The following is a 115,343-nucleotide window of genomic DNA, read 5'->3' as shown; positions in this document are numbered from 1 at the left end:
TCTTACCGCTGCCGCTGGGACCCAGGATCAGCATGAAGGCCCTGCCCCCCGCCACCTGCGCCGCCACTGCGGCTGACAATCTTGCCACGGCCCCGTCGCGGCCAAAGAACACGGAGGCATGGTCGGCCCCGAACGGATTCAGCCCGACATAGGGGGACCGTCGCGACCAGTGATCCACCGGTGGGGCCAGCCCATGGCCGGGTGGGAAACTGACCGGGGCCAGGGTACGATAGCCACGCTTACGGATATTCTCGATATAGGCAGGTTGGGTGACACTGTCGCGCAGGGCGCGGCGCAGCTGTGTGATGGCCTTGTGGACCTGATTTTCCCCCACCACCAGCCCGTCCCAGCAGAGATGCAGCAGGTCATCGGCGCTCAATATATTGCCCGCGCGGTGACACAGGACCGACAGCACATCCATGGCACGCGGTTCCACCTGGGTCTCCGACCCGTCCTGGACATGCCGCAGGGTGCATGCCCGCGTCTCCACCTGCCAATCACCGAACTGGAAGCTGTCACTTTTCAAGACCGGTTCCGTCGCCTGTGGGGTCGAACCTGGAATATGTCCGTATGTCATGACTGCTCACCATTAATAGGTGCAGTAGACATACAGCCAAATGCCGTTGTAATCGAGTGTGGACTTATGCCGACTGCACCCTCAAGGCGTGGCTTGACATAGGATCACCCCGTCACTGTCGGCGACCCGCCCCTCCCCGTCCATGCCACGCGATGCGTATCGCCGGCTGCCGGGGCGTAGGACGGGCCGGACCCTGAGGTGATGTCCTCATGACGCCGTTACGTTCCAGATCCCCCACCGTGCGCCAACCAGGCCTCGACCTCCCGCACGGCAGCGGTGGCCTGCTGCCGATGGCACTGCCGGATATTGCCGGCGATCCGCTGCCATAAGGCGGCTGAACGGGGCCGCTGGCGCCACCGCGCCAACCGCGCCAGCCCGCTGGCTGCCTTGATCATGCCTATATGGTCATTGATGATGCCGGCCATGCGAAAGGACAACCGCAGCGAGTCCGCCGCTTCGTTCAGCCAGATCCGGCTGTTTGTGTCTGCATTTCGCCAGTCCCCCGCCAACCCGAACCAACCCCACTGCACATCGGCAAGCGCCAGCGCTGCATGGTGACGCTGGTGATTGACCAGCCCCAGCAGGCTGTCCGTTTCACGATACCGGTCCGGCGTATCATCGTGGAACTCCAACACCGGCAGTCCATCACGCCAGTAGATCAGCTCTTCCAACGCGGCGATCAGCCAGCCGGGATAGCTCGCCAGATAGTTGCTGATACGCGTCACTGTCATTTGCAGGTGGGGATCGGCGGCATGTTCACAATCCTTGGACAGACGCCCGAAAACGACCAACGATGCGCCGACCATGAGGCGCAGTGGCAATTCAGCCCACAGCAGCGCCAAGCGCAGCAGCCTCTGGCGCGGCAACGCGGCAAGGATGGCCTGGGCGAACAATCCCGCCTCCGCGACCGTCCACAGCACCTGTGCCCTGTCCCACGCGCGTCGTGACAGGGCGTAACGCCAAAGCAGCCGCAGATACAGCAGACCAGCCGACGGCACATGTCCGGCAAGGCGCAGGGCCGCTGCCCATTGTCGGTCTTCGAACTCCCGCGATGCAGCGCCCGGCAGCGGTCGCAGGGCCCGGCGCAACCGCAGTTCCGCATCGTAGAATCCCTGATCGCGCAACGCGTTGCACCAAAGCTGGTGGCGCTGATCGACCCGGTCGCGCGGCAACCCGTCAGGGTCTATGAAACTGGCGCTACGGTGGCCAATGCCAAAACTGGCATGGAGTTTGGCCGCAAACAGACGTCGGCCCGCCATGTCGGGGCTGAACCGTTCCTCCCATCCCTGCGACCAGGGGCGCGCGGTCGTCGGAGGGTCGATCACAGGAAATGGAACCAACTCAGCCAGCATGTTCCAGGTCGTGCCGGCCCGACGATGCCGCCGCTCCGGTTCAAAGGCCGCGAGGATGGTTTGAGCCCCCTCGCTCAACACCTCCTCCCACTCCTCATCACCCCATCCACATGCGCCATCATCCGCGCCGCCCATATGATGCAGCCACAATACTTGCGCCGCGAATGGCTTCTGCTGCCGGAGCCGGTCCTGAAAAAGGGGTGTCACGTCAAAGAAATCAGCGCCGCTGTAACCACAGAACACGATCATTGTCTCAGGATCATCCAACAACCGGATGATCAGATCGCGGAACGGCGCGAACAGGCCAGAGCGCAGATTGCTGATGGAATGACCGAGGCCTGCCAGATCATCCCCCATGGAGCCGTGCAGCTTGATCAAGCCCCAGTCGTGCGTCAGTCCGGTGATCGGTGTCATGGTCGGGATGGCGCCGGGTCGCACCTGTTCAACAGCGGTGTCAAAATTCGTGGTGAAGGCAAAGCACCGATGGGTGATAAGATGATGGGCAATGGTCGCATGCTGTGCATTTGGTCTGCACTCATCAAAGAACCGCAAATTCTCCAGACACCCCGGACCGAAGGACCACAAGCTGTCCTCAATGACCTTTTCCAGTCGCGGGAAACTCTTGCGCAACAGTTCGCTGTTTCGCTCGAACAGGGCCAGGATCGCTTCCGTCTCCCCCGCCGGCAGGTGATGCTCCATCCAGGCCCGCGTCAGCTGGTAACCCGATGGCATGGCACTGGCCATCGATAGACCCGCGCCAAACCAGAAAACCGGGGGGTTCTTAAAAGGGCCCATTGCCGACATGCTCTTCGCCATTAGATCGAAAACCTATCATTGATAAATCTTTTGATATCTATTTTCAGATTGTTTTCGTCATAAACCTCCCCGCCCCCCCAAAAAACTCCGAACTGAAAATCTGGGTTCCTATCTCCGTCGGGTAATGTCAAAGCGGACCGGATTGCAAATTCGCAAAATTTGCAATCCACGACACCTGCCTTCGCAAATCCACACCCATCCACGCCTTCCCCTGCTGCGGCAAACTTCGCAAACTCCGCCCAAACTCCCATGAACCTTCATACGGGGCGGATTTCCCATGCAGGATGTGCTGGTACGGTTGGAAAACATGCGGGCCGGTGCCCGTCTTGGTGGCGGTGAAAAGCGCATCGCGGGCCAGCATTCCAAGGGCAAACTGACGGCGCGGGAGCGGATTGAGATCCTGCTGGACGAAGGCTCGTTCGAAGAATGGGACATGTTCGTCGAACATCGCTGCGCCGATTTCGGGATGGAGACGCAGAAGGTTCCCGGTGACGGCGTCGTCACCGGTCACGGCACCATCAATGGCCGTCTGGTCTTTGTCTTCTCCCAGGATTTCACGGTCTTCGGCGGTTCGCTGTCAGAGGCGCATGCCGAAAAGATCTGCAAGATCATGGATCAGGCGATGAAGGTCGGCGCCCCCGTGATCGGCCTGAATGACAGCGGTGGTGCCCGCATTCAGGAAGGTGTGGCCTCCCTTGGCGGCTATGCCGAGGTGTTTCAGCGCAATGTCCTGGCCTCTGGCGTCGTCCCGCAGATCAGCCTGATCATGGGCCCCTGCGCCGGCGGTGCCGTGTACTCCCCCGCCATGACCGACTTCATCTTCATGGTGAAGGACTCATCATACATGTTCGTCACCGGCCCCGACGTGGTGAAGACGGTGACGCATGAGGTGGTGACGGCGGAGGAATTGGGCGGGGCCGTGACCCATACGGCCAAGTCCGGTGTGGCCGATCTGGCCTTCGAGAATGACGTCGTGGCCCTGCTGGAAACCCGCCGTCTGGTGGATTTCCTGCCCCTGTCGAACCGGGAAAAGCCGCCCTCGCGCCCCACGCCCGACATCGCCGACCGCCCGGAAATGTCGCTCGACACCCTGATCCCGGCCAATCCCAACAAGCCCTATGACATGAAGGAACTGATCTCGAAGATCGTGGACGAGGGCGATTTCTTCGAGATTCAGCCGGACTATGCCAAGAACATCATTGTCGGATTTGGCCGCATGCAGGGTTCCACCGTCGGTTTCGTGGCGAACCAGCCCATGGTGCTGGCCGGCTGCCTCGACATTGACAGCTCGATCAAGGCCGCCCGCTTCGTGCGCTTCTGCGACGCCTTCAACATCCCCATCGTCACCCTGGTGGATGTCCCCGGCTTCCTGCCCGGCACGTCCCAGGAATATAACGGCATCATCAAGCATGGGGCCAAGCTGCTGTTCGCCTATGCCGAGGCGACGGTGCCCAAGGTGACCCTGATCACCCGCAAGGCCTATGGTGGTGCCTATGACGTGATGGCGTCCAAGCATCTTCGCGGCGACGTCAACTATGCCTGGCCCACCGCCGAAATCGCGGTCATGGGACCCAAGGGGGCCGTGGAGATCATCTTCCGCGCCGATATTGGCGACCCCGCCAAGATCGAGGCGCGGACCGAGGAATATCGCCAGAAATTCGCCAATCCCTTCGTGGCGGCGGGCCGTGGCTATATCGACGACGTCATCATGCCCCACAATACCCGCCGCCGCCTGTGCAAGGCGCTGTCGATGCTGAAGAACAAGCAGCTCCAGAACCCCTGGAAGAAGCACGACAACCTGCCGCTCTGATCCGACGCGCCCGCACGAAGAGGCACCGTAAAATGTTCAAGAAAATCCTCATCGCCAACCGTGGCGAAATCGCCTGCCGCGTCATCAAGACCGCCCGCCGCATGGGCATCAAGACGGTGGCCGTCTATTCCGACGCCGATGCCGGCGCGCTTCACGTTGAGATGGCGGATGAGGCGGTGCATATCGGCCCCGCCCCCTCGGCCCAATCCTACCTGATCGCCGACAAGATCATCGCCGCCTGCAAGCAGACAGGGGCCGAGGCGGTCCATCCCGGCTACGGCTTCCTGTCCGAAAAGGCCCCCTTCTGTGAGGCGCTGAAGCAGAACGGCATCGTCTTTATCGGCCCCGATGTGCATGCCATCGGCGCCATGGGCGACAAGATCGAGAGTAAGAAACTGGCCAAGGCCGCCGGCGTCTCCACCGTGCCCGGCTATCTGGGCGTCATCAAGGATGATGAGGAAGCGGTCGCCATCGCCCGCGACATCGGCTATCCGGTGATGATCAAGGCCTCCGCCGGTGGCGGTGGCAAGGGCATGCGCGTGGCCTGGAACGATGCCGAGGCCCGCGACGGCTTCCGCTCCGCCACGAACGAAGCGCGCAGCAGTTTCGCCGATGACCGCGTCTTCATCGAAAAATACATCACCGAGCCGCGCCATATCGAAATTCAGCTGCTGGCCGACAGCCACGGCAACGCCGTCTATCTGAACGAACGTGAATGCTCGATCCAGCGCCGCCACCAGAAGGTGATTGAGGAAGCGCCCTCGCCATTCCTGGACGCCGCCACCCGCAAGGCCATGGGCGAACAGTCCGTCGCGCTGGCCAAGGCCGTGCAGTATCGCAGCGCCGGGACCGTGGAGTTCATCGTCGACAAGGACCGCAATTTCTACTTCCTGGAAATGAACACGCGGCTACAGGTCGAACATCCCGTGACCGAGATGATCACCGGCCTCGACCTTGTCGAACTGATGATCCGTGTCGCCGCCGGGGAGCATCTGCCCATCACCCAGGCCGATGTCGGCATCAACGGCTGGTCGCTGGAAGCGCGCGTGTACGCCGAGGAACCCACCCGTGGCTTCCTGCCCTCCACGGGCCGCGTCACCCGCTACCGCCCGCCGGTGGAGGGCAAGCGCGAGGATGGCTCCATCATCCGCGTCGATACCGGCGTGTATGAGGGCGGCGAGATCAGCATGTATTACGATCCGATGATCGCCAAGCTGATCACCTGGGCCCCCACCCGCGATCAGGCGACGGATGCCATGGCCGATGCGCTGGACGGGTTCCAGATCCGGGGCGTGGGCCACAACATCTCCTTCCTGACCTCCCTGATGCAGAAGCAGCGCTTCCGCGATGGCCGCCTGACCACCAATTTCATCGCGGAGGAGTACCCGGACGGCTTCCACGGCCTGACGCCCGACCCCGCCGTGCGTGACCGTCTCCTGGCACTCGCCACCGTGCTGCATCACCGCCGCGCCAGTCGTGATGCCATGATCTCTGGTCAGGTGGCGGGCCATGCCTTCCACGTCGCCCAGGATTGGGTGGCCCGCGCCGACCGCCAGAACCACAAGACCCACCTGTCCTTCGCCGGCGGTGCCGCCACTGTCACGCTCGACAGCGGCCCGCACACGGTCCTGGGCGATTGGGAAATCGGCCAGTCCCTGTGGGAAGGCACCGTCGCCGGCATCGCCATGACGGTGCAGGTGGATATCAAGGGCACGTCGCTCGTCCTCACCCATGGCGGCTTCGCCTTCGTGGTGGACGTGCTGACCCCGCGCGCCGCAGAGCTGGCCGACCTGATGCCGGTGAAACTGCCCCCCGATATGTCCAAATACCTGCTGTCCCCCATGCCGGGCCTGCTGGTCTCGGTGTCGGTCAAGGAAGGCGAGGCGGTGAAGGCCGGTCAGGAACTGGCCGTGGTGGAGGCCATGAAGATGGAAAACATCCTGCGCGCCGAAGCCGACGGCACCGTCAAGAAGGTCCACGCCGCCAAGGGCGCCAGCCTCGCGGTGGATGAGAAGATCATCGAGTTTGAGTGAGCCATAGACGCGCGCTAATTTCCCTCCCCGTGATCCCGGTGACAAGCCGGGATCACGCATGAATTGCCGAAGCCCGGAGCCTCCCCATGACCCAGTTCCCCGCCAAGACCCTCGCCGACTGGGAAGCGCTCGCGACCAAGGACGCCGGTGCCGACGCCCAGCTCTCCGACCTGACCCGCACCACGGCGGAGGGGCTGGCCGTCAAGCCGCTCTACACGGCTGAAGACCTCGCCAACCTGGAAACCACCGGCACCCTGCCCGGCTTCGCGCCCTTCGTGCGCGGCCCCCGCGCCACCATGTATGCGGTGAAGCCCTGGACCATCCGCCAATACGCGGGTTTCTCCACGGCAGAGGCCAGCAACAAATTCTACCGCGCGAACCTCGCCGCCGGACAGATGGGCCTGTCGGTCGCCTTCGACCTTGCCACCCATCGCGGTTATGACAGCGACCATCCCCGCGTCGTGGGCGATGTCGGCAAGGCCGGTGTCGCCATCGACAGCGTGGAGGATATGAAGATCCTGTTCGACGGCATCCCGCTGGATAAGATGTCCGTCTCCATGACCATGAACGGTGCCGTCCTGCCCATCCTGGCCATGTATATCGTGGCCGGTGAGGAACAGGGCGTGCCGACGGAGAAGCTGTCCGGGACCATTCAGAATGACATTCTGAAGGAGTTCATGGTCCGCAACACCTATATCTATCCGCCCGAACCCAGCATGCGGATCATCGCCGATATCATCGAATATACGGCCAACCATATGCCCAAATTCAACTCCATCTCCATCTCCGGCTACCATATGCAGGAGGCCGGGGCCACGGCGGTGCAGGAACTGGCCTTCACGCTGGCCGACGGTCTGGAATATGTCCGCGCGGCCCTCGCCAAGGGCCTGAACGTGGACAAGTTCGCTCCGCGCCTCAGCTTCTTCTTCGCCATCGGCATGGATTTCTTCATGGAGGTGGCAAAGCTCCGCGCCGCCCGCCTGCTCTGGGCCAAGCTGATGGACAAGCATTTCCAGCCCAAGGATGCCCGCTCGCTGGCGCTGCGCACCCACTGCCAGACCTCTGGCGTGTCCCTGACGGAACAGGACCCCTACAACAACGTCATCCGCACGACGATTGAGGCCATGGCCGCCATCATGGGCGGCACGCAGAGCCTGCACACCAACAGCTTCGACGAGGCCCTGGGCCTGCCCACGCCGTTCAGCGCCCGCATCGCCCGCAATACCCAGCTGATCATCGCGGAGGAAACCCGCATCCCCCACGTGGTGGACCCCCTGGGCGGCAGCTATTACGTCGAACACCTGACCGCCTCCCTGGCTGAAGCCGCTGAAAAGCTGATCGCCCAGGTGGAGGAGATGGGCGGCATGACCAAGGCCGTGGAAAGCGGCCTGCCCAAACTGATGATCGAGGAAGCCGCCGCACGGCGTCAGGCCCGCATCGACCGGGGCGAGGAAGTGATCGTCGGCGTCAACAAATACCGCCCCCAGAACCCCGAAACCGTCGACGTCCTGGACATCGACAATACCGCCGTCCGCGAGGCCCAGGTCGCCCGCCTGAAGACCATCCGCGCCACCCGTGACGAGGCCAAGGTCCGCGAAACCCTGGCCGCCCTGACAAAGGCGGCGGCCGAGAAATCCGGCAACCTGCTGGCCCTCGCCGTCAACGCCGCCCGCGCCCGCGCCACCGTTGGGGAGATTTCGGACGCCATGGAAGAGGTCTTCACGCGCCACCGCGCCACCATCCGCTCCGTCTCCGGCGTCTATGGTGCCGCCTATGAGGGCGATGCCGGCTTCGCACAGATCCAACAGGACGTGGCCGACTTTGCCGAGGCGGAGGGCCGCCGCCCCCGCATGCTGGTGGTAAAGATGGGCCAGGACGGCCATGACCGGGGTGCCAAGGTCATCGCCACCGCCTTCGCCGATATCGGCTTCGACGTCGATGTCGGCGCCCTGTTCCAAACGCCGGAGGAGGCCGCCCGCCAGGCCATCGAAAACGACGTCCACGTCGTCGGCGTCTCCAGCCTCGCCGCCGGCCACAAAACCCTGGTCCCGCAACTGGCCGCCGCCTTGAAGGAACAGGGTGCCGGCGACATCCTCATCGTCTGCGGCGGCGTCATCCCGCCCCAGGATTACGAGTTCCTGCTAAATGCCGGTGCGTCGGCCATCTACGGCCCTGGTACCAACATTCCCAAGGCCGCGGCAGAGATCATGGAGATGATCAGGGCAAAGCGGGGGGCGTGATCGCCTCCCGTAGCGCGGATTAGGCAACGCCGTAATCCGCGGAACCCCACCGCCGCCCGACCGCCATCACCTCCCGTCATCCCCACCCCACCCCTCCGTCATCCCGGCGAAAGCCGGGACCCAGCGTGAGCGGCGATAGCCGCGACATGACTCATACCGGCGCTGACCGCGCCCCAACACTGGCCGCTCACTGACATGGGGGTGGCAGTGGGGGAGACGAAAGCCCCTCCCACACCCCCCGCCCCCAGCTCCAGGGCCTCCACCACACCGCCGTACTGCGCCACCGCATCCGCACCATCCCCCAATCCGCCGACACCGGCCCCCCGCACCCGCCACAGCGCACCGCCCGCAGCGACCCGACATCCCCGTCCAGCGCCGGCCCGTGCCAGCCGCAGCGCGGGCAGACGGCATGCCAGTGCCAGTCGCGCACCGACACCGGCACCACCCCGCCCCACTGGTCGCGTATTCCCGCCGCCTTCGCCCGCCGCACCATGGCTCAGATCAACTCCCGCCGCTCCCCACCCCGGCGGGCAAAGGCCGCCATCCCCAACAGGTCATCGCGCGCACTGTCCAGCAGCAGAAGGGTCAGCGCACCAAAGGCCGAACTGCGCACATGCCCCTCCTGGCGCAGCCGCTCCCCCACCCATGTCACCTTGCGCCAGACATCCTCCAGCCCCACCGCCGGTGCCCGCGCCAGTTCCTCCACCAGTGCTGCCTGCGCCCGGCTCCGCTCCGCCAGCCCCTCCTCCCCCAGCCCCGACACCGGCACACTCAACGCCAGCAGCCGCTCATGAACCCGCCGAACCGGCGTATCCCCTCCCCCCGGCTCCTGCTGCATGCAATTCCTCCACCCCGCCGCTTTCAACTCTGAAGCATACTACGTTATTCAAGATTGATTACGCAATATTCTACGTGTAGAGGGCCAAATTGCCGTAGTATGCTCCGGCATGACCATCGATACCCGCTTCGGACTACGATTGAAGGCGCTGCGCGGCCAGCGCGGCTACAGCCAGGAAAAGCTGGCTGAACTGACGGAATTGTCCCCGGAAAGCATCTCCAACCTGGAACGCGGCATCAACCTGCCCGGCCTCGACACAATCGACGCCCTGCGCGCGGCCCTGGACGTCCAGGTCTGGGAATTGCTGGATTACATGGGCACCACCCCCGCCCCCGACCCCACCCGCCAACGCCTCGAAACCCGCCTGCTGACGACAGTACGACAACTCGACCGGGATTTGCTGGAAGTCGCGGTGGAGCAGGCGGAGAGCTTGCTGGGCTATGCGAAGCGGCTGGGGTAACCCCCAACCCCGCCCTCCCTTGCTCGCCACTTATCGTCATCCCGGCGAACGCCGGGCCCCAGCGTAAGGCGCGATCAGCGCCGGTATGGCCCGCTTCCTCGCCCAGACGCGAGCACCCTACTTGCGGCGCAGCGTTTCCAGAACCATCGCCCGGCGTTCATCGCCGGACAGCTCCTGCGCCGCCGCTTGCCGCAACGCGGCCGCCATCCGGCCCGACAGCGCCAAGCCCTCAACCGCACTGATCTTCTCCCCTCGCGCGCTGGTGAGGACGAACTGGCCGGTCCTGGCCGCCCGGCGAAGGTCGGTGCGGTCTGTTTCCATGATGGAACTCGAATATTGTTGATGGGTGGCCGTTAGCTTATATCTTGCGGGAGCCATATTCATCATCTACGTTATTTCAATCGCCGCTCACATAAAGAGCCCATAAGATGCATAGAGCTTTTTTAGGTGCTGGAAATCACAAGAAAATAGTTAACGTGTATTCAAGCATACTGAGCCCATCCGAGATTGGGAAAATCAATCTGGAAGCACAAAGTCACACTCGAATGATGTATTTATTGGGAATAGAGCACTATAATTTTGCAGACAAGATTGTAAAAAGGCAATGGCGGCAGAGAATTTCCAGACTTTATTACGCAAGCTACAATGTTTCCAAAGCAGTCAGATTTGATTCTGACGGTGTTTACTCTACTGAAGTAAAGGATCATACGAAAATTGGCGAACTACCCAGCTCTTTTCCAGATCGCGCAACTTATATAAATGAACTAACGAACCTCCGGGAGGACAGAAATACGTCAGACTACGATCATTTAGCTGTAAAGTCCGATCTTTTGAGAACCCCAGAGGCCTATCAGGCTACAGTCCTGAACTTTATCCGTCATGCCCACGACTATCTTTCAAGTCGGGGAAATGTTCTTGGAGCAAGACCATGAATTATAAAGAGATTCTGGATAAAATAAAGTCAAACTTTGAGAGCCGAACAGGCTTGATAGGTTTAGAGTACGATGATATCGTTAAAGGTAAAAAGACCGTAAGAATTATTCACGTTTCACACCCGACTGAGCGACTTTACGACGTCCTTAATAGTTGCATCCAAGATTTTGATGTCGAAGATGAACTCCATGTTACATTGAAATCCAAATCATCAAAGTCGATTGTTAATTCCGCAGAGGCTAAGTTGCTGCTTAAAGTTCTTTCAGAGAGCCAAAACATTAATCAGCACAGCTTTGGGGCAGATTTCTTCGATCGTTACACACGCTCTGTTACTGGTGCAGAAAGTCAGATTGTTTCGTCTGCAAATCATATTGTTACAGGGCGTAGAGGTGCAGGCAAATCAATGCTGCTATTGTATAGCCTTAAGTCTAGGCAGAAAGATAATATGCCGAATGCCTGGATCGATATGCAAGCATATTCTGGAAGAGACGATGAGCAAGCTGTTGCGGATGTTTTAACAGAAATTCTGTATGCAATAGACTTTCCACCAGACTCATATGCCGACGTTCTTTCTATCCGCCACCGATTTGAGGCAGGGGACATTTCGGTAAAGGAAATCAGAAAGCATGTACCAAAATTGAGGAGAATTTTTGCGGAAGTGTCTCTAAACAAGGAGATATTTATATATCTTGACGATCTACATGTATTTAATCGTAAGATGCAATATATTCTTCTCGATGTATTGTATTCTATATTTCGCGGAAACAAAGTGTACATAAAGGCATCAGCGATTGAGACCCTTCTTGATTCATATAATTCCAGAGAGAAAATGGGAATGCAGATTCCCCAAGACGCTCAACGACTTGGACTCGATTACAATCTTACCACACCAGACAAAGCTGCCACTCACATTGAGTCAATCCTGGACTCGCACGCTCGATATGCGGCAATACCGTCAATCCGTAGGCTGTCATCAAGTGCGGATGTACTGCCGCGCTTAACATGGGTCAGCGCTGGAGTTCCAAGAGATGCGATCAACCTGTTTGCGCAATCAATGCTAAAAGCAAGCGCTGGAGGAAAAGGTCGTGTGACCGTATCAAATGTCAACATGGCAGCGTCCGAAAATCTTAGCATTAAGCTAAAGGACCTTCAATCAGACGCCAGCTCTGAAGCAGAATCCTTGAGCTCTCGTCTCGAGGCGATAAGAAATTTTTGCATCATCGAGAATAGGTCAAATGCGTTTCTATTGGAAATTAACCAAAATAATACGGCCTACAAGGAGGCTTTAAAGCTTGTCGAGTTAAGACTTCTCCACGTAATTTCCGAAGGTATCACCCCAAAGGAAGCAGGGACAAAATTCATGGCCCTTATGTTGGACTATGGATTGTACACCGGCATCCGAGCCGCCGCGAATGTGGAATTGTTCAACAAGGACGCTGCGTCTGTTGCATATAAGGAATTAAGAAAACTCAAGATATACAGAAACTAGATCGAATTTCTACATGTGGAAAACCTAGAAACTCGCCGCGCCTGTGCCCTGACCAACACTTCCTCCACATCGAACAACATCCGTCCGCCGCTCTCTTTGCCCTCATTCCAGGCTTGGCGCAGGCGGTCGTCCTGTCGGTTCGCCTGTTCAAGGTGCCAGTCGCGCATGGCGGAAAGCTGATCGCCCGTCACGGCGACGCTGATCTTCTGGATGTCCGGCATGGGGCCAGGGTCCATTGGTGGCAACAGGTAGGAAAGAGTACGCCCGCAAACCCGCCCCGTCCACCCCTACTCCACCACCCTGATCCCCACCGCCCCGCGCCGCGGGCGCAGCACGAAGCGCACAGTCAGGACCAGCACCACCACCACCAGCCCGCCCAGCGCCAGCAGCGGGAAATAGCCGATATTGAGGATCAGCCAGACGCCGATCATCACCACCACGCCCGCCACCGGCCCGACCAGCAGCCAGAGCGGGACCAGTGCGGCCAGCAGCAGGACCGACAGCGCCACCAGGGCCAGGGCGGCACTTGGCAACCGTTCCACCCAGGCCGGATGCACCTTTGCCACGCGTAGCCACGCATCCTCGGGCATACGGATCGGGCCGGGTCGCACCGCCTCCCCCGTCAGCAGCACGCTGTGCGAATGATAGATGTTTCCCCGATCATCACGGTACAGCGGCACGCGATCCCTCCCGGTTCCCTGCTTGTCCCCATCCGCCGCCACCCTACCCCATCTCCCCCACCCCGCGAACCCCGCCAACTCTTGCCTCTACCCGCCACTGGTGATAGGAATATATTCTGTGCTTTTTCTCCCAACCGCCGGAGGCCCCCATGCCGAACCCCGCCTATCCCCAACCGCTCCCCACCAGCCCCGCCCTGGACCCGGCCTATGATGAACTGACCAGCGCTGAACAGCGGGAGGCATGGTGGCGCGGGTCGGACGATGTGCAGGCGGTGGAGGCCGGGGATGATGTGGAATGGGCGACGGAGGAACATTTTCCCTCCGGCCTGCACCGCTCCCGCCTGAAGGATGAGGATTGGGCGCGGGTCGCCTATTTCATCGCCAAGGGCGTGTCGGTGACGGAGGTGGCGAAACATTTCGGCGTGTCGCGCACCACCATCTGGCGGGGGATGCAGCGTTCGTCGGGCCTGCGCCGCCGCATCCTGTCGGAACGGCGGATGTTGCAGCGGGAAAGCGACAATCGTTTCGTGGCCCTGCGCGACGCCGTGGTGACCGGCCTGACAGAGGCGATCAGCAACGGCAATATCCGCGTCCTGCTCTGGGCCGCCAAGCGGCTGGATTTGGGTGGTTCCATCCTGCCGGCCCCGGCCCCCGTTTCGCCGCCCCGGCCCGACCCGACCGCCGCCAATGATGCCGCCCGTGACACCAATTCGGCCCGCCCCAGCATCCGCCGCGCCCCGCCGGCGGTGCGCGCCATCCTGGCCCGCGCGGTGGAACAGGCCGACGCCACGGCGGCTCCCCCGCCGCCGCCCACGGTGGCCCCCACCGTCACCCCCACGGACGCCCCAACAGTCACCCCAGCTGTCACCGTGGCCCCGCCATCCCCCGCCGCCCCCATACAGGCCGCCGCTGAAACCGACCCCGCCCCACCGCCGCCAGCCTCACCGTCCGTCTCACCGCCCGCTCTTCCCCTGGCCTCGCCCCTGGCCCCGCGCCGTGCCTGGCCGCCCGTGCGCCGGCTGGTGATGCGCCTGCGCCCGCCCGCGCCGCCGCTGGCCGAGGATGTGGACATCCACATCACCGACACGCTGCTGGAAAACTGCCGCTATCAGGGGTTGGGCCGCCCCGTCTGCGACAATGACGGGCCGCTCAGCCCCTATCGCCCCTTGCGCACCTATCGCTGGCCCTGATCCCGCCGCCCCTGCCGCGCATCGCGTGCAACAGGGGTGGGTTTTCTGTTGCATCCGGTTGCACGGAACCTCTCCACACCACCACCCAAAGGCATAGATCACGAAACCACCAATCCGCGCATGGGCGCGTGACTTGTTCGCCGTCATGTCCTATCCTGCCCTCCACCAATTGGCATGGGGAGGATTGGGTTATGCGCGTATCACGACGTAATGTTCTGGCCGGCGGCGGGGCGCTGGCGGGGTTGGGGGCCATGTCCGGTATGGCCGGGGCCGCCACGAAGCAGCTGCCCGCCCCCTGGGTCCGCTATGATGTGTGGAGTGCGGATGGTCAGCGCATGCTGAAAGGCTATGCCACCGCGATTGAGGCGATGCTGGCCCTGCCGCCCACCCATCCGCATAACTGGTTCCGCAATGCCTTTGTGCATTACATGGATTGCCCGCATGGCAATTGGTGGTTCTATGTCTGGCACCGGGGATATCTGGGTTATTTCGAACAGACGGTCCGCAAATATTCCGGCATGTCCGATTTCGCCTTCCCCTATTGGGACTGGAGCCAGAAGCAGGCCCTGCCCGATGGCATGTTCGATGGCGTGCTGACGCCCGTCGCCGCTGCCTTCGCCAAATATTCCAAGGACCTGCCAACCTTCACCAATTTCATCCAGGGTCCGCTGGAAACCTATTACAGCCGCATGACGGCGGCGCAGAAGAACCAGCAGAACCTGCGCGGCAACACCACCTTTCAAAAGCTGTGGGACGGCGTGGCCGCGACCGGCGGGGTGGATATCGGCGACCGCGCCTTCGCGCCCACCGACAAGGCCCGCTACCCGACCCGCACCAATCCCGACATCGCGCCGTCGGTCGCCAAATACTGCCTGCCCGCCAACATCGCGCTCGGTCTGGCCCCGACACAGTTCAACAGCGCCAACATGGTGGACAGCTTCACCAGCGTGAAGACCGCGTCCCACAATGCCATGCCGGCCAGCGGTTCCGTCTTCTCCAAGCTGGAGGGGGAGCCGCATAACAAGGTCCACAACTTCATTGGCGGCGCCTTCGATGGCCCGGGCAATTGGGGCAGCGGTCCTTTCGGCAACATGACCAACAACCTGTCCCCCGTCGATCCCATCTTCTTCCTGCACCATTCCAACATGGATCGGCTGTGGTGGCTGTGGGAGGAGAAGCAGAAGGCCAAGGGCCTGCCAACCCTGCCCACCAACAAGGATGAACTGGCGCAGTTCGAGCGTGAGCCCTTCCTGTTCTTCTGGAACGACAAGGGCGACCCCATCCTGAATGGCAAGGCCGGGGATTACATCGATCCGCGTCAGTTCTGGTATTATTACGGCCCGCCGGTGGACCAGACCCTGCCCAATCTGGTGGCGGAGCTGAAGACACCCGCCCCCACCCCGCGCCTGCTGGCCGCCGCCCCGACCGAAAAGGCCGTGGATGCCCTGGCCCAATGGCCCATCGGCCTGAATGCCAAGCAGGTGCAGGCCGTCATCACCTTCACCCGACCCGCCAAATCGGCCCGCGAATATGCGCTGGTCGTCAATGCGCCGGCCGATCTGAAGGTGGCGGGCTTCGACAGCCCCTATTATGCCGGCAGCATCTCCTTCTTCGGCAGCCACACGTCCGACATGCAGCACCGCGTGACCTACATCGTGTCGCTGGACCCGGCCGTGGTGGCCAAGGCCGGTGGCCAGATGGATCTGCGCCTCGTCCCCACCCCGGCCTGGGCCGACCGGACGGAACCGCAGATCGAGAACCTGGAAATCCGCGGTTCTTAAACGGGGGCCATATCCCCGGCGGCATCCCCACAGATGCCGCCGGGCCTTCTTCACGTCACCTCACCCCACCCCCTCCTCATACTGGCGCAGCAGCCGGCGCAGCCGCTCCGCCTCCGGCTTCAGCATCTTGAAGTAACGCACGGCCATGATGCTGCCCGACAGGCCGAATCCCACCGTCGCCAGAATGGCGAAGTCGCGCATATTGCCGCCCGTCATCTTGCCCACATCGCCCAACTGCATGACCGCCAGCCCCAGCGCCATCAGGAAGATCGGCACCGCCACCCCCATCACCCGGATGCGCCCCATCGCCCCTTCCACATCCGACAGCAGGGCGCGCAGGCTGCCCGGCAGGGATGCCGGCGGGGCCGCCGCCGCCCCCTCCCATCCCCGCCGCACCACCAGGGCATAGACAGCCCAGGCAATGGCCAGCAGCAGCAGGCTGCCCCATTCCCGCGCCGGATCGACATTGCCCCGCCCGGCAATGCCATAGGCCGCCACCAGGCTCCACCCGCCCAGCGCCGCACCGATCAAACCCATGCGCAGGCGGAAGTCCCGGCCGCGCCGCGCCACCTCCGCCACGGCACTGTCGATCAGGTACAGGCCCGCCGCATCCTCCGCGCGGTTGGCGGCACCGGCCCAGGCGCGTTCCAGCCTTGCCATATCCATCGTCATTTCTCTTCCTCCTGCGCTTCGATCTGGGATATAATTCCTGTCAAACGGGCCTTGGCACGCGTCAGGCGAACGCCGATATTGCTTTCGCTCAAATCATGCATTTGGCCGATGTCGCGGTACGGCACGCCGTCCAGCGACAGAAGCAGGATCGACCGGTCCAGCGTCGGCAATTGACGGATGGCGGCATACAACCGGTCCAGCATCCGCACTTCGTCCGGGTCAGCGGACAGGGCGCTGCGCCGCATCGCCTCTGCCGCCGCTTCGGCGTCGCGCCGTGCCTTTCCGCCCTGGCTGCCCTGCCAGGTCAGCGCCCGGTTATGCGCAACGCGATAGATGAAGGTGACGGGTTGGCTGTCGCCGCGAAAGGCCGGCAAGGCCCGCCATACGGCCAGCATCAGTTCCTGCAACAGGTCCGGCTGGTCGGATGGCGGGGCGAAGCCGCGCGCGATCCGGTGCAACAGGGTCAGATGCTCGCGCATCCATTTCCTGAACATCGCCTCGCGTCCCGCATCCATCATCCGCTCCCGTTCGATCCGATGGATTAGACAGGGTCCAGCATCCCTTCCTTACAGGGAAAGGACAGAATTTATGCAACAGCTGAAAAGGGGCCGGACTTCACGCCGCCGGATCGCGCACCGGGGGCAGCACCGCCGACAGGGTGGCGATCAGATGATCCAGCTTGATGGGCTTGGCCAGAAAGGCCTGCATGCCGGCATCGCGGCATTGCTGGCGGATCTCCGCCGACAGGTTGGCCGTCAGGGCGACGATGGGCACCTGCGCGCCCTGTCCCCCCATGGCGCGCAGCCGCCTTGCCGCCTCCAGCCCATCCATGTCCGGCATGGACAGGTCCATGATAATGGCATCCACGCGCCGTTCCTTGACGATGGCGATGGCGTCGCCGCCATTGCCGGCCTGCAGAACCTCTGCCCCGCGCTGGATCAGCAATTCGGTGGCCACGAACCGGTTCACCTCATCATCCTCGACCAGCAGGATGACGGGCTGGCCCGCAGCGACGGCGGGCAGCCCCTCCAGGATGGGGGCGTCCTGGCGCGGCCGATCCACGGCCAGCGGCACCAGCGGCAGGCACAAGGTGAACTGGCTGCCCTCCCCCGCCTCGCTTTCCACCGTCAAATTGCCGCCCAACATGTCGGTCAGCGAGCGGGCAATGGCCAGCCCCAGACCGGCCCCGCCGAACCGGCGGGTGCTGGAACTATCGGCCTGGCTGAAAACCTCGAAAATCCGGTCCAGCTTTTCGGACGGGATGCCGATCCCAGTATCCACCACCTGGAACCGCACCCAATGCATGGGCGACGGGACGGCCAGACCCAGCACCGATCCCGGTGCCTCCACCCGATCGACCGACAGGGTGACACGGCCCTGGTCGGTGAATTTGACGGCATTGTCCAGAAGGCACAGCAAAATCTGGCGCAGACGTTTGGCATCGGTCACCACCCCCGACGGCACCCCGTCGCCGGTGCGCAAGGACAGGGTCAGGCCCTTGCGCTCCGCCCGGGGACCGACAGTGGACATCAGATCGCCCAGCAGCAGGCCCAGATCGACCGGCCCCTGTTCCATCTCCAGCCGCCCGGCCTCCAGCCGCGCCATGTCCAGCACATCATCGATGAGCGTCAGCAGCGAGGCGCTGGAACTGCCCATCACCTCCAGCAGGCGGATCTGCCCGGCATTCAAATTATGCGTCTCCAGGATCTGAAGACAGCCCTGGATGGCGTTGATGGGGGTGCGGATTTCATGGCTGATAGTAGCCAGGAATTCCGATTTAGCGCGGTCGGCGGCGCGGGCCTGTTCGGCCGCCACCTGTGCCGCCGACCGTTCGGCGGCCAACCGGTCGGTCATGCGCAGCAGGGCACCGCCAGCCGCCCCCATGGTGACGGCGATCACCACGAAGGGCTGGATGCAGGCAATGATCTGATTGCCCAGATTGGCCGGGTCGAACGCGTCCTGCGGCCGGTTGAACAGCACGTCCAGCCCATAGGCGCTATTGGCCAGCAGCGTAACAAAGGCCGCCGTCAGCAGCACCCATTCCGGCATGCGCCGTGGCTTGACGCGCAGCAGCGACAAGAGCGCTACCACCAGCACCGCCTCGATGAAGCCGACATTCAGCAATTCACGCAGCACAACATCGCGGCGGATCAGGGCCAGACCGACCAGCACCCCCACCAGCGCACCCGCCAGCAACCAGCGACGCCAGCGGCGGCGATGCCCGGCATAGATGGCGGCACCATGGGCGAACAGGTAGAGCGCGAAATTGTAAAGACAGTCGGCCAGCAGCGCCGCCGCCGCCATGGCGGGGCTTTCCGGCGACCCGATGCCGTCCAGCAGGGGCACCGAAATGACCACCATGACAAAGCACAGCGCCCACCACAGCGCATAGGCTTCCCGCCTCGCATGCCACCAGATCGCAGCCAGCAGGGCTGCGGCACCCAGAAGGGGTGCCGCATTGACCAGCAGCAGGGCGCGTTCAAGGTCCATGTTCGTCAAAATGACAGCGGCAGCCATAAACAGAAGATTGAGCAGCAAGGGTATCTTGCAACATGGGCAGCGAATACGCAATCTCCACAGACGCCATGACCACCTCGATCATCATCTATATTCTCAGATGCTTTTATTGCGAACATGATTATGAACACATTAACATGGATTTTCGTCTCTTTTTCCTCATCAACTTGACCCGCACGGCAGTTGGTGACTGGATATGCGGCACCGGCCCGTCGAACAGGCTTCGTGCGGTGGTGGTGCCTTATCCCACGCTTCGTTGTGGTAAATCGCGCACGCTTATGATTCAAAGGATTGTCCGATATACTTAATCCATTGGGACAGGCCGTGCCGGGGCCGCTAAACTGGCGGTGGCACAGGCCTGATGCCGGGACATGCGGGTCGTCCAGGGTGGATGGCTGGGGAGTAAACGCCAATGCAGGGCGCGGTCATGAAACATTATCTTCGCGGTGCGATGTTGACGCTGGGGGCCATGCTGCTGGGGGCGCTGCCCGCATCGGCCTTCCGCCTGATCCCCATCGAGATGGAGTTCGAGCCGACGGGGCGCGGTGCCACCCAGATTTTCCGGGTGGAGAATGATACGCAGCTGCCGATCGCCATCGAAATCCACATTACGGGCCGCCGGATGGGCCCGGATGGGGAGGATCTGCCCGCCGAACCCTCCGATGAATGGGTGATCTTCCCCGAACAGCTGGTGCTGGAACCCAACCAGAATCAGTCGGTGCGGGTGCAATGGACGGGCAATCCGAAACCCGATCAGGAACTGGCCTACCGGCTGATCGCCGAACAGCTGGATGTTGATATCGGGCAGGCACCGGTCGATGGCGGCAAGGTCAAGCTGCTGGTGCAGTACAAGGCCTCCATCTATGTCACCCCGCCCGGCGTGAAGCCGCAGATCAATGTCGTCTCCGCAGGCCCGCGTCAGCTCAGCGACGGGGTGGTGATGGAGGTGAAGGTCCGCAATGACGGCACGGCCCACAAGATCCTGAAGGACCCGACCCTGGTGGTGGAAGCTGGCGGCAAGTCCGTGTCGATCCCGGCCGACCGGCTGGGCGGTCTGGCGGGAGAGAATGTGCTGCCGGGTGTGACGCGCGGCTTCCTGCTGCCCTGGCCAGGTGACCTGCCCAAGGGTCCGCTGAACGCCAAGCTGAACCTGCCCTGATCGCCAAACGCCCCTGTCTGAGCCCCCATGTTCCGCCGCCCGCACCCTCGCTATCGACAATGCTTGAGGCTGGCCATCGCTGGTCCCTCGGCGTTGGCGCTGGCGCTTGCACCGGCGCGGCTGGCCTCTGGCGCGGGGTCGGAGACGCCGACCCCCACCGCCGCCCCCGTCCAGCCGAAAATCTCGGCGGATGAGCTGTTCAAGAAGGCGTTCGGACAGAAGAAGCAGGCGCAGAGCAGCCAGAAGGCCGACCTTCCCGTCTATTTCGACGGGTATGAGATCGGGCAGGTGCCGGGACAGGTCTCCCTCAACCCCAGCGACACGCTGGTCGATCTGAAGAAACTGTCGGAACTGCTGCGCCCCATCGCGCAGGAAGAACCGATCCAGGCCTTGCTGGCCCAGGCCGGACCGGACGGTACCGCCGCGCCCGCGCGCATGGCCCGGTCGGGCATTCAGCTGGCCTATGATGGCGGCGATCAGATCGTGAAGGTCACGGTGCCCGCCGCCGCCCGCCGCCCGCGCGACCTGTCGGTGCTGGAACGCGGGGCCGCCGCGCGGGCCTATACGGTCATCCCGCAGGCTGACCTGTCGGCGCAGATGAACATGCGGGCCGCCATCGAATATCTGTCCGTGCCCACCGGCTTCGGCAAGGATGGGCTGGGTCCGCTGTCCGTCTCCATGGAACCCGCCATCAACTGGAAGGGCTGGGTGGTGGAAGGGGAGGTCAATTACCGGGAAGATGCGGTCCGCACCCTGTCGCGCGGGCCTGTCCGTCTGGTCCGCGACTTCACCGATGCCGGCATCCGCACACAGCTGGGTGATTTCACCATGCCGGTGATCGGCAATCAGGTGGGGCGGGCGGTGGCCGGCGTGTCGGTCGCCAAGAACTTCTCCATCCGCCCCTATGACATGGTGCAGCCCAGCGGCAACCGCGAATTCATCCTGGACAATCCGTCGGTGGTGGAGGTCATTGTCAATGGTCGCCCCACCCGTACCTTCCGCCTGGAACCCGGCCCCTATAATCTGAACAATTTCCCCGGCGCGTCGGGCACCAACGACGTACAGATCCGCATCACCGACGCCTATGGCCGCGAACAGACCATCGACTTCCCGTTCTTCTTCGACAGTCAGCTTCTGGCCGCCGGCATTCAGGAATATGGTTACTCCATCGGTGTGCCCTCGCGGATCGATAATGACCGCTTTCTCTATGACGAAAAGGACCCGGTGCTTTCTGCCTATCATCGCGTGGGCGTGACCGATAATTTCACCTTCACCCTGGGCACCCAGGTGGACAAGACGGAAACCACCGTCACGGCCGAAGCGCTGGTGGCGACCGGCATCGGCACGTTCAGCGTGGAACCGTCGGCCTATCTGCGGCGCAAGGATTGGGGGCCGACCGAAACGCCGGCTGACAAGAAGCAGGGCTATGGCGGCACTCTGCGCTATCGCTCCTACTCCAACGGTGCCTCCGTGTTGGACAGTCAGGCGATCACGGCCCAGGTCAGCTGGTTTGACCCCAATTACCGCAGCTTCGGCTCCACCTTCGTTTCCAACACCAAGCTGGATGCCGCCCTGCGCATCTCCCAGCCCTTGTTCGAGAATCTGACCACCTCTCTCGGCGGTCGCTACCGTGAAACGCGGGGGACCAGCGAACGCGACAGCTACTCGCTGGACCTGGCCCTGCGCCGCCGCTTGTTCGAAACGGGCAGCATCGACCTGACCTTCAGCCACGGCAAGGATGGGTTGGGGGTGAAGGAAACAGGCGTCTATCTGACCACCCGCTTTGTCTTCGACAGCGGGCGGCAGAGTGCGGGTCTGAATATCGACACGATCTCCAAACAGCAGCGTCTGGATTGGCGGTTCCAGTCGCTCTACGCCGTCAACGCGCTGGCGGGCGGGCTGGAAATGCTGAATGAGGGGGGCAAGGCCGGCGACCGGGTGCAGGGCAATCTCAGCTACACGCATCAGCGCTTCGAAACGCAGGTCCGTCAGGACACCGTCCGCCGTTCGCTGAACGAAAACAAGGGCATCGAAAGCCGGACCTCAATGACATTCGGCACGGCGCTGGCCTTTGCCGATGGGCATTACGGCGTCACGCGCCCCATTTCCAACAGCTTTGCCATTGTCACCCCCCATCCGCGTCTGGCGGGCAAGGATATCGGCGTCGATCCCGTTGATGACCGCTATGCCGCCCAGACCGACTGGCTGGGTGTACCCATCGTCCCCAATATCTCCGCCTATCTGGTCCGCCCGATCCTGCTGGACGTGCCGGATGCGCCGGCCAATTACGATCTGGGTGATGACCGACCGGCGGTACAGCCGGGATACAAGTCGGGCACCATCATCACCATCGGCACCGACGCCGTCGCCTCGCTGGTCGGCACGCTGATCGGGCCGGAGGACAAGCCGATGGCGCTTCTGTCCGGCACCTTGCGGCCACAGGGCATCAAGGATGCCAAGGACCTGCCCTTCTTCACCAACCGTGCCGGCCTGTTCCGCATCGACAGCGTGCGGCCCGGCGACTGGCTGCTGGTCATCGCCGGCATGGAAAAGACGCCGATACCCATCCATGTGGCACCGGAGGCTGAAGGTCTGGTCAAGCTGGGCCCGTTGCGCCTGCCGGCCCGGCCTTAACCAACCCCTCCACATCCGGTCGGCGGTCGGCCCATTCGGTGGCGCACTGGTACGCATGGCCCAGCGTGATCAGTACCGCCTCCCGCCACGGCGTGGACAGGATTTGCAGCGACAGGGGCAGGCCGTCGGCATCGGCCCCGCAGGGCACCGCCAGCGCCGGCAGGTTCAGCCAGTTCGCCAGCCGTACAAACCGGCTGAACGGCAACCGGCCCTCATCCGCATCGGCCAGGGCGGGGGCCGGGATCGGCACGGTCGGCGTCAGGATGGCGTCGTAATCCTGGGCCCAGGCATGGAACCGCGCCTGTTCCTGTGCCTGCACCCGGATCAGCCTTGATAGTTCCGCTTCCGTAACGTCCTCACCACCCTGCATGCGCTTGAACACACCAGAATCCATTTCGGAACCGAAACGCTCAATCCGCTCCCGCCACAGCCGCCAGGCACGACCCGCCATCAGCAGGCCCGACGGCTCCACACAGGCGGCCGGATCGATGATCGGGGCCGCCTCCACCAGCTTGACGCCCAGCGCTTCCAGCGTGGCCAATGCCACCAGATAGGCCGCCCCAACGGCCTGATCGACACCGTCCAGGAACCGGTCGGGCAGGACAGCCAGGGTCAGCCCGCGCGGGTTGCCGGCCAGGGCGGCATCGGGATCGAATGCCGCCTGCCGCGCCAGCTTTGACCCCGGCTGGACCGGCCCGGCCTGCCTGTCCTGCATGACGGCCAGCATCCGCGCCACCCGCTCCACCGTGCGTGCCATGGGACCGATCGTATCCAGCTCCGGGCACAGCGGCAGACAACCCGCCATCGGCACCCGGCCCAGCGTGGGTTTCAGGCCCGCCAGATTATTCAGCGCCGACGGGATGCGGATCGACCCGCCCGTGTCGGTGCCCAGCGCGGCATCGGCCAGACCGGCAGCCACGGCCACTGCCGACCCGCTGGACGATCCGCCCGCGACCCGCACCGTCGCCGCGTCCCACGGGTTGCGCGGCGTTGCTGTGGCCCGGTTGATGCCCCAGGTCCCGAACGCCAGTTCCACCGTATGCGCCTTACCCAGCACCAGCATCCCGGCCCCGATCAGGGCACTCGCCGCCGCCGCATGGGCCGGCGCATCGGCCACCACCGGGGTCCGGCACCCGCCGCCGGTGGACAGACCGCGCAGGTCCAGCAGATCCTTGACTGCCAGGGTCAGGCCAGCCAACGGCCCCTTCGGCCCCGCCTTGTCCTGCCGCCACGCCTCCTCCCGCACCCATTCCGGCTCCACCAGGGCAAAGGCCTTCAGATGCGGGTCGATCCGGGCGATGCGGGACAGGGCGGCTTCGGCGATGGCGGTGAAGTTTGTCATGGCTTTCAGGGTCCTGGACTCAAGGAAACATCTATTCCGGCGGCACGCAGCGATGCCGCGACATCCGCGATGGATCGAAACAGCAGCAACGGATCATCCTTCGATGGCAGGAATCCCCGCCTCTGCCAGAAGCTGGCAGCATCCGCGTCAATGGCATTGACCATCAGGGCGCGCCCGCCGATCAGCTGTGCCCCCTGTACACACCGGATCAGCGCATGTGCCAGCAGCGCCGACCCGATCCCGCGTCCCGCCCACTCAATATCGGTGGCCAGTTGCCCCAGCAACAGACACGGCACCAGGGCGGGCGGCTGTCCCGTCCTGACAGCACGCGGCAGAACGGATGGCACGATGGCCGTGGGCGCCAACCCATAATAGCCCGCAACCCGCCCCGCCTCATGCACCACCATGACGACGGTGAACCCCTTTTCCTGGTTGGACAGGGCGCGATTATGCAGCCAGTGATCGAGGGCCGGCTTGCCACAGCTGAAACGGGACACGTCATGCCCGGCATTCAATGGCTCCGGCCGTGACAGCGTCATGATGGCCTACGCCTGACCCGGCTCAACATCCCAGGGGGCCGGACGCCGCAAGACCTCCACCATTGGGGCGACAGCCAAGGCAGGCGCTGACACGGCTTCCATGAACGCGGCAAACCCCTCCGGCCCCATCCGGATCAATCCAGCCTCCATCAGGGCATCCTCCGCCGCACGCACCGCCGCCTCCCGCACGAAATCGGTGCGCGACCGCCCGCGCAACTGCGCGGCCCGGTCAATGATGGCCAGATCGGCATCAGGCAGACGCATCGACAGCGGATGGTCCTTGCGGCTTGTACTGGCGGCCATGACGGTTCTCACAGGATGTGACCAGTTGACGATGCCCCATCGTAGCGCCTTTTGCAATACACGCCCTGTGCGGTGGGTTTCCACCGAAAACCTTGGATCACCTGCCATCTACTGGCATTGTCATTGCATCCATCTTTGGTGGTACCGATGCTGCTGGAATGAAAATGCCGATCCTGTTCCGCCCCCTGCCTGTCCTGTCCGCCCTGACCCTGGGCCTGTTGGCTGCAATGCCGGCTTGGTCCAAGGACAAGGACCGCTGTGATATCAATATCAACAGCATCGACCGGATCGAGCCGACGGACGAATACGACCCCTATTCGGGCGGCGCCACCGGCTATCACCAGATCGAGCTGGAGCATGATGACGGACCGGCCTGTGCCATCCTGGTCGGCATCGATGATGGCGGCAATGGCACCCGTGTCATGGACAGCTCTAAGGACCGGTTGGTCTATGACCTCTACAAGGACAGCCGCCTCAGCCAACGGGTAGGCGATGTGCGGGGCAGTGAGTCCAACATGTTCGCCCTGTCCATGGACAAGAAGAATGACAGCGCCAGCATCCAGTTCTTCTCCAACATCCCCGGCGGGCAGCTGGTGCAGAAAGGCACCTATTCCGATCGCGTCACCGTCAATGTCTATCAGCTGATCGACGGTACACCTTATGGCCCCATCGCCTCGCGCACTGCCCAGGTGCGGACCAAGGTGCGGTCGGTGGTCAGCGCCAGTGTGATCGTCGATGGCGTCACCCTCCCCCTGAATGGGTCCGTCGGGACCTTGGACCTGGGTGATCTGACGCGCGGCGGGGCGGGGCGCTTCGACCTCGATATTTCCGGCAATGGCGATTATTCACTGTCGCTGTCATCCAACAATGGCGGGCGGCTGGTCGGCACGGGCGGGGACAGTATCGGCTATCAGCTTTATGTTTCCGGCCGCGCGGTGTCCGTGGCGCGCGGGGCCACGGTCGATCTGGGCGGATCTGGCCGCTATGGGTTGCAGGTACAAACCGACGGCGCTGCCCAGGCCCTGGCAGGCACCTATTCGGATAGCTTGCTTCTGACCATCACCGCCAATTAAGATCAGGCCATGATTGACCGTCACGGCGCGGACAAACCGCCGTGGGTGCCCAGAATGGGCGGAAAGGATCGCCATGGCCTGGCGTTTCACAGGACGGGGATATGGTCCCCTGATGTTTCTGGCATTGCTGCTCGCCGGACCCTCCGCGGCGCAGAACAGCGCCCAGGGCACCATCACCCTACGGGCCTCCGTGCCCGCCACCTGCGGTGTCAGCCTTTCAACCGGCAATGCATCCTTAAACCTGAACAGCGCCGCCATCGTGCCCGTGGCAACGGTGGAAGAACGCTGCAACGCCGCCAATGGCTATACGGTCAGCCTGTCATCCAAGAATGGCGGCGCCTTGTCGTCGGGCAATGCCAGCATCGCCTACACCTTGCATTATGGTGACAGCAGCAGCACCGCCGACGGCAGCCTGACGGCGGGCCGCGCCGTGTCGGGCACGGCACGACAGACGGTGCTGTCCGTCTCCGTCCCGGCAGGCACACAACGTCAGGCCGGCGATTATGAGGATACGGTCACCATCGCCATTGCCGCCAAATAACCCGGAGTTATCCCGTCCCATGGCCATGCCCCGCTTCCACCTCGCCTTCCCCGTGCATGATCTGGCCGCCGCCCGCGCCTTCTATGGCGATCTGCTGGGCTGCCCGGAGGGGCGGTCATCCCCTGAATGGGTGGATTTCGACTTTTATGGTCATCAGATCGTGGCCCATCTGGCCCCGGATGAATGCGGATCGGCCGATACCAACCCCGTGGACGGGCACGATGTACCGGTCCGCCATTTCGGCCTGATCCTGGATTGGGACGCCTGGCACGCCCTGGCCGACCGGTTCCGCGCCGCCGGGCAGCGCTTCATCATCGAACCCGGCATCCGGTTTCAGGGCAAGGTGGGCGAACAGGCCACCATGTTCCTGCTGGACCCGTCCGGTAACGCGCTGGAATTCAAGGCTTTCCGCGATGAAGCGATGATTTTCGCGCGCTGATCCCAAAAACGTCCAAACGGTCTATGTCGCATGCAGGGTCAGGAATACGACCTACGCACTTGCGGTCACCGCCATACGCGATAATCTATGTAGCGGGCGGGATGGTTTATTGTGGGCCCGACAAGCCAAGAGGCGGTCATGATGGCTGGTGACGAAGGTCGGGGCTTTGGAACGATGATCAAGCTGGCCCGCATGGGCGACGCGCCGATTGAACATGTGACGACCGACCGGGCCGAAGCCCCGGTCAGTGAGGTCGCCCTTTATGCCGACATTGCCCGCGTCATTGATCATATGCAGCGCCGCCTGCACGATGTGGTCCGCGTCGAACTGGGCCGTATCGGGGTAGACGACATCAGCCCGATGCAGGTGCTGATGCTGCTCAATATCGGCAGTGATGAGCTGACGGTCCGCGACCTGATGGAACGCGGCTATTATCTGGGCTCCAACGCCTCTTATAACCTGAAGCATCTGGTCGAACAGGGCTATGTCGACCGTGGCGCCTCCGCGCGCGACCGACGTGCTGCCCGCCTGCGCCTGTCGGAAAAGGGTGAATGGCTGTGTGCGGAAATCGGCAAGTTGGAAAGCCGGCAGGCGGCACAGCTGCTGCGCACCAATAATGATGCCACCGACCTGGAAACCACCTATCGCATGCTACGCCGGCTGGAGCGCCTGTGGGGAGATGTCGTGCGCTACGACAGCCGTGGCCAGGACTGATCCCATGATGCCCCCCCCGAATTCCGGGGACCCCGATGCTCCCCTTCGCCCTATCCTGCGTTCCCGCCTGAACAGCAGCGATGTGGACCGGCTGCTGCATCAACCCGGCACCAAGCCGCGCGTCGATACCATGACCAAACTGGTCATGGAGATGGAGGAAGGCGACCTGACCGACGCTGAAAAGCGTCTGGCGCTGGATATCCTGCGCGCCTTCGCGTCGGATGCAGAGGCGGAGGTGCGGGCCGCCGTCGCCTGGCAGATCCATAACAGCCCCATCCTGACCGCCGGCATGGCCGAAAAGCTGGCCCGCGACGTGGCACAGGTTGCGGTCCCCATCCTGAAATATGTGGATCGCCTGCCCGAAAAACTTCTGCTGGAGATCGTGGCCGAACGCGATCCGCAGAAGCAGCTGGCCATCGCCGGTCGCCGGACGGTGTCAGAGGCGGTGTCCGCCGCCCTGGTCGAAACCGGCAATGTCGTCACCGTCGTCCATCTGCTGCGCAATCGCGGTGCGGCGGTGCGGGAGGCGACGCTGAACCGCGCCGCCGAGCGCTTTGGACAGTTCCGCATCGTGGCCGACAGCATCGCCGCCCGCCCGGAAGTGACCATCGCCATTGTGGAGCGCATGATCGCGCTGGTGTCGGAGGATGTGCGACAGCAGCTGATCCGCGACCACAAGATCGAACCGGCGCTGGCCAAGCGTCTGGCGGAGGGTGGGCGCGAGGCCGCGACCCTGCGCGTGCTGCAGCCCCTGCTGCTGTCGCGCGAAGATGCCGAAATGGTGGCCAAGCATCTCTACCGTCAGGGCCGCCTGACCCCGCAGGTCCTGTTCCGGGCGCTGTGCGCCGGCGACCTGGAATTCTTCGTGGCCGGCATGGCGGCACGCGCCAACATCACGCCGCAGGCCGCCGGTATCCTGGCCTGGGATGATGGCATCCTGGGCCTGCATTGCCTGATGGAGGCGGCGAACATCCCCGGCACCCTGACAGCCCCGTTCCGCACGGCCCAGCAGGTGGCGTTGGAGACGGAGTTCGCCAGCGGCGACTGTTCGCGCGAACATTTTCAGCAGCTGGTGCTGGAGGCCCTGTTCGACAAGTTCGCCGACACGGCGGAACGGGAGGTGGATGAGCTGCTGATGCAGATCTCCGACCAGCCGGGCATCGATATCGGGGCCGCCCTCAACCCTATGCGGTCCTGAGGTCATGAAGCTCACCTGCTACGCCATGCATGGGGAGCCGCCGCTGCTGCGCGCCGCCCCCGCCACCCGCGACTGGATGGATGGCACACCGCAGGCCTATGCCTATCGCTGTCTGCCGCTGAACATCGCCAATGCCCATGGCTGGGAAATCCTCTGCCGCACCGGCTTCACGGCTCATTGGGATGGCGGGGCGTCAAAGGATGCCATCGTGATCACGCCCGATCCCGGCACCGTCGCCCCGGCCATCAGCCATTTCGGCTCCGGCGTCCTGACCTTCCATATTGAGGCGGTGTTCCGCACCGAACCGGGATGGAGCCTCTATGCCCAAGGCCCCGTGAATGCCCCCAAGGACGGCATATCGCCCCTGACCGGCATTATCGAGACCGACTGGGCCCCCTACAGTTTCACCATGAACTGGAAATTCACGGCCCCCGGCCGCGTGGCCCGGTTCGACGCGGGCGAGCCATTCTGCGCGGTTTTCCCGATCCAGCGCCGCCTGCTGGAAAGCGTTGAACCGGAAATCCGTTCCCTGAAGGACGACCCTGACCTGGAACGCCGGTTTCAGGAATGGTCCACCGGACGCCTGCGCTTCAACGCCGACCTGGCCCAGCCCGGATCGGCGGCCCAGGCCGAGAAATGGCAGAAAAGCTATTATCTCGGCCTCAACCCGGACGGCAGCCAAGCCGACCCCGATCATTTGATCAAGCTGCGTCCGCCGGGCTTCGTGGACAAGCGGGGCGCGTAGGCCCCACCCTCACTGCTCACTATCCATATGCGCCAGCAGTGCCGCCGGATAGCGCTCGCCCGCCGCCGCGTCCTTCGGCACCGCCGCCTCGATGGCTGACAGCTCCGCCGCCGACAGCACCAACCCTGCCGCCCCGAGGCTCTCACTCAGCCGGTCCCGCCGCCGCGCCCCGATCACCGGCACGATATCGGCCCCGCGTGAGATCACCCAAGCGATGGCCACCTGCGCCACGCTGGCCCCGATCCGCGCCGCCACCCCGCGCAGCGCCTCAACCAGGGCCAGATTATGGTCCAGGTTCGGCCCCTGGAAACGCGGGCTCATGGCGCGGAAGCCGGCATTGCTGGTCTCCTTCGACCAATGGCCGCTGATCAACCCGCGTGACAGCACGCCATAGGCCGTGATGCCGATGCCCAGTTCGCGGCAAGTGGGCAGGATCGCGGCCTCGATCCCCCGGCTGATCAGGGAATATTCGATCTGCAGGTCGCTGATCGGATGCACCGCTGCCGCGCGGCGGATCGTATCGGCCCCCACCTCCGACAGGCCGATATGGCGGACATAGCCTTGCCGGACCAGATCGGCAATGGCGCCCACTGTTTCCTCAATGGGCACCGCACTGTCCAGGCGGGAGGGGCGGTAAATATCAATATAGTCGGTGCCCAGCCGCTTCAGGCTATAGGCCACGAAATTGCGCACCGATTGCGGACGTCCATCATAGCCCAGAAAGGCCCCGTCCGGCCCGCGCACGGCCCCGAACTTCACCGACAGCACCACATCCTCGCGCCGCCGCTCTTTCAGCGCTTCCGCGATCAGCATCTCATTATGGCCCATGCCATAGAAATCGCCCGTATCCAGGACATTGATCCCGGCATCCAGGGCCGCATGGATGGTGGCGATGCTTTCGGCCCGGTCAGCCGGACCATACATGTCGGACATGCCCATGCAGCCCAGGGCCAGGGGGGCGGTGGCAGGCCCGTGGGCCCAGATAGTGCGGTGCGTCAGCATTTTACGGCTCCGTGGTGGGGTTTAACTGTTCCCATCGTGCCACCGCCCAGACTGTGCGATAATCTATCTAAGTCAACATGGCCTGTTCGGAAATCCGTACAATGAAGCCCCAATCCCTGGCGGATCTCGACGCCTTCCTGTCTGTCGCCCGCCACCGCAACTTCCGCCGTGCCGCCCGCGACCGGGGCGTCTCGGCCTCCACCCTGTCCCAGGCCGTGCGGGACCTGGAAGAAGCCATCGGCATCCGTTTGCTGCACCGCACAACGCGCAGCGTAACGCCGACAGAGGCGGGCCAGCGCCTGATCGACAGCCTGTCGCCCGCCATGGATGCCGTGACCCAGGCGCTGGATGGGCTGAACGATTATCGCGACAGCACCTTCGGCACCCTGCGCCTGAACGTGCCCTCCATCGTCGCGCGCGCCATCCTGCCCGATCTGCTGGCCCCGTTCCTGACGGCGCATCCCGGCATAAGGCTGGATGTGGAGGATAATAACGCCCTTGTCGATATCTTCGCCGCTGGCTTCGATGCCGGCGTGCGGTATGAGGAGGCGTTGGCACAGGACATGGTGGCGATCCCCATCGGCCCACGGGTTCAGCGCTATATACTGGCCGCCTCACCCGCCCATATTGCGCAGCGTGGGCTGCCGCAGCATCCGACCGACCTGCTGTCCCGCCCCTGCCTGCGCCACCGTTTCCACGATGCCGGCCCGTTGGCGTGGGAGTTTGAACGGCACGGGGAGGTGCTGAAACTGCACCCAGAGGGACCTTTGGTCAGTTCCAACACACCCCTGCTGCTGCGCGCCGCCCTGGATGGTCTGGGCTGGATCTACACGTTCGAGGATCTGCTGGCCGGGCATTTTAAGGCGGGCACCCTGGTCCCCGCCCTGCCCGACTGGTCCCTGTCCTTCTCCGGCCCGTTTCTCTATTACAGCAGCCGCCGGCATGTGCCAGGACCGCTGCGGGCGCTGGTGGACTGGCTGCGCAGCCATCGACCCTGAACTTGGCAGCCACTCCGCGTTGACCTGAAACACCCCCATTCGTCATCCCGGCGAAAGCCGGGACCCAGCGTGAGGCGCGGTCAGCGCCGACATGGCCCCTCTCGCGGCGCCAGATGCGTCTATCAACACCCCCTAGAGATTGGCTAATCCGCAATCAATCCCCTCATTCCCTACGCCCCGCCAAGCGCTGCCCGCAACGCCCGGCTCTCCCGCCTGACCGCCTTCACCCGGCCCCACAGCATCCAGGCCCAGACCAGACCCAGGAAGATGGACGGCCCGTCTCCGTCCATCACATCCAGCCCCTTGACCCAGGTCAGCACATAAAGCGGCCCCGCAAAAGACAGGATCAAGGCCAGCCGCAACAGGCGCGGCGGCCAGGGCTGGTCCGGGACAAGCCGCAACGCCCCCTCAAATGGCACGCCCCGCGCACAAATCTCCGTCACGAAAAACAGCCGCAGCGCCGCACACCACAGGAACCCCGCGACCGAAAGACCCAACGCCGAAAGCCAATTCGCCTCTGCCAGCAGCAAGGCGGCAATCGTCAGGCCCAGTCCACCCGCCATGGCGGCAACACAGCCGCCCCGCAGCCATCCCATCCGATCATCCCGGATGCGGGCAATACGCGGCCTGATCCCCTGCGCCACCCGTTCCGCCGACAGGACCGGTGGCTCCAGCAGCGGTGCGACACGCTCATGCCAGTAAAGCTGGCCTTGATCGTCATGGTAAAGCGGCATGCCCCGCGCCCACTGAAGTTTCAGCCATCCTGATCCGTTGCCCCGTCAGCCCAGCCCATGATATAGGTTTATTATCCTGGAACTATCTGGGTCCGTTCACACCGAAAATTCGGTTTCCGTGCAACAGGGGTTTATTTTATGTTTCACCATGTTGCATCTGCACCGAAAATCCGGGATGGGGTCACGCACCACCCCGGATTTTCGTCCCACATCACATCTTCGGCACGAAGGTCACCGCCGCCCCATCCTGCTTATGCACCGTGCCCTGGCGCATCACGAACTGTATGCGGCTCAGTTCCGTCACATCCTCGATGGGGCTTTTGGATACCGCGATGATGTCGGCATCCTTGCCGGCTTCCAGCGTGCCGATGCGGTTGCCGCGGTCCAGAAGGTCGGCGGCGTTCACGGTGGCGGCCTTGATGGCCTCGGCGGCGGGCATGCCGGCATCCACCATCAGCTTGAACTCATAGGCGTTGGTGCCATGGGCCGACACACCGCTATCGGTGCCGAAGGCGACCTTGACGCCGTTTTTCACGGCATTGCCGAAGCTGACCTTCATCCGCTCGCCCACATCCAGGGCCTTGGCGGCCTGGGCGGGGGTCAGGGTGGTGCTGGTCTTGGCCATGTTGACGACGGTATGACCGGCCAGCAGGGTCGGCACCAGATAGGCCCCGGACTGCTTGAACAGCTTGATGCTGTCTGCATCCATGAAGGACCCGTGCTCGACGCTGTCCACGCCGCTGCGCAGGGCCAGATTGACGCCGCCCGCCGCATGGGCGTGGCTGGCCACCTTCTTGCCCATCATATGGGCCGTGTCGATGATGGCCTTGGCCTCATCCTCGAACATCTGCTGGCCCGTGCCGGCGGCAATATTGGACAGCACACCGCCCGTGGTCGCCAGCTTGATGACATCGGCCCCCTTGCGGATCTGCTCCCGCACCGCGCGGCGGCAATCATCGGCCCCGTTGCAGATGCTTTCGGGCCGCAGGGCGTGGGTCACTTCCTCACTGAAGCCATTGACATCGCCATGACCGGCGGTGATGGAGATCATCATGCCGGCGGCCAGGATGGTCGGCCCCTGGACCTCGCCCTTGTTGATGGCGTCGCGCAGGGCGAATCCGGTGCGGGCGGGCGATCCCAGGTCGCGGACGGTGGTGAAGCCGGCCATCAGGGTACGGTTGGCATAGACGACACCGTCCAGCACCGTTTCTTCCGGGTCATCCTCGACCTCGGCCAACTGCGAACGCGGCCCCAGCTCACCGGTGATATGCACGTGGCAGTCGATCAGGCCGGGCAGGACGAAGGCATTCTTCAGGTCGATGGTCCGCGCATCGGCCGGCGCGCCAGCCGACGCGGCATCCAGATAACCGCCCTTGACCGCGCTGATCTTGCCGTCAGTGACGACCAGGGTCTGCTGGCTCAACGGCTTCTGCCCCGGCACGGCCAGCAGGGTGCCGGCATGGATCAGGACCGTTTCGGCCCCTGCCGCTCCGGTCAGCAGGGCGACAGACGCCACGGCCCCCGCCAACCGGCGGCGCCAGAGAGTATGCATCGACATGGATTGCCTCACCCGGTGTTGTTATCCGTTACGGATGGAATGACCGGGTTCGACAACAAAGGCAAGTGGCTGAATTCGGACGTGGAATTCGCCGCGCCGCACCATGGCGGGGGTTTATACCTCGTCCTTCACCGCCAGCATCGACAGGGCCGCCAGGATCATCGACGACCCGCCCAGGACCAGGGCCCAGATGGCCTCGCCCCCGAACCCGGCGCGCAGGACCGCACCCAGGATGCTGGCGGCCAGGACCTGCGGCACCACGATGAAGATATTGAAGATACCCATATAGACCCCCATCTTCGCCGCCGGCACCGCCGCCGACAGGATGGAATAGGGGGCCGACAGGATCGACGACCAGGCAAAGCCCACCCCGATCATGGGCAGCCACAGCAGGGCCGGATCCTTGATGAACATGAAGCTGATCAGGCCCGCGCCGCCCAGGCACAGGCTGAACATATGCGCCCCCCGCCGCCCGATGGCTCGCGCAATGACGGGCAACAGGAAGGCCGCGATGGCCGCCACGCCATTATAGACGGCGAACAGCAGGCCAACCCAGTCGGCCCCGTCATTATAGGCCTGGGACGCGGTATCGCTGGTACCATAATGAAAGGCGGTGACGGCGGACGTGGTGTAGATCCACATGGCAAAAAGCGCGAACCAGCTGAAGAACTGCACGACCGCCAGCCGGCGCATCACCGCCGGCATGGCGAACAGGTCCTCCATCACCTCGCTGAACCCATTCTCCGCCTTGGCCGATGCTTTCAGGCTGGCATGGATCAACAGGCACAGGCCGAACGCGATCAGGCCGGCACCCAGGATATAGACTTCCTTCTCCAGGCCCAACGCGCCCACCGCCACCGTCACAGCGGCACCGATGATGGCCGACATCAGGCCCCAGCGCCGGAAATCACCGGCGGGCCGGTCGGGACGCGTCGCGGCATCCACCCCGCGCTGGGCCAGCCGCGCCGCCTCGAACGCCGCCATCTGTTCAGGCGAATATTCCCTGGTGGTCAGCACCGTCCACATCACGGCTATGAAGATGGCGGCGGCACCGACATAAAAGGCGATATGCACCGTCAGCGGCACGACGCCCGGTGCCGCCGTATTGTCCATGCCGAACCAGTGGGTCAGCACCCAGGGCAGGGCCGAGGCACCGACGGCCCCCACCCCGATAAAGAAGCTCTGTGCGGCAAACCCGCTCATCCGCTGCTCATCGGGCAGCAGATCGCCGACAAAGGCGCGGAACGGTTCCATGGTGATATTGATGCTGGCATCCAGGATCCACAGCATGGATGCCGCAAACCACAAGGCCGGCGACGACGGCATGATCAGCAGCGACAGGGTGACCAGAACAGCACCCAGCAGGAAATAGGGCCGCCGACGGCCCAGCCGTCCCCAGGTTTTGTCCGACATATGCCCGACAATGGGCTGCACCAGCAGACCGGTCAGCGGGGCCGCGACCCACAGGATCGCCAGCTCATTGATGTCGGCACCCAGCGTCTGGAAAATGCGGCTGGCATTGGCGTTCTGCAAACCGAACGCCACCTGGATACCCAGGAAGCCGATGGACATGTTCCAGATCTGGATCAGGCTCAGCCTGGGCTTCTGCATGGTCCCGTTTCCCCCAAAAATTTGTGCTTTCTTGACGGCGACCATGCGGGGGGTAGGACACGCCGTCAACGGCAGCCCCGGTTGAATACGTAGTCAGATGGCGCAGGGTGGGCGGGTATCGATGGCGTCCGGGGGCACCGGCAAGCCGGCACGCGACAGCGCATCGGCCACCAGGGCCGCGTGGTCACGCCAGCGATAGGGGTTGACCATGAACAGCCACCGCACAGCATCGGCTGGATCGACCTGGCCGCCGCCCACAATGTGGTTCTGGTAGTGATCGACAAAACGCCAGGCCTGATCGGCGGCCTCCATCATTTCGCCCCGCATGACATGGGCCACGGCCAGATGGGCCCGCACATCCACACCCCGGTCGGGCGCTGCCAGACCCAGTGCCAGCCCGCGCTCATAGTCTCCTGCCATGATATGGGCGATGGAGGCGAAGACCTTGTACCAGGGTTCATGCACCGGGTTGATGCGCATGGCCGTGGCCGCCAGTTCCATGCCGCGTTGCGGGTCGCCCAGATAGGCAACCCCCGGTGAGACATTGATCAGCATATCCGGATCGCTGGGGTTCAACCGTTCTGCCCGGTCCAGCAGGTCTGCCGCCTCTTCGAACCGCCGACGGTACAGCAGGATGCGGCCCATGATGAAGGCAGCAACATGATCGGCGGGGTCAATCTCCATAGCTCGGCTGGCATGGGCCAGTGCCTTCGCCTCATTCTCGGCCCAACGGTCCCAGGCCAGGCAGGACCAGTCATTGAAATAGGCAAGCGACAGGCCAGACCAAGCCCGGCCATTGCCAGGGTCCAGATCAACAGCGCGCCGGAACAGCGTCCGCGCTTCCAACAGCCCTGCCGGATCGCCACGGCGCAGGGCGTAGCTGCCGCGCAGCCAGAAGTCATGCGCCTGCCATTGCTCGGGCCGGCAAAGGCTCGTCTGGCGCAGCAGGTGTCGGTTGATCTGGACCGACAGGGCACCAGCCACCTGTTGCACGATATCATCCTGGGTGCGCGGCAGTTCGGCGGGCGGCGTGTCGATCCGGTCGGACCAGAGCTGATCACCCGTCACCGCGTCTGACAGGGCGCAGGCGACGCGCGTCACCGCGCCCAGGGGCCGCACGCTGCCGGTCAGGATGAAGCGGCAATCCAGACGGGCGGCCACCTCCTGCGGGGTCAGCCCGCGTGCCGCCAGCGCGAAGGTGGCCGCCGGTGTCGGTACGGCCAGCGGTCGGAACCGGGCCAACGCTGCGATAATGTCGTCGGCCAACCCCTCGCCCAGATAATCGCGGGTGCTGTCGCCCGACAGGTTGGCAAAGGGCAGGACGGCGATGCCCAGTCGGGTCCGCGCAGGCACCGGCGTTGCGGGTGCGGGCACCCTGGCGTGCAGCAGGGCCTGTGTCTCCGGCGTCGGTTCCACGTCCAGTTCGCGTAACAGCGCCTCGGCGCAACGCTGATACTGACGCTCCGCCAGGGCCGGGGTGCCCCGCCGCTGATGGATACGCATCAGGGTGCGGTGCGCCCCTTCCGCCAGCGGGTCCAGGGCCACCAGAGCCTCACCCAGCGACAGCGCCGCCACATCCTCCCCGGCCTCGGCCAGACGGGTCAGCCACGCGTGCAGACGGGCCAGCAGCAACGCGTGCAGCCGCTCCGCCTCCATCCGCCGCCAATCCTCGAACGGCTCCCCCAGCAGCGGCAGATCAGCCAGGAACCGGCCCCGGTAAAGCTCTGTTGCCGCCAATCCCTGCACCGGATCGTCCAGGCGCAGCAACGTATCCAGCCGCGCGACATCGCTGCCCGCCCGCCCCGGGTCCAGCCGCAATTGATCACCAACGGTAACCAGCGCCTGATCGGGCAGGACGCGGCGCAACTGGCTCAGGGCCTGACGCAGACTGGCGCGGGCCTGCATCTCCGGACTGTCGGGCCAGAGCAGGCCCAGCAACCGGTCGCGGCTGACCAGCGCGCCGGGGCGCACGGCCAGGACGGCCAGCAGCGCTGCGGCCTTGCGCGTCGGCAGATCGGCCGGTTGTCCGTTAACCGTGACGGCAAAGCCGCCCAGAAGCGAGATATCGATATCCATCCCGCGAAACTATCGCCGGACCCCCGGCTTTTCACGCGATTTTTCACGATGCGATCACGCCCGGTTGACGGGGGGAGCGCAGGATCGATCCCACCTGATACAATAGCAACACTAAGGAACTTAACCATGTTGAGAGATTGTCGCGGTCTCGCCGTTTCCGGCGGCAACCGCGCCGCCCTGGACCATGTCGAAGCGGCTTGCGAACTGTTCGCCGGCTACTATGTCGACCCCGTGGCCGAACTGGACACTGCCATCGAACTGGCACCGGACATGACGATCGCCCATTGCCTGCGGGCCGGCCTGTTCGCGCTGGCCACCGACAAGGCGTTGGAGCCGGAGATCTTGAAGTCCCTTGAAGCCGCCTCGGAACTGGCAGCCAAGGGCGGGGCCAATGACCGGGAACGAGGCTATATTGGTGGCATCCACGCCTGGCTGGCCGGTGATTTCACCACAGCGGGGGAACGATTCGGCTGGATCGTCATCGACCACCCGCGCGATCTGACAGCCCTGCAATTTGCACATCAATGTGATTTCTTCACGGGGCGGTCCAGCATGCTGCGCGACCGCGTCGCACGCGCCCTGCCGCACTGGAGCCGCGACCTCGATGGTTACGGTTATGTGCTCGGCATGCACGCCTTTGGGCTGGAGGAAATGAATATGTTCGGGCTGGCGGAAGCGACGGGGCGCGCTGCCCTGGAGATCAACCCCCGCGATCCCTGGGCCGTACACGCCGTAGCTCATGTGATGGAAATGCAGGGGCGGGCAGACGATGGGGTCAAGTGGCTGCGCGACCGCACCCATGACTGGTCACGTGACTGCATGCTGTCCGCCCATAACTGGTGGCATATGGCCCTGTTCCATCTGGAACGGGAGGAATATGATCAGGTTCTGGCGCTCTATGATCAGGGTATCCGGCCTTCCGCGAACGGCGTCGCGCTGGAGATGGTGGACGGTTCCGCCATGCTGTGGCGCCTGTACCTGCGGGACATCCATGCCGGTGACCGCTGGCAGCGTCTGGCCGATGAATGGCGGCCATTCGCCGAACAGGGCCACTATGCCTTCAACGACGTGCACGCCATCATCGCTTTCCTGGGTGCCAGCCGCGTCGATGATATCGAACGCACCCTGAACGCCATGCAGGTGGCAACCACCAAGCCGGGCGAGAACGCACGCATGACGCGGGAAGTCGGCCTGCCGCTGGCCCGCGCCCTGTGTGATTTTGTCGGCGGCCATTACAGGGGGGTGGTGACAGCCTTGCTGCCCATCCGGGAAAAGGCTGCACTGTTCGGCGGCAGCAATGCCCAGCGCGACCTGATCAATGTCACCCTGCTGGAAGCGGCTGTCCGTTCGGGCGACCATGCATTGGCCCGCGCGCTGGCGGCGGAAAGGCTGGCGATGAAGCCTGACAATCCCTGGAACCGGGCGGCATTGCGCCGGGCCGCCTGATCCTGGTTTCCTTCCCGGCATAGTTTCCCCTATCCTCCCCGGCTGAACGAACCGGGAAAGGATAGGGGATGTCAGTGACGCGCTTGGACCGCCGTGCGGTGCTGTTTGGTGGCGGAGCCGCATTTTCCAGCCTGGCACTTGCCGGCTGCGCCACCGGCCCGGTGAAGGTCGCTGTTGCCCCCGCACTCAAGGGTCCGGCCCTGACCTTGCCGCCGCTGCGGGCGTCGATTGATCGGATCACCCAGATCACCGTCTGCACCCGCCCCTTCCGGCCGCAGGGACCGCGCATTGAGCGGGTGAGGTTCGGTGACAAGGATATGGTCCACCATTACGGCCATGGCGGGTCTGGCTGGTCGCTGTCCTGGGGCTCTGCGGCCATCGCCACCAGCCTCGCCATGGGGACGGGTGCGCGCGACATCGCCGTCATTGGTTGTGGTGCCATCGGCCTGACCACCGCCTTGCAACTTCAGCGTGCTGGCGCACGGGTCACCATCTATGCCCGCGACCTGCCGCCCGCCACCCGCTCCTCACTCGCCACCGGCGTCTGGTCACCCGACAGCCGTATCTGCCTGGAAGCGCACGCCACGCCCGAATTCAAGGCGCAATGGGCCGGCATGGCGCGGGCCAGCTTTGACCGCTACCAGACCCTGCTGGGCCTGCCCGGCACACCCATCGAATGGATCGACACACACATATTGCGTTCCGATGTCAGTGGGGAACCGGCCCCGCACGATGACCGCCCTGCCTTCGCCCATGGGCTGACGCGGGAAATGACGCCGGAGCTGCGCGCGCCCCGCACCACCTACGCCGTCGGCAATCATCCGTTCGGCAACCGGGAAGTGCTCAGCGTCTCCGGCCTGATGTTCAACATCGCCGCGTATTCCGACTATCTGCTGTCCGGCTTCCTGTCGCTGGGCGGGAAGATCGAGGTTCGGGAGTTCCACAGCCCGACGGAACTGTCCGCCCTGCCGCAGAAGACCCTGGTCAACTGCACCGGCTATGGTGCCAAGGCCCTGTTGGGCGACACCTCGCTGGTCCCGGTGCGTGGACAGCTGGCCCGCATGATCCCGGACAGCGATATCCGCTACGGCCTCTATTTCAACCAGACCTCCTTCGTCCCCCGCCGCGACGGCTGGGTGTTTCAGGTGACGGGGGCTGATGATTATTACGGCTTCGGGATTGAGGATGCGGTGCCCGACCGGGCAGAGGCTGAACGCGCCGTCACCACCATTGCGGGACTGTTCACGGGGGTGTGACAGTGGCGGCATAGGCCGCCAGCCGCGACAGCTCATCCTCAAACACCTGGCCGACATGGGCGGACACAAACCAGCGCTCCAGCAGCCCGGCAATCCCCCGCGCGGGGGACCAGCTGCTGCGGAAGCTGACACGGCAACCTGTTGGCGTCGGATCAACGGTGAAGACGGTAACCAGATCAGCTGTCAGGGAAATCTCACAAAATTCCCGCCCTGGCACCCGTTCCTCAATACGGACACGAAGGGGATGGGTGCGACCGGCCACGCGCATTCCAAAGGAAACAATGGTTCCGGTCCCAACGCCACCTTGTTCAATTTTATAATCAACAAAGCTCGGTGGCAAAAAATTATAATGATGTGCTTTATAGTCGATTAGGCAATTAAAAACGACATTTGCATCAATATTCATTTCCTTTGAGCGCTCTACAGAAATTTTCATTTTGGCCGCCGGCTGTTATGTCGAAAATCCGAGCGCACATTACCACATAATATTGCAGAATCATCATTCCTGACGGGTTCCGTTTCGGCTATCCAGAGATCATGTTCCCAGCAAACAATTGATCCCCGTCAACGACCATCCCTGTCGCCTCATGCCATAACCAGCCCTGTACCAAGGGGAAAATCATGGATTTCATGGTCTGGTCGCTGGCGGTAGCGATGTTCACGACAGGGATGTTGGGCGGGCTGTCGCATTGCGTGGGCATGTGCGGGCCGTTCGTCCTGGCCCAGGTCGGGGCCTGTGCCAATCTGCCGGGACCTGTCCTGGTCCGCGCACGCGGGTCCATGCTGCTGCCCTATCATCTGGGCCGCATCACCACCTATGCCACCCTTGGTGGGCTGGTGGCGGCGGGTAGCGGGGCGGTGACGCGAATCACGGGCGTGTCCTGGTTGCTGGCCTTCATCCTGGGGCTGGCGGCCCTGCTGTTCCTGCGTCAGGGGCTGGTGGGCCTGTTCCCCCGGCTGGCTGGCGGTACGGGCGGCGGGCTGGCCATCGGGTTGGAGCAACGTATAACGGCACCCCTGCGCCCGCTTTTCGCGCGACCCATCGGCCTGAACGGCTACCTGCTGGGGCTGACCCTGGGCCTGTTGCCCTGCGGTCTGGTCTATGCGGGCCTTGCGTCGGCCATGGGCACGGGCGACCCGCTGGCTGGGTTCATCATGATGGCCGCCTTCGGCGCGGGCACGGTGCCCGCCCTGCTGGCCATCGGGTTGCTGGGCGGTGCCGCCGCCCATCGCTGGCGCACCATGGCCGCCCGGCTTACGCCCTTACTGATGCTGGTGAACGCCTTTCTGGTGGGCCGCATGGCCTTGCACATGCTCGGCTGATCCACCCTCAAACGCGATCATGCGCAGGAACAGATCCACAACCTTCTGCACATGCCGTTCAATCTCGCTATTGTCCGGGATGGGACGCATGCCGGTGACGGTGCGGTAGAACAGGTCGCTCTGCATCATGCCGCAGAAGGCATTGACCACCGCCCCCACATCGGGGCACTGCACCACGCCGCGTTCATGCAGATCACCAAGATAACGGATCATGGCCGCCTGTAACGGGTCCGGCCCGCAGCGGAAATAAATCTCGGGCAGGCGGGGGAACTTGATCCCCTCCCCCATCACCATGCGCCACAGCCCCTGCGCTTCGGGGTCCATCAGCACGCCCATCAGGCCGCGCGCAATACGGGTCAGGGTTTCGCGCGGGCACTGGTCGGGCAGATGCGGGGCTGTCAGTGGCTCCATGATCTCCGCACAGCGCTGCGTCACCATGGCCTCGAACAGCCCCTCCTTGCTGCCAAAAAGCTGGTAGAGTGTGGAGAGAGAGCCGCCCGACCGGCGCACAATGGCGGAAAGACTGGCCCGTTCGAACCCCTGCTCGAAAAACACCGCGGCGGCGGCGTCGATCATGGCCTGACGCCGGGCAACCATGCGGGGCGTATGGTCGGCGGCGTCGATATCGGCTTCGTTTTCTATGCTCATGGGCTGATCATCGCATCCCGAATGCCGATCCCGCAACGGGGCGTGATGGCCGTCACTTGAAAACTGTAATGTACGTTACATTATCCTGTCCGTCATTATCGCTTAAGAGTGGTTTTCCTTCGTTGGGAAAACCAGTCCGGCGGCGACTGCCACCGCGCGGCCCGTGCCGCGTAGCGCCCAAGCCGCGGATGCGGCGCCGGCGTTTGAGGAACTGTAAACGAGAGTTGGGGGTATGATCATGGTGGGGCTTCGGGGCGCCGGGTTCATCCGGGGGCGGGGGGCGGCATTGGCCGTGATCCTGCCATTGGTTCTGGCCGGCTGTGGGGCGAAGGAAGCGGAGCAGGCGCAGGTGCGCCCCGTGCGCGTCGCCCCGGTCAGCTTCAAGGACGCCCATGCCGCCCGTTCCTTCACGGGCACCATCGTGGCACGCACCGAGGTTCAAGCCGGCTTCCGCGTCGGGGGGCGCATCGCGGCCCGCTTGGTGGAGGTGGGGGACCGGGTGAAGCCCGACCAGACCCTGGCCCGCCTGGACCCGACCGACCTGGAGCTGTCGCTGAAGGCTGCGGAGGCTCGCTTGGCGCAGGCCGAGGCACAGGCCGCACAGACAGCCGCAGACCTGAAACGCTATACCCCGCTTCTGGCCTCCGGCACCGTGTCGCAGGCGCAGTTCGACCGGGTGAAGGCAGCCGCCGATGCTGCCGCCGCGCAGAAGCGGGAGGCATCGTCTGCCCTGTCCATCGCCCGTAATCAACGAGCCTATGGCGCGCTGACCCTGGATCAGGGCGGGGTGATCACCGCCGTCCTGGCAGATGCCGGCCAGATGGTGGGTGATGGTCAGACCGTGCTGCGGATGGCGACCGACCTGGGCCGTGAAGTCGCCATCGACGTGGCGGAGGGGGACTTGGCCCGCCTGTCGGTCGGCGGTACGGCCACTGTCGCGCTCTGGGCCGATGGCGATATCAGCCTGACCGGCGTCATCCGCGAAATCACGCCTGTGGCCGACCCGGCCAGCCGCACCTTCCGCCTGCGCGTCACCTTGCCCGCCGATGCGCCGGATGCGGTGCGGCTGGGTATGACAGCCCGCGTCAGCTTCCCCGACACCGATGCCGCCGCCCTCGCCCTGCTTCCCTCCTCCGCCCTGTTCCATCAGGGGGACAAGCCCGCCGTCTGGGTACTGGCCCCATCCAAGGACCGGGTGCAGCTGCGCCCGGTCGAGGTTGCGGCTTACCGTCCCGATGGTGTGGCCGTGAAGGCCGGGGTGAAGGAAGGTGAACTGGTGGTGACCGCCGGTGCCCACCGTCTGGATGCCAATCTGCCCGTGCGCGTCTGGGATGGGGGCCTGCCGTGAGCGGATTGAACCTTTCCGCCTGGGCCATCCGGCATCAGGCGCTTGTCCTGTTCATGATCATCATGTCGCTGGCTGTCGGCGCCTATTCCTTTGTGACGCTGGGCCGGGCCGAAGACCCGCAATTCGCCATCCGCACCATGGTGGTCACCGCCCAATGGCCGGGTGCCACCGCGCGGGAGATGCAGGAACAGGTCACCGACCGTATCGAACAGACCCTGCAGCAGGTGCCGAACTATCACTTCACCCGGTCCTATGCGCGGCCCGGTGAGACGGTGATTTTCATCAACCTGCATGATTACACCCGGTCAGAGACGCTGCCCGATATCTGGTATCAGGTGCGCAAGCGGGTGGGCGACATGGCCCACACCCTGCCCGCCGGCGTCATCGGCCCACAATTCAACGATGAATTCGGCGACACGTTCGGCATCATCTATGCCTTCACGGGCGACGGGTTCAGCCAGACCGAGATGCGTCAGGTTCTGCTGGCCGCCCGCCAGCGCCTGCTGACATTGCCATCGATCGGCAAGGTCGACCTGCTGGGCGTGCAGGATGAAAAGATTTATGTGGAATTCGACACCGGCCGCCTCGCCTCCCTCGGCGTGACGGTACAGCAGATCGGGCAGGCCTTGGCCGCGCAGAACGCTGTCAGCCCGACCGGCCTGATCGATACCGGCACCGACCGTATCCGCGTGCGCGTCACCGGTGCCCTGAAGACTGAGGAACAGGTGGCACAGCTGCCGATCCAGGCCGGCGGCCGCCTGCTGCGCCTGGGCGACATTGCCAATATCCGCCGCACGGCGCAGGACCCGCCCGAAACCCTGATGCGCCATAATGGGCAGCCGGTGACGGGCCTTGCCATCGCCATGGCCGCCGGCGGCGACATCCTGAAGCTGGGCGACGCCGTCAAGGCGGAGATGAAGACCATCCAGGCCGCCCTGCCGCAAGGCATCGATATCGCGTTGGTCGCCGATCAGCCGACCGTGGTCCGCAGCTCCATCGATGAATTCGCCAGCGCCCTGGCAGAGGCCCTGGGCATCGTCCTGGTCGTGACCTTCCTGTCGTTGGGCCTGCGCACCGGCATCGTGGTGGCGCTGTCGGTGCCGCTGGTGCTGGCCGTCACGTTTGGCGTGATGAAGATGGCGGGCATCGACCTGCACAAAATCTCCATCGGTGCCCTGATCATCGCGCTGGGCCTGCTGGTCGATGACGCCATCATCGCGGTCGAAATGATGATGGTGAAGCTGGAACAGGGCTGGGACCGGGCCAAGGCTGCGGCCTTCGCCTGGACCTCGACGGCCTTTCCCATGCTGTCCGGCACGCTGGTGACGGCGGCGGGCTTCGTGCCCGTGGGCTTTGCCCATTCGGCGGCGGGTGAATATACGGGCGCCATCTTCTGGGTGGTGGCAACAGCGCTGCTGGTTTCCTGGCTGGTGGCCGTCATCTTCACGCCCTATCTGGGCTACAAGATGCTGCCGCAGAACCTGGATGGCGGGCATGGCGAGGATCATAACGCCGCCTATCAGAAGCCGCTCTACCGTCGCCTGCGGGCCAGTCTGGTCTGGACTGTGCGCCACCGCTACATGGTGATCGCGGCCACGGTCGGGGCGTTCGTCCTGTCCATCGCTGGCTTCGGCCTTGTGCAGCAGCAATTCTTCCCCAATTCCGCCCGCCTGGAACTGGTGGTCGATCTGGAGCTGCCCGAGGGCACCTCCATCGCCGTCACCCAGGCGCGGGTGAAGGAGCTGGAGGCGGTATTTGCCAAGGATGACGGCATTGCCAGCTACAGCGCCTTTGTCGGCAATGGTGCCCCCCGCTTCTATCTGCCTCTGAACCAGGAGCTGAAGCGTCCCAATTTCGCGCAGTTCATTGTGGTGACCAAGTCGCTGGAACGGACCGTGGAGATGGCCCGCACCCTGCCGCATGACCTGGAAACCCGCTTCCCCGATGTCCGCACTCGTGTGGCGCGGCTGGAAAACGGCCCGCCCGTGGGCTATCCGGTGCAGTTCCGCATCATGGGCCGTGACCCGGAAATGCTGCGCAGCATCGCCAGTGAGTTGCGCGACCTGATGCGCGCCAACCCACACACGGTCGATGTCAATCTCGACTGGACGGAAAAGCTGAAATCCGTGCGGCTGGTGGTGGATCAGGATCGGGCCCGCGCGCTGGGCGTCACCAGTCAGGATCTGTCCCTGGCCTTGCAGACGGTCATGACCGGCTATACCGCCACGCAGTACCGCGAAGGCATCGAACTGATCGATGTGGTTCTGCGCGCCGGTCAGGATGAACGCGTGGCTGCCGACCGTCTGGCAGAGTTGCGCCTGCGCGGCCCCAACGGCCCCGTGCCGCTGTCACAGGTGGCGCGTCTGGAATATGGGCTGGAGGAAGCGATCCTCTGGACCCGGTCACGCGACCTGACCCTGACCGTCCGCGCCGACCTGAAGGGCAATGTCCAGGCCCCGACCGTGGTGGCACAGATCGAATCCGTCCTGGGCCCCCTGCGCGCCAAACTGCCCACCGGCTACCGGATTGAGGTCGGCGGTGCGGTGGAGGAAAGTGCCAAGGGTCAGGCCTCCATCATGGCGGTGGTGCCCGTCATGATCGTCCTGATGCTGACGGTGCTGATGGTGCAGCTGCAAAGCTTCCAGCGGGTGATCCTGGTCTTCCTGACGGCCCCGCTGGGCCTGATCGGGGTGACGCTGGCCCTGCTGCTGTTCAATCAGCCCTTTGGCTTCGTGGCGCAGTTGGGCGTGATCGCGCTGGCCGGCATGATCATGCGCAATTCGGTCATCCTGGTCGATCAGATCGAACAGGATATCGCCGCCGGCCATGGCCGTTTCGACGCCATCGTCGATGCTACCGTGCGCCGGGCCCGCCCCATCGCGCTGACCGCCGCCGCCGCCGTCCTGGCCATGATCCCGCTGTCGCGCTCCAGCTTCTGGGGACCCATGGCACTCTCCATCATGGGCGGCCTGATCGTGGCCACGGCGCTGACCCTCTACTCCCTGCCCGCCATGTACGCCGCCTGGTTCCGGGTGCGGGCGGATGAGACGGGCCCGACAGCGCCGGGTGGCTGGGGCGGGGAGTGAAGGTTGCCTTAACGTAGCGCGGATTACGCTTCGCTAATCCGCGCTACCCTCGCCACGGATGCAACGCCCGCCAATGCTGCGCAATATCCACGCGCCGCGCCACCCAGACCTTGTCATGCGCCATGACATGGTCCAAGAACCTCTCCAGCCCGCGCACCCGTCCCGGCCGACCGATCAGCCTTGTATGCAACCCGACCGACATCATCTTGGGCGCCGTCTCCCCCTCCGCATACAGCGCGTCAAAGGCGTCGCGGGCATAGGTGAAGAAATCATCCCCCTGGTTAAAGCCCTGGGCCGTCCCGAACTTCATGTCATTGACGTCCAGCGTGTAGGGAATGACCAGATGCGGCTCCGCCTGCCCGTCATAGGTGCCGGGCGGCAGCCAATAGGGCAGATCGTCATTATAGGCATCCGCGTCATAGAGGAACCCGCCCTCCTCCACGACCAGCCGCCGTGTGTTCGGCCCCAACCGGCCCGTGTACCAGCCCAAGGGCCGATCCCCTGTCAGCTCACGGATCGTGTCGATGGCAAGGCGCATATGCTCCCGCTCCGCCTCCTCCGGCACATTCTGGTAATCAATCCAGCGCCAGCCATGAGACGCGATCTCATGCCCGGCCTCCACCATGGCGCGGGCTGCATCGGGGTGGCGGGCCAGCGCCATGGCCACTGCGTAGCAGGTGATCTTGATCCCATAGCGGTCGAACAGCCGCATCAACCGCCAGAAACCGGCCCGGCTGCCATATTCATAGACCGATTCCACCGACAGGTTACGCTGCCCGGCCAGCGGTTGCGTCCCCACCACCTCCTGCAAATAGGCCTCTGACTGCGCGTCGCCGTGCAGCAGGCAATTCTCCCCACCCTCCTCATAATTCATCACGATCTGCACCGCGATGCGGGCACCACCGGGCCAGCGCGGGTGCGGCGGCTGCGCGCCATAGCCGATAAGGTCGCGGGGGTACGGGATGGTCATGCGCGAAACACTCCTTATCCGTGGCCGGGGTCGATCATGGCGATGATGTCACTGATCGTTTCGCTTGCGCACAAAAAAATCCGTGGCACGATGGGACATGGCCGATGACACCCAACCCGTCCCCGCCCGACCGACCCCCGCCCTGCTGAACAGCTTGGCCCACGCTGAGTTTGTGCATCTGCTGGCCGGCATCTGGGAGGACAGCCCTTGGGTCGCCGAAGCGGTGTTTGAGGCGCGGCCCTTCGCCGATATTATTGCGCTGCACAACGCCATGGTCCGCACCGTCAATGACGCGGGATATGAGGCCCAATTATCGCTTCTGCGCGCCCATCCCGACCTTGCCGGCAAGCTGGCACGCGGCGGCGGGCTGACGGCGCACAGCACCGCCGAGCAGGCGGGCTTGGGCCTGGACCGGTTGAGTGACGCGGAGTTCGACTGGTTCGACCGGCATAACAGCGCCTACCGTGAGCGCTTCGGATTTCCCTTCATCATCGCGGTGAAGGAAAATACCAGGGACAGCATCAAAGCTGCCCTGGCAACCCGGCTGGATAATGATCCCGCCGTGGAAATGAAAACAGCATTGGGAGAAGTCGCCAAAATAGCCAAATTCCGCCTGGAGGGGCTTTTTGGGACATGAGTGATGATGGTTTGGCAGCACTCGCTGCCCAGGTCGCGCGCGACCTGACCCTGCTGGATTATCCCGCCCGGCCCTGGGTGCCGGCGCGCACCCATGCTGACGGCCACGTCTTTGACGTGGTGATTGTCGGCGGTGGACAGGCGGGGCTGGCGACCGCCTTCGGCCTGATGCGGGAAAAGGTCGGCAACATCCTGGTGATCGACCGCAACAAGGCGGGCCAGGAAGGACCCTGGGTCACCTTTGCCCGCATGATCACGCTGCGCACGCCCAAGCACCTGACCGGCCCCGATTTGGGCGTGCCCAGCCTGACACCGCGGGCCTGGTATGAGGCGCGGTTTGGCACGGATGCCTGGGCGATGCTGGGCAAGGTGCCGAAGGAGGTCTGGCAGGAATACCTGTCCTGGTACCGCCAGACCCTGAACATCCCCGTGCGCAACGAATATGACCTGACGCGGGTAGAGCCGGAAGATGATACCGGCATCCTGCGCCTGACCGTTGACACGCCCGATGGCGAGAAGCTGCTGCTGACGCGCAAGCTGGTGCTGGCCACCGGCATCGACGGGGCCGGGCGCTGGCACGTGCCGGATTTTATCCGTGGCGTCGTGCCCGAAAGCCGCTATGCCCACACGTCGGAGTATATCGACTTCACACAGCTTCGGGGCAAGCGCATCGGCGTGCTGGGCGCCGGTGCATCCGCCTTCGACAATGCAGGGACTGCGCTGGAGGCCGGCGTGGCCTCGGTCGATCTCTGCCTGCGCCGGCCCGACCTGCCGCGCGTGAACCCCTATCGCTGGATGGAATTTTCGGGATTCCTGGGCCATTTCGCTTCGATGGGCGATCTCAACCGCTGGCGCTATATGCGCCATATCTTTGACCTGAACCAGCCGCCGCCACAGGACACGTTCCACCGCTGCGCCATGCATCCCAATTTCGCCTTCCACACGGCCTGCCCCTGGGAATGGCTGCGCATGGAGGGCGACGAGATTCATGTCGGCACGCCCAAGGGCGTGATGATCTTCGACTTCCTGGTGGTGGGCACCGGTTTCATTGTGGAGGCGGCGTTCCGGCCAGAGGTGGCGGCCTTCGCCAAGGATATCGCCACCTGGGCCGACCGTTTCACCCCGCCGAAGGGAGAGGGCAACCCGCTGCTGATCCGCTACCCCTATCTGGGCGATGCGTTTCAGTTTACCGAGCGCGTGCCGGGCTGCGCCCCGCATCTAGCCAACATCCATAATTTCACCTTCGGCGCCACCCTCTCCATGGGCCTGTCCGGCGCCTCGATCAGCGGCATGAAATACGGGGTGCAGCGTCTGGTACAGGGCATCATCCGCGACCTGTGGCTGGCCGATCAGGATCATTTCCTGGAAGACCTGAAAGCCTATGACCAACCCGAACTGGTAAGCACAACATGGCCCGCCTGAGCACCCATGTCCTGGACACCAGCACAGGCCGCCCCGCCGCTGGGTTGAGGCTGGACCTGTTTTATCTGGAAGGCGGGCAGCGCGCCCTGATCAAGACGGAATGGACCAACAATGATGGCCGCACCGACAGCCCCCTGCTGTCGGGCGACACCATCCCCGTTGGTGCCTACGAACTGCTGTTCCAGGCCGGCGACTATTTCCGCCAGAATAATGTTCCGCTGGCCGACCCGCCCTTCCTGGATCAGATCCCCCTGCGCTTCGCCATCGCAGACGGCGAAGGTCACTATCACGTCCCACTGCTGCTCAGCCCCTGGAGCTATTCGACCTACAGGGGTAGTTGATCATTTATTGGGCACCAGCTTCGCTGACAGCACTGAAGTCGCCATCAGGTCAATTTTACCCAATTTTTACTTGCATCTCTATAGTAAAGAACATCCGGAGATATTGCACTGAATGTTCTCACTTCTGTACCCGAGGCAACAAAAAAGTCCAGACCAGCCAAGTCGGCAGTAGCCACCCGTAAATAAACGGTTTTTCCTCCCATGGCTCCGGCTCCAGCAAGGCTCACTGCCATACTTAACACACCATCCTTTGATGCATCATAGACACCAGACCATTCAGGGTTACGCGGAAGCAGTCCGTTCGCTGAAATTTTGTCAATCGCGTCAGATGTTGTCGCATGGTATAAATATGGCACAGAAGAGAGATTGAATGCCTTTTTTGCATCACCTATTTTGCCATGCCATTCAGTAACCTTCGCATGATAGGCATCCCAACTCGCATAGGTCTTACCGGGCGGCTTTGGGCCCTGGTCCATCTTGACAATCTCTTTGGCAGCTCGAGCTGCTTGTATTGTGGCATAGGCACGCGTGGGCATCATCCGAGGCTGGCAGGCGGCGGATAATGTTGCCTTCACCGGCGAAAGAAAAGGCGGTGGCGCATGCAGGCGCGGGGACTGCGGCTGTGGCTTGGCCTGCGAAGTCGGCGAACCGTACTTGGTGGGCGGTGGCTGCACTTTGCGGTTCATGTTCCGACCCTTCATCACAGACGAAGGCGTAACAATGCACCGTCAGTGCCACCGGCATCAAGGTTGTAGATTTTGATTTAGAACCTGCAACCTGGCAAATATTGGCTGGCCAACCCCCCTCACGCCGCGAACCGGTCCACCAGCCTGCCCCCCAGCTGCAACTTCTGGCCATCATCAAGAACAAAGGCGATACCGTTCTGCGCACCCTCGCGCGTCTTCACCCGGAATGGCAGCGTCCCTTCCAGCCCCGGCACCGACAGCGCGCCCTGCGTCCCTTCGGTCAGCGCCAGCCCTTCAACCAGCGCCCCGCCGGCGGAAATGTTCAGCAGGCGGCCCTGGCGGCGTTCGCCAGCCACCTCCACACTGACCTCAATATCCACCGCATGCCGCTGCCCATGGCGGCGGTCAACATCGACGGTGGCGGTGCGGACCACGCGGACAAGGGTCTGGCGCAGGTCGCTGACCGATCCCACGATGCGCATCGCCACTTCCCGCATGGCGGCGGCCTTCTCGCCGGTGCTGCCGGCTTCCTGCGACACGGTATCGATGCGAGTTGCCACTTCCTGGGCCGCTTCGGCTGTTTCCGTGACATTGCGGGAGATTTCGCTGGTCGCGGCGGCCTGCTCCTCCATGGCCTCCGCAATGCCCGCCGACACTTCGTCCATGGCGCGGATGGCGTCCGCAATGCCTTCCACGGCCATCACTGCCTCGGCGGTGACATTTTGGATCAACAAGATCTTGGCGGTGATCTCTTCAGTGGACCGCGTGGTCTGCGTCGCCAGATTCTTGACCTCCGACGCCACCACGGCAAAACCCTTGCCGGCATCGCCGGCCCGCGCGGCCTCGATGGTGGCGTTCAGCGCCAGAAGGTTGGTCTGCTCGGCAATATCGCGGATCAGGTTGGCGACCCCGCCGATCTGATCCACCACATCCGACAGGCTGTCGATGGTGCCGCGTGTAGCGCGGCTGCGCTCCACCGCTTGGTTGGACAGGCTGGTGGCATGCGCCACCTGGGCGCTGATCTCATTGATCGACGCCGTCAATTCCTCCGTGGCACCGGCCACGGCCTGGGCATTGGCAAGGGCATGCATGGCGGCACTGGCGACATTGGCAGCACTGTCGCGCACCTGTGAGGCGCTGTCGGCCATGGCCGCCGCCGCCTGATCCATGTCTTTGGTCTCCATCGCGATACCATCGACGCTGGCCCGGCTTTCCGCCTCCACCGTCTCCGCCATCTGACGCAGGGCGGTGCGGCGATGCTGCTCTGCTGCTGCCTCCTTGGCCTGCTGCTCGTCGCGCAGACGGGCGGCGTCGGCGGCACTGTCGCGCAGCGCCTCGATGGCGTGCGCCATGTCCGCCAGTTCGTCATGCCGGTCGGCCATGGCCGGCACCGGCACCTTCAGATCCCCGCGCCCGATCCGGGTCAAGGCGCCCGTCAGCCCGATCAGCGGCATGACGACATTGCCGCGCAGCGCCAGCAGAACAATGACGGCAATCGCCACCCCAACCCCGGCCAGCGCCAGGATCAACCAAGTCAGGCGGGCCGCGATAGCGTCTGCGGCGGCAAGCTCGGCCTGCATCTTCTGCTTGGCGGCTTCGGCCACCTTGCGCACATCCTCCGCCACAGCGTCCAGTTCGGCTGACATGCCATCGGTTTCGCCGACAAAGGCCCCCATCAGCATGTTGCCCACCTCCGGCCCGCTATTGACATAGGCCTTCGCCATGGCGGTGCCCTTGGTATAGAAGTTCGCGAAGAACCCATCCACCCGGCCCAGCGCCGCCTCGACCTCGCCCAATCCCATGCCCGCCGCATGTTTGCGGGCCGCTGCCATGTTGCGCAGCAGATCGTTGCGGGCCTTCTCCGCCTCCTCGAACCCGGTATCCAGCCCATCCAGCCCGCGCGTCGCCGACACGTCGGTCAGCCACAGTTGCACGCGCATCACATCGCCCCGGATATCCTTCACCATGGTGACCAGCGTCAGCGCCTGATCGGCGGCGCGCTCGGCGGCCTGCTTGGCCACGGCCACCTGGGCGCGCTGCTGCGTGGTGCCAATGGCCATCACGACCGCCGCAATCAGCAGCAGGGCCAGGATGGCGAGGTTGGCCAGCAGGATCTTCATGGAGAGGTTGAGACGCATCGATGATGCCCCTTCGTACCGGTTCGTGAGGCTTGATTGGTTAAGAGGGAGGTAACATAAGTGCTTCGTGATTGAAACAATCGCAGCCCTTTGCCTGGGAGAGGGGAGCCATCCGCTGGCATCGGGAACAAATGCCCCCTCGACCAAGTCCCGCCGACCGCGTAACGTCCCGACCCAAGTCCGGTGACAATCCGGGCACGGGGGAGGGGTCAAGCGGGCTGACATGCGGACATTGGGTCTCAAGGCCAAAATCGGCTATGGCGTGGGCGATTTCGGCCTCAACCTTTATTGGCAGTCGCTGCTGCTGTTCATCCTGTTTTTTCAGATGGATGCGCTGGGCCTGTCGGCGGTTGATGCCGGCCTGTCCTATCTGATCGCATCAATCTGGGACGCGGGCATGGACCCGCTGATGGGCATCATTTCCGACCGCACCCGTACCCGGATGGGCCGCTACCGGCCTTTTATTCTGTTTGGCACGGTCCCGCTGGCCTTCGCTTTCTGGCTCTGCTTCTCCCCGCCAGCCTTCCTGGTGGCGGGATCGGCGGGCATGATGCTGTTCGCCACCGGCACCCATATGCTGCTGCGCACCTGTTACGCGGTGGTGGCGATCCCCTATTCCTCGCTGACCGCCGCCATGACGCGCGACAGCGACGAACGCGCCAGCCTGACCGGGTGGCGCATGCTGCTGGCCTTTGCCGGTTCCACCTGCGTCTCGGCCCTGCTGCCGCTGCTGGCCGGCTGGTTCGGAAGCTACAGCCCGGCCGCCGCCTGCGTTGGTGTACTGGCCGTGTTGGCCCATGTCGCCTGCGCCCTGTCTGTGCGTGAACTGCCGCCGCCCGCCATGGTGGCGGAACCGGCGCATCTGGGGCTACGCGCCGATCTGGGCGGCTTTCTGCGCGGTGTGTTGCGCAACGGCCCGCTGTTGCGGCTGCTGGCGGCCACGGTGGCCCTGCACCTGTCCTTGGGCCTGCTGATGCGCAACGTGCCCTTTTTGCTGAAATATGATCTGGGCGGCGATGCCACCCTGGCGGCCCAGGCCTTGACCTGGTTCTCCGCCGCTGGCGTCGCCGCCGTACCCGCCTGGGTCTGGGTGGCGCGTACATGGTCCAAGGGCATGTCCTGGCAAGTGGGCAGCGCCATGGTCATGGCCGGCGGCGTGGCCCTGGCACTTACCCCGCCGGGCAGCTTCTGGCTGACCTTGATCTGGCTGACCTTGGTGTTCTTCGGCCATGCTGCGCACGCGGTTGCCATGTGGTCCATGCTGCCCGACGCCGTGGATTACGCCCATTGGCGTCACCGCCGGCGGGACGAGGCGAAAATCTATGGCCTGGCGTCGCTGATCTTCAAGCTGGCCCTGGGCGGTTCTGCCTTCCTGGGCGGGCTGGCGCTGGATGGTGTCGGCTATGTGCCGGGCGCGGCACAGAGCGAGGGTACCCTGACCGGTTTCCGCCTTCTGTCCGGCCTTGCGCCGATTTTGGGCCTGGGCCTGTCCATGCTGGCCATCGCAGGCTATCCGCTGACAGCGGTCCGGCATGGGCGCATCCAGGACTTTCTGGGCCGTCGGGCGAACCGGGCAGGCTGACCGGGGAGTTACCCCAACGCCGCCTTTACGTCCGCCAGATAGGTTTCCAGGTTGCGCGTATGTCCGAACACATAGCGGGAGAAAAAGCGATAAACCGCGCCATAGACTTCTCCCTCCTCGGTAATGCTCAGGCGGGTGCCGGCCCCTTCGGGCGTCAGCACGAAAATCCAGCGTCCGCCGAAATCCAGCTTCTCGCCCGTGATGCGGCGGATCAGACGCCTTGCCTCCACGCGCTCTTCCTCGCGGAAGGTCAGGCTCATATGTCCATAATCCTCCGTCCACAGCATCTCACCCGACGTCGATGGGGCCTGCGTGCTGGATTTCACGGAAGGCCGCCAGCTTGGATAGGCGGCATAGTCCGTGATAAGCTGCCAGACCCTGTCCGGCGCTGCCGACAGCACAATCTCCCGGCTGGCCACGTGCGACTGCGGTGATAACGCCCCCAGAAAATAGGCACCTGCACCCGCCGCAACGATTACTCCCGGAATCAGCAGCAGCCACTTCATTGCATCCCCCACGACAATATCCTTACTTGGTGCTTGCCTGCCCCGCTGCCTTTGCCAGTAGCGCCAGCCCCTCCGCCACCTGTTGTCGTTCCGACGGAGACAGCAGGCTCAGCGCACCCGTCAACCGGGTCCAGTCGAGCGGGCTGTTGGCGCGGCGGATACGCAAGCCCGCCGCGGTCAGGATGATCCCCTGACGACGACGGTCGGCGGCGTCGGCCACGCGTTCGACATAGCCAAGCGCCTCCAGTTTGGAGAGCTGCACCGATATGGTCCCCGGCGTAACGCCCAAATGGCGCGCCAAGTCACCGACCAGCGTGGCCGCATCCACCGACAGATGGTTCAAGACCGACGCAAGATGACTGGTGAGCCCCGTTCCCGTCACCGGGTCTGCGACATGCCGTGTGTGGCAGGCGAACCAGATGCGGGGATAGGAGTCCAGAACCTGCGCGGCGGCGTCCTCAATCTCCATGCATCATCATCCATTTATTTTGATTTGTCAAATCAAATAATTTGACACTGTCGCAGCATATCCTGACCGCCATGCCTTTGCCATGCTGCCGGCTGGAACCATCTCAACGCGAGATATTTGAATGAACCCGCGCCTATGGCACCGGGCGTACTGCCGCCGCCAACCGGTCCCACGTCGCGGGTGCCAGGGACAGGAGTTGCGCACCAAGTCGGCCGACAGCCTCCATGTCCGCCTCCCGCAGGGCCTGTTCCATGTCGCGGCCCATGCGGACCAGGGCCTTGCAGCCAAAGCCGCCCGACGTGCTGATCATATCGTGGATGTCACGGCCCAGCGCGGCTTTGTCCCCGCCATCCAGAGCCTTGCCGATACGGTCCAGGCGGGCGCGGGAATTGTCCAGGAACTGGCCCAACAGCCGTTCAAACGCGGCGGCCCCCATCATTTCCCGCAACTGCCGGACGGTTGCCAGATCGAGGTCGCCAGCCTCCACCGTCACCGCCGGTTGGGCCAGGGCGGCCTCGGCCCCGGCGGCGCGGCGGCGGTCCAGCCAGGCACGGACCTTGGCCAGGAACTCCTGATACTCAACGGGCTTGGAGATGTAGTCATCCATGCCGACGGCGCGGTATTCCGCCTCCACCCCGGTCATGGCATTGGCCGTCATGGCAATGATCGGGATACCGGCGCGCGGCCCGGCCATGGCCCGGATGCGGCGCGTCGCCTCCAACCCGTCCACAACGGGCATCTGCACATCCATCAGCACCAGATCGTAATCCCGCACCTCCAGCGCCGCCACGGCCTCCCCGCCATGGTTTGCGATGTCAACCCGGTGGCCGGCACCGGTCAGCATGTGCAGGGCTACCTGCTGGTTCACATAATTATCCTCGGCCAGCAGGATGCGGGCACCATACCCGTCCGGCGCCATGGCGGCACTGGCGGCAGCCGCTGGCGCGGGTTTCTCCGGAGGCACCGCCCCCGGTCCGCCGCGCAGGACGGCGATCAGGTCCTGGCGCAGCACGGGCTTGTCCAGGGTGGCATTGATGGCCGCCGGCCCCACCACCACGCCCGTCATGGGGCGCAGCATGATCAGCCGCGCCTGCGGCAGCAGGGTGCGCAGCCGCTGCGCCACGCCCGTCCCGGCCTCTGCCACCACGCCCAGGTCCAGCAGCACGATATCAGGCGAAAGCTGGCCCGCCGCGATCTCTGCGACGCCGTCATCCGGCTCTTCCACCCGCACCCGCAGGCCCAGGCGCGACAGCTCACGCGACAGCGGTGCCCGCACGACCCCTTCAGGAACCAGCAGCAGCGCCAGCTTGCCGGCCAGGTCGGGCAGCGGGGCCAGATGCACCGCCCCTTCTTCCGCCGCCGCCAGCGCAATGGTGAACCAGAAGGTGGACCCCGCCCCCACGGTGCTTTCCACCCCGATGCGTCCACCCAGCAATCCCACCGTCTCCCGGCAGATGGCGAGCCCCAGGCCGGTGCCGCCGAACCGCCGGCTGACCGAGCTGTCGGCCTGCACGAACTTCTCGAACAGCCGGTTCACCGCATCGGGTGGGATGCCGATACCCGTATCGATCACCTGGGCATCCAGCGTCAGCACGCCGCCAGCCCCTTCATGCACCGCGACACTGACGGTGACCCCGCCCTTGGCCGTGAACTTGATGGCGTTGCCGATCAGGTTCAGCACCACCTGCCGGATGCGGGTCGGGTCGCTGACCGCCATGCGCCGGGCCGACGGGTCGATATCCAGCACCAGCTCGATCCCATGCTCCGCCGCCTTAGGCGCCATCAGCAGGGCCGTCTCCTCGAACAGCGTGGCGACATCGAACTCGATATGCTCCAGCGTGACCTGATTGGCCTCCAGCTTGGAGATATCCAGAATATCGTTCAGCAAACTCAGCAGCAGCTTGGCCGATGATCCTACCAGTTCCGCCGAATGCCGTTGCTCCGGCGTGAGGGAGGTGGTCAGCAGCAAGGTGTTCATGCCGATGATACCGTTCATCGGCGTGCGCAGTTCATGGCTCATATTGGCCAGGAACTCGGACTTGGCGCGGTTGGCGGCCTCTGCCTGATCCTTGGCGCGGGTCAGTTCCACCTGCGCCTGGGTCAGCCGCTCATTGGTTTCGGCCAGTTCGCGATTGGTCTTTTCCAGCGCATCGGCCAGGGCCGCCCGTGCCTCCACCAGCCTTTTATCCTCATGCGCACGCTCCAGCTCCCGCTCCTTGGCGCGGAATTCCATGGAGATGCGCAGATTTTCCTCATGCAGCAGCTTGCGGCGCAGCAGGGCCCGGATGCGGGCCTTGATGATCTCGATATCGTTGGCCTTGGTGACATAATCGTCGGCCCCGGCCTCCAGCCCGCGCATCAGGTCGGTCTTGCTGTCACTGGCCGTCAGCATGACGATCTGGAACAGTTCCTCACGCCGCCGCCGCACGGCATCCAGCCGCCCGCACAGCTCCACCCCGTCGATCTCCGGCATGTTCAGATCGACGATGACGCAATCGAAACTGTCGGTTTCCGCCTTCTCCAGTGCCTCCTTGCCCGACAGAAGCGGGACGACATCGTGCCCCTCCTCCTCCAGGATCCCGCGCAGGAATTCCAGGAAGGTCGGACTGTCATCGACGATCATCAGCCGGCATTGCCGCAGCGCCTGGGCCGAAGCGTGAAAATCCGTCCCCGGACGGCGCTTCAGCAGGGCATTGATGCGGGCCGGCAGCAGGTCGCTGTCGGCGGATTTCGGGACATAGGCGTCGGCCCCGCTTTCGATGCCCCTGAACTCCGCCTCCGCTGTCACCTCATCGGTCAGCATGATGATGGGCAGCTGTCGGGTGCGGACATTCAGGCGGACACGGCGGATGAACTCATCCCCGCTCATGCGCGGCAGGTGGTAATCGACCAACAGCGCATCCGGCAGCGCGCCGTTCAGCTTCTCCAGCGCATCCTCAGCGGTGGCACACACCTCCGCTGTCCAGCCCTGGGCGGCCAGCGTGATCTCCATCTGCAGGGCCTGCGTGGGGCTATCCTCCACGATCAGCAGATGTGGCGCCTCTGTGCTCATCCGGCCCCTTGCCCCGGCTACACCCATGCGCCCGCGCGCTCGCGGGCATCCCCTTTCCTTTTAAGCACTTCCATCGGCGGTTGCCACCCCGAATGCCGGGGAAGGCTCATGCCGACGCGGAGAGCGAGCCCGCCACATGCACGCGGTCGCGCCCGGCCCGCTTGGCGAAATACAGGGCTGCATCGGCGGCAAGGTTCAGGGATGCCACATCCCCAGTGTCTGTCAGACCGGCCACACCCGCGCTGTAGGTCACATGAAACAGCTGGTCCTCGGCCCCACGGAAGCCCACGGCATGAAAGGCCGCGCGCAGATTGTCCAGGATGCCGGCGGCCTCATGCGGGCTGGTGCGGGGCATGATGACGGCGAATTCTTCCCCCCATAGCGGCCCACAATATCACTGCGGCGCAACCTCTGGCGCAGCAGGCGGGACAGCGAGCGCAGCACACGGTCGCCTGCCGCATGCCCATGCTCATCATTGACGCGCTTGAACCGGTCGACATCGATCATGGCGAAGGACAGGGGAACCCCTTCCCGCCGCGCGCGCGCCACCTCGGTCGCCAGATGCTCCTGCACCATGGCATGGTTCAGGGCGCCGGTCAGGCTGTCGCGCGCCATCATGGCCTGCAACTGCCGGGCACGGCGCACGCGGGCCCGCACCTGCTGCACCAGCTTGGACGCGCTGATGGGCTTGCGCAGCAGATCCTCCGCCCCGAGGTCCAGCGCCAGACGCTTGTCGGTCAGTTCCTCATCCGCCGTCAGGAACAGGATGGGCAGCGACAGCATCCCTTCCTGCTGGCGCAGCACGGCGGCCAGTTCCAGGCCCGAACAGCCCGGCATGCGGTTATCCAGCAGCAGAAGATCGGGCAGGAAGCGGCGGATATGGTCGATGGCGCGCACCGGGTCGGCCAGCACCTCTACCTCCATCCCCGCCCCGCCCATGGCGGTAGCATATTCGGCGGCGACCAGCGGATCATCATCGACCAGCAGCACGCGGTAGGGACGGGCGCTGTCGCGACCGATGGTCTGGTCCAGCCGCTCGGCCAAGACGGCCGGGTCCACGGGTTTGGTCAGATAGCCGGCACCACCGGCCCGCACCGCCGCCAGCCGCGCCTCGAAATCATCGCGCCCCGACAGGAAGATGGCGGGCGGTACCGGGCCTTCCGCCGAAAGGGAGGCAACGATATTGCTGCCGGCATCATTATCGGTGCCGCAGATGATGTCGACCAGCAGTGCTTCTGGATTTCCGGCCCGCACGGCGGCAGCAAAACTGCCGGGATCGGCAAACGGAACCGCGTGATATCCGTAGGGGTGCAACTGCGCCACCATTTCCCCCGCCTGCACCGGATCATCTTCCAGAAGATAGATGGTGATTTCCTCGGCAGCCGCACTGGTTTCCTCTTCCGAGACTTCTGGAACCGGGCAGGTCGCCACCTGCTCCCCCAGACGCAGGGCCAAGGCCAGGGCGGTATCGATGCGGAAGGTCGCATTCTCCTCGCCCGCCACCAGGGCGCGGATCGCGTGGTCCAACTGGCGTGCGGCATCAGCCAGCTCTGTAAAGCCGAAGGTGCTGGCCGATCCGATCAGCCCATGGGCCAGACTGGACAGGCGCCGCACATCCCCCGCCGCCTGGGCCAGACTGGCCAGACGCTCGGGCAGCATCAGCACATATTGTTCACGGATTTCCCGCTGCCGGGTGGCAATGGAAACAGACGAAGACGGATCGCTCATTAACGGTCCAGCGGGTGGCGGTGGTTTACGGTTGCATTCTATGCCTGTACCGGGAACCCTGTCGAGCCGAGGAACCTGCCATAAAGGTTGGGGTAGCGAATTAATTATGGAACTGCGCCGCGTACTTTACGTTGACGATGATCCCGACCTGCGGTCCATAGCCGAGTTGGCGCTGGCCACTATCGGCGGGCTGGAGGTGACCTTGTGCGCCGATGGGGGGCAGGCACCGTTGCTGGCCCGTGTCTGTCAGGCGCAGATGGTGCTGCTCGACGTCGTCATGCCCGATATGGACGGTCCCGCGACACTGGCCGCCCTGCGCGCCGACGAATTCACCGCATCCCTGCCGGTCCTGTTCGTCACCGCGAAAGACACCGACGCCGAACGCGCGGAGCTGCTGGCGCTTGGCGCTGTTGGTGTCATCACCAAGCCCTTGGACCTGATGGGCATGGCGGCACAGGTGAAGGCGGTTTGGGCCGGACTTTAACGCCAATACCAAGCGTTGAGCGTCCGCGGGTTTGAGGGTCGCATTATGTCCCGAACTGCACAAACGGCACCGCGCTGAACAGCCGGCGCTCCGCCCCGCGCGGATCATCCACCAGCCGACATTCGCTGTTCAGCACCATGGTCTGTCGCCGTGTCAGGTCATAGGGCGCCCAGGCCGGCAGGCCCGGATGATTGGGGTCGCCCTTGCGGGCCAGCGCGATGAAGGCGTCGGCCAGCCGGCCCGCAAGCGCCTGTGCCTCCGGCCCGTCGCCCGTGGGACTGCCGGGCAGGACGGCATTGGCGAAGGACAGCGGGATATCCAGCATATGATGCGCGCCCCATTTGCCGCCATCGCGCGGGGATGGGAAATCCAACTGATAGGCCCAGGTCGGTGCCGCACCGGCACCCTGTTTCGCCCGCGCCTCCAGTTCTTCCACCGCCCCGCGCCAGGACCGGCCCGCCGTCGTCGCTGCGAAAAACACGTCTGACGGACTGTAATGCGGGTACAGCCGGCGATACTCGGCAATCACGATCTCAGGCGCGATATCCACCCGCATGGCGGGGAACAGCTTCTCCGGCAATGCCTCCCAGCTCAGCGCGAAGGTAGAGGCATCGCCCCCGCCGATCAGGTTGCGCGTCTCGTCATGGGTATTGCCGATGATCATGGGAATATCGGCAGATAAGGCGGGCGCATCGGGGAAAAACGGATGCCGCGGCAGATTACGGCCGTCAAGGACCGGACCCGCATAGACCCCGCCCGACCCTGCGATGGGATCCACAGCCTTCAACCCCGCCTTCAACTGCTCCACCGTCAGGGTCAGCAGCGCTTCCGCCCCGGCCTTGTCGACGCTTAGCCCCAGCTGTTTCAGGACCGCCACCGCACGGGCGGTGGCGTTGCGGGGACCACCCGCCGTCACCTGTTGCCCGCTCATGGTCGCGACCTTGTGGAACAGGCCGCGCGCCGCCGGCATCGCCATCAGGGTGGCGATCTTAGCCCCGCCGCCCGATTGTCCGAACAGCATGACATTGCCGGGATCACCCCCGAACGCGGCGATATTGTCCCGCACCCATTGCAACGCCAGGATCAGGTCCAGTTGGCCCACATTGCCGCTATCGGCGAAGCGCGGGTCGTCCAGCCCGCCCAGTCGGGCCAGATAGAGATAGCCGAATAGATTCAACCTATGGTTGAGGGTCACCACCACCACATCGCCGCGCCGCGCCAGCCGCGTGCCATCATACAGGGGGTCCGATCCCGACCCGTTGGCATAGGCACCGCCATGGATATAGACCATGACAGGCCGCCTTGCCCCATCGCCCAGGCCCGGTGTCCAGACGTTCAGGAACAGGCAATCCTCCGATTGCCGTTCCTCCTTCGATCCTTGCGGGCTGGCATTGCCATAATCAATGGCCTCCACCACCCCTTTCCAAGGCTGGGGCGGCAGCGGGGCCTGGAAGCGCCGGGTTGCGGTATCCGCACCATAGCGCACGCCCTTAAAGACATGGATGCCATCGGCGCTGCGTCCACGTACCTTGCCGGCAACGGTCTTCACCACCGGCCCTTTGCCCGTGGCGGCACCCGCCGACCCCGCCACCATCAACCCCGCCGCCCCCGCCAGCAGCAGAGACCGCCGCGTCACGCCCTTGCCCAGCATCCCATCCCCCTTTTTTGGTGGGGTGAGAATAATTGATACCGGTGTCAATGCGAAGTCTTTTGGTCGATAGCAGATATCGGTCAGGCCGCCGGCACCTGCACCGCCGGGCGCAGCCTGACCGATATCTCCACGCCCGCATCCAACCGGTCCAGGATCGTCAGCAACCGGTCAACGGTAAAACGCTGCAACCGCGCATTCCGTATACGGGAAAAGTCGGCCGCAGCGATACCTGTGGACGCTGCTGCCTGCCGGACAGTCAGGCCGCGACTGTCCAACGTGTCGATGATGGCGGCGGCCAGTTCGACCTTCAACTGCCACAGTCCCGCATCCGCCACGCCCAGATCGGCGAAGACGTTCCCGGAACCGGACACAAGTTCGATATCCTCTTGCCCGCTCATGCCAGCATCTCCTTCAATCGCCACAACCTTTGCCGGACAAGATCAATATCCTGTGAGGCCGTTTTTTTGCCGCTTGCCGACTTCTTCTGAAATGCGTGCAGAACCCACAGGTCGGTGCCGATCTTCACGGCATAGACGACCCGGTAAGCGTCGCCACGCCGATTGAGGGCAATTTCAAAGACGCCATCGTCAAAGCCCTTCAACGGCTTCGCAATATCGGCTTTGCCTCCCAGGGCGGCGATCCCCAGTGCTGCGGCCATATCCAGCTGGGCATATTCAGGAAAGTCCTCAAATGCCTTGAGGGCTGCCTTGATCCAGGAGATTCTTCGCGTCATCCGCATCGGCATATGTTGTCATTTCTGACAACATTACGCAACTGTTACCCCAGCATCACATCCTTCTCCCCATCCCCGCCCAGGAAGGTCAGGGTGCGGATGCGGGCCGGGTCGCCATACAGGTCGAAATTCACCTGATTGATCTGTACGGGGAAGACATCGCGCAGGATCATGTTGCGCACCGACAGCCGGGCAGGCGGGGTTGCCAGGGCCATTTCCTGATAGACCCGGACCTCTTCCCCGTCCAGCTCCGCCCCTAGCAGTTTAAGCGTCAGGGAAGGCCCGCCGGGCGGGGTCAGGGCGAACCGCGCCTCGACATACAGCGCCAGCCGCGCCCGATCTTCCAACTGCGACAGGTCCGGTGTGGGCAGCTTGGCGATCTGGTTCAGGGCCATTTCAGCATCATGGGCGTGCAGCGTGTGCTCCACCTCCAGAACGCCGCTGGTCCGGTTCAACCGGACCAGGGTCAGCGCCGCCTTGGCGCGGTGGGCGCGGGCCAGCGGCACCGCACCCATCACCAACCCTGCTGCGGTCAGCGCCAGAACCCGGCGCCGACCGATCCTGGCAACCGTCACGGCGTCCCCCCGGCGGGCGTCAGGGGCACTTCCTTGCCCGGCTCCACCTTGCCCTCCGCGTCCTTCTTGGCCTTCAGCTCGACCAGCATGTCGGCCATCAAATCCTTGTTCTCGTCCTTCATCTTGTACAGTTCCAGACGGGACGCGGCGATCTTGCGCGGATAGGCGTTATTAGAAACATTGGCGTCGGCGATTTCCTGGCGCGGGTCCAGTTCGATGCCCACCACCTGTTTCGGGCGGATCAGCATCTTGGTCACGGCCTTGGCATTGTAACGCCAGATCTCCGCCGGGATCATCAGGAACTCCGTAGTCCCATCGGCAAAGGTCAGGCGCAGCGGCAACGGCATGACCAGACCGCCCTTATTGGCAAAATCGACGAAATAGACCCAGTCACCATCCTTCTCGGCCCGGGCCAGCGCTTCCCGCTCACCGGGCTCCAGCCCTTCCAGCATGTCGGCGAACTTATTGCGGTCCTTGTTGGTGGGCGTGAACTTGTCGTTCTCGTTATAGAAATCCTTCAGGTCCGGCTCCCGCTCCAGCAGGGTCTTCAATCCCTGCTCGCGGTTATGCACCTGGGCCAGCGGTTCGGCATTATCGCGGCGATATTCGTCGCGCTGGAAAGCCTTCTCCACATCGGGATTGCCGGTGGAGATGCGGTATTCCCGCACGCTCGCCAGATCGATATCGACATGGTCGGTCGTATAGAACCAGCCGCGCCAGAACCAATCCAGGTCGATGCCCGACGCATCCTCCATGCTGCGGAAGAAATCGGACGGGGTGGGGCGCTTGAACTTCCAACGCTGCGAATACTCGCGGAACGCATGGTCGAACAGCTCCCGGCCCATCACCGTCTCACGCAGGATGGTCAGCGCCGTCGCCGGCTTGGTATAGGCGTTGGGACCGAATTGCAGCACCGAATCCGACTGGGTCATGATCGGCACCTGACCCTGGCTGGTCATGTAGCTGGTGATTTCGGCGGGCAGGTTGGGATTGCGGCGATGCTCGCCGAAATTCTCTTCCCATTCCAGATGCGCGATATTCTGGACAAAGGTGTTCAGCCCCTCATCCATCCAACTCCATTGCCGCTCATCCGAATTCACAATCATCGGGTAATAGAAATGCCCGACCTCATGGATGACGACGCCGATCAGCCCATATTTGGCATTGGCCGTATAGGTGCGTTTGCCCGTCTTCTTGTCGACATTGGGACGGTACCCGTTGAAGGTGATCATCGGATATTCCATGCCGCCACCGTCCCAGGTATTGACCGACTGGGCCGTCGGGTACGGATAGGCAAAGGAATATTTGCTGTAGGTCTTGATCGTATGCGCCACGGCCCAGGTCGAATATTTGGACCAGAGCGGTTCGGCCTCGTTCGGGTAGAAGGACATGGCCAGCACGGGGTTACCGGACGGATTGTCCTGGGTCACACCCATCGCGTCCCAGATGAACTTGTTGGAACTGGCAAAGGCGAAATCGCGGACATTCTTGGCCGCAAAGCGCCAGGTCTTGGTCGCCTTGTCGGTATCCTTCTCGTTAGCCAGGGCTTCGTCAGGCGTCACAATGAACATGGGTTTGTCGGCCTTGGCGGCCTTGGCCAGACGGTCGCGCTGTGTGGCGGTCAGGACATCGCCCGGATTCTGCAATTCGCCCGACGCGCTGACCACATGGTCGGCGGGCACGGTAATGGCGACATCATAATCGCCGAATTCCAGGGTGAATTCGCCCCGGCCCAGGAAGGCCTTGTGCTGCCAGCCGGCATAGTCGGTATAGGCGGCCATGCGCGGGAACCATTGCGCGATGAAGAACAGATCCGTGTTGTTGTCACGGAAATGCTCATACCCGCTGCGCCCGCCGACAATGTCCTGATTGATGATGTTGTAGGCCCATTCCACCTTGAACCCGAACGAGGCGCCGGGGGCCAGGGGGCGCGGCAGGTCGATGCGCATCATGGTGTCGACCACCGTGAAGGGCAGCTTGCGGCCCCCCTCATCGGTGACACTGGCGATCTCCATGCCGTACTTGGTGTCCTTCAGGGCCTGGACGCGCGCCAGGGTCCCATAGCTGATCTGGTCGCCGCCATCCTTGCCGGGACTGGCCGTGCGGGTCAGTTCGGCGATGGACTTGTCCTTGTAGATATTCTGGTCCAGCTGCAGCCACAGGTACCGCAGCGTGTCGGGCGAATTATTGTGGTACTGCACGCTCTGCTTGCCCGTCAGGCGCTTGGCGGCGGCGTCCAGCTTCGCCTCGATCCGGTAATCGGCGCGCTGCTGCCAATATTGGTGGCCCGGCGCGCCCGATGCGGTGCGATAGGTATTGGGGGTGGGAAGGTCGACCTCCAACTGGCGGAACTTGTCCTGCCAGTCACCCTTGGTCTGCACGATGGCATCGGCCACCGCCCCGTTCGTCGCGGCCATATTGGCCGACAGCACCAAAGCCATGGCCGCCGCCAGGCGTGCCACCCGTCCCCGCCAGTACCCCATTCATACCCCCCACGTCACGGCCGGGCCCCTTGTCCGGAAGGATCCGCTGCCGACAAGGCTCTGATAATGCTTGGGCGCTGAAATCCCGCAAAGCACTATCAGGGTTGAGAGGACGGGAATATTGTAACGGTTTGGTAACAGGGCGGCTGGGTGCATCGGGGTTCGTGACAAGGGCAAGTGCTGCGGCCCTTCGGGAATCGCGGGGCGGCCTTCCCGTTGCGTCGGGGCTTCTGTCCTTACCAAAGCGGCATGAACCGCCTATCATCCGCGCTTTCTGGAAACGGGGGCATCGGATGCGGGACGGGTTTGCCATGCGTGGCGACTGGCGACATGACGTGATCGTCGTGACCTTGGCCGTTGATGGCCTGGGCACGCGGGATCTGGCGCCCCTGTCGCACACGCTGGACCGGGCCGAACGCGACCGCGCGGCCCGTTTCCAGTTTGATGCCGACCGCAACGCCTATATCGCGGCCCACGGCCTGACGCGCCTGTTCCTGGGTGCCTGGACGGGCCGGGCCGCCGGCTCGCTGGCCTTCAATGCCGGCCCCTATGGCAAGCCGGTGCTGGTGCGCGGCGGGGCGTCCTTCAACCTGTCGCACACCCGCTCCATGGTGGCCGTCGCCGTGGCGGCACAGGGGGAGGTGGGCGTGGATATCGAACCGCTGGTGCCCAACCGTACCGTCGAACTGGACATTGCCGACCGCTGGTTCTCACCCCAGGAAGTGGCACAGATCGCCGCCGAGGAAGATGAGGATGCCAAACGCACGCGCTTCATGCGCATCTGGAACCTGAAGGAAGCGGTCATCAAGGCCACGGGCCGGGGCCTGTCACAGGAATTGACCGCCTTTACCGTCACCCCGGCCAAGCCGGACGCCGCCCCCGTTCTGTCGACAGAAGAGGAATGGCTGCGCGCCGGTGACTGGCGCCTGTCGCAATGGGATGTGGATGGTCATGTCCTGGCGGCGGCCAGCCTGAATGGCCCGCCCGGCACGCTGCGCCACCTGCGCGTCACCGCCGACGGTCTGGCGGCCTTGGCCGATGGCGCACCGATCCTGGTATAATCACACGCCTGCCACCAACGGCCACGCCGCCTTGCACCGTTCAGAGAACAGGCGCATATGGCCGATGGCATTGACGCCCACCTCCTGTGGCCTCACCACATGATGGCTGACAGTGGCAGCCGGGAAAAAGGCGGCATGGTCGCGCACGACCGGCGGCGGGATCATGGGGTCGTCAGCCACGGCGATCAGGCGCACCTCCCCCTTCATGCGGTTCAGATCGGGTTGCGGCAGGGCGCGGCCCCATTCCTTGCGGTAGAAGCCGCGGGTGGTACACCAGCGCCGCCATTGCCAGAAGGCGCGCGCCGGCAGGTCCGCCCCCTGCCCCAGGATACGGCCCGGCAGATAGCCCAACGCCAGGGTCGCCACCGGCCCCAGCAGGAACCAGAAGGCCGCCGCCTTGCCGATATAGTTCAAGGGATGGCGGGTCCAATGTGAGGGGCCTGTGGCGACCGTCGTCATACAACGCACCCGGTCGGCCTTCTCATGGAAGGGCAGACCCATACCGCCCAGCGAATGGCCCACTACCTCCAGCGGCAGATCGGCAAAACGGTCGGCCAGCCAATCCAGGGCCGCCGCCTGATCCTTGACGGCCCAATCGCCCATGTCCGACCGCGCCGCCCGCACCGGTCCCCGCGCCGACTGCCCGCAATCCCGGTAATCATAAATCAGCACCGCCGCCTGCCGAACGCCCGCCAGCCAGGCCGCGAACTTCGCGTAATAGTCACGCGGCACGCCTGTGGCCCCATGCAGCACGATGGCCAGAGCCGGCTCGGCGTCCGGCAGGAACAGGCGGCCCATCAGCGTCCAGCCGTCGACGGTGGCAAGGCTCACGAACTGTTCGGCGTCAGTGGCGCTCATGAGGGGCTTTCCTGCCATTTGGTTAAAGCCAGAAAACGATAACGAACGATCGTGCTTAAATCAAGCTGCCAAATGGAGAAAGCCACGAGGCGGGACAATCGGCGAAAGGGCAACACTGGTGCCGTGAAGCACCCATCCTACCCATTCGCCTGATTGCCAGACGCCCCGCCCCCTCTATATGGTGCAACCAGGGAGCAACCAGGCAGAAGCCGGGATAACGATGCGGGCGAAAAGGCCGACGTCATTTGATATCGCCGAACTGGCGGGCGTTTCGCAATCCACGGTCTCGCGCGCCCTGCGCCGGGACAGCATGGTCAGCGAGGATACGCGGCTGAAGGTCGAACAGGCCGCCCGCGCGCTGAACTACAAGGTGGATGTCAATGCCCGCAACCTGCGCTCACAGCGTACCAACACTCTGGCCCTGCTGCTCTATGAAGATCCCGGTGCCTCAGAATCGCTGATCAACCCGTTCTTCCTGTCCATCCTGGGCAGTGTGACGCGTGCCTGTGCCAAGCGCGGTTATGATCTGCTGATCTCGTTCCAGCAATCCTCCAACGACTGGCACGCCGATTACGCGGCGTCCAAGCGGGCGGACGGCATCATCTTCTTAGGCTATGGCGACTACACATCCTACCTGGACAAAATCGCCAGCCTGGACGAAGCGGGTATCCAATATATCACCTGGGGGCCTGTCCTGCCGGGACAGCCGGGCCATTTTATCGGGTCAGACAATGTGCAGGGCATGGCCGACGCGGTCAGCCACCTGATTGCAACGGGCCATCGCCGCATCGCGTTCCTGGGCGATATTTCGGAGAACTGCCCCGAATATCGCGACCGGCACCAGGGCTATCTGAAGGCTTTGGCCGCCGCCGGCCTGTCCGCGGACCCTGCCCTGCGTCTGGACAGCCTGACCTCCGAAGAAGCGGGCCACGCCGCCGCCATGCGCCTGCTGGGCAGCGGGCAGCCTTTCGACGCCGTTGTCGCCGCCTGCGATCTGGTCGCTATCGGTGCCCTGCATGCCCTGCGCGACCGGGGCCTGTCGGTGCCGGGCGATGTTTCGGTGATCGGGTTTGATGATATCCAGGCCGCCAGCTACACCAACCCGCCTTTGACGACCGTCCGACAGGATACGGTGGCGGCGGGCGAACTGCTGGTCGAAAATCTGCTGCGTCTGATGAATGACCAGATACTGGACCGCACCATCATCCCCGCAAAGCTGGTGGTACGCGGATCGACGCGGCGGCGGGGTTAAGGGTTACCCCTCACCCGCCAGCGTCTGCGTATCGCTATTGGGCGCGATTTCCCGGGCCTTGATGGCGCTGACGGCCAGGACCTGTCCCATCAGCCCTTCCAACTGATCATTGGCGGCGCGCAGGTTGCGGGCCAGGATGCGCACGATGCTGGCCACGAACGGGTCGGCCTCGGTCAGACGCTGGCGCACCTTCTCACCGGAAATCACGATCAGCGTCGTGTCCTCCACCGCATGGGCGCAGGCCGACCGCGTGCCCTCATCAATCAGGGCCATTTCCCCGAACAGACAGTTAGGCCCCACCTCGGCCAGCACGACCGGGTGCTCCGGTTCTCCGCGCCAGATGCGGATGCGGCCGGACTGTACCAGATACATATGCTCGCCGCGCTCCCCCGTCAGGAACAGCTGCTTGCCGGCCGGCACGAACTTGCGGTTAAGAATACCCTCGGCCATGACCAGCCCCTCCTGAATGCTATGGCGTGTTATCGGTCCCGCGACGCCCCCTGGCAAGGGTTTTACTTGTCGCTCATCACCACCAGATCGCTGTCGCCACCCTTGGCCAGCCGTTCCAGATGCAGCGTCACCGGCCCATCCTCAGGTCGTTCCGCCGCCAGCGCCTGGAACAGGACCGCCGCGTCGGCCTGTCCCTCGGCCATGGCGGCGTAGGCCAACTGATAGCGCTGCATGAACCCGCCTGCCGCTTCTTCCGCCGTCAAGGGCTGGAAAACCGCGATGGGTTCAGTCTTGCCTTTCAGGACGATACGCCCGATGGCCCGGCGGGGGATGTCGGGACAGCGTTCCGCCGTCGCCCCGCTCATCGCCACCCGCGTGCCAAAATATTTGTTCAGCCCTTCCAGACGTGCCGCCGTGTTCACGGCATCGCCCAGGGCCGTATATTCAAACCGCGCCTCCGACCCGAAATTGCCCACGCTGGCCGGGCCGGAATGCACGCCGATGCGCGTCACGCCGAAGGGCCGGCCCGTTGCCGTCTCTGCCGCCAGAAAACCTTGCGCGAACCGGTCCAGTTCCAGGGCGCAGGCCGCCGCACGGGTCGCATGGTCTTCCATGTCGCGCGGCGCCCCGAACAGGGCGAAAACGGCATCGCCGATGAACTTATCGACCGTACCGCCATAGGCGAACACCACCTTCACCATCCCGTCCAGATAGCGGTTCATGACATCGGCCAGCGTGGTGGCGTCCATCCCCTCCGATATGGTGGTAAAGCCCGCCACATCGGTGAAGACATAGGACATGTCGCGGCGCTTGGGATCGATGGACAGTTTCGACGGGTCTTTCAGAATATCGTCCAGCAGGGCCGGCGACAGGTACTTGGCAAAGGCCGCCTGCACAAACCGCTTCTGGTCCCGCTCCCGCCGCCCACGCCAGATATCGGTCAGCCACAGGCCCAGCATGACAGACAGGGACGGCCCGATCTGCGGCAGCAGGATATTGCCCTTGGCAAAGGCCGGTCCCGCCAGCAGCCAGATACCGGCCACCACACTGAATCCCAGCAGCGCGCGCAGCCAGAGCGAGATTTCCACCAGACCCAGCACCAGACCCAGCCCCGCCGCGATCAGGCCAACTGCAACCGCCAGCCCCACCCCCTGCGCCGGGGCCGTCCGCCCTTCCAGCAGTTGCGACAGGGCATGGGCGTGGATGGTGATCCCCGGCAGGATGCCGGCATTCCCGGCAAAGGCAGTGCGGAACGGCGTCACATGTCGGTCACGGTCCGACAGGTCCGCCCCCACCAGCACCACCTTGTCCTTGAACCAGGCGGGCGGCAGAACCGCCACCGCATGCGCCGGGAATTGCCGGAACGGGGCCGTCTGCGCATCCGGTCGCCCGCGCCAGGCAATCGGCGTCAAACCGCGCGGCGGGTTCAGGCCCAGATGTGCGGCCAGGGCCGGCACCACACCCGCCTGCCACTGCCCCTCCGCCCCGTTCTTGCCCGGAAAAATCCAGCGCACAGTCCCGTCCAGATTATCCTTCACCAGATTGGCCCAACCGCGCCGTTCCGCCGGCACGAATTCATTCAGATACGCCACCTGCCCCTCGGTCAGCCCCTCCGCCGCCCCGCCATGGCTGACCACCAGGGGGATTTTCAGCGCACGGATGGCGTCTGCCAGGGCCTGATCCTTCTCCGGCTCCGTCGGCTGATCCAGCAGCACGTCCAGCAGCACCGCCTTCGCCCCCTTGGCCTCAAGCGTGCGCAACAGACCGGCCAGGAACGCCCGATCAACGGGGGAGCGATAGGGGAACCGCGCCAGCGTATCCTCATTGATGGCGACGATAACGATGTCCGGCTGCTGCGGCTGCGGCGGCGTCATGGTTGCCACCCGGTAATCCGCCACCCAATTCTCAATCCCCTGCAGAAACGGCGCGGCCCTCACCAGCAGGACCGGTGCCAACCCCGCCAGCAGCAGGATCGCAGCAAAGATCAAAAGGCGGCGGATCGGCATGGTGGATCAGTTCCCCGCCAGCAGCGCCCGCGCCTGCCGGTCGCACTGTTTGGCCGCCATCCATCCTGCCGCCATCTTCGGCGCGCTGACCGCCGCTGGCAGCAGGTGGAACGTCACCGCCGACGCCGCGCCATCCAGTTCAAACAGCAAGGTCCCGCCATCGGTGATGGGCAGTTCCGGCAGGGCCAGCCGTCCCTCCCCCGCCGGCCACTCGGCATTGGCGGTCCAGGCGCGGTCGGCGGGCATCAGGGTCAGGCTGGCGGGCTTGGCCGCATCAGCACGCCACAGCACCACCTCCTGTCCCGGCTTCACGCAGGCTGCCCCCGATACCGCCGGGTCCACGACCCAGGCCTCGGGCAGCGGCCCCGGTGCGCCCGCGTCACGCACGGCACCCAGGCTGGTCGTATCGGCCCCACGTGCCGACAACAGGCCCGCCAACTGCTGCGTGGCCCCCTGCCCGGCACTGGCGGGCGTGCCCTTGAACGGCCCGCGCAGGGTCACCTGCGACCCATCCTCCCCGATCAGGACCAGCCGCGCCCCATCGGCCAGGGTCACGGGTGTCTTGTCATCAATCGTAGCGCCGGGCGTCAGGTCGCTGCCCTTGGCCTCCACCACCACCAGGGACGCCGCATTGGCCGGGGCAGCCAACAGCAGCACAAGCGCCAGAAGCGGGGCAGGACGGATCATGGATCAAACTCCCTTGTCGGATTGCGGGGCGGCCCCCACCAGGGTGAAGGCCGCCCAATTGAAAGGATGCGCCGTCGCGGGATCGGACGCCAGAAGCCTTTGCGCCCGCGCCAATGCCTGGGCCGTATTGCCCCCGCCGGCGAACAGGCCCGTCATCAGCCGCACGGTGGGCACCGACGGCACCTGCCAATGGCTGACCAGCAGGGAGCGGGCACCCGCAAAGAAGAAACTCTCCGCCAGACCCGACAGCGCCTCACCGCCCAGCCTGGCATCCCCGCCCGCCGTGTTGCAGGCCGACAGCACCACCAGTTCGGCATTCAGCCGCAGCAAGGCGATATCGGACGCGGTCAGCAAACCATCATCGGCGGCACTGGCCGGCGGCTTAGCGGGGGGTGCTAGCGCCAGCCCCGGCTGGGCCTGACAGCGCAATTCCCCCGGCAGCAGCCCATGGGTAGCGAAATAGACGATGCGATACTGCTCCAGCCCCGCACCGCGCACCGCCACCTTGGTCACCGCCGGCCCGGTGATCAGGTCACCGGATGCGGCCCCCAGCCGCCCGCCAATGGCGCGGATTTCATCCGCCGTTTCCGGCAAGGGGGCGAGTGCGCGCAGTAAGGCGGGGTCCAGCGGCGCGTCGGTACGGCATTCCTCACTCAGCGCCTTCAGCCCGCCCGCCTCCTTGCCCTGAAATGGCGGGGCAGCAAAGCCGATGAAGGGTTTGGCCGCCGCCTTGCGCACTTGGCCCGCGTTCAGCGCCAGGAAGGCCGGCACTGACGGCACCACCGACAGGGCCATGTCCCGCACCATCCACGCCGCCTTCGCATAATCGCGACCCACCGGCTTTTCCCGCACCAGAAGCGCGGGCGGCAGGCTGGCCAGAGCGGCAGAGGGCACCAGCACCAGATGCTTTACCCCCGACAGAACCTCCCCCGCCCCGCCGAACAGCCGGACATAGAGATCATGCGACAAATCCAGGTTAAAGGGCGGCAGCACACCCGCGCGTGGCGTGATGGACCGGCGCAGTTCCCCCACCTTCTCCTGCAAATCCCCTCGCGTGATCGTGACCGGATACGTCAGGATGCCCGCCTTGGTCAGGATGAACCCATAGGACCCGCTGGCTGCAAAGGCAAACTGGACCAGCGCCTCCCCCGTCCCCAACCGGGCCGACAGGGTCTCCGCGGTCACGGGTGCCGGCTTGGTCAGCCGTGCATAGTCGGGGAACGCCGCCTGCAACTGCTGCTCCAGCCCGCGCGCCTGCGCCGTCGCGGCCTCCAGCTGTTTCAGCAGCTCGGCCTCGTGGGCCTTGTCGCGCTGCGCATCGGGCTTCGCGGTTTCCGCCGCCGCCTCGATTCGTAACCGGTCACGGCTGCGTACCGCATCTTGCTGCTGACGGATCAGGTCAGTGACAGCAGCGTCGCTGCTGGCGAAGCGGGCGGCGGCCCGCGTGATGGTCTGACCAACCACGCCCTCACGTACCATCTGCAGGGCCGCGAACATCTCCGCATGCAGGGACGCACGTTGCGCCGGTTCCGCCTGCCCCCGCCGGTACAGCACATCCAGGAACGGAGACAGCCGGTCCAGCGGCAATTGCCCCCTGTCCGTATCCAGGGCCGCCAGCATGGACAGCGCCTCGCGGTAAATGGCCAGCGCTTCGGCATCCATGCCGGCCTGGGCATAGACACGGCCCAGTTCCAGCATGCTGGACGCCACCGGCCACCCCGCCCCGAACAACTGCTTGTTCGACGCGACTGCCTTGGACATCAGGGCGGCCCCGCCCGCCGCATCACCCTTGCCAGCCCGCGCCAGCCCCTGGATGCCCAGGATGCGCGCATGCCACCAGGGCGGCAGGCCGCGCGTGCGGCTGAACAGGGTCGCCGCCTCAATGGTCGCCGCCTCGGCCAGCCCATATTGCTGCAACCGAAGTGAAACCGTGGCCTCCAGCAGCAGCGAATGGATCAGGTCGCCTCTGGCGGCGGCCAGACTGCCCAGAACGGCGCGGTTGGCCCCGCCACCGGCCTGCTCTTCCAGATCATCCACGATGGCGCGGCGGATGGCGCTGCTGTCGCGGCCCAGCGACAGGGCGCGACGCGCATCGCCGCTATTGGCGGCATGGAACGCCATGTAACTGCCCAGCCGCGCCCGCGCCGCCTTGTCGAAACTCTTCTGAAGCAAGGCGTCGGCGCGTCGGAACAGAGCGTCCGCCTCCGGTCCCCGCCCCTGGTTCGACACTTCCAGGGCCAGCGCCATCAGCGTGTCGCCCGCTCCCGGACTGTCTGGCCCCAGCGCCTTGCCCTGGATGTCCAGCGCCCGGCGATAGGCGGCCTCGGCCCCTGTATAATCCTCCACCGAATTGGACAGACGCCCCACCTCCGACAGCCGCTCGAACGCGTTCAGGTCGCCCCGCCCGAAGCGCAGCGCCTCATCCCCCAATGCGGCGCGCAGCAGGGCCGCGACATCCACACCACCCGTGACCGGTCGCGCCTCCAACAACCGGGGTGCGGCGATCAGCAGGTCGGCAATAGCGGGAATGCCGTCAGCCTGCACCATCCGCCTCCCCTCCACCTGCGTCACCCCAACATAGGGCCAACCCCCTTCACGCAACTGGCACTGGGTCAGCAGTCCGGTCCCGGCGGGCAGCGGCTGCGCGCCCTGACAGATGGCTTTCTGCGCCAGACTGCCGGCCCAGGCGGTGCGGTTCGCCTCCACCGCCAACTGTCGGGCCTTGGCCTCGGCCCCATCGGGCAGCGGGTCATACAGGTCGGTGACGGCAATGGACCCGCTGGCCTGTTCCCAATCCCCGCAATAAAGAGCGAAAGCCTTACCCTCGGCGGCTTCCATGGGGATGGCGCGGCATTCCTCCCCGATGGCATTGCGGCCCAGTGGAATCGGCCCATCGGCCCCTTTGGTCGCCACCGCCGGCCCCTTGGCAGCACAGGCGGACAGCAGCAGCAGGGACAGAATGGCAATCGGCAGACGGCCCATCACCACACCCGCCCCAGGTTGGGGAATTGCTGTTCCAGGCCCGGCGTGCCGTCCGGCGTTTCACCCGGCAGGCGGCGCTGCTGCGACAGCAGGCCGGGGATCATCTCCTCCGCCGCACTGTCATCATCGGCTGCCGACCCGCTGGCCGACTGCACGCTCTGGTTCACGGCGGCCAGCGCTGCCGACCCGCCATCGCCCACCGGGGCCGGGCTGGCCGCCACCGGGGCGGGCGGTGGGGTTACAACGGGGGCCGCCACCGCCACGGGTGCCGTCGCTACGGGTATCACGGGGGCTGCGACCGGCTTGGTAATGGTCGTCACAGGTGCCGTCTCCGCCACCAAGGGCGGCAGGACGCCGCCACCGGTCACGGTCAGCAGGCCATCGACATAGGTAATCTGGTAATTTCCATTACTGATGCCATCGGCATTGATCGCATAGTTGCCGGCGGGCGAGGCTTCGTCGGCCAGCGTCTGGAACCGCAGTCCCGTCAGGACCGCCGCCCCATCCCCATTGACCAACCCCTGGAAGCGTGCGGTGAAAACCGGGTTCGCCACCCCCGCCTGCCGTGTGGCATTATCGACCAGCACCGACAGGGGGGCGGGTGTAATGACGAAATCCGCACCTGTGAAACTGACCCGGTAATTGCCATTGGCCGTCAGGTTGCCCTGCCCGATGGCATAGCGCCCGGCATTCCCGCCCGCCGCCCGCGCCAACCCGCCCGTCAGCACACCCACCGCGCTGTCTTCCCGCTTCAGCCCCGAAACCGTAAAGGTCAGGGCCGGATCGGCAGCACCATAGACCCGGCTGACCGCATTGGCCGCGACCGACAGCAGGGCCGGGTTGATCACCATCTGCGCGCCGGTGAACGACAAAGTATAGTTCCGCGATGCCAGGGCCAATGTGCCCTGGTTGATGGCATAGGTGCCCGCATCTTCGCCTGCCGCCCGGCCCAGCGCACCCGACAGCACCGCCCCTGCCGCATCCCCGCGCTTCAGCCCGGACAATGTATAGGTCAGCGCCGGATCCGCATCACCATAGGTACGCGTCACCATCAGGGCCGCGACCGACAGGTTGGCGGGATTGATGGTCAGGGTGCCGGGCGTGAAGCTGATTGTGTAATTGGGGCTGACGCTGGCCAGACTACCCTGGCTGATGGCGTAGGTCCCCACATCCTCCCCCGCTGCCCGGCTCAACGCGCCGGACAGCACCTTGTCCAGGCTGTCCTTGCCGCGCAAACCGGTGGCGGTGAAGGTCAGGGCCGGGTCATCATCGCCATAGATCTTGGACAGGTTGGCCGCCACCACCGCCAGGGTCAGATTGGCGGGCCGGATGGTGAAATCCGCCCCCGTGAAGCTCAGAATGTAGTTGGTGTTGGCCGTCAGGCTGCCTTGGGTGATGGCATAGGTTCCGACATCCTCTCCCGCCGCCCGGCTCAACGCCCCCGACAGGGCCGCCGCCGCACCATCCCCCCGCTTCAGGCCAGCGACGCTGAAGGTAAGGGCCGGGTCTTCATCACTATAGACCTTGCCAACAGCATTGGCCGTCACCGACAGCGCGGCGGGCGTGATGGTCAGGGTTCCGGCATTGAAGGTCAGGGTATAGTTGGCCCCCGCCGACAGGCTCCCCTGCTCCACGGCATAGGACCCCGCATCCTCCCCGGTCGCTCGCCGGATCGCGCCTGACAGGCTGTCGCCCGCCACCAGACCCACGGCGCTATAGGATAGGGTCGGGTCGGCATCGCCATAGACCTTGGTTCCCGATCCCGCCGTCACAGTCAGCGGGGCCGGCGTAATGGTCAGCGTGCCGCCATTGAAGGTCAGCGTATAGTTCGGTCCCGCCGACAGGCTGCCCTGGCTGATGGCATAGGTGCCGGCATCCCGCCCCGCCGCCCGCGTCACGGTGCCGGACAGGCTATCCCCCGCCACCAGACCCGACACGGCATAGGTCAGGGCCGGGTCCTCGGTGCCATAGACCTTCGTAACCGACGCCGCTGTCACCGTCAGAGGGGCCGGCGTAATGGTCAGCGTGCCACCATTGAAGGTCAGCGTATAATTCGCGCCCGCCGACAGGCTGCCCTGGCCGATGGCGTAGGTTCCGGCATTCCGCCCCGCCGCCCGCGCCAAGCTGCCTGTCAGACTGTCACCATTGACCAGACCGGTCACGGTATAGGATAGCGCTGGGTCGTCCGTACCATAGACTTTGGTCAGGTTGCCGGCCGTCACGGTCAACGCGGCCGGATTGATGGTCAGGGTCCCTGTCGCCCCCTGCCCGCTGCCCATCACATAATTGCCGGCATCGGCACCGGTCAGCCCGTTGATGCGCTGTGTATAGGTTCCAACGCCCATCTTCGGGCCGGGCGTCACCGGCCCGCCCGCCCCTTCGACGCTGACGGACGCCTTCACATCATCGCCCGCGACCAGACCGGTCAGGGTCGCGGTGCCAGCGGTCGCCGTCTGTCCATAAACACTGGTGACGGGCGCGACCGTCGCCGTCAGCGCCTTGGGCGAGATGGTCAGCACGCCATTACTGTTTCCCGACCCTGCCAGCACATAATTGGCCGCCGACCCACCACTGAGCGCCGTCAGGGTCAGGTCATAGGTCCCCACCTTCAACCGGTCCGATAAGGTGCCGGCGGTCAGGCTCACGGCCCCTGTGACGCTGTCACCAGACAGCACACCCGTCAGGCTCGGCGTGCCCAGGACGGCCAGGGTGCCATAGGTGCTGGCGACATTGGCGATACTGAAACTCACCGGCTTTCGCGCCACCGTCAGAGTGCCGATACTGTTCCCGCTGCCGGCCACGCTGTAATTGCTGAAATCGGTACCACCCAGCGTAACCGTCTGATTATAGGTCCCCGCCGCCAGCCGATCCGACAGGGTAGCCCCTGACAGGCTGACGGTCGCGGTCACATCATCCCCGCCCACCACCCCTGTCAGGGTCGCGGTGCCCAATGTGGCCACAGTGCCGTAAATGGACTCCACCGCCGCAACGGAATAGGTCAGTTCCTTGGCCGCGATGGTCAGGGTCCCCGCCGTGTGGCCGCTGGCCGCCAGCTCATAATTCCCAACATCGGCCCCTGATATGGCCGTCACCCGCTGGGTCAGGCTACCAACCGCCGTGCGCGGGGCCAGGGTCACGGCATCGGCCCCGCGATAGGTGGTAACCGTGCCCGTCACCGCATCGCCATCCACCAGCCCGCCCAGCGTCACCGTCCCGCCGCTGGCCGTCGTGCCATAGGTGCTGTTGCTGTTGGTGATGCTGTAGGTCAGGGCCTTCTTGGTGACGGTCAGGGTGCCGGTGCCATAGCTGAACCCGTATCCCAGGTCGGATGCCAACGTCCCCGCCCCGGCGGTCAGCGTATAGGACCCGACATTGCGCCCCGCCCCGGTGATGGCCCCCGTCCCGCTGACCGCAGTGCTCAGCGTATCGCCCGACACCAGCCCCGTGACTGTATAGGTCAGGCCCGTGATGGTGGAGCCTGTATAGGTCCGGCTGACCGTATCCGGCGTCACCGTCAGGGTGGGGGCATAGCTGTAAACGAACCGGCTGCCGCTGTTGGACACGGCGCTGTAGGTGCGGTCGGCGAAGGTGAAGCTGCGATTATAAAGCGGCAGGGCCGAAATGCTGCCCGTACTGCTGGTCAGCGGACTGTTGGAGAAGACCAGGAACCGCCCCCCACCCGTCACCGACAGGGCGCTGGACCCGGCGCTGTTGGTAAAGGTGCCATTGGCGGCCAGGATCAGGGCATCGCCCGTGCCATTGGCGCTGACGCTGGCCCCCGATGCCAGGGTCAGGTTGCCGCCGGTCGACAGCTTAACCGTCCCCGTCGTTGTCACCCCTGCCACCGACCCGATGGTGCCGATACTGGCCGCGCCCGACAGGCCGACATCCAGGCTACCAGTATTGGCGGCCACGGTACTGACGGCGTTGGACGCATGGGCCAGCGTATAGGCACCCCCGGCCCCGTTCAGCGACAGGCCCGATGCCGTGATCGCCGCACTCTGCGTCACGGTTCCCGTGCTGGTCAGGGTCAGGTTGCCTGTGCCTGCATTGGCCCCCGCCACCCCATCCACGGTGCCCAGCGCAAAGCCGGTATCGTCGCGAAAGGCGATGGCACCATTGCTGCTGCCCGTGGTCGCGGCCAGGGTGGTGACGGCATTGTTGGCGGATGCCAGCGCCACGGCCCCGCCCGCCGTCACGGCCAGATTGGTGACGGTGACCGTCCCCGTCTGGCTGATCCCCGCCCCGCTGCGCAGGTGCAATGTGCTGCTGCCCGTGGGCGCAATGGCCCCCGTCATACTGATGGCACCGACACTGGACGACCCGATGCGGATGGTCCCCGCCGTCACCCGGTTCAGTTCAGCCGATGAAATCTCCAGCCCGCTGCCGGCATCGGTGGCCGAACCCAGGTCGATCCCCCGCGCGGCGGTGGCGGTGGTCAAGGTCGCCGTCGCCGTGCCGGCATTCACCGACCCGGTCAGGTTCAACCGGTCGGCAGTCAGGGTAATGTCCTGGTTTTGGGTGGTGATGGCCGCGTTGACCGTCAGCAGACCCTTGGTACTGGCCGACAATGTGCCCGCATCTGACCCGCTGCCCGTAGACAAGGCACCACCGATGGTGATGGCACCATTATTGGTGGTCAGGCTGGTATTATCCTTGAACGCTGCCCCGGAAACGCTGATCGCCCCCGTCCCGTCCGACCGGCCGATCGTGACGCTGCTGAACCCGGCGCGCAGCGTATCCAGTTCCGTCTGGCCCAGTTCCAGATCGCTGGACCCCACCGCCCCATCGCCCACGGCGATGCTGGCAGAGGTGCTGTTGGGACGGATCACCAGATTGCCATTGCCACCGATGCTGATCGCCGCCGTGCCTGTGCCGCTGGTCAGGGTGACCTTGTCCGCCGTCAACGTGACGGTCCCGGCATAGGCAGTAGTGCCGTCCCAGCCGATATAGGCCCGGCTGCTGTCCGACGCCCCGCTATTGGCGGCGATCAAGCCATTGGTGCCCGTGGCCGTCAGGCCCAGCGCCCCGCCGCCCGTGCTGTAAATCGCACTGCGCGTACTCGGGTCATCGCGCAGCAGGATACCGTACCGGTTGGTCCCTGTTGCCGCCTGCGCCCCGTTCAGGGCGATGGCCCCGCTGGCGCTGCGGATGCTGCTGCCATTGCCGATGGCGATACCGCTGGTCAGGGTGTTGCCCGTCCCGCCAGCCCCGTTCAGGGTAATCGTCCCGGCCCCGGCGGCGATCAGGCTGCTGGCATTGACATTGATGCCGATGCCCGTGCCGGCATTGGTGCCTGACGGCGCACCGTCGCCATTGATCAGGATATTGCCGCCGGTCCCGCTGTTCAGGGTGCTGCTGGTGATATTCACGCCGATGCCGGTATCGGCCTTGCCCTCCGCCGCGCGGGTGGCGGGTGTCGTGCCGCTGCCGATGGTGATATTGCCGCCATTGCTGGAAAGCGTGGCACCGCTGATGGCCACCCGGCCCGCCGACCCGCTTTCATTGCCATCAGCGGCCAACACGATATTGACCTTGCCCGACCCCGACACGCCGACATTGGCGTTCACATCCACGTCAATATCGCTGGACAGGGTCAGGGTGCCGGTACCCGACCCGGCATAGGTGGCGGCCTGACCCAGGGTGATCATGGCTGCTGCCGCATAAAGGCTGGCATCGCCGGTAAAGGTCAGGCCGGTCGTCCCCGCCACCGTCCCGACACTGAACACGGAGGTGCTGCGGAAATTCACCGACCCAGTATTGCCGGCCAGGGTCGTGACATTGTTCGACCCGTTGGTCAGGGTGTAGCTGCCGCCGGTGCCCAGCAGCGACAGGTTGGCGACATTAATGGCCGCACTCTGCGTCACCGCGCCTGCACTGGCCAGTTCGACCGTATCGCTGGCATGGCTCAACGCGTTGCTGATCACCAGATTGCCGCCATCCAGGGCACCCAGGCGCAGGGTGCCGGCGCTGATCTGGCCGATCTCCGCCTGCGAGACATTGGCCGTGCCCGACCCTGCCCCCGTTGCGCCCACATCCATCTGCCCGCCCGTGGCAAAGGGGCGAAGCTGCACACGGCCTGTGCTGGTGATGCTGGTGCCGGACAGGGCGATATCGCCGCCCGACAGCACGATGGTCCCGGCCCCCGCCGTGGCATTCGTGCCGGTCAGGGCCAGATCATTGCGCCCGCGCAGGCTGATATCGCCGCCATTGCTGGTGAAACTGCCATTGCCGGCGGTCAGGGTGCCGCTGCTGCCATTATATCCGGCGGTAACATCGATCCCCAGCTTGTTGCTGCTGGAACTGGCCCCGATCCCGGCATTGAAGGTGACGTCGTCCTTGGCGCGCAGGGTCAGCGTGGCATCCCCGCCCGCCGACTTGGCGATGGAATTGGTGACCGTGATCCCGCCCACCCCCGCTTCGACCAGGGCATCCTTGCCTGCATCCAGGAAGGTTTTCAGCAGGGCCGCGATGGAACTGCCGATGCTCAGGCTGCTGCTGATCAGCTCAAACGCGCCGATATTACTGGCGGATGGGTTGGCCGCCACGCTGACGGTCCCCGTATGCTGATCATGACCGACGGTCAGGATACCGGCGGTGACGCTGCCCAATTCCGCCGTGGACAGGGCTAGACCCAGCGTATCATCGCTCCCGCCGATGATCAGGTCTCTGCCGTTGCTGCTGGTTCGAAGATGCACCCGCCCCGTTGATTGCACCGTGCCCCCGGTGAGGGACATGGCATCCGAAGACAGGGTGATGGTGCCCGATTGCGACCCGCCGCCGAACGCCCCGCTGCCATTGACCATCAGGCCGACACTGCCCGACCCGCCCGTCGCCGTCACCGACAGGTCGCCCGACCCTGCCGCCACGGTGAAACCGCCACTGGTTACCACACCGTAATTATCGCTGCCCGAACTGCCGGCCCCCGCTCCCGTCAGGGTGATGGTGCCGCTGTTGGCGCTGATGGCCCCGCCGCTGCTGCGGTCCAGGCGGATGCCCACGGCCCCCGTGGTGCCACCCTGCGCCGTGCCCGCGATACTGACGGTGCCGCTGCCGGTAGCGCTGGCCGTGCCATAGGCGAAATCCACGCCGACAGCACCCGTACCGGTCACGGATATGGCGCCATTGCCGCTGGACAGCATGCTGTTCCCGGCCAGCGAGATACCCGTGGCAGTGCCCATCCCGGTCAGGGACAGCGACCCCGACCCCGTGGTGAAGCGCGCATTCGACAGGGTAACACCCGTGGTCGCCCCCGTGCCCGTGGCGGTCAAGGTGATGCTGCCGCCATTGCTGGTGAAATTGCCACCCGTCGCCTGGAACGAACGGCCGGCATTGAAACTCATGGACAGCGCGCCACTGCTTGAACTGACCCCGATGCCGCTGGCAAAGCTGATATCCTGCCCGGCATTCAGGGTCAGGGTGGCACCTGTTCCCGCACTCTTGGCAATGGAACTGTCGATATTGATGTCGGCACTGGCGGCCAGGGTGACGCTGGTCCCTGCGTTCAGCAGCGTCTCAACGGCCCCCGCCGTGATCAGGCTGGTCACCGCCCCCTGATCGCTGGTGCTGTCCAGATCGCCAGGATTGGTCAGGTCATCACCGGTGGTACTGTCGCCATTAATGTCGGCGGTTGCCCCGATGGTAATATTGGTCGGGTCCAGCAGCAATTCACCGGCCCTGCCCCCCGGCCCACCGGCCAGATCGGCGGTGCCGGCAAAACGCAGGCTGCCCTTGCCCGACACTTCGGCGAAGCCGCCATCGCCGACACCCCGCGCGCTGACCGCCCCTTCATGCACCGTCCGACCATCGGACCAGATGATGATGCGCCCACCATCACCCGCCGCACCATTGGCCATCACGCGGCTGCCGGCATCAATCCGGGTCACCTGCGACCGGTGCAGATCACCCTGCCCCTGGAAATCCCCGCCAATGCGCACCGATCCGCCATCACCGGTCCCCGATGCATCCACGACCGCCCCGGTCAACGTGACCTTGTCGCCCAGCACATCAATGGAGCCGCCCTCGGCACGGACGGTGCCGGAAACAGTCGTCTCCACCCCTTCCCCGCCGATGATGATGCGGCCATCCACCTCCCGCGCCGCCGTGGCCTCCACCAGCCCCCCGGCATTGATCACGCCGGCCAGCCCGTTGCGCGCCGCCCGCGCCGTCATCAAAACCTGGGCACCGGTAAGGGTCCCGTCATTCAGGACCCGTCCCGCCAGTTCCGCCGGGATTTCAAACCGCAGCAGCCCATCGCCGGCCAGATCCAGCGTGAACCTCTCCGCCCCGGCCAGGACCACGCGGCCCATCCGCGCCTCAACCACCCCGCTATTGCGCACCTCGGATGCCGCCAGCACGGCATAACCGCCATCCGCCACCCGGATGGTGCCCTCATTCACCACCGCCGTCCCGGCCTGCCCCGCCTTGCCAAAGATCAGGCGTCCGGCCGCGAAATCGGCATTGTCGATATCCGCCGTGGTGGCCAGAAACGCGCCGGCATCAATGCGGGCACCCCTGCCCATCACAATACCGGCCTTGTCGATCACTACCACCTGACCATTGGCCGTCAGGCTGCCGTCAATGCGCGTGCCAGCGCCGTGACCGATCACGCGATTGACCAGGAGCGATCCCACCCCCGGCTGCGTCACCGCCACCGACTGTCCCGCCCCGATATCAAAGCTGCGCCAATCGATCAGGGCGCGGTCACTGGTCTGGTTGATCAGCGTCTGGCCGCCCTGGGTCATGATCCCCGCCCCGCCCACCACGACGGTCCCGCCCTGCGGGGATTGCGCCGCCGCGGGCAGGGTGAAGACGGACGCCAGCGTCAGGGCGCGAAAACCGCGCCCCCATCGCTTTTGTCCCGTCCCCTGCTGCCGCACGGCCTTCATCCCATCCCCCTTAAAGCTGCACTGTCAGATCGACGAACAGGCGCGTATTCCGTCCCTCCGCCCCCGGAATGGGTAGTGACCGCAGGGTCCGCGCCAGCTCCAGCGACAGGTTGGCCTTGGTGAACAGGCCCACCCGCACCCCGCCACCCGCCGACAACAGGTGCGTATTGGCGGCCACACTGTCCCAGACCCGGCCCCCATCGACAAAGCCGTACAGCGTGAACCCGTCCACCCGCTCAATCCCCGGATTGAACGACCGGCGCAGTTCCAGGCCAGCCCCCACGCCGTTCGGCCCCGACAGGTCCCCGCCATTATAGCCGCGCCCGAACCGGCTGCCGCCCAGCGCGAATTCTTCGCCGGCCAGCAGCGTGTCGGGTGTATACTGCCCTGCCAACGTCAGGGTCGCGCCGATATCGGCGAACAGGCGGCGACCATAGGCGACCTCGCCCGTAAACTTCGAATACCAGGGGTTGGGGGCCAGGCGCGAGGCATCGCGGTCCCCCCGCCCCGTGGCCCCCGCCACGTCCAGCCCCTGCGTCACGCCGGCCTGCGCGAACAGGTCACCACCCGCGAACCGCAACTGGCTGTAACTGATGCGCGCATCCACGCTGCGCCATTGGTCACGGCTGAAGGGCAGGGCCAACAGCTCCACCGTCGCCTTCTGCGCGTTCCACCCCGCCTCAATGGTCAGGTTGCGCGCGCGTGACCGGATCACGGGCAGCGACAGGCGCTGGCCCATGCCATAGCCTTCGGTCGCCACGGCAAACGGCTTCAGCGCCGCGCCGGGTCGGCCGCGGCTGTAATTGGCGCTGGTGGTCAGGCTCAGGCCCGTCCCTTCCAGCGGCTGCACCCAGCGGCCATTGGCCGATCTTTGTTCCTTGACCTGCGGTGTGGCCGACAGGGTCAGGCCCAGCTGTTCGCCAAACCCGAACGGCGAATTGGCCGCCAGATCGACAAAGGCCGACCAGGGGCCGGCAAATTCCGACCCCCGATTGCCGATGCCGGCCACCATGGCATAGGGCGTTTCGCTGTACCCGACCAGCAGCTCCGCCGCCCCGAAACTGTCGCCGGGCCGCACCAGCCCCGTGACATTCACCCCCGGCAGGTCATCGACCAGCAACAGGCCGCGTTCGATCAGGTCCACCCGCGCCGGCCGCGCCGCCACGGCACCGGCCAGCCGTGCCTCCACCCGCTTGCGCTCCTGTGCCCCCCCGCCCTCGACGCGCACCCGCTCCAGATGCCCTTCGATCACCCGGATGCTGATAATCTGGTCCTTAATCTCCTGCGCCGGCACGAACACGCGCGTCAGACCGAAACCCAGCGCCAGATAGCGGGCCTGCATGCGGTCGGCCAATGCTGTGATATCGGCCAGGGTCACGGGCTTGGCGATGGTGGCCTGAATATCCTCGGCAAATTCCACCTGCGGGTCAAAGACCGACGCCCCCTCCACCGCCACGCGGATCAGGGTGAAACGCAGGTCGCCGGCCCCGGCGGCGGGGGTTCCCTTGCGCTGGGCCGGGATGGAGAATTGCAGCTGGGCCTTAGGGGCCTTGCGCATCTCTTCCAACGGTGCCGGAACCGTGGGCCGCCCCGGCTCCACAGCGCCCGGCAGGCGTGCGGGCGGGGCCGACTGCGCATGTGCAGCGGCAGGCGCCATCACGGCAACCATTCCCACAATTGCCAACCGACGACGCATATGTCCCCAACGCTTTGATGCTTCGGTTAAGTTTTAAGCTGAAGGGGGCAGGTCGTGCCAGCCGTTTATTCATTAACATCGCGGTCGCTTGGGCTTTAGCCATAGCGACCGCGAAAGAAAAAACACGACTGTCCGCTGGACTATACACACGCTTTGGTGGTTACTCGCCTGCTGCGTGCTGGTATTGCTTCGCTTACCGCAGCAATTCCCCATCCGGTGTGATCACCTGCCCTTCGCGTGCCACCAGGGCACCGGGATGGCGGGCGCGGGCCTGGGCCGCGATCTCGTCCAGAAGATCGTCGGTGCGTTCCGGGCAATGGTGGAAAATCACCGGATGGCGCACCCCGGCATGGTCGGCCAGACGCAGCGCCTCTTCCCAGGTGGAATGGCCCCACCCGACATGATCGGCATATTCGGCGTCGCTGTAGCTGGCGTCATAGATCATGACGTCGGCCCCGCGTACCAGATCGGCGATGGTCTCGTCCCGTCCCTCTGCCGGATGTTCGGTATCGGTGATCAGGCAGATGGACCTTCCCTGATAATCGACCCGGTATCCCGTGGCCCCGTTGGGATGGTTCAAGGGGCAGGTGCGCACAATCAGGCCGGGCCGTGGTTCCAGAACCTGGCCGCCCGTGAATTTCCGGTAATCCATGCAGCGTTCCAGCCCGCGCAGCGGGACGGGGAAAAGCGGGGCGGCCATCAGACTGCCCAGAACCTGTCCCAGGGTCAAATCGGGACCCAGATGCCCTTCCCACAGGCTGATGCGGCTGCGCCTGTCATGAAAGGGGGCGAAGAAGGGAAATCCCACGACATGGTCGATATGGGTATGGGTGAAGAACAGGTCTGCCGTGACCGGTCCCCCCTCCTTCTCCAGCGCATCCCCCAACAGCCGGATACCCGTGCCCGCATCAAAAATCAGCAGATGCGGACCACAACGCATTTCCAGGCAGGTGGTATTGCCGCCATAACGCAGCGTCTCGGCTCCCGTGGTCGCGATACTGCCGCGCACCCCCCAGAACCGCACAAAGATACTGTCGTCGCTCATGTCCTGGTGATCCGCCGCCCTCTTGCCGACCCGCACTTTCAGCCAAGGATTGGAAAAGGGCAACAGCCCACCGCCAGGATGACGCAGGAAAAGCAGCAACCCCGGGCTTGCGGTCACACCCGCTGAAAACGTAAATGAATATTCAATGTTCCACGGGCATGCTGCGCCCGACCACAAACCGTGCAGGATACCGGAATTGGATGAGATCAACGTCGCTCCCGGCAAGTTGCTGATCAAGGAGGGGGACTGGTCCGGCGATGCCTTTCTGATCACGGCGGGCCGGGTCGAGGTCTTCCGCGCGATGAACGGCGTGAAAAACCGGCTGGCCACGCTGGGGCCGGGCGAAATCGCGGGCGAGATGGGGCTGATCGACAATGCCCCGCGCTCGGCCTGCATCGCGACGATGGAGCCGACGCGCCTGATCGTCATTTCCCGCGACGTGTTCGTGAAGCAGCTGCGGTCCGCCCCGCCGCTGGTGCGGTTCGTGCTGCATTCGCTGGTCCGCACCCTGCGCGCCCTGAATGGCATCCCCACCGACAATGGCGATCCGATCTTCACCGACGATCCCATCGTCTCGGAACGCACCCACAAACTGCTGCGCCGCGATACGTTCGCGCCCGGCCGCACCATCTTCCGGCGCGGGGAAGAGGCGCATTGCGCCTATCTGATCCAGTCGGGTCTGGTCGAGATCACCCGCGAAACGCCGGAGGGGGCAGCCGTTGTCCTGGGCCATGCCGGCGTCGGTTCCGTTTTCGGCGAGATGGCCCTGCTGCGCGACGCCAACCGCGCCGCCACCGTCACCGCTGTGGAACTGACGGTGTGCGAGGTGATTAGCCGGCAGCGGTTCGAGGAATTGTTACGGGCGGCGCCTACGCTGATTCGTCAGTTGATCAATTCTTATGTTGGACGTATTGAGCGCGGGCTGTGATTTTGCCCGCACTCCTTGCGTGAATGGGCGGGGTAAATCTCACACGGACGTATTCTTTCTGCTTACCCATTGCCGTCGCACCGGAAAGGTGTAGCATTAGGCCGAACAAAACGGATTGAATGATGCTGCCGGCCTTGGATCTGGCCTCCATATTTATCGCGAATGCGGTCGTCACGGGCGTGGCGGCGCTGGTTTTGCGCTTCATTCGCCACTACCACCCCGACCTCACGGGCACCGGCCATTGGGCACTTGGCCAGGCTTGTTATGCCTTTGGCTTTGTTCTGCTCTATCTTTCAATGATGGACCCGTTCCAGCGATCATCTCTTCCTGGCTTCTTCTTCACCATTGCCGGGACTTTGCTGACGACCCTGGGCTTTCACCGCTTCCTGGGCCTGCCGGGCAGGGTCTGGCCCTATGCGCTTGGCTTTTTCCTGTTGGTGGTCGGCTTCTGCATGCTGGTGTCGCTGGTCCTGGAGCAACCCGGCTACATCATGGCCACCACCGTGACGACGCAAACCACGGTCAGTGTCGTCAATGTGATCCTTCTGCGCCGGTACAGCCGGGGTGCCATGCGGCCAGCAGCCGTCACGCTGGCGGGGCTGCACGCCATCTGGGCGCTAATCGGGGCGGCGCGGACCCTGTTCATCATCGTCACGGGCTTCGATACAGAAGCGGCCATTTCAATGATGCCCCCCTCCATGCTGGGCGGCACCTTCCTGCTGACCTGTCACGCGCTGGGTCTGGTCTGGATGATCGTCGGCCGCATGCAGGAACATCTAGTGCATCAGGCCGCGACCGATCCGCTGACCGGCGCGTTGAACCGCCGGGCGCTGCAGGCGCGGCTGGAACAGGAACGGACCCGCGTGCTGCGCGATGGCGGCGGCTTCGCCCTGGCCACCTTCGACCTGGATCATTTCAAGCAACTGAACGACACGCACGGCCATGTCGTGGGTGACGCCACTCTGGTGGGCGTGGTGAGTGCGGCGGGCGGCCTGCTGCGTCCGGTCGACGCTGTGGCCCGCCTGGGGGGTGAGGAATTCTGTTTGCTGCTACCCGACGTGACCGGTGACGGCGCTATTGCCATGGCGGAGCGTTTGCGCTCCTCGCTGGAGGGGCTGGAAATCGCCAGCACGACGGGCCCTGTGGCCGTGGCGGCCAGTTTCGGCGTCGCCTGGTACGGCACGCACGGGCATGATTGGCCGACCCTGCTGAAGGCCGCCGACAGCGCGCTCTACCGTGCCAAGCGCAATGGCCGCAACCGCGTGGAAGTCGCGAACCCTGTCATCGGGCCGGACCTGCGCAGTGCCTGATCGCCTGTCACAGACCCAATGACCCTGCCGCCAGGGTCGCCACGGCCGTCAGGGTGATGGCGAAATCGGCCACGCCGTCGCCATTCACATCGCCCAGCACCTGCAAATCGGCACCTACCGTCTGGATGCGCAATTGCCCCGCCACATTGCTGAAGGCAGCGGCCCCGATGAAGGTGAAGGCGTCGTCGCCGGCGGTCGCCGTATTGGCGTCAATGCCGGTCAGATCAATCCGGTCGCCCTGGGCCGCCACGAAATCACTGATGGTGACCGGCAAGGCCACGGGGCTGTCGGCAATGGCGGCCAGCACAAAGCTGTCGCCGCCCAACCCGCCTGTCAGCGTGTCCGCCCCACCACCGCCGGTCAAGGTATCGGCCCCATCTCCACCGGTAATGACATTCGCCAGGGCATTGCCGGTGCCGGTAAAGGTGCCGGTGCCCGTATAGGTCAGGTTCTCGACATTGGCCATCAATGTCAGGCTGGCTAAGTCGGTTCGAACCGTATCCGTACCCTCCCCCGCCAGTTCCACGACCACATCGGTGGCGACATCGACGACATAGACATCATCGCCCAGACCGCCGTTCAGACTGTCGGTTCCGGCCCCGCCATCCAGAAGGTCGGCACCCGCCCCGCCCGTGATGGTGTTGTTGTCGGCATTGCCCGTGCCCGTGAAGTTACCGCCTCCGGTATAGACCAGGATCTCGGTATTGGCGGCCATGGTCACGCTGGCTGCGGTGGCGCGGATGGTGTCCGTACCCTCACCCGCCACCTCCACCACCACGTCCAGAGCAGCGTCGACGACATAGCTATCGTCGCCGATCCCACCGATCAGGCGGTCATCACCGGCACTACCATCCAGACTGTCATTGCCGTCCCCGCCCGTCAGGGTATCGTTGGCGGCGGCACCGATGATGACATTGTCTGCTGTATTGCCGACACCGATAAAGGCTGCGGTCCCCGTATAGGCCAGATTCTCCACTTCAGCATCCAGCGTATAGGTGCTCAGCGCCGTGCGGACAGTGTCTGTTCCTTCCCCGGCCAACTCCGTAATGACGTCGCTGCCGGCATTCACGATATAGACGTCATTGCCGGCCCCGCCGGCAAGTTCATCAATCCCCGCCCCGCCATCCAGCGTGTCGTCGCCGACCCCGCCGGACAGCGTATCAGCACCCGCCCCACCCGTGATGGAATTGGCCGCTGCATTGCCTGTACCTGCGAAATCGCCGATGCCGATATAGGCCAGATGTTCCAGATCGACCGCCAGCGTATAGGTGGCCAACCGGCTATTGACGGTGTCAGTACCCTCTCCAGCCTGTTCGACGATCAGATCGCCTGCATCATCAACGACATAGGTGTCGTTGCCGGTGCCGCCGGTCATGCTGTCGGCCCCTGACCCGCCATCCAGCGTGTCATTGCCGGCCAACCCGGTCAGCGTGTCATCGCCGCCACCACCCTGGATGCTGTTGTCGGCGGCATTACCGGTGCCGTTGAAGGCAGGGGCACCAGTGTATTTCAAATTCTCGAAATCGGTCAGCAGCGTATAGGTGGCAAGGTCGGTGCGGACCGTGTCCGTACCCTCACCGGCGGCCTCATTGATCACATCGGCGATGCTGTCGATGACATAGGTGTCGTTACCCTCGCCCCCGGTCAGCGTGTCGGCACCGGCCCCGCCATCCAGCACGTCATTGCCATCGCCGCCCGTGATGGAATTATCTAGGCTGTTGCCCGTACCGTTGAAGTTGCTGGTTCCCTGATAGAGCAGGTGGTTCTGCGTGGCTGTCAGGGTGAAGGACGACGCGGTCGTATTGACCGTTACCTTCCCCGTACTATCCACCGTTTCAAAGGAATAGCCGAAGTCGGACGTGTCCAGGATGCCGTTGAAACCCTGGATGCGGAAGATCAAGTCATCGGCCCCCAGGTTGCTGCTGCGTGTAGGACCCGCCACAACCAGATAGACCTCGCCCAGAAAGCTGAACAGACCGGCCTTGTTGGTGTCGTACAGCGGCTGTCCTCGCGCGAACAGGAAGTTCATGGCGGCATAAAAGGAAATGCCGGTAGCGCGCAGAACCCCGCCCGACGCCACGGAATTCACGGCAAAAGGCAGTTCGACACTGTCCGCCAGCGACACGCCGTCACCGCCGAAATCAATGCCGATCAGCGTATCCATGCTGTTGAATACAAGGGCCGTCTGTAGGCGGGTTTCCACCACGCGAGAGAACACGAAACGGTCTGCTCCCGATCCGGCGATCAGCCTGTCCAGCCCCAGTCCGCCGACCAGAACGTCATCGCCGGCTGTTGCGATCAGCGTATCATTGCCCAGCCCACCCACCAGACTGTCATTGCCATACCCGCCGATCAGGCTGTCATCCCCCGACCCACCGATCAGGGTATCATTGCCCAGCGCGCCATCGATGGTGTCGTTTCCGTCACCGCCATCGATGTAATTATGGAACCGGTCCTTGATATCTCCGCGCAGCCGTTCGGCGGTGCTGTTATCAAAGGTCTGAATCTGCACCGGCCCCTGGATGGTTTCCGGCTGCAAGGTGAACAGGCGGGGGGCGTTGCCGGTGCCTTCATTGTCAAAGGCGGTGATGGTGCCTGCGACCTTGTCCACCGCATAGATGATGACGCTGTGCGGCTCCACAATGGTGCCGTTGTTCCAAACAAAATGCAGGATCTCGCCCACCTGCAAATTCCGGTACATGATCTTCAGATCCTTGACCGCCACGGTGCGGTAGTCGGCCCAGCTGTCCAGCCGGTCATCCACCATCACGACCGTGTCTTCGGACCCGTTCGTCACCCGCTCACCGCCAAAAATCATGCCGGCATCGTTCAGGACGGTGCGGAACAGCTCCATCTCATCCTCCACCGGCTCTCCGGCGGCGATGGCGGCATCCAGAACGGTCTTCAGGCTGGGCATGGGGGGACTCCGGGCGGCAAAAATTTCCCAGGACACAAGGGATTCCCGGTGTCCTGGTCCGCTAACTGCAATTCATAGGCCAAGCAGCAGCCTACCGCTGAAGGCCGGCGCGCACCTCACGTACCCCGCACCACCAGCCGCGCGGCGAGGCTGACCGATGCCACTTCCTCGCCATTGATCAGGGACAGGATGCGCTGCGCCAGCAGCTCGCCACCGGCCTGCCAATCCTGATGGACAGACGACAAGGGCGGTGTCAGGCAGGCACCCAGCGGCGTATCATCGTAACCGATCACGGAAATGCGTTCCGGCACGGCAATGCCGCGTTCCTGCAGCGCCTGCAACGCCCCAATGGCCAGAAGGTCGCTGGCAGCCAGCAGACAGTCGAATGCGGCACCGCCATCATCGATCCATTGGGCAATCGCCGCCGACCCGGCCGCGATGCTGAAGGGGCAGGAAATGCCGCCCACCAGCTGCCCGCCCCCGGCGATCATGGCGTCGCGGAACCCGTCATGGCGCTGCTCGATCTCGGCGTGGCTGGTGTCGCCGATGAACAGGCCGCGCCGGCGTCCCATGGACAGGAACCGCTCAGCGGCCAGGGCCCCACCCTGGCGGTTGTCGGACCCGACCGTCACATAATCATGCTCCGGCGCTTCGGCGCCCCAGACGACCAGCGGCACATCGCTGTCGGCCAGTTGTGCCGCCGCCTCATCGTGGCTGCCCTGGCCCAGCAGGATTATGCCGTCAGCCGTCTGTACCGCCGGTGTATGAACCCCGTCACGGGTGGTCAACACGACGGCATAGCCGATGCTGGTCAGTTCCTGACAAATACCGCCCATCAGCGCCATCGGGAACGGGTCGGACAGGGGCCGGTCGGGGCTGGGCTTCATCTCCACCACGACGGCGACCGTATTGGATCGTTGCAGGCGCAGGCTGCGCGCCGAGAGGTTCAGCTTGTAGCCATGCTGCTTGGCCAGCGCCTGGATCTTGGCCCGCGTGTCGGGCTTCACGGTCGGGCTGTCACGCAGGGCGCGCGATACCGTGATCTTCGATACCTGCGCCAGTTCCGCCAGGTCGGCCATGGTCAAGCGGCCGGCGGGCGCGGCCTTGGCTTCAATCTCGGGTCCGCGGGCGGCTGCGGGCTTGATCATCGGGCTTTCGGCGGGTCACGGGCGGGAAGCGCGACATTGGCACGGGAAGCGATTTTTTCCAAGGGTTTGGCAAGACCCAATCGCATAGGGCCAGCCCCCATTCTCATACGTAGTCAGAAAAATGATATCGATATCTTGACATCGATAACATTGATGTTAGCTTAGGCATCAACCACCGCATCATGGCGGCGGATCAAGCGTATCTTGGGGAGGTTTGCCGTGGCGGAGAGAGCATCTCACGTCCGCGCAGGAGATGTGCGTGCCGATGCCGGGGATGGCTGGACCATCCGTGTTGCGGGTTTCGATCCGGCAACTGCGGCCCGTGACGAAAGCCTGTTTGCGCTGGCCAACGGTGCCCTGGGTGTGCGTGGCGGCATCGATGGCGTCGACAGTGCCAGCGACGGTGCCTTCCTGGCTGCCTTCTTCGAACAGGCACCGATCCATTATCATGAGAAATTCACCGGTTTTGCGCTTTCCACCGACACCCGCGTGCCCGTGGCCGATGCCAAGCATGTGCGGATCGTGCTGGACGGCGAAACCGTCACCCTGACCCCGGATGCCGGTCTGGTCCGTGAGCTGAACCTGTCCACGGGCCGGTTCCGCACGTCGATGCACCATACGGCCAAGGGTGGCACGGTGGAGATTACCACCGACCGTATGGTCAGCCTTGCCCGTCCCGGTCTGCTGGCCCTGCACGTCACCGTCCGCTCGCTGGATTATACCGGCCCCGTCACCCTGCTGTCCGACCTGCGCTGGGGCCGCCGGGCGGAGGGGCAGGGCGATGATCCGCGCATCGGCGTCTCGCTGGGGGCTGGCGGGGTGGACAGTTTCCCGATGGAGGCTGACGGCATCCCCACCGCCCTGCGCCAGACGGCCCGCCTGTCGCGCCGCACCTGCCTGCTGCGTCAGGATCACGTGCCCGGTCAAGGCCTGTCCGCCGACCAGCCTTTCCTGACGCTGGACAGCATCAGTCAGCCCTTCCATGCCGACCTGACGCCCGGCGCTGAAGCCGAGCTGGTGAAGTTCGCCGCTTATGCCTGGGCCGATAGTGACGGCGACATCGCCACCCTTTTCGCCGATGCCGGTACCACCCTAGCGGCAGCCCAGACCGCCGGGTGGGACGCATTGGCAAAGGAACAGGCCGATGATCTCGCCCGCTTCTGGGCCGATGCCGATGTGGTGATCGATGGCGATGCGGGCCTGCAGCAGGCCATCCGCTTCAACCTGTTCCACCTGTACCAATCGACGGGCCGCGGCGGTGCCACCTCCATCGCGGCCAAGGGCCTGACGGGGGAAGGGTACGAGGGTCATTATTTCTGGGACACGGAAACCTTCATCCTGCCCGTGCTGGCCTTCACGGCCCCGCAACTGGCGCGGCGGATGCTGGAATACCGGATCGGCCGGCTGGACCGCGCCCGCGCCCATGCGCGCGGCATGGGGCATAGCGCGGGGGCCCTGTTCCCCTGGCGCACCATCGCCGGCGATGAATGTTCGGCCCATTACCCCAGCGGGTCGGCGCAGTATCACATCAATGCCGACATCGCCTTTGCCGCGCGCCTCTATGAGGAAGCGACCGGCGACAGCGCCTTCCTTTACGCCCATGCCGCCGAAATGCTGTTCGAAACGGCCCGCATCTGGCCGCAGGTCGGGCATTTCAACGCCCGCAAGGGCGGGGCCTTCACCATTCATGAGGTGACGGGGCCGGACGAATACACCGCGCTGGTGAACAATAACTTCTACACCAACGCCATGGCCGCCGCCCATCTGGCCCATGCCGCCGATCTCTATCGCCGCATGGGCAGCGATGCGCCCGACCATCTCTCGACCCTGGCCACCCGCATCGGCCTGACAGCGGATGAGGTGGCGTTCTGGCAACGGGCGGCGGATAGCATGTACCTGCCCACCGATCCCGACCTGGGCGTCAGCCCGCAGGATGATGATTTCCTGTCCAAGCCTGTCTGGCCCTTCGCCGATACGCCCGCCGACAAATATCCGCTGCTGCTGCACTATCACCCGCTGGCCATCTATCGCCATCAGGTCTGCAAGCAGGCCGACGTGGTCTTGGCCATGCTGTTGGCCGGCGACCGTTTCAGCCCCGCCTTGAAGCGCCGCAATTTCGATTATTACGAGGCCGTAACGGTGCATGACAGCACCCTGTCGCCCAGCAGCTACGGCATCCTGGCCGCAGAGCTGGGGGACAGTGAAAAGGCCATTCGTTACTTTACCGAAACGGCCCGCATCGATCTGGACGACCTGCATGGTAATGCCAGCCATGGCGTGCATATGGCGGCCATGGCCGGGTCCTGGTTGGGCATCGCCTGGGGCTTCGGCGGCTTGCGCTGGCAGGGCGGCATCGCCCGCTTTGCCCCTCTCCTGCCCCCCGGCTGGACCCGTTACGGCTTCGGCATCAATTGGCAGGGTCGCCGCCTGCGGGTGGAGGTTGATCAGGTCGGTACCACCTATCGCCTGTTGTCGGGCGATGCTCTGACCATCCATCACCATGGCGCGCCCGTCACCCTGACGCCGGGTCAGGATACAGCCATCGCCCACAGCCCCTTCCCCGCCCCGGTCAAGGCCATCATCTTCGACCTGGACGGCGTCCTGACCGACACGGCGGAGGGCCATTATCAGGCCTGGCAGCGTCTGGCGGATGAGCTGGGCGTGCCCTTCGACCGCGAAAAGAACGAGGCGCTGAAGGGCATTGACCGTATGGGCAGCCTGGAACGCATTCTGGCCGGCTCTGCCGTCACCCTGACGGATGCCGAGAAGCTGGAAGCAGCCACCCGCAAGAACGGCTATTACCAGGACCTGATCGCACGGTTCAGCCCAGATGATCTGTTCGACGGCGTGCGCGACCTGCTGCTGGCTGCCAAGGCAGCGGGGCTGAAGCTGGGCGTGGCCTCGGCCAGCCGCAACGCCCCCACCCTGTTGACGCGCCTGGGCATCATCGACCTGTTCGACCATGTCGCCGATGCCGGTGCCATCCCCAATCCGAAGCCAGCACCCGACATTTTTCTGTCGGTCGCCCAGGCCCTGGATGTCCCCCCGCCCGCGTGCCTGGGTGTGGAGGACAGCATGGCCGGGATCACCGCGATCAAAGCCGCCGGCATGCCGGCGCTGGGTATCGGTGATCCCGCCATCTTGACCGAAGCCGATGAGGTCATCGGCCATATCCGCGAATTCCGGCTGGACCGTTTCGTCCGCCCGGCATGACAATCCGGGCGCCATCCCGAGAGGGGGGATGCGTCGCCCGGACGAAAACCAAACACAGCCCATCAATCAAGAAGCATCCGGGTGATGCTCATACGGGAGGTCCCTATGACTAAGTTTGACAAGAAGCTGCTGACGGGTGCTGCCTTCGCGGCCCTGCTGCTGCCCGCCATCGGCGCTGCCCAGGCGCAGGAAGCCGCCCAGGGTGGCCTGCTGGAAGAAATCATCGTCACCGGCGTGGCGCGTTCCGACGGTATCAAGAAGCTGGATGCCAGCTTCTCCATCACCACCGCTGATGCCGAAGCCATCGCGGAACAGCAGCCGGCCAGCACCGCCGACCTCCTGAAGATCGTCCCCGGCGTCTGGGTTGAAAGCTCGTCTGGCACCACCGGTGCCAATATCGACGTGCGCGGCTTCCCCGGCGGCGGCGATGCGCCCTTCATCACGGTGCAGCTGGACGGATCGCCCATCTTCCCGCCGCCCACCCTTTCCTTCCTGGAAAACAGCTCGCTGTTCCGCCTGGACGACACGGTAGAGCGGGTGGAGGTGCTGCGCGGCGGTCCCTCGCCCATCTTCTCCAACGGTCAGCCGGGTGCGACCATCAATTTCATCCAGCGCAAGGGTAAGGAAGATCCCGAGGGCAGCCTGAAACTGACCGTAGGGGATGAGGGCCTGTACCGTTTCGACACCTATTATCAGGGTGCGCTGGACAAGGATCTGCTGTTCTCGGTCGGCGGCTTCTACCGCACGTCGGACGGCATCCGTGACACCGAATTCCCCGCCGACCGCGGCGGTCAGATCAGCGGCAATATCACCAAGGTCCTGGAAAACGGCGAGGTCACCTTCTACGGTCGTTACACCAACGACAAGAACGCCTTCTACACCGCCATCCCGCTGCTCTCCTCCAACAATGGCAAGACCATCAAGGAGTTTCCGGGCTTTGATGCCGGCACTGGCACCTTCCTGGGCAATGAGCTGCGCAATGTCGTGCTGGAGGTCAGCCCCGGTGCCACGCCCGGCACCATCCGCCGCGATTTCGCCGATGGCCGTGGTGCCAATGTCGCCTTGGTCGGCAACACGATCGACCTGACCTTCGGGGATTGGACGGTCAGCAACAAGATGAACTACATGAAGGGTCAGGCCGACACGCGTGGCCTGTTCACAGGTGCGAACCCGCAGACCCTGGGCAGCTTCATCAGCGGCCAGATCAGCTCGGCCAACAGCAATGCCGCCGTGGTTGCCGCCGCCGGCAGCACCGCCACGGCCGGTTCCGCCAGCTTCGCCAATGGCGGGGCCGCCATCACCGATATGAATATGCAGGTGATCACGGCGGGCCTCTGGTCGGTGGACAAGGACCTGGAAAGCTTCACCGACGATATCCGCTTCAGCCGGGAAGTGTTCGACGGCAACACCATCACCATCGGTGCCTATTTCGCGGATTATTCGTCCAAGGATCTCTGGTATCTGGGCAATAACGTCCTGATGACGGCCACGCCGAATGCACGGCTGATCAATCTGACACTGAACAACGGTGCCAAGGTTACCCGCAACGGCTTCGTCGGCACCTCCTTCTATGATGTGAATGCCAGCTATAATGGCCGCAACATCGCCGCCTTCATTGCCGATGAATGGGCGCTGACCGATGATTTGCGCGTCGATATCGGCGGCCGCGTCGAACAGCAGAAGGTGGATGCCACGCTGGAAAACGTGTCCAACGTCGATCTGGACGGCAATCCGCTGACGCTGTCCAACAACTCTACCTCCGTCCTGAACGGTTCCTTCCGCACCATGGACTATTCCAACACGGAAACATCCTGGACGGCGGGCGTGAACTATTACCTGACGGGCGATCTGTCGGTGTTCGGTCGCCTGAACAGCGGCTTCAAGTTCCCGCAGTTCGACAATCTGCGTGACGGCCAGGACCAGACGCAGAAGATCGATCAGCAGGAAATCGGTCTGAAGACCCGCACCCGCGACTATGCCGCCTACGTCACCTTCTTCCATAACAAGTTCAAGGGCCTGCCCTTCGGACAGTTCGTCGTTAATCCCGATGGCAGCCAGAGCCAGATCACCCGCATCGGCGGCTCCAAGGCTTACGGTATCGAGTTTGAGCTGATGGCCAGCCCGATCGAGAACCTGGAACTGGCCCTGCGCGGCAATTACCAGAAGGGCGAGTTTGAGGATTTCGGTGCCAACAGCGGCAATCAGGTCCACCGCCAGCCGAAATTCCAGTTCACCTTCTCGCCCTCCTATGATGTGCCGATGGATTGGGGCAAGCTGCGCTTCTTCGCCAGCTACAACTACACCGGCGCGCGTTGGGCCGATGTGGAGAATGCCCAGCGCCTGCCCAGCTTCAACACCATCGATGCCGGCATCTCCGCCGATATCGGTGATGACGTGACGGTCATGCTGTCGGGCACCAACCTGACGGACGAATTGGGCCTGACCGAGGGCAATGCCCGCATCATCGGCAACGCCAACCAGGGCGGCGTCTTCATGGGCCGCCCGATCTTCGGGCGTAACGTGAAGATGTCGGTGGCGACCAAGTTCTAAGGTCGTAGGGTGTATCCCCGCCTACGCGGGGATACACCCTCAACAGCGTCATCCCGGCGAAAGCCGGGCCCCAGGGGCCAGGTGCCCAACCTATCGGCAACTTCGATCCACACTGCCTCACGGTTTTATCTTCTACCCCTGGGTCCCGGCTTCCGCCGGGATGACGAAAATAGCGATTTCGGAGTCCGCCCCATGCCCCGCCTGACCCGCCTCGGCAAGGCCCTGCCGCTGCTGGCCCTGCTTCTGGCGGGCCCCGCAAAGGGCGATGATGCGCTGCGTTTCGACCTGACGGTCGGGCAGCACCAGAACCTGTTCCTGCGTGACGGTTCCGTCTCCACCCATCTAGTGGCTGGTGCTGGCCGGATCGTCGTGACCTTCCCCGCCGGCAATGCCGGCATCGGCCTGTGGAGCGATGCCAAGGCGTCGATCACCGCCGGCCCCCTGTCCCCCATCACCATCCCCGACGCTAAGGGTCGCCCCCTGCACGGCGTCGAAACAACGGTGACGGTCGTGGCATCCCAGCTGACAATCCGCCATGCAATCCTGTCCAGCATCCGGGTTCTACGCGACTTTCAGCATTCGTCCGCGCACCAGCCCCTGGTCGACACCAAGCCCACCCTTGATGGCACTGCTGTCCGCTGGCAGCGCGACCGACTGGACGGTGCCGCCGGCTTCCTTTTGACCCTGTCCCCGCTGAACGGCTCCGCCACGACCAACCCGGACGGCACCGTCACGCTCTCTACCCCCGACACCGCCCTGCGCCTGAAACTGACGGCGGCCAGCGGCGAAACACCCCTGACCCCCATCGCACTCTCCGACCTGCTGACCGACCGCGCCGCGCCGGACCAGAAGGCCCGGCAGGTGCTGGATTTCCTCAGCTACCGGGAAAAGCTTATGGCCGGGTCCTGGGCCTATAACACCTATTTCGGGCGCGACACGCTGATGTCGCTGCGCCTGCTGATGCCGGTCCTGCAACCCGCCGCCATTGAGGCCGGGCTGGGTGCGGTCCTGGAACGGCTCAGCCCGACCGGCGATGTCGCGCATGAGGAGGATGTGGGCGAATTCGCCGTCCTGCGCCACCGCCTGGAACAGGGCAGCAACAGCGCCGATCCCATCTTTGACTACAAGATGGTCGATGACGACCTGATGCTGGCCCCCATCCTGGCTGATTATCTGGAACGCATCCCCGCCCGCGAGGCCCAGCTTTTCCTGGCGCGGCGCACGCCGTCGGGTGAGGCCTATGGCGCGCTGCTGGCCCGTAACATCTCTTTTGTCCTGACCCGCGCGCAAGCCTTCGCCGCCAATCCCGTCGCCAGCAACCTGATCCCCCTGCCGGCGGGACAGAAGGTGGGCGACTGGCGCGACAGCCAGGAAGGACTGGCCGGTGGCCGCTATTCCTACTCCGTCAATGCCGTGCTGGCCCCCGCCGCCCTTACCGCCATCACCCGCCTGCATAAATCCGGCCTGCTCTATCCCTACAGCCGTGACCTGTCACTTGCCGAACCCGTGGCAAGGGTCTGGACCGACAAGGCCCCCGCCCTGTTCGCGGCCACCATCCCGGCAGCCGAAGCTCAGGCGGCAATCACCCGCTTCGCCGCCGAACTGGGCATTCCCAGCGCCCCCCTGCCGCAAGGCCCACTGCATTTCGATGCGCTGGCCCTGGATGATAACGGCCACCCCCTGCCAATCATGCATTCCGACACGGGCTTTGCCCTGCTGTTCCTGAACCCGGATGCCGCCACACTGGACCGCGCCGTCACGCCGCTGCTGCACCGCCTGCCCGCCGGTCTGATGACCGATGCCGGTATGGTGGTCGCCAACGCCGCCTGGGCACCCGCCCCCATCCGCGCCGAATTCGGCCCCGGCTACTATCACGGGGCCGTCATCTGGTCCTGGCAGCAGGCCTTGATGGCCGCCGGCCTGGAGCAGCAACTGGCCCGCACCGACCTGCCCGCCGCCACCCGCACCCGCCTGCAATCGGCGCAGCGCGCGCTGTGGCAGGCGATCCGTGCCGTCCCGACCGATCAGCGCACATCCGAACTCTGGTCCTGGGCCTGGCAGGAGGGCCGCTTCACCTACCGCCCCTTCGGCCAGGGTGGTGGGGATCAAACGGAATCCAACGCCGCGCAATTGTGGAGCACGGTCTATCTGGCCGTCAAACCACCGGCCCTTTGACAAACAGCGCCAAACCAACAAAAACGGAACAGGGAAGGATATGCGGCATGCGTAACGGACGGGCGGTACTGGCGGTGGCTTTGACCTATGTGGTCTTTGCCATGCTGCTGAATTCAGTGGGCACGGTCATCCTGCAATCGATCCAGAGCTTTGGCGTGACCAAGCTGGAGGCGGGGCGGCTGGAGGCCTACAAGGACCTGCCCATCGCCATCACCAGCTTCATCGTCGCCAGCTTCCTGCCCCGCATCGGCTATCGCCGTGCCATGATCGCCGCCCTGGTGCTGGAAGGGCTGGCGGCGGCCCTGATGCCGTTCCTGTCGGCCTTCTGGGCCATGAAGCTGATGTTCTTCTGCATCGGTGTCGGCTTCGCGCATGTGAAGGTGGCGGCCTATTCCTCCATCGGCCTGCTGACGCGCGACAAACAAGGTCATGCCAGCCTGACCAACACGATTGAGGGCGTGTTCATGCTGGGCGTGCTGGGCAGCTACTGGCTGTTCAGCCTGTTCGTGAATCACGAAAACCCCGCCGATCCCTCCTGGCTCAACGTCTATTGGGTCCTGTCCGCCATCGCCTTTGCCACTGCCGCCCTCTGGTCCGTGACGCCGCTGGATGAGAGAGAGGCTCAGGCCCCCGATGCCAAGCCCGGCATCCGACAGATGGCGCACCTCGCCGTCACCCCCATCGCGGTGGTGTTCCTGGCCTCGGCCTTCCTCTATGTCCTGATCGAACAGGCCATCGGCACCTGGCTGCCCACCTTCAACGCGGAGGTGCTGCACCTGCCCGCCGCCATGTCGATCCAGGCCACCAGCATTTTTGCCGCGGGCATCGCGCTGGGCCGGCTGGGGGCCGGCGTGGCCCTGGCCCGTATCGGCTGGTTCCCGTTTCTGGCGGGTTGTCTGGTCGCCATGACGGCGCTGGTCCTGCTGACCCTGCCGCTGGCCGACGGGGTGCAGCCGATGGCAGAGGCCAACTGGTTGGCCGCTCCCATCGCCGCCTTCATGCTGCCCTTGATCGGCCTGTTCATGGCGCCGATCTACCCGGTGATCAATTCCGTCATCCTGTCGGCCCTGCCCAAGCATGAACATGCCGCCATGACCGGCCTGATCGTGGTGTTCTCCGCCCTTGGCGGCACCTTCGGCTCCTTCGTCACCGGCTTCCTGTTCGACCGGCTGGGCGGGCATACGGCGTTCTACATGGCGCTGGTGCCCATGGCCGCCATCGCGGTGACGCTGTTCCTGCTGGACCGGCGGACGCGGGCGGCGGGTTAAATCTTACGCCTGATCCTGGCGGGGCCGGCCGGCCCGGCGCGGGACGTAATAGGCTTCGAACATCACCTTATCCTGTTCCAGGGCGCGGCAGACGATCTGGACCGGGCGCGGCACCTGTGGTGACGCCTTATAGCTGTGCCAGGTGGAGAGCGCGATATCCAGGATATCCGCCGCCTCCTGGTTAGAAACCCGCATGCGCTCCTGCCACGCCGCCAGATCACGGCCTGACAGGCCACGCTGCTGGTCGGCCAGTTGCTTCAGGTGATAGCTGTCGATGGCCAGTTCCTCATCCCCGCACCATTCAACCGCCAGCCCGAAAGACCCGACCGCAGCAGTGGCAAAATCCTCGCGCGTGATAAGTCGCTGAAAATCCTCCCCCCCGTGGCGATCCAGCCGGCCAGATCGACATGATCCGACCCACCGTCCCGCCATTGCACTATGAGGGTGGCTTTTTCACCGACCGTAACGGCCTCGATCCGGGGAAGGGGGACAGCGGTCATCGTGAAACCTCTTAGACAACGGCAAGATTCAGGTCTTCAGGGACGGGTTGCATCGGTTCCATTCCGCGATCAGCACATCCTGATTATCAGCGGTCCAGGTCCGGATCTGCTTCCACACCGCCAGCGGCATGTCGCCGGCAAGGATGGATGGATTGCGGATCGTCACCAGCGCCCCATAATCGGGATGTTCGACATGGAAATGCGGCGGGTTATGGTCATTGCCCCGCACCCGCAGCACAGGGCTGCCCGGCAGGTTCAGTTCCGTACAATCCAGCCGCGCCATGCCGTCCCCTTTCATCGGGAAACATGATCCGAAATCCGGACAAGATCAATATCATCATCCGAATTTCGGATTAATTTACCCCTGCACCCCCGCAATCACCACCAGCAGCCCTGCCCCCTCGCCCGTCACCGACGCCACCTCATCAGGCCCGACCAGCAGCGCGTCCCAACGCCCCAACCCACGATAACCGCTATCCAGCGCCAGCAGCAACCGCACCGCCGACACCCCGCCCAGCGCCACCGGCCCCCGCACGCGTGCCACCGAATGGGTAAAGCGCCCCCGCCGCGTCATGACATTCAGGTCATGCACCGGCCCGCCGGTCACCACCGCCTGCACCGGCAACTCCCCGTCAAACGCAAACGGCGCACTGTCGGGCGTCAGCACATGGCCGTTCAGCGCCATCGACCCGCCCGACAGGATGGTCAGCGTCCGGTCGATGCCGGGAAAGGCGGAAAACGGGCCATCCCCATCCACCCGTGCGATGGAGATACGCCAGTCGAAATCCGACAGGCCAGCCCCTTCCGGGAAGACGGCCACCGTCGCCGTCTCGCCCCCGCCGTTCTTCCACGCTGTCCAGGCGCGATCCGCCGCGCGCAGCAACACCCCGCTCATCCCGCCCCTCCGGCACCGGTAAAGCGCGCCACCAGATCGAACCCTGCCCCCGGAAACACCTGCCGCACATGGGTGATAGGCTGATCCCCGCGCCAGGTGCGACGGTCCAACAGCAGGCAGGCCGTGCCCTCATCCACCCCCAACGCCCCGGCCAACCGCCCGGCGGGGGCGGCGGTGATGCGATGTTCGGCTTCCGTCCAGGGCACATGCGCCAGCAGCCAGGAACCCGGTGCCACTTTGTTGAAATCCGCCGTTGCTGCTTCCGGCACGGCTTTCAAACTGATCAACCGTTCCTCCACGGCAAAGGGCACGCCATCGGCCAGATGTCGGCAGGTGAGCGCCAGCACCTTGGCTCCGCGCGGTGGCCGCATCCGCTCTGGATCGACCGACCCTGCCGGTAACACGTCACGGGACAGCAATTCCAGGCGGTAAATCTGCCCCCGCCCCGTCACTTCCGCCTGGATATCGGGAATGGCCAGGGCCGCCATATGGATCTGCGGACGCGACACAAAGGTCCCCGCCCGCTTGCGCCGCTCCAGCAGCCCCGCCTCCACCAGCCCCGTCAGCGCCTTGTTCACCGTCATGCGGGCGCAGCCATACTGCGCCATCAGCTCATGTTCGAACGGGATACGGTCGCCGGGCTTCAGGGTGCCTGACAGAATGGCCCCTTCGATATCGGCCCGGATGCGGGCATGCAGCGATAGGGTTGTGTCGTCAAAACTCATGACAGAATGGTTCCCAGCGCCAGACGGTAACGGGCGGCGACGGCGTCGCGCACGATATGGCGGCCCCCGCTTACCACGCGCCGGCCCCGCCGCCAAACCCCGTCCACCATGCGCTGTCCCGCAAAGATGAACCCGTCCAGCAGGGCATCACCCCGCCGGGCCGCCAGACTGGGCTGTGTCGCGTCCAGCGTCACGAAATCCGCCGCCGCCCCCAATGTCAGGCCGGTCACCCCCTGCCCCAGCGCCCGCGCGCCACCGGTCAGTGCGCCATCGAACAGCACCCGTCCCGTGGACGGTGTATCGGCCCGGCCCAGCACATTGCGTGCCCGATGGGCCAGACGCTGGGCATATTCCATGCTGCGCAGTTCTTCCGCCGCATCGATCAGGACATTGCTGTCCGACCCGATGCCAAACAGCCCACCCGCCGCCTGATAATCCCGCCCGTTGAAAATACCATCCCCCAGATTGGCCTCGGTAATGGGGCACAGGCCCGCCACGGCCCCGGACGCCGCCAGCTTCGCCGTCTCCGCCGCATCCATATGGGTGGCATGGACCAGACACCATTGCCCATCAACAGCCGCATGATCGAACAGCCAGGAAACGGGCCGCTGCCCGCTCCAGGCATGGCAATCGGCCACTTCCTTGATCTGTTCGGCGATATGGATATGGATGGGGCCGCCCGCCGCTAGGGCGGGAACGAAGGACAGGCTGTCCGGCGTGACGGCACGCAGGCTGTGCGGGGCCACGCCCACCACACCGTCGGGCAGGGTGGCCACCGCCACCCGGCTGGCCTCCATCACCCGCGCAAACCCGTCAATGCTGTTGATGAACCGCTTCTGCCCCGGCCCCGGTGCCTGCCGGCCGAAACCACCATACTGGTACAGAACCGGCAGCAGGGTCAGGGCAATCCCGGTCTCCGCCGCAGCATGGGCCAGCCTTGCGCCCATTTCCGCCGGGTTGGCATAGGCGGCACCGTCCACATCCTGGTGGATATAGTGGAACTCACCCACGCGCGTGAACCCGCCTTCCAGCATCTCGACAAAGGCCATGGCGGCAATGGCCTGCATCTCGTCCGGGCCGATGCGGTGGGCGAAGCGGTACATCACCTCCCGCCAGGTCCAGAAACTATCCTCCCCCGGCCCCCGCACCTCCGCCAGCCCCGCCATCCCGCGCTGAAAGGCATGGGAATGCAAGTTGGGCAGGCCGGCCACGGCGATGGCGTGACGCTCGTCGGTCGGTTCAGGGGCCGTGCCGACGGTTACAGACGCGATCACGCCGCCCTGCTCCACCACCCGCACCCCATCCGCCCAACCGCCCGGCAGCAGCGCCTGCTGGAACCAGAACCCGGCCATCACCCATACCCCCGAATTTCGTCTCAAGGCCCATATTAATGTATAGACATTAATTATGTATAGACATAAAAGAAAGGAAAACGGGCGCGATAGACGCCTTGATGAACGGTTCAGCGGGGAAAAGGTCGGACATGCGGCATGGATTTTTCGATCACACGCTTCTTACCCGTCATCCCGGCGAAAGCCGGGACCCAGGGGTCGCGGGCCCGATGATCGGGTTCCCCCGCTATTACGCTGCTGAACGCTCGGGCGCCTGGCCCCTGGGTCCCGGCTTTCGCCGGGATGACGAGGTGCGGGAAGACCCCCATGCAGGCTGATCACCTCTGGACTCACGCCCGCCTTGCCACCATGCGCCCCGACCTGCCCGGTCTGGGGATCGTGGAGGACGGGGTGATTGCTGCGCACAATGGCCGCATCATCTTTGCCGGTGCGGCCGCCGACGCCCCCGCCGTCACCGCCGCACAAACCACGGACTTGGGCGGCCGCTGGGTCACCCCCGGCCTGATCGACTGCCACACACATCTGGTCCATGCCGGCGACCGCGCGCATGAATTTGAACTGCGCCTTCAGGGTGCGACATACGAGGAGATTGCGCGGGCCGGCGGCGGCATCGTCTCCACCATGCGCGCCACCCGTGCGGCCACCCTGGATACGCTGATCTGCGAGGCGCTGCCCCGCCTCGACGCGCTGCTGGCCGAAGGCGTGACGACGGTGGAGGTGAAGTCCGGTTACGGCCTGACCCTGGCGGATGAGGTGAAGATGCTGCGCGCCGCCCGCGCGCTCTCCGACCACCGCCCCGTCGATGTCGCCACCACTTTCCTGGGTGCCCATGCCGTTCCGCCGGAATATGCCGAGGATCACGACGCCTATATCGATCTGGTCTGCCGCACCATGATCCCGCATGTGGCGCAGCATAAGCTGGCCGATGCCGTGGACGGTTTCTGTGAGGGCATCGGCTTCTCCCTGGCCCAGGTGCGCCGCGTCTTCCATGCGGCCAAGGCCCATGGTCTGGCGCTGAAACTGCACGCCGAACAGCTGTCGAACCTCAATGGTGCTGCCCTGGCCGCCCAATGCGGTGCCCTGTCGGCCGATCATCTGGAACATGTGGATGAACCCGCCGTGCGCACCATGGCGCAATCCGGCACCGTCGCCGTCATGCTGCCGGGTGCCTATTATTTCACGCGCGATACCAAGCTGCCGCCCATCGACCTGTTCCGCACCCATGGCGTGCCCATGGCGGTGGCGACCGATTGCAACCCCGGCACGGCCCCGCTGACCTCGCTCCTGCTCTCCCTGAACATGGCCGCCACCCTGTTCCGGATGAGTGTGGAGGAATGTCTGCTGGGGGCCACCCGCGTTGCGGCCAAGGCGCTGGGGCGCCACGCCGATATCGGCACGCTGGAGGCCGGCAAACAATGCGACCTCGCCATCTGGGACATTGAGCGTCCCGCCGAACTTGTCTATCGCATGGGGTTCAACCCCCTGCATACCCGTATCCACAGGGGGATCTGATGCCGCACTCCATGTCCGTCACGCTGCGCCCCGGCGCTGTCAGTTTGGGCGAATGGCGCCGCATCTATAATGGCGCTGCCGTGACGCTGGACCCCGCCTGCCGCCCGGCGGTGGAGCGTTCTGCCGCCACCATCGCCCGCATCATCGCCAAGGGTGATCCGGTCTATGGCGTGAATACCGGCTTTGGCAAGCTGGCCTCCGTGCGGATTGCTGCGGATGACCTCGAATTGCTGCAACGCAACATCGTGCTCTCTCATGCCGCCGGCGTGGGCGATCCGATGCCGCGTAACGTGCTGCGCCTTATGATGGCGCTGAAGCTCTCCAGCCTGGGCGTGGGTGCCTCCGGGGTGAAGCCGGCAACCCTCGACCTGTTGGAAGCGCTGCTGGCAAACGATATCCTGCCCGTGGTTCCGGCCCAGGGTTCGGTGGGCGCGTCCGGCGATCTGGCCCCCCTGTCGCACATGGCCGCCGCCATGATCGGCCATGGCGATGTCATCGCCAACGGCACCCGCATGCCGGCGGCGGACGCGCTGAAGGCCGCAGGCCTCTCCCCCCTGACCCTGGGGCCGAAGGAAGGGCTGGCCCTGCTGAACGGCACGCAATTCTCGACGGCCTACGCCCTTGCCGGCCTGTTCGAAGCCGAGCGCCTGCACGGCTCGGCCCTCGCCACCGGGGCACTCGCCACAGAAGCCGCCAAAGGCTCCGACACGCCGTTTGACCCCCGCATCCACCTGCTGCGCGGCCACAAGGGCCAGATCGCAGTGGCCGACACGTTGCGCCGCCTGATGGACGGCTCTGCCATCCGCGCCTCCCACCGCGAGGATGATATCCGCGTGCAGGACCCCTACTGCCTGCGCTGCCAGCCGCAGGTGATGGGCGCGGCCCTGGACCTGCTGCGGCAGGCGGGCCAGACGCTTTTGACGGAGGCCAACGCCGTCTCCGACAATCCGCTGGTGTTTGCCGACGATGACAGCGTGCTGTCGGGCGGCAATTTCCACGCCGAACCCGTAGCCTTCGCGGCCGACATGATCGCCATGGCCGTGTGCGAGATCGGCAGCCTGTCCGAACGCCGCATTGCCATGCTGGTCGATCCGGCCCTGTCCGGCCTGCCCGCCTTCCTGACGCCGAAGCCGGGCCTGAATTCCGGCTTCATGATCCCCCAGGTCACCGCCGCCGCCCTGGTGTCGGAAAACAAGCAGCGCGCCTATCCGGCCAGCGTCGACAGCATCCCTACCTCCGCCAATCAGGAAGACCATGTCTCAATGGCCGCCCACGGTGCCCGCCGCCTGCTATCCATGGTGGACAACGCCGACAGCGTGATCGCCATCGAATATCTGTCGGCAGCCCAGGGCTGCGACTTCCATGCCCCCTTGACCAGTTCAACCGTTCTGGAATCCCTGCGCGCCACCCTACGCGATGTCGTCCCCACCCTGACCGACGACCGCTATTTCCACGCCGACATCGACGCCGCCTTGACCCTGGTCCGCACCGGTGCCCTGATCAAGACGGTGACAGCGGGCGGTGTGGAACTGCCGGGGGTGTGAAAACACGCCCTTTCGTCATCCCGGCGAAAGCCGGGACCCAGCGTGAGGCGCGGTCAGCGCCGATATGAATCGTATCGCGGCAGACGCCGCTTATGCTGGGTCCCGGCTTTCGCCGGGATGACGAATAAGGGCAGTGAAAGTGAGTGCATCCTCCAGCAAAGGGACATCGCCATGACCGAAACACCCGACTGGCTGATCATCCATCAGGGCACCGCCCCCCTGATCCTCTCCATCCCGCATGCGGGAACGGAGATCGACTGGGCGCTGGAGGATGCGCTGGCCGATCCCTGGCGGGCGCGCAAGGATGCCGACTGGTGGGTGGGGCAGCTTTATTTCTTCGCCCGCGACCTGGGTGCCACCATTGTGCAGACCAGCCTGTCGCGCACCATGATCGACGTGAACCGCCCGCCCGATGGGGCCTCCCTCTATCCCGGACAGGCCACGACCGACCTCTGCCCGCTGACCACCTTCGACGGGGAGCCGCTGTACAATCCCGGCCAGGAACCCGACGCGATGGAGGTGTTGCGTCGGCGCGAACTGTTCCACGCCCCCTATCACGCCGCCTTGATGCTGGAAATCCTGCGCCTGCGCCGCACGCATCCGCGCGTCGTGCTGTATGATTGCCACTCCATCCGGTCCTGGGTGCCGCGCCTGTTCGACGGGCTGCTGCCGCATTTCAATATCGGCACGTTCGAGGGAAAAAGCTGCGATCCCGGCCTGACGCGGGTGATTGAGGCCGCGTGTGACGCCACACAGTTCAGCCGCGTCACCAATGGCCGTTTCAAGGGCGGCTATATCACCCGCCATTACGGACAGCCGGCCAAGGGCGTGCATGCGGTGCAGATGGAGCTGGCGACACGCGGCTACCTGCTGGAACCCGACGACGACCCCGCCCCCGACAATTGGCCCCCCGCCTATGACACCGCCTATGCGGCACCCATGGAAAAGGCCCTGCGCAATATCCTGACCGCCTGCATCGGCTGGGCGACGGACGCAAAGTAACTGAGGACATGATGACCCGCATCGACAATACCCGCCTGATCCGCGCCCCCCACGGCACTGACCGCACCGCCAAGTCCTGGCTGACCGAGGCCGCCCTGCGCATGCTGATGAACAATCTGGACCCCGACGTGGCCGAACGGCCCGAGGAACTGGTGGTCTATGGCGGCATTGGCCGGGCCGCGCGCGATTGGGCCAGTTTCGACCGCATCGTGTCGGCGCTGCGTAATCTGGAGGATGACCAAACCCTGCTGGTGCAATCCGGAAAGCCGGTCGGCGTGTTCCGCACCCACGCCGATGCCCCGCGCGTCCTGATCGCCAATTCCAACCTCGTCCCGCACTGGGCCACCTGGGACAAGTTCCACGAGTTGGATGCCAAGGGCCTGATGATGTACGGGCAGATGACGGCGGGCAGCTGGATCTATATCGGCACCCAGGGCATCGTCCAGGGCACCTATGAGACGTTTGTGGAGGTGGGCCGCCGTCATTATGGCGGCAGCCTGTCGGGTCGCTGGATCCTGACCGGCGGCCTGGGCGGCATGGGCGGGGCACAGCCGCTGGCCGCCGTGATGGCCGGTGCCTCCTGTCTGGCCGTGGAATGTCAGCCGTCGCGCATCGACATGCGCCTGCGCACCGGCTACCTGGACCGCGCCACCGACAGCCTGGACGAGGCACTGTCCATCATCGATGAAAGCTGCAAGGCGAAAAAGCCCGTCTCCGTCGGCCTACTGGGCAATGCGGCGGATGTCTTCCCCGAACTGGTCCGCCGTGGCGTCCGCCCCGATGCCGTCACCGATCAGACGTCCGCCCACGATCCCATCAACGGCTATCTGCCCGCCGGCTGGACCCTGGATCAATGGCAAAAGGCGCGGGAAGACGATCCGAAATCCGTGGAAAAGGCGTCCCGCGCCTCCATGGCCGTGCAGGTCCGCGCCATGCTGGATTTCTGGAAGGCCGGCGTCCCCACGCTCGATTATGGCAATAATATCCGGCAGATGGCGCTGGAAGAAGGGGTAGCCGACGCCTTCGCCTTCCCCGGTTTCGTGCCCGCCTATATCCGCCCGCTCTTCTGTCGCGGCATCGGCCCCTTCCGCTGGGCGGCCCTGTCGGGCGACCCGGAGGATATTTACAAGACCGACGCCAAGGTCAAGGAACTGCTGCCCGACAATGCCCACCTGCATAACTGGCTGGACATGGCACGGGAAAAGATCAAGTTCCAGGGCCTGCCCGCCCGCATCTGCTGGGTCGGCCTGGGCGACCGCCACCGCCTGGCGCTGGCCTTTAACGAGATGGTGGCGAACGGCGAGCTGAAAGCCCCCATCGTCATCGGTCGCGACCATCTCGACAGCGGCTCCGTCGCCTCCCCCAACCGCGAAACCGAAGCCATGCTCGACGGTTCCGACGCCGTCTCCGACTGGCCCCTGCTGAACGCCCTGCTCAACACCGCCTCGGGCGCCACCTGGGTGTCCCTGCACCATGGCGGCGGTGTGGGTATGGGTTTCTCCCAGCATAGCGGCGTCGTCATCGTCGCCGACGGTACCGACGCCGCCGCCCGCCGCCTGGAACGCGTCCTCTGGAACGACCCCGCCACCGGCGTCATGCGCCACGCCGACGCCGGCTACGACATCGCCAAGGACTGCGCGCGGGAAAAAGGCCTGAACCTGCCGGGGATTTTGGGGTAAGGCCCGCTCAACGCCCCACCCCTTCGTCATCCCTCTCTCCCCCGCCACCCCTCTCGTCATCCCCGCGAAAGCGGGGATGACGAGAGGGGCTAAACCACCCCCTTCACCCCTCCCCATCCGTCGGGGCGGGGGCCTTCAGCTTGTCCTGCAACTGCGCCAGCATCGACTTGGTGCTTTCCCCCTGCGCCAGCCATTCCCGGTGTTCCACCGACAGATGTTCATGCAGGGTACCAACCCACAGTTCCAGCGCCTCCGCATCGCCCGCCTGCACCTTGGGCCGCACCTTTGCCAACAGCGCCTGTATCTCCATCAGGCTGTCCCAGGTCCGGCGATACCGCTCGGCATTGCGCAAATCCTGGCCGATCGCCTCCTGCGTGGTGACAAGGCTGGCCAATGTCGCCCCGAACACGCCGACCACAGGCACCCAGGGGGCGACAAACCCGCTGAACAGCGTGCCCACCGCCCCCAGCCCGACCGCAACCGAACCAACCTTCAACAACCACTTGCCATGCGCGCGATGTTCCTTGCCGCGCCCTTCATAATAACGAAGCTGAACCTCCAGCTGAAACCGGCGGATATAGTCCAGCGCGTCCAGAAGAAGTGCTGCGTCCCCGCCCTTCACCGCCACCACCACGGTGCTGAAATAGGCCAGCCGCCGACTTTCAGCCTTGGCCCTTTGCGTCATCCACGCCTGCAGCAACTCCCCGCTGCGCAGATAGTGCAGCGAAGCCATCGCCACAAACCCGGCCAGCCCGCCCAGCACGGCCAGCGTGGCGGCCACCCAACCCGGCCAAGCCTCCGGCACTGCCAAGGCCACCGCCGCCAGGAACGTCGCCACCGCCGCCCCCACATTGGCCCGGCGCGCGTGACCCCGAAACTCCCGCTGATCAGCCACCGCCTCGGCATCCGCCACCTCGAACAACTTCGCGGCGGTCGCCACCTGCTCCCCCCGCAAAATCACCGCCAGCGCCGGTGCGTCGGTGGCAATCTCATCGGCATGGCGGGTGGGGGAGAGCAGATAATCCTGGTTGGTCATGACGGCCCCGCGTCTCGCATCTGCTGAAGGATGTCGACAAATAGTTGTGTACGCGAATGGCTTACACCGAGTACATCTACAGCCAGATCCACAGCATCCTTTTGCAAAGAAATTGCTTCATTCTTCTCACCCGATTGCCACAGAGCGCAGGCCAAATTACACATGCTATCAATGGTTTCTGGATGGCTGGCCCCCAATTTACGTATCCTGGCTGGCAAAATGACACGATGCAATTCCAGTGATCTTTCTAAATTACCACTAAATCTGTATGCTTCTGCTATATTACTCATGGAAGTTAATGTATTTGGATGATCATCACCGAGATCACGAACCCATACCGGCAAGACCTTTTGATAAAGATCTATTGCTTGTATAAATTTACCTTGTGATTGATATATATTTCCAAGATTTAACATACTGCGCAATATATCTATATGTTTTTTGTCTTCGAAAATTGAGACTTGAATATAAAGAGCTTGCTCCTGTATTTTCTGAGCGTCATCCAATTTCCCTTGCAGCCAAAGCGTTCCAGCCAAGTTACCCATCATGGTTAACGTGAACTGATTTTCTAACCCAAATGTGTACTTTAGAACGGCCAGGGCGTCCTCTTGAAGCGCTCTTGCCCCAGCAAAATCTCCCTGGGCCCTCAATGTTTCGGCGAGGTTGTTTATGCTAATAAGCGTCTGCTCGTCATGATTCCCACGATATTTACGACAGAGCTCTAACTCCTCCTCCTGAATAATACGTGCCCTTGTTAAATTTCCCATATTGAGAAGCGACAACCCAAGATTACTCATTGAAATCAAGGTGTCGATGTGATGCTCACCCTGCACCTCTTTTCTAACGAACCACTCTGAATTGAATAAATCTACGGCAGACGAATAGAACCCGTCTATTCGCTTAAACCAACCCATATAACCCAATAGGGTTGCCGTCTCCACATCCTCCACCCCTTCCACCAGTGCCAAGGCATGGGGCTGCAGAGGGGCCAACCGGTAGTGCCCGCGGATATCCTTGGCATCCCGCATCACTCCATTCATCACCCCCACCACCATCCGCCGCATCCCCTCACCAACGGGATGGTGAAATCGGATGGTGCGTGAGACCAGAATGTGGGCGGCGATGTTGTCGCTATCCACCCGTTCCAACAGCCCTTCATCGGTCGCGGCCTTGATGGCAATGGCGCTGGTCACCGGGTCGGGCCCCTCCGCGCCCTTCAGTGCGCCCAACACCGCCGCGATAAACTCCCTCGGGATCGGTTCCACGGCCAGCAATGATGCGATTTGCAGGACTGTCAGGGCCGCAGGCGGCATGCGGGCGATGGAATGGAGCAGGGTTGCCGCCACCGCCTTCTCGTGCCCATTGGGCAGTTCATCCGCCATGTCAACCGCAAGGTCCAGCGCATCCTGTCCGGGGCGTTGCAACAGGGCCAGCATGGGGCCAAACCCCATCTCCTGCACCGCCGCCCCGGTCACATCCACGGCCAGGGCATGGTTGCCCAGCAGGCGCAGGATGTCCCGTGCCGCCGCCCGTTCCGCGTCCGTCTCGGCTTCTCGGCGGCTGGTCAACAGTTCAAACGCCGCCTCATCATCCAGCCGGTCCAGCGGGATGGACTTGCCATTGCCACTCAAACCCCCGCTGCGGCTGGTGATCAGGGTTTTGCCCTGGGCACTGGGTGCCCGCCAGCGGTGCAGCAGGTCCGCCTTTGCCCCCGCTGGCAAATCATCAACAACCCAGAGATAAGAACCCTGCCCCTCCAGATGCCGCCGCAACGCCCCCTCAATGGCCGCAAACGCCTGCCCCGCAACCGGCATACCCAGCCGCAGCGCCAAATCCAGCATCTGGCCCTGATATTGCTGTTCCGGCGTGGTGCGGCTGTCCGGGGGGCTGGCCGATAGCCAGAAGATGCCGCCGGGATAGGCGGCGCTGAACCGCAATGCATATTCCTCGGCCAGCAGCGACTTGCCGATGCCGCCCATGCCATGCACCCGGACCAGATCATTGCCCGCCGGCTTGCCGGAAATGATGGCCAGATCACCCGCGATCA

General features: G+C 64.4%; 87 protein-coding genes and 1 pseudogene (2 of these 88 only partly in view). 39 read left to right on the top strand and 49 right to left on the bottom strand.

The features are described from left to right. Together ABC729_RS23735 and ABC729_RS23730 are read right to left on the bottom strand one after the other, a co-directional pair. Positions 1–526 carry the start of an nSTAND1 domain-containing NTPase gene (locus ABC729_RS23735; protein ID WP_495610088.1) on the bottom strand. Its footprint begins 2,756 nt before the window's first position, so the window shows 526 of its 3,282 coding nt (coding positions 1–526); it begins with the start codon at positions 524–526; the stop codon falls past the left edge of the window. Between the two features lie 269 nt (positions 527–795). Further along, positions 796–2,673 carry a hypothetical protein gene (locus ABC729_RS23730; protein WP_495610087.1) on the bottom strand — a complete coding sequence of 626 codons (1,878 nt, stop codon included), beginning with the start codon at positions 2,671–2,673 and terminating at the stop codon, positions 796–798. Between the two features lie 349 nt (positions 2,674–3,022). Here ABC729_RS23730 and ABC729_RS23725 point away from each other — a divergent pair, with 349 nt between their 5' ends. The 3 genes from ABC729_RS23725 to scpA all read left to right on the top strand — a co-directional run bounded on the left by ABC729_RS23725 (position 3,023) and on the right by scpA (position 8,828). Then, a complete protein-coding gene (locus ABC729_RS23725; protein ID WP_495610086.1) occupies positions 3,023–4,555 on the top strand; it encodes an acyl-CoA carboxylase subunit beta in 1,533 nt (510 codons plus the stop codon). A 32-nt stretch (positions 4,556–4,587) separates the two neighbouring features. After that, on the top strand, positions 4,588–6,588 hold the full coding sequence (locus ABC729_RS23720) for an acetyl-CoA carboxylase biotin carboxylase subunit (protein ID WP_495610085.1): 2,001 nt from the start codon (positions 4,588–4,590) through the stop codon (positions 6,586–6,588). 86 nt (positions 6,589–6,674) lie between these two features. Further along, positions 6,675–8,828: a methylmalonyl-CoA mutase gene (gene scpA, locus ABC729_RS23715; protein WP_495610084.1), complete on the top strand. Its 2,154-nt coding sequence runs from the start codon at positions 6,675–6,677 to the stop codon at positions 8,826–8,828. 187 nt (positions 8,829–9,015) lie between these two features. Here the strand turns inward: scpA and ABC729_RS23710 are convergent, their stop codons facing one another. Together ABC729_RS23710 and ABC729_RS23705 are read right to left on the bottom strand one after the other, a co-directional pair. After that, positions 9,016–9,321: a hypothetical protein gene (locus ABC729_RS23710; protein WP_495610083.1), complete on the bottom strand. Its 306-nt coding sequence runs from the start codon at positions 9,319–9,321 to the stop codon at positions 9,016–9,018. Between the two features lie 3 nt (positions 9,322–9,324). After that, positions 9,325–9,666 (bottom strand): hypothetical protein, encoded by a 342-nt coding sequence (locus ABC729_RS23705; protein WP_495610082.1) that lies wholly within the window; start codon positions 9,664–9,666, stop codon positions 9,325–9,327. 109 nt (positions 9,667–9,775) lie between these two features. Here ABC729_RS23705 and ABC729_RS23700 point away from each other — a divergent pair, with 109 nt between their 5' ends. After that, positions 9,776–10,126: a helix-turn-helix domain-containing protein gene (locus ABC729_RS23700; RefSeq protein ID WP_495610081.1), complete on the top strand. Its 351-nt coding sequence runs from the start codon at positions 9,776–9,778 to the stop codon at positions 10,124–10,126. Positions 10,127–10,243: 117 nt separating this feature from the next. On the opposite strand, the gene ABC729_RS23695 is transcribed toward ABC729_RS23700, so the two are convergent. Then, complete coding sequence (locus ABC729_RS23695) at positions 10,244–10,447, bottom strand: hypothetical protein (RefSeq protein ID WP_495610080.1); 204 nt, start codon at positions 10,445–10,447, stop codon at positions 10,244–10,246. A 107-nt stretch (positions 10,448–10,554) separates the two neighbouring features. Between ABC729_RS23695 and ABC729_RS23690 the strand changes: the two genes are divergently transcribed. Together ABC729_RS23690 and ABC729_RS23685 are read left to right on the top strand one after the other, a co-directional pair. Next, positions 10,555–11,058, top strand: coding sequence for a hypothetical protein (locus ABC729_RS23690; protein WP_495610079.1), 504 nt, complete (start codon positions 10,555–10,557; stop codon positions 11,056–11,058). Further along, complete coding sequence (locus ABC729_RS23685; RefSeq protein WP_495610078.1) at positions 11,055–12,548, top strand: hypothetical protein; 1,494 nt, start codon at positions 11,055–11,057, stop codon at positions 12,546–12,548. Before ABC729_RS23690 ends, ABC729_RS23685 begins: the two co-directional genes overlap by 4 nt. On the opposite strand, the gene ABC729_RS23680 is transcribed toward ABC729_RS23685, so the two are convergent. Both ABC729_RS23680 and ABC729_RS23675 read right to left on the bottom strand, forming a co-directional pair. Next, positions 12,545–12,769: a hypothetical protein gene (locus ABC729_RS23680; RefSeq protein ID WP_495610077.1), complete on the bottom strand. Its 225-nt coding sequence runs from the start codon at positions 12,767–12,769 to the stop codon at positions 12,545–12,547. The two genes, ABC729_RS23685 and ABC729_RS23680, sit on opposite strands and share 4 nt — an antisense overlap. 66 nt (positions 12,770–12,835) lie before the next feature. Then, positions 12,836–13,228: a hypothetical protein gene (locus ABC729_RS23675; protein WP_495610076.1), complete on the bottom strand. Its 393-nt coding sequence runs from the start codon at positions 13,226–13,228 to the stop codon at positions 12,836–12,838. A 149-nt stretch (positions 13,229–13,377) separates the two neighbouring features. On the opposite strand from ABC729_RS23675, the gene ABC729_RS23670 reads away from it, so the two are divergent. Both ABC729_RS23670 and ABC729_RS23665 read left to right on the top strand, forming a co-directional pair. Beyond that, on the top strand, positions 13,378–14,418 hold the full coding sequence (locus tag ABC729_RS23670) for a helix-turn-helix domain-containing protein (RefSeq protein WP_495610075.1): 1,041 nt from the start codon (positions 13,378–13,380) through the stop codon (positions 14,416–14,418). 191 nt (positions 14,419–14,609) lie between these two features. Continuing rightward, complete coding sequence (locus ABC729_RS23665; RefSeq protein ID WP_495610074.1) at positions 14,610–16,199, top strand: tyrosinase family protein; 1,590 nt, start codon at positions 14,610–14,612, stop codon at positions 16,197–16,199. 60 nt (positions 16,200–16,259) lie between these two features. On the opposite strand, the gene ABC729_RS23660 is transcribed toward ABC729_RS23665, so the two are convergent. From ABC729_RS23660 to ABC729_RS23650, 3 genes are all read right to left on the bottom strand, one after another. Continuing rightward, entirely contained in the window at positions 16,260–16,871 is a 612-nt protein-coding gene (locus ABC729_RS23660; RefSeq protein ID WP_495610073.1) for a hypothetical protein, read from the bottom strand. After that, positions 16,868–17,350 carry an RNA polymerase sigma factor gene (locus ABC729_RS23655; RefSeq protein WP_495610072.1) on the bottom strand — a complete coding sequence of 161 codons (483 nt, stop codon included), beginning with the start codon at positions 17,348–17,350 and terminating at the stop codon, positions 16,868–16,870. Before ABC729_RS23655 ends, ABC729_RS23660 begins: the two co-directional genes overlap by 4 nt. A gap of 136 nt (positions 17,351–17,486) precedes the next feature. After that, on the bottom strand, positions 17,487–19,361 hold the full coding sequence (locus ABC729_RS23650; protein WP_495610071.1) for an ATP-binding protein: 1,875 nt from the start codon (positions 19,359–19,361) through the stop codon (positions 17,487–17,489). 454 nt (positions 19,362–19,815) lie between these two features. Between ABC729_RS23650 and ABC729_RS23645 the strand changes: the two genes are divergently transcribed. Then, a complete protein-coding gene (locus ABC729_RS23645) occupies positions 19,816–20,547 on the top strand; it encodes a fimbrial biogenesis chaperone (protein WP_495610070.1) in 732 nt (243 codons plus the stop codon). A 93-nt stretch (positions 20,548–20,640) separates the two neighbouring features. Next, positions 20,641–23,181, top strand: a complete 2,541-nt coding sequence (locus ABC729_RS23640) for a fimbria/pilus outer membrane usher protein (RefSeq protein ID WP_495610069.1) — start codon at positions 20,641–20,643, stop codon at positions 23,179–23,181. Here the strand turns inward: ABC729_RS23640 and ABC729_RS23635 are convergent. From ABC729_RS23635 to ABC729_RS23625, 3 genes are read right to left on the bottom strand one after another with little or no spacing between them, the layout of a single operon-like run. Then, positions 23,144–24,523 (bottom strand): amidase, encoded by a 1,380-nt coding sequence (locus ABC729_RS23635; protein ID WP_495610068.1) that lies wholly within the window; start codon positions 24,521–24,523, stop codon positions 23,144–23,146. The two genes, ABC729_RS23640 and ABC729_RS23635, sit on opposite strands and share 38 nt — an antisense overlap. A gap of 5 nt (positions 24,524–24,528) precedes the next feature. Further along, positions 24,529–25,062: a GNAT family N-acetyltransferase gene (locus ABC729_RS23630; protein WP_495610067.1), complete on the bottom strand. Its 534-nt coding sequence runs from the start codon at positions 25,060–25,062 to the stop codon at positions 24,529–24,531. A gap of 6 nt (positions 25,063–25,068) precedes the next feature. After that, a complete protein-coding gene (locus tag ABC729_RS23625) occupies positions 25,069–25,365 on the bottom strand; it encodes a type II toxin-antitoxin system TacA family antitoxin (RefSeq protein ID WP_495610066.1) in 297 nt (98 codons plus the stop codon). Between the two features lie 164 nt (positions 25,366–25,529). On the opposite strand from ABC729_RS23625, the gene ABC729_RS23620 reads away from it, so the two are divergent. The 6 genes from ABC729_RS23620 (at position 25,530) to ABC729_RS23595 (ending at position 30,075) form a co-directional block, all read left to right on the top strand. After that, positions 25,530–26,438: a spore coat protein U domain-containing protein gene (locus tag ABC729_RS23620; RefSeq protein ID WP_495610065.1), complete on the top strand. Its 909-nt coding sequence runs from the start codon at positions 25,530–25,532 to the stop codon at positions 26,436–26,438. Positions 26,439–26,511: 73 nt separating this feature from the next. Further along, on the top strand, positions 26,512–26,979 hold the full coding sequence (locus ABC729_RS23615; RefSeq protein WP_495610064.1) for a spore coat protein U domain-containing protein: 468 nt from the start codon (positions 26,512–26,514) through the stop codon (positions 26,977–26,979). Positions 26,980–26,998: 19 nt separating this feature from the next. Further along, positions 26,999–27,418 carry a VOC family protein gene (locus tag ABC729_RS23610; RefSeq protein WP_495610063.1) on the top strand — a complete coding sequence of 140 codons (420 nt, stop codon included), beginning with the start codon at positions 26,999–27,001 and terminating at the stop codon, positions 27,416–27,418. 138 nt (positions 27,419–27,556) lie between these two features. Next, entirely contained in the window at positions 27,557–28,132 is a 576-nt protein-coding gene (locus ABC729_RS23605) for a MarR family transcriptional regulator (protein WP_495610062.1), read from the top strand. A gap of 4 nt (positions 28,133–28,136) precedes the next feature. Further along, entirely contained in the window at positions 28,137–29,330 is a 1,194-nt protein-coding gene (locus ABC729_RS23600) for a DUF2336 domain-containing protein (protein ID WP_495610061.1), read from the top strand. Between the two features lie 4 nt (positions 29,331–29,334). Next, entirely contained in the window at positions 29,335–30,075 is a 741-nt protein-coding gene (locus ABC729_RS23595) for a DUF6065 family protein (protein ID WP_495610060.1), read from the top strand. Between the two features lie 9 nt (positions 30,076–30,084). On the opposite strand, the gene ABC729_RS23590 is transcribed toward ABC729_RS23595, so the two are convergent. Then, positions 30,085–31,077 carry an aldo/keto reductase gene (locus ABC729_RS23590; RefSeq protein WP_495610059.1) on the bottom strand — a complete coding sequence of 331 codons (993 nt, stop codon included), beginning with the start codon at positions 31,075–31,077 and terminating at the stop codon, positions 30,085–30,087. 101 nt (positions 31,078–31,178) lie between these two features. Here ABC729_RS23590 and ABC729_RS23585 point away from each other — a divergent pair, with 101 nt between their 5' ends. After that, entirely contained in the window at positions 31,179–32,075 is an 897-nt protein-coding gene (locus ABC729_RS23585) for a LysR family transcriptional regulator (RefSeq protein WP_495610058.1), read from the top strand. A gap of 170 nt (positions 32,076–32,245) precedes the next feature. Here ABC729_RS23585 and ABC729_RS23580 read toward each other — a convergent pair whose 3' ends face one another. From ABC729_RS23580 to ABC729_RS23565, 4 genes are all read right to left on the bottom strand, one after another. Next, positions 32,246–32,809 carry a hypothetical protein gene (locus ABC729_RS23580; protein WP_495610057.1) on the bottom strand — a complete coding sequence of 188 codons (564 nt, stop codon included), beginning with the start codon at positions 32,807–32,809 and terminating at the stop codon, positions 32,246–32,248. A 211-nt stretch (positions 32,810–33,020) separates the two neighbouring features. Then, on the bottom strand, positions 33,021–34,367 hold the full coding sequence (locus tag ABC729_RS23575; RefSeq protein ID WP_495610056.1) for a metal-dependent hydrolase family protein: 1,347 nt from the start codon (positions 34,365–34,367) through the stop codon (positions 33,021–33,023). Between the two features lie 114 nt (positions 34,368–34,481). After that, entirely contained in the window at positions 34,482–35,978 is a 1,497-nt protein-coding gene (locus tag ABC729_RS23570) for an MFS transporter (protein ID WP_495610055.1), read from the bottom strand. Between the two features lie 93 nt (positions 35,979–36,071). Continuing rightward, a complete protein-coding gene (locus ABC729_RS23565; RefSeq protein ID WP_495610054.1) occupies positions 36,072–38,054 on the bottom strand; it encodes a BTAD domain-containing putative transcriptional regulator in 1,983 nt (660 codons plus the stop codon). 126 nt (positions 38,055–38,180) lie between these two features. Between ABC729_RS23565 and ABC729_RS23560 the strand changes: the two genes are divergently transcribed. Both ABC729_RS23560 and ABC729_RS23555 read left to right on the top strand, forming a co-directional pair. After that, complete coding sequence (locus tag ABC729_RS23560; RefSeq protein WP_495610053.1) at positions 38,181–39,500, top strand: tetratricopeptide repeat protein; 1,320 nt, start codon at positions 38,181–38,183, stop codon at positions 39,498–39,500. Positions 39,501–39,568: 68 nt separating this feature from the next. Next, positions 39,569–40,756 (top strand): FAD-dependent oxidoreductase, encoded by a 1,188-nt coding sequence (locus ABC729_RS23555; RefSeq protein WP_495610052.1) that lies wholly within the window; start codon positions 39,569–39,571, stop codon positions 40,754–40,756. On the opposite strand, the gene ABC729_RS23550 is transcribed toward ABC729_RS23555, so the two are convergent. Next, on the bottom strand, positions 40,743–41,192 hold the full coding sequence (locus ABC729_RS23550) for an SRPBCC family protein (RefSeq protein ID WP_495610051.1): 450 nt from the start codon (positions 41,190–41,192) through the stop codon (positions 40,743–40,745). The two genes, ABC729_RS23555 and ABC729_RS23550, sit on opposite strands and share 14 nt — an antisense overlap. A gap of 185 nt (positions 41,193–41,377) precedes the next feature. On the opposite strand from ABC729_RS23550, the gene ABC729_RS23545 reads away from it, so the two are divergent. After that, the gene (locus tag ABC729_RS23545; protein ID WP_495610050.1) at positions 41,378–42,079 is read left to right on the top strand and encodes a sulfite exporter TauE/SafE family protein; all 702 of its coding nucleotides are present in this window, start codon (positions 41,378–41,380) and stop codon (positions 42,077–42,079) included. On the opposite strand, the gene ABC729_RS23540 is transcribed toward ABC729_RS23545, so the two are convergent. Beyond that, entirely contained in the window at positions 42,020–42,727 is a 708-nt protein-coding gene (locus tag ABC729_RS23540; protein WP_495610049.1) for a TetR/AcrR family transcriptional regulator, read from the bottom strand. The genes ABC729_RS23545 and ABC729_RS23540 overlap by 60 nt on opposite strands. Before the next feature lie 238 nt (positions 42,728–42,965). On the opposite strand from ABC729_RS23540, the gene ABC729_RS23535 reads away from it, so the two are divergent. Beyond that, entirely contained in the window at positions 42,966–44,075 is a 1,110-nt protein-coding gene (locus ABC729_RS23535; protein WP_495610048.1) for an efflux RND transporter periplasmic adaptor subunit, read from the top strand. After that, entirely contained in the window at positions 44,072–47,161 is a 3,090-nt protein-coding gene (locus ABC729_RS23530) for an efflux RND transporter permease subunit (protein ID WP_495610047.1), read from the top strand. The genes ABC729_RS23535 and ABC729_RS23530 overlap by 4 nt, the downstream gene beginning before the upstream one ends. 43 nt (positions 47,162–47,204) lie before the next feature. Here ABC729_RS23530 and puuE read toward each other — a convergent pair whose 3' ends face one another. After that, positions 47,205–48,131, bottom strand: coding sequence for an allantoinase PuuE (gene puuE / locus ABC729_RS23525; RefSeq protein ID WP_495610046.1), 927 nt, complete (start codon positions 48,129–48,131; stop codon positions 47,205–47,207). A 97-nt stretch (positions 48,132–48,228) separates the two neighbouring features. On the opposite strand from puuE, the gene uraD reads away from it, so the two are divergent. The 3 genes from uraD to uraH are packed head-to-tail and all read left to right on the top strand — an operon-like array spanning position 48,229 to position 50,530. After that, the gene (gene uraD, locus ABC729_RS23520) at positions 48,229–48,768 is read left to right on the top strand and encodes a 2-oxo-4-hydroxy-4-carboxy-5-ureidoimidazoline decarboxylase (protein ID WP_495610045.1); all 540 of its coding nucleotides are present in this window, start codon (positions 48,229–48,231) and stop codon (positions 48,766–48,768) included. Then, on the top strand, positions 48,765–50,189 hold the full coding sequence (locus ABC729_RS23515) for an NAD(P)-binding domain-containing protein (protein WP_495610044.1): 1,425 nt from the start codon (positions 48,765–48,767) through the stop codon (positions 50,187–50,189). The genes uraD and ABC729_RS23515 overlap by 4 nt, the downstream gene beginning before the upstream one ends. Further along, positions 50,177–50,530, top strand: coding sequence for a hydroxyisourate hydrolase (uraH, locus tag ABC729_RS23510; RefSeq protein WP_495610043.1), 354 nt, complete (start codon positions 50,177–50,179; stop codon positions 50,528–50,530). Before ABC729_RS23515 ends, uraH begins: the two co-directional genes overlap by 13 nt. A 44-nt stretch (positions 50,531–50,574) precedes the next feature. Here uraH and ABC729_RS23505 read toward each other — a convergent pair whose 3' ends face one another. After that, positions 50,575–51,216, bottom strand: coding sequence for an RNA 2'-phosphotransferase family protein (locus ABC729_RS23505; RefSeq protein WP_495610042.1), 642 nt, complete (start codon positions 51,214–51,216; stop codon positions 50,575–50,577). Positions 51,217–51,335: 119 nt separating this feature from the next. Next, complete coding sequence (locus ABC729_RS23500; RefSeq protein ID WP_495610041.1) at positions 51,336–53,354, bottom strand: methyl-accepting chemotaxis protein; 2,019 nt, start codon at positions 53,352–53,354, stop codon at positions 51,336–51,338. A 223-nt stretch (positions 53,355–53,577) separates the two neighbouring features. Here ABC729_RS23500 and ABC729_RS23495 point away from each other — a divergent pair, with 223 nt between their 5' ends. After that, complete coding sequence (locus tag ABC729_RS23495; protein ID WP_495610040.1) at positions 53,578–54,936, top strand: MFS transporter; 1,359 nt, start codon at positions 53,578–53,580, stop codon at positions 54,934–54,936. A gap of 8 nt (positions 54,937–54,944) precedes the next feature. On the opposite strand, the gene ABC729_RS23490 is transcribed toward ABC729_RS23495, so the two are convergent. The 4 genes and pseudogenes from ABC729_RS23490 to ABC729_RS23475 form a co-directional block, all read right to left on the bottom strand. Beyond that, on the bottom strand, positions 54,945–55,454 hold the full coding sequence (locus ABC729_RS23490) for an SRPBCC family protein (protein WP_495610039.1): 510 nt from the start codon (positions 55,452–55,454) through the stop codon (positions 54,945–54,947). A gap of 10 nt (positions 55,455–55,464) precedes the next feature. Next, positions 55,465–55,911 (bottom strand): MarR family winged helix-turn-helix transcriptional regulator, encoded by a 447-nt coding sequence (locus tag ABC729_RS23485; RefSeq protein ID WP_495610038.1) that lies wholly within the window; start codon positions 55,909–55,911, stop codon positions 55,465–55,467. Between the two features lie 133 nt (positions 55,912–56,044). Beyond that, on the bottom strand, positions 56,045–58,963 hold the full coding sequence (locus tag ABC729_RS23480; RefSeq protein WP_495610037.1) for a response regulator: 2,919 nt from the start codon (positions 58,961–58,963) through the stop codon (positions 56,045–56,047). Between the two features lie 106 nt (positions 58,964–59,069). After that, positions 59,070–60,691: pseudogene (locus tag ABC729_RS23475) on the bottom strand (diguanylate cyclase). Between the two features lie 106 nt (positions 60,692–60,797). On the opposite strand from ABC729_RS23475, the gene ABC729_RS23470 reads away from it, so the two are divergent. Then, a complete protein-coding gene (locus ABC729_RS23470; protein ID WP_495610036.1) occupies positions 60,798–61,175 on the top strand; it encodes a response regulator in 378 nt (125 codons plus the stop codon). Between the two features lie 43 nt (positions 61,176–61,218). Here the strand turns inward: ABC729_RS23470 and ABC729_RS23465 are convergent, their stop codons facing one another. From ABC729_RS23465 to ABC729_RS23445, 5 genes are all read right to left on the bottom strand, one after another. Then, positions 61,219–62,826 carry a carboxylesterase/lipase family protein gene (locus ABC729_RS23465; protein ID WP_495610035.1) on the bottom strand — a complete coding sequence of 536 codons (1,608 nt, stop codon included), beginning with the start codon at positions 62,824–62,826 and terminating at the stop codon, positions 61,219–61,221. 80 nt (positions 62,827–62,906) lie between these two features. After that, positions 62,907–63,224, bottom strand: a complete 318-nt coding sequence (locus ABC729_RS23460) for a helix-turn-helix domain-containing protein (protein WP_495610034.1) — start codon at positions 63,222–63,224, stop codon at positions 62,907–62,909. Further along, positions 63,221–63,571, bottom strand: coding sequence for a type II toxin-antitoxin system RelE/ParE family toxin (locus tag ABC729_RS23455; RefSeq protein WP_495610033.1), 351 nt, complete (start codon positions 63,569–63,571; stop codon positions 63,221–63,223). The genes ABC729_RS23460 and ABC729_RS23455 overlap by 4 nt, the downstream gene beginning before the upstream one ends. Before the next feature lie 32 nt (positions 63,572–63,603). Then, positions 63,604–64,134: a DUF6702 family protein gene (locus ABC729_RS23450; RefSeq protein ID WP_495610032.1), complete on the bottom strand. Its 531-nt coding sequence runs from the start codon at positions 64,132–64,134 to the stop codon at positions 63,604–63,606. Next, entirely contained in the window at positions 64,131–66,617 is a 2,487-nt protein-coding gene (locus ABC729_RS23445; protein WP_495610031.1) for a M1 family metallopeptidase, read from the bottom strand. The genes ABC729_RS23450 and ABC729_RS23445 overlap by 4 nt, the downstream gene beginning before the upstream one ends. Positions 66,618–66,910: 293 nt before the next feature. On the opposite strand from ABC729_RS23445, the gene ABC729_RS23440 reads away from it, so the two are divergent. Beyond that, positions 66,911–67,678, top strand: coding sequence for a 4'-phosphopantetheinyl transferase family protein (locus ABC729_RS23440; RefSeq protein ID WP_495610030.1), 768 nt, complete (start codon positions 66,911–66,913; stop codon positions 67,676–67,678). On the opposite strand, the gene ABC729_RS23435 is transcribed toward ABC729_RS23440, so the two are convergent. Beyond that, positions 67,679–68,536, bottom strand: coding sequence for an alpha/beta hydrolase family protein (locus tag ABC729_RS23435; RefSeq protein WP_495610029.1), 858 nt, complete (start codon positions 68,534–68,536; stop codon positions 67,679–67,681). It abuts the gene before it with no gap. 220 nt (positions 68,537–68,756) lie between these two features. Here ABC729_RS23435 and ABC729_RS23430 point away from each other — a divergent pair, with 220 nt between their 5' ends. Further along, positions 68,757–69,788 (top strand): LacI family DNA-binding transcriptional regulator, encoded by a 1,032-nt coding sequence (locus ABC729_RS23430; RefSeq protein ID WP_495610028.1) that lies wholly within the window; start codon positions 68,757–68,759, stop codon positions 69,786–69,788. A 3-nt stretch (positions 69,789–69,791) separates the two neighbouring features. On the opposite strand, the gene ABC729_RS23425 is transcribed toward ABC729_RS23430, so the two are convergent. From ABC729_RS23425 to ABC729_RS23395, 7 genes are all read right to left on the bottom strand, one after another. Continuing rightward, on the bottom strand, positions 69,792–70,238 hold the full coding sequence (locus ABC729_RS23425) for a Crp/Fnr family transcriptional regulator (RefSeq protein WP_495610027.1): 447 nt from the start codon (positions 70,236–70,238) through the stop codon (positions 69,792–69,794). A gap of 62 nt (positions 70,239–70,300) precedes the next feature. Further along, complete coding sequence (locus ABC729_RS23420) at positions 70,301–72,244, bottom strand: CHASE2 domain-containing protein (RefSeq protein ID WP_495610026.1); 1,944 nt, start codon at positions 72,242–72,244, stop codon at positions 70,301–70,303. Positions 72,245–72,250: 6 nt separating this feature from the next. Then, positions 72,251–72,931, bottom strand: a complete 681-nt coding sequence (locus tag ABC729_RS23415; RefSeq protein ID WP_495610025.1) for a hypothetical protein — start codon at positions 72,929–72,931, stop codon at positions 72,251–72,253. Positions 72,932–72,934: 3 nt separating this feature from the next. Then, a complete protein-coding gene (locus ABC729_RS23410; RefSeq protein WP_495610024.1) occupies positions 72,935–75,913 on the bottom strand; it encodes a CHAT domain-containing tetratricopeptide repeat protein in 2,979 nt (992 codons plus the stop codon). Then, positions 75,913–84,801 (bottom strand): MBG domain-containing protein, encoded by an 8,889-nt coding sequence (locus ABC729_RS23405; RefSeq protein WP_495610023.1) that lies wholly within the window; start codon positions 84,799–84,801, stop codon positions 75,913–75,915. The genes ABC729_RS23410 and ABC729_RS23405 overlap by 1 nt, the downstream gene beginning before the upstream one ends. Before the next feature lie 10 nt (positions 84,802–84,811). Next, positions 84,812–86,458 carry a ShlB/FhaC/HecB family hemolysin secretion/activation protein gene (locus ABC729_RS23400; protein WP_495610022.1) on the bottom strand — a complete coding sequence of 549 codons (1,647 nt, stop codon included), beginning with the start codon at positions 86,456–86,458 and terminating at the stop codon, positions 84,812–84,814. Positions 86,459–86,690: 232 nt separating this feature from the next. Next, positions 86,691–87,542, bottom strand: coding sequence for an MBL fold metallo-hydrolase (locus tag ABC729_RS23395; RefSeq protein ID WP_495610021.1), 852 nt, complete (start codon positions 87,540–87,542; stop codon positions 86,691–86,693). Between the two features lie 196 nt (positions 87,543–87,738). Here ABC729_RS23395 and ABC729_RS23390 point away from each other — a divergent pair, with 196 nt between their 5' ends. Both ABC729_RS23390 and ABC729_RS23385 read left to right on the top strand, forming a co-directional pair. Then, positions 87,739–88,470, top strand: a complete 732-nt coding sequence (locus ABC729_RS23390) for a cyclic nucleotide-binding domain-containing protein (protein WP_495610020.1) — start codon at positions 87,739–87,741, stop codon at positions 88,468–88,470. Positions 88,471–88,589: 119 nt separating this feature from the next. After that, entirely contained in the window at positions 88,590–89,780 is a 1,191-nt protein-coding gene (locus tag ABC729_RS23385; RefSeq protein WP_495610019.1) for a GGDEF domain-containing protein, read from the top strand. A 7-nt stretch (positions 89,781–89,787) separates the two neighbouring features. Here ABC729_RS23385 and ABC729_RS23380 read toward each other — a convergent pair whose 3' ends face one another. Beyond that, positions 89,788–92,697, bottom strand: a complete 2,910-nt coding sequence (locus ABC729_RS23380; RefSeq protein WP_495610018.1) for a beta strand repeat-containing protein — start codon at positions 92,695–92,697, stop codon at positions 89,788–89,790. A gap of 116 nt (positions 92,698–92,813) precedes the next feature. Next, on the bottom strand, positions 92,814–93,845 hold the full coding sequence (locus ABC729_RS23375; RefSeq protein WP_495610017.1) for a substrate-binding domain-containing protein: 1,032 nt from the start codon (positions 93,843–93,845) through the stop codon (positions 92,814–92,816). Between the two features lie 255 nt (positions 93,846–94,100). Between ABC729_RS23375 and pgmB the strand changes: the two genes are divergently transcribed. The 4 genes from pgmB (at position 94,101) to ABC729_RS23355 (ending at position 103,051) form a co-directional block, all read left to right on the top strand. After that, entirely contained in the window at positions 94,101–97,058 is a 2,958-nt protein-coding gene (gene pgmB / locus ABC729_RS23370; protein WP_495610016.1) for a beta-phosphoglucomutase, read from the top strand. A 105-nt stretch (positions 97,059–97,163) separates the two neighbouring features. Further along, positions 97,164–99,608, top strand: coding sequence for a TonB-dependent receptor (locus tag ABC729_RS23365; RefSeq protein WP_495610015.1), 2,445 nt, complete (start codon positions 97,164–97,166; stop codon positions 99,606–99,608). Between the two features lie 192 nt (positions 99,609–99,800). Continuing rightward, positions 99,801–101,783: a hypothetical protein gene (locus ABC729_RS23360; protein WP_495610014.1), complete on the top strand. Its 1,983-nt coding sequence runs from the start codon at positions 99,801–99,803 to the stop codon at positions 101,781–101,783. Positions 101,784–101,830: 47 nt separating this feature from the next. Continuing rightward, entirely contained in the window at positions 101,831–103,051 is a 1,221-nt protein-coding gene (locus ABC729_RS23355) for an MFS transporter (protein WP_495610013.1), read from the top strand. A gap of 3 nt (positions 103,052–103,054) precedes the next feature. Here the strand turns inward: ABC729_RS23355 and ABC729_RS23350 are convergent, their stop codons facing one another. From ABC729_RS23350 to ABC729_RS23330, 5 genes are all read right to left on the bottom strand, one after another. Then, positions 103,055–103,483: a DUF2442 domain-containing protein gene (locus ABC729_RS23350; protein ID WP_495610012.1), complete on the bottom strand. Its 429-nt coding sequence runs from the start codon at positions 103,481–103,483 to the stop codon at positions 103,055–103,057. A gap of 96 nt (positions 103,484–103,579) precedes the next feature. Continuing rightward, complete coding sequence (locus tag ABC729_RS23345; protein ID WP_495610011.1) at positions 103,580–103,834, bottom strand: DUF4160 domain-containing protein; 255 nt, start codon at positions 103,832–103,834, stop codon at positions 103,580–103,582. A 75-nt stretch (positions 103,835–103,909) separates the two neighbouring features. Further along, positions 103,910–104,446 carry a HutD/Ves family protein gene (locus ABC729_RS23340; protein ID WP_495610010.1) on the bottom strand — a complete coding sequence of 179 codons (537 nt, stop codon included), beginning with the start codon at positions 104,444–104,446 and terminating at the stop codon, positions 103,910–103,912. Beyond that, on the bottom strand, positions 104,443–105,171 hold the full coding sequence (hutC, locus tag ABC729_RS23335; RefSeq protein ID WP_495610009.1) for a histidine utilization transcriptional repressor HutC: 729 nt from the start codon (positions 105,169–105,171) through the stop codon (positions 104,443–104,445). The genes ABC729_RS23340 and hutC overlap by 4 nt, the downstream gene beginning before the upstream one ends. Next, positions 105,168–106,523, bottom strand: a complete 1,356-nt coding sequence (locus ABC729_RS23330) for a formimidoylglutamate deiminase (protein ID WP_495610008.1) — start codon at positions 106,521–106,523, stop codon at positions 105,168–105,170. The genes hutC and ABC729_RS23330 overlap by 4 nt, the downstream gene beginning before the upstream one ends. A gap of 306 nt (positions 106,524–106,829) precedes the next feature. Between ABC729_RS23330 and hutI the strand changes: the two genes are divergently transcribed. From hutI to hutU, 4 genes are all read left to right on the top strand, one after another. Beyond that, positions 106,830–108,035: an imidazolonepropionase gene (hutI, locus tag ABC729_RS23325; protein WP_495610007.1), complete on the top strand. Its 1,206-nt coding sequence runs from the start codon at positions 106,830–106,832 to the stop codon at positions 108,033–108,035. Further along, a complete protein-coding gene (hutH, locus tag ABC729_RS23320; RefSeq protein WP_495610006.1) occupies positions 108,035–109,579 on the top strand; it encodes a histidine ammonia-lyase in 1,545 nt (514 codons plus the stop codon). Before hutI ends, hutH begins: the two co-directional genes overlap by 1 nt. A 171-nt stretch (positions 109,580–109,750) precedes the next feature. Then, the gene (gene hutG / locus ABC729_RS23315) at positions 109,751–110,581 is read left to right on the top strand and encodes an N-formylglutamate deformylase (RefSeq protein ID WP_495610005.1); all 831 of its coding nucleotides are present in this window, start codon (positions 109,751–109,753) and stop codon (positions 110,579–110,581) included. Positions 110,582–110,589: 8 nt separating this feature from the next. Then, positions 110,590–112,260 (top strand): urocanate hydratase, encoded by a 1,671-nt coding sequence (gene hutU, locus ABC729_RS23310; RefSeq protein ID WP_495610004.1) that lies wholly within the window; start codon positions 110,590–110,592, stop codon positions 112,258–112,260. Between the two features lie 103 nt (positions 112,261–112,363). Here the strand turns inward: hutU and ABC729_RS23305 are convergent, their stop codons facing one another. Both ABC729_RS23305 and ABC729_RS23300 read right to left on the bottom strand, forming a co-directional pair. Continuing rightward, positions 112,364–113,296: a hypothetical protein gene (locus tag ABC729_RS23305; protein ID WP_495610003.1), complete on the bottom strand. Its 933-nt coding sequence runs from the start codon at positions 113,294–113,296 to the stop codon at positions 112,364–112,366. After that, on the bottom strand, positions 113,293–115,343 hold the 3' portion of the coding sequence (locus ABC729_RS23300) for a tetratricopeptide repeat protein (protein WP_495610002.1). 532 nt of this gene lie beyond the right edge of the window; only the last 2,051 of its 2,583 coding nucleotides appear in the window; the start codon falls outside the window, past its right edge; its stop codon occupies positions 113,293–113,295. The genes ABC729_RS23305 and ABC729_RS23300 overlap by 4 nt, the downstream gene beginning before the upstream one ends.

Source organism: Niveispirillum sp. CC-CTL257 (assembly GCF_059489915.1).
The sequence above is the reverse complement of the archived record's forward strand: the minus strand, read 5'-3'. Positions and strand labels throughout refer to the sequence as shown.

Excerpts from the sequence above, each read along its gene's own strand:
- ABC729_RS23650 (WP_495610071.1), bottom strand. The coding sequence starts at position 19,361 with ATGGACCTTGAACGCGCCCTGCTGCTGGTCAATGCGGCACCCCTTCTG.
- uraH (WP_495610043.1), top strand. The coding sequence starts at position 50,177 with ATGGCCCGCCTGAGCACCCATGTCCTGGACACCAGCACAGGCCGCCCC.
- ABC729_RS23585 (WP_495610058.1), top strand. The coding sequence starts at position 31,179 with ATGAAGCCCCAATCCCTGGCGGATCTCGACGCCTTCCTGTCTGTCGCC.
- ABC729_RS23725 (WP_495610086.1), top strand. The coding sequence starts at position 3,023 with ATGCAGGATGTGCTGGTACGGTTGGAAAACATGCGGGCCGGTGCCCGT.
- hutG (WP_495610005.1), top strand. The coding sequence starts at position 109,751 with ATGACCGAAACACCCGACTGGCTGATCATCCATCAGGGCACCGCCCCC.
- ABC729_RS23500 (WP_495610041.1), bottom strand. The coding sequence starts at position 53,354 with ATGCGTCTCAACCTCTCCATGAAGATCCTGCTGGCCAACCTCGCCATC.
- ABC729_RS23625 (WP_495610066.1), bottom strand. The coding sequence starts at position 25,365 with ATGGCCGCCAGTACAAGCCGCAAGGACCATCCGCTGTCGATGCGTCTG.
- ABC729_RS23350 (WP_495610012.1), bottom strand. The coding sequence starts at position 103,483 with ATGGCGGGACGGTGGGTCGGATCATGTCGATCTGGCCGGCTGGATCGC.
- hutI (WP_495610007.1), top strand. The coding sequence starts at position 106,830 with ATGCAGGCTGATCACCTCTGGACTCACGCCCGCCTTGCCACCATGCGC.
- ABC729_RS23465 (WP_495610035.1), bottom strand. The coding sequence starts at position 62,826 with ATGCTGGGCAAGGGCGTGACGCGGCGGTCTCTGCTGCTGGCGGGGGCG.
- ABC729_RS23685 (WP_495610078.1), top strand. The coding sequence starts at position 11,055 with ATGAATTATAAAGAGATTCTGGATAAAATAAAGTCAAACTTTGAGAGC.
- ABC729_RS23720 (WP_495610085.1), top strand. The coding sequence starts at position 4,588 with ATGTTCAAGAAAATCCTCATCGCCAACCGTGGCGAAATCGCCTGCCGC.
- ABC729_RS23345 (WP_495610011.1), bottom strand. The coding sequence starts at position 103,834 with ATGGCGCGGCTGGATTGTACGGAACTGAACCTGCCGGGCAGCCCTGTG.
- hutU (WP_495610004.1), top strand. The coding sequence starts at position 110,590 with ATGATGACCCGCATCGACAATACCCGCCTGATCCGCGCCCCCCACGGC.
- ABC729_RS23670 (WP_495610075.1), top strand. The coding sequence starts at position 13,378 with ATGCCGAACCCCGCCTATCCCCAACCGCTCCCCACCAGCCCCGCCCTG.
- ABC729_RS23560 (WP_495610053.1), top strand. The coding sequence starts at position 38,181 with ATGTTGAGAGATTGTCGCGGTCTCGCCGTTTCCGGCGGCAACCGCGCC.
- puuE (WP_495610046.1), bottom strand. The coding sequence starts at position 48,131 with ATGACCATCCCGTACCCCCGCGACCTTATCGGCTATGGCGCGCAGCCG.
- ABC729_RS23470 (WP_495610036.1), top strand. The coding sequence starts at position 60,798 with ATGGAACTGCGCCGCGTACTTTACGTTGACGATGATCCCGACCTGCGG.
- ABC729_RS23425 (WP_495610027.1), bottom strand. The coding sequence starts at position 70,238 with ATGGCCGAGGGTATTCTTAACCGCAAGTTCGTGCCGGCCGGCAAGCAG.
- ABC729_RS23655 (WP_495610072.1), bottom strand. The coding sequence starts at position 17,350 with ATGCGCGAGCATCTGACCCTGTTGCACCGGATCGCGCGCGGCTTCGCC.
- ABC729_RS23705 (WP_495610082.1), bottom strand. The coding sequence starts at position 9,666 with ATGCAGCAGGAGCCGGGGGGAGGGGATACGCCGGTTCGGCGGGTTCAT.
- ABC729_RS23710 (WP_495610083.1), bottom strand. The coding sequence starts at position 9,321 with ATGGTGCGGCGGGCGAAGGCGGCGGGAATACGCGACCAGTGGGGCGGG.
- ABC729_RS23695 (WP_495610080.1), bottom strand. The coding sequence starts at position 10,447 with ATGGAAACAGACCGCACCGACCTTCGCCGGGCGGCCAGGACCGGCCAG.
- ABC729_RS23570 (WP_495610055.1), bottom strand. The coding sequence starts at position 35,978 with ATGCAGAAGCCCAGGCTGAGCCTGATCCAGATCTGGAACATGTCCATC.
- ABC729_RS23415 (WP_495610025.1), bottom strand. The coding sequence starts at position 72,931 with ATGATCCGTCCTGCCCCGCTTCTGGCGCTTGTGCTGCTGTTGGCTGCC.
- ABC729_RS23645 (WP_495610070.1), top strand. The coding sequence starts at position 19,816 with ATGAAACATTATCTTCGCGGTGCGATGTTGACGCTGGGGGCCATGCTG.
- ABC729_RS23330 (WP_495610008.1), bottom strand. The coding sequence starts at position 106,523 with ATGGCCGGGTTCTGGTTCCAGCAGGCGCTGCTGCCGGGCGGTTGGGCG.
- ABC729_RS23575 (WP_495610056.1), bottom strand. The coding sequence starts at position 34,367 with ATGTCGATGCATACTCTCTGGCGCCGCCGGTTGGCGGGGGCCGTGGCG.
- hutC (WP_495610009.1), bottom strand. The coding sequence starts at position 105,171 with ATGAGTTTTGACGACACAACCCTATCGCTGCATGCCCGCATCCGGGCC.
- ABC729_RS23480 (WP_495610037.1), bottom strand. The coding sequence starts at position 58,963 with ATGAGCACAGAGGCGCCACATCTGCTGATCGTGGAGGATAGCCCCACG.
- ABC729_RS23550 (WP_495610051.1), bottom strand. The coding sequence starts at position 41,192 with ATGAAAATTTCTGTAGAGCGCTCAAAGGAAATGAATATTGATGCAAAT.
- ABC729_RS23375 (WP_495610017.1), bottom strand. The coding sequence starts at position 93,845 with ATGATCAAGCCCGCAGCCGCCCGCGGACCCGAGATTGAAGCCAAGGCC.
- ABC729_RS23515 (WP_495610044.1), top strand. The coding sequence starts at position 48,765 with ATGAGTGATGATGGTTTGGCAGCACTCGCTGCCCAGGTCGCGCGCGAC.
- hutH (WP_495610006.1), top strand. The coding sequence starts at position 108,035 with ATGCCGCACTCCATGTCCGTCACGCTGCGCCCCGGCGCTGTCAGTTTG.
- ABC729_RS23395 (WP_495610021.1), bottom strand. The coding sequence starts at position 87,542 with ATGAGCGACGACAGTATCTTTGTGCGGTTCTGGGGGGTGCGCGGCAGT.
- ABC729_RS23680 (WP_495610077.1), bottom strand. The coding sequence starts at position 12,769 with ATGCCGGACATCCAGAAGATCAGCGTCGCCGTGACGGGCGATCAGCTT.
- ABC729_RS23660 (WP_495610073.1), bottom strand. The coding sequence starts at position 16,871 with ATGACGATGGATATGGCAAGGCTGGAACGCGCCTGGGCCGGTGCCGCC.
- ABC729_RS23700 (WP_495610081.1), top strand. The coding sequence starts at position 9,776 with ATGACCATCGATACCCGCTTCGGACTACGATTGAAGGCGCTGCGCGGC.
- uraD (WP_495610045.1), top strand. The coding sequence starts at position 48,229 with ATGGCCGATGACACCCAACCCGTCCCCGCCCGACCGACCCCCGCCCTG.
- ABC729_RS23630 (WP_495610067.1), bottom strand. The coding sequence starts at position 25,062 with ATGACGCTGTCACGGCCGGAGCCATTGAATGCCGGGCATGACGTGTCC.
- ABC729_RS23445 (WP_495610031.1), bottom strand. The coding sequence starts at position 66,617 with ATGGGGTACTGGCGGGGACGGGTGGCACGCCTGGCGGCGGCCATGGCT.
- ABC729_RS23440 (WP_495610030.1), top strand. The coding sequence starts at position 66,911 with ATGCGGGACGGGTTTGCCATGCGTGGCGACTGGCGACATGACGTGATC.
- ABC729_RS23360 (WP_495610014.1), top strand. The coding sequence starts at position 99,801 with ATGCCCCGCCTGACCCGCCTCGGCAAGGCCCTGCCGCTGCTGGCCCTG.
- ABC729_RS23610 (WP_495610063.1), top strand. The coding sequence starts at position 26,999 with ATGGCCATGCCCCGCTTCCACCTCGCCTTCCCCGTGCATGATCTGGCC.
- ABC729_RS23420 (WP_495610026.1), bottom strand. The coding sequence starts at position 72,244 with ATGCCGATCCGCCGCCTTTTGATCTTTGCTGCGATCCTGCTGCTGGCG.
- ABC729_RS23355 (WP_495610013.1), top strand. The coding sequence starts at position 101,831 with ATGCGTAACGGACGGGCGGTACTGGCGGTGGCTTTGACCTATGTGGTC.
- ABC729_RS23665 (WP_495610074.1), top strand. The coding sequence starts at position 14,610 with ATGCGCGTATCACGACGTAATGTTCTGGCCGGCGGCGGGGCGCTGGCG.
- ABC729_RS23505 (WP_495610042.1), bottom strand. The coding sequence starts at position 51,216 with ATGAACCGCAAAGTGCAGCCACCGCCCACCAAGTACGGTTCGCCGACT.
- ABC729_RS23400 (WP_495610022.1), bottom strand. The coding sequence starts at position 86,458 with ATGGCGCCTGCCGCTGCACATGCGCAGTCGGCCCCGCCCGCACGCCTG.
- ABC729_RS23590 (WP_495610059.1), bottom strand. The coding sequence starts at position 31,077 with ATGCTGACGCACCGCACTATCTGGGCCCACGGGCCTGCCACCGCCCCC.
- ABC729_RS23495 (WP_495610040.1), top strand. The coding sequence starts at position 53,578 with ATGCGGACATTGGGTCTCAAGGCCAAAATCGGCTATGGCGTGGGCGAT.
- ABC729_RS23410 (WP_495610024.1), bottom strand. The coding sequence starts at position 75,913 with ATGGGCCGTCTGCCGATTGCCATTCTGTCCCTGCTGCTGCTGTCCGCC.
- ABC729_RS23620 (WP_495610065.1), top strand. The coding sequence starts at position 25,530 with ATGCCGATCCTGTTCCGCCCCCTGCCTGTCCTGTCCGCCCTGACCCTG.
- ABC729_RS23430 (WP_495610028.1), top strand. The coding sequence starts at position 68,757 with ATGCGGGCGAAAAGGCCGACGTCATTTGATATCGCCGAACTGGCGGGC.
- ABC729_RS23435 (WP_495610029.1), bottom strand. The coding sequence starts at position 68,536 with ATGAGCGCCACTGACGCCGAACAGTTCGTGAGCCTTGCCACCGTCGAC.
- ABC729_RS23600 (WP_495610061.1), top strand. The coding sequence starts at position 28,137 with ATGATGCCCCCCCCGAATTCCGGGGACCCCGATGCTCCCCTTCGCCCT.
- ABC729_RS23635 (WP_495610068.1), bottom strand. The coding sequence starts at position 24,523 with ATGACAAACTTCACCGCCATCGCCGAAGCCGCCCTGTCCCGCATCGCC.
- ABC729_RS23730 (WP_495610087.1), bottom strand. The coding sequence starts at position 2,673 with ATGGCCAGTGCCATGCCATCGGGTTACCAGCTGACGCGGGCCTGGATG.
- ABC729_RS23605 (WP_495610062.1), top strand. The coding sequence starts at position 27,557 with ATGATGGCTGGTGACGAAGGTCGGGGCTTTGGAACGATGATCAAGCTG.
- ABC729_RS23545 (WP_495610050.1), top strand. The coding sequence starts at position 41,378 with ATGGATTTCATGGTCTGGTCGCTGGCGGTAGCGATGTTCACGACAGGG.
- scpA (WP_495610084.1), top strand. The coding sequence starts at position 6,675 with ATGACCCAGTTCCCCGCCAAGACCCTCGCCGACTGGGAAGCGCTCGCG.
- ABC729_RS23555 (WP_495610052.1), top strand. The coding sequence starts at position 39,569 with ATGTCAGTGACGCGCTTGGACCGCCGTGCGGTGCTGTTTGGTGGCGGA.
- ABC729_RS23615 (WP_495610064.1), top strand. The coding sequence starts at position 26,512 with ATGGCCTGGCGTTTCACAGGACGGGGATATGGTCCCCTGATGTTTCTG.
- ABC729_RS23580 (WP_495610057.1), bottom strand. The coding sequence starts at position 32,809 with ATGCCGCTTTACCATGACGATCAAGGCCAGCTTTACTGGCATGAGCGT.
- ABC729_RS23340 (WP_495610010.1), bottom strand. The coding sequence starts at position 104,446 with ATGAGCGGGGTGTTGCTGCGCGCGGCGGATCGCGCCTGGACAGCGTGG.
- ABC729_RS23690 (WP_495610079.1), top strand. The coding sequence starts at position 10,555 with ATGCATAGAGCTTTTTTAGGTGCTGGAAATCACAAGAAAATAGTTAAC.
- ABC729_RS23305 (WP_495610003.1), bottom strand. The coding sequence starts at position 113,296 with ATGACCAACCAGGATTATCTGCTCTCCCCCACCCGCCATGCCGATGAG.
- ABC729_RS23565 (WP_495610054.1), bottom strand. The coding sequence starts at position 38,054 with ATGGATATCGATATCTCGCTTCTGGGCGGCTTTGCCGTCACGGTTAAC.
- ABC729_RS23385 (WP_495610019.1), top strand. The coding sequence starts at position 88,590 with ATGATGCTGCCGGCCTTGGATCTGGCCTCCATATTTATCGCGAATGCG.
- ABC729_RS23405 (WP_495610023.1), bottom strand. The coding sequence starts at position 84,801 with ATGAAGGCCGTGCGGCAGCAGGGGACGGGACAAAAGCGATGGGGGCGC.
- ABC729_RS23595 (WP_495610060.1), top strand. The coding sequence starts at position 29,335 with ATGAAGCTCACCTGCTACGCCATGCATGGGGAGCCGCCGCTGCTGCGC.
- ABC729_RS23365 (WP_495610015.1), top strand. The coding sequence starts at position 97,164 with ATGACTAAGTTTGACAAGAAGCTGCTGACGGGTGCTGCCTTCGCGGCC.
- ABC729_RS23380 (WP_495610018.1), bottom strand. The coding sequence starts at position 92,697 with ATGCCCAGCCTGAAGACCGTTCTGGATGCCGCCATCGCCGCCGGAGAG.
- ABC729_RS23485 (WP_495610038.1), bottom strand. The coding sequence starts at position 55,911 with ATGGAGATTGAGGACGCCGCCGCGCAGGTTCTGGACTCCTATCCCCGC.
- ABC729_RS23460 (WP_495610034.1), bottom strand. The coding sequence starts at position 63,224 with ATGAGCGGGCAAGAGGATATCGAACTTGTGTCCGGTTCCGGGAACGTC.
- ABC729_RS23535 (WP_495610048.1), top strand. The coding sequence starts at position 42,966 with ATGGTGGGGCTTCGGGGCGCCGGGTTCATCCGGGGGCGGGGGGCGGCA.
- ABC729_RS23540 (WP_495610049.1), bottom strand. The coding sequence starts at position 42,727 with ATGAGCATAGAAAACGAAGCCGATATCGACGCCGCCGACCATACGCCC.
- ABC729_RS23455 (WP_495610033.1), bottom strand. The coding sequence starts at position 63,571 with ATGCCGATGCGGATGACGCGAAGAATCTCCTGGATCAAGGCAGCCCTC.